At 61.8% G+C, this 115,343-nt stretch carries 95 protein-coding genes, 1 other RNA gene and 1 riboswitch (2 of these 97 cut by a window edge); of the genes, 35 read left to right on the top strand and 61 right to left on the bottom strand.

The features are described from left to right. The 4 genes from M5C71_RS07350 to M5C71_RS07335 all read right to left on the bottom strand — a co-directional run. On the bottom strand, positions 1–2,319 hold the 5' portion of the coding sequence (locus M5C71_RS07350) for a fimbria/pilus outer membrane usher protein (RefSeq protein WP_248767612.1). The gene continues 129 nt to the left of window position 1, outside the view; the window shows 2,319 of its 2,448 coding nt (coding positions 1–2,319); its start codon is at positions 2,317–2,319; the stop codon falls past the left edge of the window. 254 nt (positions 2,320–2,573) lie between these two features. Further along, on the bottom strand, positions 2,574–3,308 hold the full coding sequence (locus M5C71_RS07345; protein ID WP_248746364.1) for a molecular chaperone: 735 nt from the start codon (positions 3,306–3,308) through the stop codon (positions 2,574–2,576). Between the two features lie 64 nt (positions 3,309–3,372). Further along, a complete protein-coding gene (locus M5C71_RS07340) occupies positions 3,373–3,930 on the bottom strand; it encodes a fimbrial protein (protein ID WP_103494541.1) in 558 nt (185 codons plus the stop codon). 415 nt (positions 3,931–4,345) lie between these two features. Continuing rightward, a complete protein-coding gene (locus M5C71_RS07335) occupies positions 4,346–4,672 on the bottom strand; it encodes a hypothetical protein (RefSeq protein ID WP_103494540.1) in 327 nt (108 codons plus the stop codon). A gap of 300 nt (positions 4,673–4,972) precedes the next feature. On the opposite strand from M5C71_RS07335, the gene M5C71_RS07330 reads away from it, so the two are divergent. The 5 genes from M5C71_RS07330 (at position 4,973) to M5C71_RS07310 (ending at position 12,869) form a co-directional block, all read left to right on the top strand. Further along, complete coding sequence (locus tag M5C71_RS07330) at positions 4,973–6,136, top strand: efflux RND transporter periplasmic adaptor subunit (RefSeq protein ID WP_248767542.1); 1,164 nt, start codon at positions 4,973–4,975, stop codon at positions 6,134–6,136. Then, a complete protein-coding gene (locus M5C71_RS07325) occupies positions 6,133–9,228 on the top strand; it encodes a multidrug efflux RND transporter permease subunit (protein ID WP_248767541.1) in 3,096 nt (1,031 codons plus the stop codon). The genes M5C71_RS07330 and M5C71_RS07325 overlap by 4 nt, the downstream gene beginning before the upstream one ends. Before the next feature lie 9 nt (positions 9,229–9,237). Then, positions 9,238–9,918: a heavy metal response regulator transcription factor gene (locus M5C71_RS07320; RefSeq protein WP_248746367.1), complete on the top strand. Its 681-nt coding sequence runs from the start codon at positions 9,238–9,240 to the stop codon at positions 9,916–9,918. Further along, positions 9,908–11,272, top strand: a complete 1,365-nt coding sequence (locus M5C71_RS07315; protein ID WP_103494537.1) for a heavy metal sensor histidine kinase — start codon at positions 9,908–9,910, stop codon at positions 11,270–11,272. Before M5C71_RS07320 ends, M5C71_RS07315 begins: the two co-directional genes overlap by 11 nt. Before the next feature lie 151 nt (positions 11,273–11,423). After that, positions 11,424–12,869: a sensor domain-containing diguanylate cyclase gene (locus M5C71_RS07310; RefSeq protein WP_152741170.1), complete on the top strand. Its 1,446-nt coding sequence runs from the start codon at positions 11,424–11,426 to the stop codon at positions 12,867–12,869. A 186-nt stretch (positions 12,870–13,055) separates the two neighbouring features. On the opposite strand, the gene lpxC is transcribed toward M5C71_RS07310, so the two are convergent. The 18 genes from lpxC to rsmI form a co-directional block, all read right to left on the bottom strand. Further along, complete coding sequence (gene lpxC / locus M5C71_RS07305) at positions 13,056–13,967, bottom strand: UDP-3-O-acyl-N-acetylglucosamine deacetylase (RefSeq protein WP_100941309.1); 912 nt, start codon at positions 13,965–13,967, stop codon at positions 13,056–13,058. A gap of 112 nt (positions 13,968–14,079) precedes the next feature. Beyond that, on the bottom strand, positions 14,080–15,273 hold the full coding sequence (ftsZ, locus tag M5C71_RS07300; protein ID WP_103494534.1) for a cell division protein FtsZ: 1,194 nt from the start codon (positions 15,271–15,273) through the stop codon (positions 14,080–14,082). Between the two features lie 55 nt (positions 15,274–15,328). Then, a complete protein-coding gene (ftsA, locus tag M5C71_RS07295; protein ID WP_100941307.1) occupies positions 15,329–16,594 on the bottom strand; it encodes a cell division protein FtsA in 1,266 nt (421 codons plus the stop codon). Between the two features lie 14 nt (positions 16,595–16,608). After that, positions 16,609–17,478 (bottom strand): cell division protein FtsQ/DivIB, encoded by an 870-nt coding sequence (locus M5C71_RS07290; protein WP_152741171.1) that lies wholly within the window; start codon positions 17,476–17,478, stop codon positions 16,609–16,611. A 4-nt stretch (positions 17,479–17,482) separates the two neighbouring features. Further along, a complete protein-coding gene (locus M5C71_RS07285; RefSeq protein WP_248767540.1) occupies positions 17,483–18,439 on the bottom strand; it encodes a D-alanine--D-alanine ligase in 957 nt (318 codons plus the stop codon). Continuing rightward, on the bottom strand, positions 18,436–19,890 hold the full coding sequence (gene murC, locus M5C71_RS07280) for a UDP-N-acetylmuramate--L-alanine ligase (protein ID WP_248746369.1): 1,455 nt from the start codon (positions 19,888–19,890) through the stop codon (positions 18,436–18,438). Before murC ends, M5C71_RS07285 begins: the two co-directional genes overlap by 4 nt. Then, entirely contained in the window at positions 19,883–20,953 is a 1,071-nt protein-coding gene (gene murG, locus M5C71_RS07275; RefSeq protein ID WP_248767539.1) for an undecaprenyldiphospho-muramoylpentapeptide beta-N-acetylglucosaminyltransferase, read from the bottom strand. Before murG ends, murC begins: the two co-directional genes overlap by 8 nt. Then, positions 20,943–22,157 (bottom strand): putative lipid II flippase FtsW, encoded by a 1,215-nt coding sequence (gene ftsW, locus M5C71_RS07270; protein ID WP_152741172.1) that lies wholly within the window; start codon positions 22,155–22,157, stop codon positions 20,943–20,945. The genes murG and ftsW overlap by 11 nt, the downstream gene beginning before the upstream one ends. Continuing rightward, positions 22,154–23,500, bottom strand: a complete 1,347-nt coding sequence (gene murD / locus M5C71_RS07265) for a UDP-N-acetylmuramoyl-L-alanine--D-glutamate ligase (protein WP_177099476.1) — start codon at positions 23,498–23,500, stop codon at positions 22,154–22,156. Before murD ends, ftsW begins: the two co-directional genes overlap by 4 nt. Positions 23,501–23,505: 5 nt before the next feature. Further along, a complete protein-coding gene (gene mraY / locus M5C71_RS07260; protein WP_152741173.1) occupies positions 23,506–24,588 on the bottom strand; it encodes a phospho-N-acetylmuramoyl-pentapeptide-transferase in 1,083 nt (360 codons plus the stop codon). Then, positions 24,588–25,970 (bottom strand): UDP-N-acetylmuramoyl-tripeptide--D-alanyl-D-alanine ligase, encoded by a 1,383-nt coding sequence (gene murF / locus M5C71_RS07255; protein ID WP_248746370.1) that lies wholly within the window; start codon positions 25,968–25,970, stop codon positions 24,588–24,590. The genes mraY and murF overlap by 1 nt, the downstream gene beginning before the upstream one ends. Next, positions 25,963–27,426, bottom strand: a complete 1,464-nt coding sequence (locus M5C71_RS07250; protein WP_152741175.1) for a UDP-N-acetylmuramoyl-L-alanyl-D-glutamate--2,6-diaminopimelate ligase — start codon at positions 27,424–27,426, stop codon at positions 25,963–25,965. The genes murF and M5C71_RS07250 overlap by 8 nt, the downstream gene beginning before the upstream one ends. Then, a complete protein-coding gene (locus tag M5C71_RS07245; protein ID WP_177099622.1) occupies positions 27,426–29,162 on the bottom strand; it encodes a penicillin-binding protein 2 in 1,737 nt (578 codons plus the stop codon). Before M5C71_RS07245 ends, M5C71_RS07250 begins: the two co-directional genes overlap by 1 nt. Further along, entirely contained in the window at positions 29,162–29,455 is a 294-nt protein-coding gene (gene ftsL / locus M5C71_RS07240) for a cell division protein FtsL (RefSeq protein ID WP_100941296.1), read from the bottom strand. The genes M5C71_RS07245 and ftsL overlap by 1 nt, the downstream gene beginning before the upstream one ends. Next, positions 29,452–30,393, bottom strand: a complete 942-nt coding sequence (gene rsmH, locus M5C71_RS07235; RefSeq protein ID WP_103494606.1) for a 16S rRNA (cytosine(1402)-N(4))-methyltransferase RsmH — start codon at positions 30,391–30,393, stop codon at positions 29,452–29,454. The genes ftsL and rsmH overlap by 4 nt, the downstream gene beginning before the upstream one ends. Before the next feature lie 2 nt (positions 30,394–30,395). Next, the gene (gene mraZ, locus M5C71_RS07230; protein WP_100941295.1) at positions 30,396–30,851 is read right to left on the bottom strand and encodes a division/cell wall cluster transcriptional repressor MraZ; all 456 of its coding nucleotides are present in this window, start codon (positions 30,849–30,851) and stop codon (positions 30,396–30,398) included. A 310-nt stretch (positions 30,852–31,161) separates the two neighbouring features. Next, positions 31,162–31,515, bottom strand: an RNA gene (gene rnpB, locus M5C71_RS07225) — RNase P RNA component class A. A gap of 132 nt (positions 31,516–31,647) precedes the next feature. Next, positions 31,648–32,502 (bottom strand): 16S rRNA (cytidine(1402)-2'-O)-methyltransferase, encoded by an 855-nt coding sequence (rsmI, locus tag M5C71_RS07220; protein ID WP_177099470.1) that lies wholly within the window; start codon positions 32,500–32,502, stop codon positions 31,648–31,650. A gap of 236 nt (positions 32,503–32,738) precedes the next feature. Here rsmI and M5C71_RS07215 point away from each other — a divergent pair, with 236 nt between their 5' ends. The 4 genes from M5C71_RS07215 to M5C71_RS07200 all read left to right on the top strand — a co-directional run bounded on the left by M5C71_RS07215 (position 32,739) and on the right by M5C71_RS07200 (position 36,227). Further along, positions 32,739–34,550, top strand: coding sequence for a penicillin-binding protein activator (locus M5C71_RS07215; RefSeq protein ID WP_103494523.1), 1,812 nt, complete (start codon positions 32,739–32,741; stop codon positions 34,548–34,550). Then, positions 34,550–34,921: a YraN family protein gene (locus tag M5C71_RS07210; RefSeq protein WP_177099468.1), complete on the top strand. Its 372-nt coding sequence runs from the start codon at positions 34,550–34,552 to the stop codon at positions 34,919–34,921. The genes M5C71_RS07215 and M5C71_RS07210 overlap by 1 nt, the downstream gene beginning before the upstream one ends. 137 nt (positions 34,922–35,058) lie before the next feature. Then, positions 35,059–35,652: a phosphoheptose isomerase gene (locus M5C71_RS07205; protein WP_103494521.1), complete on the top strand. Its 594-nt coding sequence runs from the start codon at positions 35,059–35,061 to the stop codon at positions 35,650–35,652. Beyond that, positions 35,649–36,227: a BON domain-containing protein gene (locus tag M5C71_RS07200; protein ID WP_103494520.1), complete on the top strand. Its 579-nt coding sequence runs from the start codon at positions 35,649–35,651 to the stop codon at positions 36,225–36,227. Before M5C71_RS07205 ends, M5C71_RS07200 begins: the two co-directional genes overlap by 4 nt. Positions 36,228–36,282: 55 nt before the next feature. Here the strand turns inward: M5C71_RS07200 and M5C71_RS07195 are convergent, their stop codons facing one another. From M5C71_RS07195 to rplM, 7 genes are all read right to left on the bottom strand, one after another. After that, entirely contained in the window at positions 36,283–36,696 is a 414-nt protein-coding gene (locus M5C71_RS07195; protein WP_103494519.1) for a ClpXP protease specificity-enhancing factor, read from the bottom strand. A gap of 11 nt (positions 36,697–36,707) precedes the next feature. Then, positions 36,708–37,325 (bottom strand): glutathione S-transferase N-terminal domain-containing protein, encoded by a 618-nt coding sequence (locus M5C71_RS07190; protein WP_103494518.1) that lies wholly within the window; start codon positions 37,323–37,325, stop codon positions 36,708–36,710. Between the two features lie 185 nt (positions 37,326–37,510). Further along, positions 37,511–38,290: a cytochrome c1 gene (locus M5C71_RS07185; RefSeq protein ID WP_103494517.1), complete on the bottom strand. Its 780-nt coding sequence runs from the start codon at positions 38,288–38,290 to the stop codon at positions 37,511–37,513. Then, on the bottom strand, positions 38,290–39,501 hold the full coding sequence (locus M5C71_RS07180; protein WP_100941287.1) for a cytochrome bc complex cytochrome b subunit: 1,212 nt from the start codon (positions 39,499–39,501) through the stop codon (positions 38,290–38,292). Before M5C71_RS07180 ends, M5C71_RS07185 begins: the two co-directional genes overlap by 1 nt. Then, a complete protein-coding gene (petA, locus tag M5C71_RS07175; protein ID WP_103494516.1) occupies positions 39,501–40,097 on the bottom strand; it encodes a ubiquinol-cytochrome c reductase iron-sulfur subunit in 597 nt (198 codons plus the stop codon). Before petA ends, M5C71_RS07180 begins: the two co-directional genes overlap by 1 nt. A 275-nt stretch (positions 40,098–40,372) precedes the next feature. Next, entirely contained in the window at positions 40,373–40,765 is a 393-nt protein-coding gene (rpsI, locus tag M5C71_RS07170; protein WP_103494515.1) for a 30S ribosomal protein S9, read from the bottom strand. 14 nt (positions 40,766–40,779) lie between these two features. Then, positions 40,780–41,208, bottom strand: a complete 429-nt coding sequence (gene rplM, locus M5C71_RS07165) for a 50S ribosomal protein L13 (RefSeq protein WP_060783310.1) — start codon at positions 41,206–41,208, stop codon at positions 40,780–40,782. A 245-nt stretch (positions 41,209–41,453) separates the two neighbouring features. Between rplM and M5C71_RS07160 the strand changes: the two genes are divergently transcribed. Next, a complete protein-coding gene (locus M5C71_RS07160) occupies positions 41,454–42,494 on the top strand; it encodes an NADP(H)-dependent aldo-keto reductase (RefSeq protein WP_103494514.1) in 1,041 nt (346 codons plus the stop codon). Positions 42,495–42,623: 129 nt separating this feature from the next. On the opposite strand, the gene M5C71_RS07155 is transcribed toward M5C71_RS07160, so the two are convergent. Beyond that, the gene (locus M5C71_RS07155; RefSeq protein ID WP_247263179.1) at positions 42,624–43,769 is read right to left on the bottom strand and encodes an acyl-CoA dehydrogenase family protein; all 1,146 of its coding nucleotides are present in this window, start codon (positions 43,767–43,769) and stop codon (positions 42,624–42,626) included. Positions 43,770–44,030: 261 nt separating this feature from the next. On the opposite strand from M5C71_RS07155, the gene M5C71_RS07150 reads away from it, so the two are divergent. The 5 genes from M5C71_RS07150 (at position 44,031) to M5C71_RS07130 (ending at position 50,288) form a co-directional block, all read left to right on the top strand. Beyond that, the gene (locus tag M5C71_RS07150) at positions 44,031–44,927 is read left to right on the top strand and encodes a GlxA family transcriptional regulator (RefSeq protein ID WP_177099618.1); all 897 of its coding nucleotides are present in this window, start codon (positions 44,031–44,033) and stop codon (positions 44,925–44,927) included. 137 nt (positions 44,928–45,064) lie between these two features. Next, complete coding sequence (locus M5C71_RS07145; RefSeq protein ID WP_248767538.1) at positions 45,065–47,044, top strand: NAD(P)/FAD-dependent oxidoreductase; 1,980 nt, start codon at positions 45,065–45,067, stop codon at positions 47,042–47,044. A gap of 112 nt (positions 47,045–47,156) precedes the next feature. Then, positions 47,157–48,053: a nitrilase family protein gene (locus M5C71_RS07140; protein ID WP_248767537.1), complete on the top strand. Its 897-nt coding sequence runs from the start codon at positions 47,157–47,159 to the stop codon at positions 48,051–48,053. 11 nt (positions 48,054–48,064) lie between these two features. Continuing rightward, a complete protein-coding gene (locus M5C71_RS07135) occupies positions 48,065–49,210 on the top strand; it encodes a hypothetical protein (RefSeq protein WP_248767536.1) in 1,146 nt (381 codons plus the stop codon). 85 nt (positions 49,211–49,295) lie between these two features. Further along, positions 49,296–50,288: an asparaginase gene (locus tag M5C71_RS07130; RefSeq protein ID WP_248767535.1), complete on the top strand. Its 993-nt coding sequence runs from the start codon at positions 49,296–49,298 to the stop codon at positions 50,286–50,288. Positions 50,289–50,419: 131 nt separating this feature from the next. Here M5C71_RS07130 and M5C71_RS07125 read toward each other — a convergent pair whose 3' ends face one another. Further along, complete coding sequence (locus tag M5C71_RS07125; protein WP_248767534.1) at positions 50,420–51,406, bottom strand: helix-turn-helix domain-containing protein; 987 nt, start codon at positions 51,404–51,406, stop codon at positions 50,420–50,422. 71 nt (positions 51,407–51,477) lie between these two features. Here M5C71_RS07125 and M5C71_RS07120 point away from each other — a divergent pair, with 71 nt between their 5' ends. Continuing rightward, on the top strand, positions 51,478–52,263 hold the full coding sequence (locus M5C71_RS07120; RefSeq protein WP_248767533.1) for an MBL fold metallo-hydrolase: 786 nt from the start codon (positions 51,478–51,480) through the stop codon (positions 52,261–52,263). A gap of 43 nt (positions 52,264–52,306) precedes the next feature. Here the strand turns inward: M5C71_RS07120 and zapE are convergent, their stop codons facing one another. The 3 genes from zapE to M5C71_RS07105 all read right to left on the bottom strand — a co-directional run bounded on the left by zapE (position 52,307) and on the right by M5C71_RS07105 (position 55,491). Continuing rightward, complete coding sequence (zapE, locus tag M5C71_RS07115; RefSeq protein WP_103494505.1) at positions 52,307–53,401, bottom strand: cell division protein ZapE; 1,095 nt, start codon at positions 53,399–53,401, stop codon at positions 52,307–52,309. 90 nt (positions 53,402–53,491) lie between these two features. After that, complete coding sequence (locus M5C71_RS07110) at positions 53,492–54,847, bottom strand: tryptophan--tRNA ligase (RefSeq protein ID WP_103494504.1); 1,356 nt, start codon at positions 54,845–54,847, stop codon at positions 53,492–53,494. Positions 54,848–54,861: 14 nt separating this feature from the next. After that, a complete protein-coding gene (locus M5C71_RS07105; RefSeq protein ID WP_103494604.1) occupies positions 54,862–55,491 on the bottom strand; it encodes an alpha/beta hydrolase in 630 nt (209 codons plus the stop codon). Between the two features lie 149 nt (positions 55,492–55,640). Here M5C71_RS07105 and M5C71_RS07100 point away from each other — a divergent pair, with 149 nt between their 5' ends. Beyond that, positions 55,641–56,075 (top strand): DUF1043 family protein, encoded by a 435-nt coding sequence (locus M5C71_RS07100; RefSeq protein ID WP_103494503.1) that lies wholly within the window; start codon positions 55,641–55,643, stop codon positions 56,073–56,075. An 80-nt stretch (positions 56,076–56,155) separates the two neighbouring features. Here M5C71_RS07100 and M5C71_RS07095 read toward each other — a convergent pair whose 3' ends face one another. The 10 genes from M5C71_RS07095 to M5C71_RS07050 all read right to left on the bottom strand — a co-directional run bounded on the left by M5C71_RS07095 (position 56,156) and on the right by M5C71_RS07050 (position 74,983). Beyond that, complete coding sequence (locus tag M5C71_RS07095; protein WP_248746380.1) at positions 56,156–57,007, bottom strand: OmpA family protein; 852 nt, start codon at positions 57,005–57,007, stop codon at positions 56,156–56,158. 97 nt (positions 57,008–57,104) lie between these two features. Continuing rightward, on the bottom strand, positions 57,105–57,749 hold the full coding sequence (locus tag M5C71_RS07090; protein WP_248746381.1) for an MBL fold metallo-hydrolase: 645 nt from the start codon (positions 57,747–57,749) through the stop codon (positions 57,105–57,107). 44 nt (positions 57,750–57,793) lie between these two features. Then, a complete protein-coding gene (locus M5C71_RS07085) occupies positions 57,794–59,083 on the bottom strand; it encodes an MFS transporter (RefSeq protein ID WP_248746382.1) in 1,290 nt (429 codons plus the stop codon). Between the two features lie 42 nt (positions 59,084–59,125). Beyond that, a complete protein-coding gene (locus M5C71_RS07080; RefSeq protein WP_248746411.1) occupies positions 59,126–63,412 on the bottom strand; it encodes a hybrid sensor histidine kinase/response regulator in 4,287 nt (1,428 codons plus the stop codon). A gap of 117 nt (positions 63,413–63,529) precedes the next feature. After that, the gene (locus M5C71_RS07075) at positions 63,530–65,224 is read right to left on the bottom strand and encodes an EAL domain-containing protein (protein ID WP_103494499.1); all 1,695 of its coding nucleotides are present in this window, start codon (positions 65,222–65,224) and stop codon (positions 63,530–63,532) included. A gap of 202 nt (positions 65,225–65,426) precedes the next feature. After that, positions 65,427–68,174: a LuxR C-terminal-related transcriptional regulator gene (locus tag M5C71_RS07070; protein WP_248767532.1), complete on the bottom strand. Its 2,748-nt coding sequence runs from the start codon at positions 68,172–68,174 to the stop codon at positions 65,427–65,429. Positions 68,175–68,381: 207 nt separating this feature from the next. Then, positions 68,382–69,746 carry a DUF1329 domain-containing protein gene (locus M5C71_RS07065; RefSeq protein WP_103494497.1) on the bottom strand — a complete coding sequence of 455 codons (1,365 nt, stop codon included), beginning with the start codon at positions 69,744–69,746 and terminating at the stop codon, positions 68,382–68,384. 30 nt (positions 69,747–69,776) lie between these two features. Beyond that, positions 69,777–71,636 carry a DUF1302 domain-containing protein gene (locus tag M5C71_RS07060; protein WP_103494496.1) on the bottom strand — a complete coding sequence of 620 codons (1,860 nt, stop codon included), beginning with the start codon at positions 71,634–71,636 and terminating at the stop codon, positions 69,777–69,779. A 331-nt stretch (positions 71,637–71,967) separates the two neighbouring features. Next, the gene (locus M5C71_RS07055) at positions 71,968–73,650 is read right to left on the bottom strand and encodes a fatty acid--CoA ligase (protein ID WP_103494495.1); all 1,683 of its coding nucleotides are present in this window, start codon (positions 73,648–73,650) and stop codon (positions 71,968–71,970) included. Positions 73,651–73,798: 148 nt separating this feature from the next. Next, a complete protein-coding gene (locus M5C71_RS07050) occupies positions 73,799–74,983 on the bottom strand; it encodes an MFS transporter (RefSeq protein WP_248767531.1) in 1,185 nt (394 codons plus the stop codon). Between the two features lie 106 nt (positions 74,984–75,089). On the opposite strand from M5C71_RS07050, the gene M5C71_RS07045 reads away from it, so the two are divergent. Continuing rightward, complete coding sequence (locus M5C71_RS07045) at positions 75,090–75,863, top strand: helix-turn-helix transcriptional regulator (protein ID WP_103494493.1); 774 nt, start codon at positions 75,090–75,092, stop codon at positions 75,861–75,863. Here M5C71_RS07045 and M5C71_RS07040 read toward each other — a convergent pair. After that, a complete protein-coding gene (locus tag M5C71_RS07040; protein WP_248767611.1) occupies positions 75,847–76,476 on the bottom strand; it encodes a LysE family transporter in 630 nt (209 codons plus the stop codon). The two genes, M5C71_RS07045 and M5C71_RS07040, sit on opposite strands and share 17 nt — an antisense overlap. A gap of 89 nt (positions 76,477–76,565) precedes the next feature. On the opposite strand from M5C71_RS07040, the gene M5C71_RS07035 reads away from it, so the two are divergent. The 3 genes from M5C71_RS07035 (at position 76,566) to M5C71_RS07025 (ending at position 79,395) form a co-directional block, all read left to right on the top strand. After that, positions 76,566–77,531, top strand: coding sequence for a 2-hydroxyacid dehydrogenase (locus tag M5C71_RS07035; protein WP_248746385.1), 966 nt, complete (start codon positions 76,566–76,568; stop codon positions 77,529–77,531). Positions 77,532–77,563: 32 nt separating this feature from the next. Next, positions 77,564–78,562, top strand: coding sequence for a class I SAM-dependent methyltransferase (locus M5C71_RS07030; protein ID WP_103494491.1), 999 nt, complete (start codon positions 77,564–77,566; stop codon positions 78,560–78,562). Positions 78,563–78,602: 40 nt separating this feature from the next. Next, positions 78,603–78,722, top strand: a riboswitch (yybP-ykoY riboswitch). A gap of 88 nt (positions 78,723–78,810) precedes the next feature. Next, on the top strand, positions 78,811–79,395 hold the full coding sequence (locus tag M5C71_RS07025) for a TMEM165/GDT1 family protein (protein ID WP_103494490.1): 585 nt from the start codon (positions 78,811–78,813) through the stop codon (positions 79,393–79,395). A 46-nt stretch (positions 79,396–79,441) separates the two neighbouring features. Here M5C71_RS07025 and M5C71_RS07020 read toward each other — a convergent pair whose 3' ends face one another. Further along, positions 79,442–80,269 (bottom strand): M48 family metallopeptidase, encoded by an 828-nt coding sequence (locus M5C71_RS07020; protein ID WP_248767530.1) that lies wholly within the window; start codon positions 80,267–80,269, stop codon positions 79,442–79,444. Between the two features lie 275 nt (positions 80,270–80,544). Between M5C71_RS07020 and M5C71_RS07015 the strand changes: the two genes are divergently transcribed. Continuing rightward, a complete protein-coding gene (locus tag M5C71_RS07015; RefSeq protein ID WP_248767529.1) occupies positions 80,545–82,686 on the top strand; it encodes a methyl-accepting chemotaxis protein in 2,142 nt (713 codons plus the stop codon). A gap of 12 nt (positions 82,687–82,698) precedes the next feature. Here the strand turns inward: M5C71_RS07015 and M5C71_RS07010 are convergent, their stop codons facing one another. From M5C71_RS07010 to M5C71_RS07000, 3 genes are all read right to left on the bottom strand, one after another. After that, on the bottom strand, positions 82,699–83,319 hold the full coding sequence (locus M5C71_RS07010) for an SOS response-associated peptidase (protein WP_103494741.1): 621 nt from the start codon (positions 83,317–83,319) through the stop codon (positions 82,699–82,701). Positions 83,320–83,481: 162 nt separating this feature from the next. Beyond that, a complete protein-coding gene (locus M5C71_RS07005; RefSeq protein ID WP_100941256.1) occupies positions 83,482–83,742 on the bottom strand; it encodes a DUF2007 domain-containing protein in 261 nt (86 codons plus the stop codon). Positions 83,743–83,751: 9 nt separating this feature from the next. Continuing rightward, a complete protein-coding gene (locus tag M5C71_RS07000) occupies positions 83,752–83,937 on the bottom strand; it encodes a CPXCG motif-containing cysteine-rich protein (protein ID WP_103494740.1) in 186 nt (61 codons plus the stop codon). Between the two features lie 143 nt (positions 83,938–84,080). On the opposite strand from M5C71_RS07000, the gene M5C71_RS06995 reads away from it, so the two are divergent. Further along, positions 84,081–85,247 carry a 1-acyl-sn-glycerol-3-phosphate acyltransferase gene (locus tag M5C71_RS06995; protein WP_248767528.1) on the top strand — a complete coding sequence of 389 codons (1,167 nt, stop codon included), beginning with the start codon at positions 84,081–84,083 and terminating at the stop codon, positions 85,245–85,247. 133 nt (positions 85,248–85,380) lie between these two features. Beyond that, positions 85,381–85,587 (top strand): hypothetical protein, encoded by a 207-nt coding sequence (locus M5C71_RS06990; protein ID WP_100941253.1) that lies wholly within the window; start codon positions 85,381–85,383, stop codon positions 85,585–85,587. Between the two features lie 21 nt (positions 85,588–85,608). On the opposite strand, the gene M5C71_RS06985 is transcribed toward M5C71_RS06990, so the two are convergent. Beyond that, positions 85,609–86,193 carry a YajG family lipoprotein gene (locus M5C71_RS06985; RefSeq protein WP_103494744.1) on the bottom strand — a complete coding sequence of 195 codons (585 nt, stop codon included), beginning with the start codon at positions 86,191–86,193 and terminating at the stop codon, positions 85,609–85,611. Between the two features lie 929 nt (positions 86,194–87,122). Here M5C71_RS06985 and mqo point away from each other — a divergent pair. Beyond that, positions 87,123–88,631 (top strand): malate dehydrogenase (quinone), encoded by a 1,509-nt coding sequence (gene mqo / locus M5C71_RS06980; RefSeq protein WP_177099442.1) that lies wholly within the window; start codon positions 87,123–87,125, stop codon positions 88,629–88,631. A gap of 200 nt (positions 88,632–88,831) precedes the next feature. Here the strand turns inward: mqo and M5C71_RS06975 are convergent, their stop codons facing one another. Next, positions 88,832–89,119 (bottom strand): PA4642 family protein, encoded by a 288-nt coding sequence (locus M5C71_RS06975; RefSeq protein WP_103494737.1) that lies wholly within the window; start codon positions 89,117–89,119, stop codon positions 88,832–88,834. 203 nt (positions 89,120–89,322) lie between these two features. Between M5C71_RS06975 and glsB the strand changes: the two genes are divergently transcribed. Beyond that, on the top strand, positions 89,323–90,231 hold the full coding sequence (gene glsB / locus M5C71_RS06970) for a glutaminase B (RefSeq protein WP_103494736.1): 909 nt from the start codon (positions 89,323–89,325) through the stop codon (positions 90,229–90,231). 175 nt (positions 90,232–90,406) lie between these two features. Here the strand turns inward: glsB and garD are convergent, their stop codons facing one another. The 4 genes from garD to kdgD all read right to left on the bottom strand — a co-directional run bounded on the left by garD (position 90,407) and on the right by kdgD (position 95,846). Next, positions 90,407–91,960 carry a galactarate dehydratase gene (gene garD / locus M5C71_RS06965; protein WP_103494735.1) on the bottom strand — a complete coding sequence of 518 codons (1,554 nt, stop codon included), beginning with the start codon at positions 91,958–91,960 and terminating at the stop codon, positions 90,407–90,409. An 11-nt stretch (positions 91,961–91,971) separates the two neighbouring features. Then, positions 91,972–93,333 carry an MFS transporter gene (locus M5C71_RS06960; protein ID WP_177099436.1) on the bottom strand — a complete coding sequence of 454 codons (1,362 nt, stop codon included), beginning with the start codon at positions 93,331–93,333 and terminating at the stop codon, positions 91,972–91,974. 98 nt (positions 93,334–93,431) lie between these two features. Beyond that, positions 93,432–94,877: an aldehyde dehydrogenase family protein gene (locus M5C71_RS06955; protein WP_103494733.1), complete on the bottom strand. Its 1,446-nt coding sequence runs from the start codon at positions 94,875–94,877 to the stop codon at positions 93,432–93,434. Between the two features lie 57 nt (positions 94,878–94,934). Beyond that, complete coding sequence (gene kdgD, locus M5C71_RS06950) at positions 94,935–95,846, bottom strand: 5-dehydro-4-deoxyglucarate dehydratase (protein ID WP_100941245.1); 912 nt, start codon at positions 95,844–95,846, stop codon at positions 94,935–94,937. Positions 95,847–96,072: 226 nt separating this feature from the next. Between kdgD and M5C71_RS06945 the strand changes: the two genes are divergently transcribed. Beyond that, complete coding sequence (locus M5C71_RS06945) at positions 96,073–97,698, top strand: phospholipase (RefSeq protein ID WP_248767527.1); 1,626 nt, start codon at positions 96,073–96,075, stop codon at positions 97,696–97,698. Between the two features lie 14 nt (positions 97,699–97,712). Further along, complete coding sequence (locus M5C71_RS06940) at positions 97,713–97,901, top strand: hypothetical protein (RefSeq protein ID WP_103494730.1); 189 nt, start codon at positions 97,713–97,715, stop codon at positions 97,899–97,901. Between the two features lie 291 nt (positions 97,902–98,192). Here M5C71_RS06940 and M5C71_RS06935 read toward each other — a convergent pair whose 3' ends face one another. The 6 genes from M5C71_RS06935 to M5C71_RS06910 form a co-directional block, all read right to left on the bottom strand. Continuing rightward, complete coding sequence (locus M5C71_RS06935; RefSeq protein ID WP_103494729.1) at positions 98,193–98,699, bottom strand: hypothetical protein; 507 nt, start codon at positions 98,697–98,699, stop codon at positions 98,193–98,195. Between the two features lie 592 nt (positions 98,700–99,291). Next, positions 99,292–100,041, bottom strand: coding sequence for a FadR/GntR family transcriptional regulator (locus tag M5C71_RS06930; RefSeq protein WP_103494727.1), 750 nt, complete (start codon positions 100,039–100,041; stop codon positions 99,292–99,294). Between the two features lie 71 nt (positions 100,042–100,112). Next, complete coding sequence (locus M5C71_RS06925; RefSeq protein WP_177099428.1) at positions 100,113–101,843, bottom strand: ABC transporter ATP-binding protein/permease; 1,731 nt, start codon at positions 101,841–101,843, stop codon at positions 100,113–100,115. Positions 101,844–101,939: 96 nt separating this feature from the next. After that, a complete protein-coding gene (locus tag M5C71_RS06920) occupies positions 101,940–102,500 on the bottom strand; it encodes a response regulator transcription factor (RefSeq protein WP_100941240.1) in 561 nt (186 codons plus the stop codon). After that, a complete protein-coding gene (locus M5C71_RS06915; RefSeq protein WP_100941239.1) occupies positions 102,497–103,756 on the bottom strand; it encodes an ATP-binding protein in 1,260 nt (419 codons plus the stop codon). The genes M5C71_RS06920 and M5C71_RS06915 overlap by 4 nt, the downstream gene beginning before the upstream one ends. Before the next feature lie 160 nt (positions 103,757–103,916). Further along, positions 103,917–105,227, bottom strand: coding sequence for a hypothetical protein (locus tag M5C71_RS06910; protein WP_248767526.1), 1,311 nt, complete (start codon positions 105,225–105,227; stop codon positions 103,917–103,919). A 435-nt stretch (positions 105,228–105,662) separates the two neighbouring features. Between M5C71_RS06910 and M5C71_RS06905 the strand changes: the two genes are divergently transcribed. The 7 genes from M5C71_RS06905 to M5C71_RS06875 all read left to right on the top strand — a co-directional run. Further along, positions 105,663–106,373, top strand: coding sequence for an SIMPL domain-containing protein (locus M5C71_RS06905; RefSeq protein ID WP_248767525.1), 711 nt, complete (start codon positions 105,663–105,665; stop codon positions 106,371–106,373). A gap of 100 nt (positions 106,374–106,473) precedes the next feature. Then, positions 106,474–108,075 carry an ABC transporter substrate-binding protein gene (locus M5C71_RS06900; protein WP_248767524.1) on the top strand — a complete coding sequence of 534 codons (1,602 nt, stop codon included), beginning with the start codon at positions 106,474–106,476 and terminating at the stop codon, positions 108,073–108,075. A gap of 257 nt (positions 108,076–108,332) precedes the next feature. After that, the gene (locus tag M5C71_RS06895; protein WP_103494722.1) at positions 108,333–109,958 is read left to right on the top strand and encodes an ABC transporter substrate-binding protein; all 1,626 of its coding nucleotides are present in this window, start codon (positions 108,333–108,335) and stop codon (positions 109,956–109,958) included. A 297-nt stretch (positions 109,959–110,255) separates the two neighbouring features. Continuing rightward, positions 110,256–111,854, top strand: a complete 1,599-nt coding sequence (locus tag M5C71_RS06890) for an ABC transporter substrate-binding protein (RefSeq protein ID WP_248767523.1) — start codon at positions 110,256–110,258, stop codon at positions 111,852–111,854. Positions 111,855–112,024: 170 nt separating this feature from the next. Further along, the gene (locus M5C71_RS06885; protein ID WP_103494720.1) at positions 112,025–113,443 is read left to right on the top strand and encodes an OprD family porin; all 1,419 of its coding nucleotides are present in this window, start codon (positions 112,025–112,027) and stop codon (positions 113,441–113,443) included. 77 nt (positions 113,444–113,520) lie between these two features. Continuing rightward, positions 113,521–115,116 carry an ABC transporter substrate-binding protein gene (locus M5C71_RS06880; protein ID WP_248767522.1) on the top strand — a complete coding sequence of 532 codons (1,596 nt, stop codon included), beginning with the start codon at positions 113,521–113,523 and terminating at the stop codon, positions 115,114–115,116. A 76-nt stretch (positions 115,117–115,192) separates the two neighbouring features. Further along, positions 115,193–115,343, top strand: partial view of an ABC transporter permease subunit gene (locus M5C71_RS06875; protein WP_100941231.1) — the 5' end (the start) only. 860 nt of this gene lie beyond the right edge of the window; only the first 151 of its 1,011 coding nucleotides appear in the window; it begins with the start codon at positions 115,193–115,195; its stop codon lies off the right edge, out of view.

Below are 115,343 nucleotides of genomic sequence, written 5' to 3'. Positions count from 1 at the left end.
CAGCGCGCGACTGCTCGGATCGACCACGGCCAAGGTCCGGCCGGTGGCATCCTGAACACTCGCGCCGAGGGGAATCGGGCTGCCATCGGCCTGGCTCAGCTCGAACTGCACGCGCCGCCCGGCACTGGCCTTGAAGGTGGCCAGGACCACCGCGCCACGCCGCGGAACCACCTGGGCGATGGCGTTATCCACCTCGACATCGGCCCCCAGGTCGCGGGTATCGAGGCTGATCCAGTTGGCCCGGTAAGGTTGTGCATAAGGCACCACGGCATAACCGTTGGCGCCGGTTTCGACACCACTGAAATTGTTGAAACGGGCCCCGCTGACACCCGGCACCTGCGCCAGCACAAAGGTGTCGCCCAGGGACTGGCCGAGGTTGATGCCACCGCCATGGGCCACCAGCGAACCCCGAGCCCCGAGGTTCCAGCTGTTGAAATCGCGCCCATGGCTGTAGCCGGCCTCGAAACGCCCCACGGGAGTGGTGCTGTTCACGCTGGCCGACCCCGCACCGGCACCGCTGCCGTCGTTACCGGCGAGTACCGAATAGAAGGTGTCGCGACTCTCCGGTAGCCGGCCGGTCACGCCGGCCAGGGCACTGGAACCGCCCTCGCTGTCGCGCACCCCGGTAAACGAGGCGCTGGTCGCCCGGTCAGGACTGCCGAAGGGCATCGAGAGGGTCAGGGTCAATTGATGGTCGGTACCGGCCTGGCCGTTGATATCCGTGACTTCGGCGCGGTCCAGGGACAGGCTGTAATTGAGATCGCGCCAGTAGCCGCCGTAGGTCACGTTGTACTGCCGGGACGTGCCGGGCAAATCCCAGAAGCGCTGCTCCAGGGCCGAAACGCTCAAGGTCCCGGTGCCCAGCGGCTGACTGAGGTTGAGATCCACACGATCCCTGGCCCGCCCCGGCAGGATCAGACCGGGCTGGCTGCGCTCCTGCACATGCTGGTCGAACGTGCGGTATTGCTCGCTGGAATAGCGGTAACCGGCGATGGCAAAGGTGGTGCTGGTGGCATTCAGGGTATTGGCGTAACGCAGGCGTACGCTTTGCCCGCCAAAGTCCGCTGCCGGCTGGCGACTGATCGAATGGGTCAGGTCCGCCGAAATCGCCCCCAGCCCGGTATTGACCCCCGCCCCCAGGTTGCTGGCCTGGTAATCCCCGGCCAGTTGCAGGCCACCATAGCCGGTCAGGTGTTCGCTCAGGCCGTAGATCAGGGTGGTGCTGGTAAAACCGGGGGTCTGGTAGCCGCTGCTGTTGCTGTCGTATTGCCCGGCTTCGACGCTGTAGCTGAAGGTGCCCTCGGGCACCATGATCGGCAGGGAGGCGAACGCCTGGGTAAAGGTGCGGCGCCGGCCATCGGCCTCGATCACCGTTACCAGCAGATCGCCATTTGAACCGCTGGGGTAGAAGTCGCGGATTTCAAACGGCCCGGGCGCCACATTGGAGCTGTAGAGCAGGTAGCCGTTCTGGCGGATTTCCACCGTCGCGTTGCTCTCCGCCACACCGCGAATGGTCGGCGCATAGACCCGTTCGCTGTCCGGCAACATGCCATCGTCCGTGGCGACCTGGACACCGCGAAACCGCACGCTGTCGAAAACCCGCGAATCGGTATAGGTCTCGCCCAGGGTCAGTTGGCTCTTCCAGGCGGTCAGGTCGCGCTGGGCGAAGGTGCTGTTGCTGCTCCAACGCGCCGATTGATCGGTGCCCTGCAACAACGATGACTGATTACGCAGGCGCCAGTCGCCGAGGTTCACACCGTTGTTCAGGCCCAGGTAGTAACTGTCGGTGCGAATCCCGGTGACCTCGCGACGGTTACCGATAAAGCTGTAGTCGATGAAAGCGCTGTTCACCCCACGGTCCCACAACTGCGGCGAAATGTAGCCTCGGGCGCTGCGGCGCAAGGCGATCTGCGGCACGCTGATATTCAGTTGCAGGCTGTTGGGTTGGTAGTCGACGCTGGCCTGGTCCAGGCGACGCCAATCGAAGCACTGCTCGGGCGCCGTGCCGTCGGTCAACACCCCGAGGCTGCGCAGGCGCTCCAGGTCCAGTCCGAGGTCGTCGAGCACCGGCAAGGTCAGGCACGGCTCGACCTGGCCGGTCGCGGCGTTGCGGGCAAACACCAGGTCCCGGCGCGCGCTGAGGTTGCGATTGAGGTAGATATCCACCCGGTAGGTACCCGGCACGACGCTGTTGCCTTCGAGGAAGGCCTTCAGGTCCGCCGACTGCTCACCGCCGTGAATAAAGGCGGTATTGAAGCGAGGTCCCTGCCCGCTTTCATCCCCCGACGGCTCGGCAAAGGCAGCGCCCGGCGCAATCAGCGCCACCCCCAATGACCATTTGAAGCCCCACGGGCCTCGAGCCTTCTCAAACAGGGAACGTACGAAACCACCGTTGCTCCCATGACGTGATAACGCGAGAACTTCCTTTGTTCGCTGATAAAGCCAATCCATGTGCACCTTCACAATACAATAGCTTGAAGTGTGTTCCAGACGGGATCCTTCCGCCCGCACAATGCCCTGACCTGCGCGCGGGGTCCGGCATCGAAAAATCGGATAACGATCGAAGACGCTGACTAACTGCCCAACGGTTGCGCCTGGCCCTGGGTCCAGTCGCCCGAGGACAACCGATAAGGCACCAGCGCCCCGTGGTCGTTGATGACACTGAAATTCAGCTGGGCATTCTGGGCCTGGGCATGTTCCTGCAGGTCGTAGTCGGCGGACTGCCCCGGAGCCAGCATCGAGTTCTTCCGGCGCAGGACCCGATGCCCCCCGGACAGCAACTGAATGTCCACCAGCGTCACGTGATAGGGCCCGGTGTTGACCACATTCAGCACACCACCCCGAGGCAGGCTCCAACGCAGTTGCGCCGGTGCCTGCTCGATATCGTCGTTGAGCCGACCGGGGCGGTAGAACAGCTTGATGCGCTGACGGATGCCGATCTGCAGGACATTCTCCCGCTCGCTGGCCTGGGGAATTTCCTGCACGTTCAACCAGAACAGCGACTCACGGTCCGCCGGCATCGCGGCCCCGGAATGAATGATCCGCACCGTCTGCCGTCCCCCGGAAGGCAATTGCACCAAGGGCGGGACCACCACAAAGGGCAACTCCCGGGCGACCTCGTCCTCGGCTTCGAGCCAGGACTGCAGCAATATGCTCGAGGAGTTATTGTTCAGTACACTGAGTACCGCTTCCTTGTCTTGCGCCGGATACACCACCCGTGTCGTATTCAACACAATACCCGCCCGCGCATCGGCTCCTATCCACATTGCCAGGACAATGCCGATCATCGGAGCAAAAACGTTCCGCATGTGAACTACCCATTTCAATGAAAAAAAGAACGGAGCCGTGCAAAGCTCCGTTCAAGAAAGCCGCTTAGTTATAAGTCAGGACAAAAGGCACAGTGCCTGTCGCGGCACCGGGGACCGTGGGCACACCGTTCTTGACGAACACCGCCCGCAGGGCCAGTTCGCCACGGGAGCCGGTACCGCTGGCCTCAAGGACGCCATCAATGGTGTCGGTGGGATCCTGGATATTGAGGAAGGCGTCGCTGTCGCGGCGTACCAGGCCGATGCCGACGCCCTTGGCGGCCCCGGCGGTGGTCAACAGGTAAGGATCGTTGGTGTCGGTTTGTGACGGCCGGAACGACATATGCACGGTGTTCTCCGCCGCCGGTTGCAGGCAGGTCACCACCAGGTCGATGTTTTTCGCGGTGCCCAGTCGCGAGTCGGTGCGATTGCCGATATCGGCAAACGACACACGGCCCAGGTCCACCGGAATGTTATCGGCCGAACCGCCTCCGGAAGACACTTCGCAACTGGTGTTGGTCAAGGCACCGGTAAAGTTCAGCGTGCCACTGTTGGCTGCGTGTGCGGTAGTCACTGCCCCCAGAGTTGCCGCCAATAAAGCCAGGGTCATCGAGATATTTTTCATGCGAACACAATCCTTCGAGTTAATTCGTTTGCACCCATTACTTGGGTGGCGAGCACTATAGACCCGAAGAATTTATTACGCTGTAAGCCCTTATCGATTGGAAAACTAAGAGCCCGCTTACAAAGAGGAACGCCAATACTGTCAGAGCTCGGCGTCATTCAAAACCCCAAGAAAAAAGAACAATCACTGTTTAACACTCACACTCTTTCAACGAAATAACTTATCGCTGAAACACAACTTTCCAGCACACTGATATTATTCTGATACCCTGCTGAATAGCTGCAAACAGTACGATTTGCTCGATATGGCCAAGTACCGGACCCATGCGCTCGTGCAGGCCGCCGGATTTTTACCTGTCCGGCAGCCCGTCTATACACGCAACCCGCAACCACGAGGGCTTGAGCCCACGTACAACTTAGTTGTACGTGAGGGTGACCACGCCTTGCGTTGCCACCTGCCGGGTCGTGACACTCGACGCCAGGGGCTGATAGCTTGCGCTAAAAGGCACCCGCCCATCGCGACAGGCATTGGCCGCTGTATCGACATTCAAACTGACTGCGGAAGAGACTTTGAGCAATCGGCTGTCGGTCCCGGGATGACCAGCTGCCGATGTCCCGACTTCGCAACCGGACTCCACGACTTCCCCGAAAAACCTGATCTGTCCGGCGCCATTCACGGCTTGTATGTCGAAACCACCAGCGATCAGCAACAGCACACCGAGACTTACTATTTTTCCGTTCATTTCCAACACTCCCAAAGCAGGGTCGGTATTCACCAGTAAAGATCACTTCAGGCCCATGCACCAGAAAACAAAGAATCATCCGTAGGACATATCAATAGTGTTTGTCCGCCAACAACACTCTTTATCGTTATCGTCCAAAGCGATAGCGGCTTTAATACCCGGGCGTGTTATAAGACGGACGGTTTTCTGACAGCCCTGTCAGGTAGCCGTCACCTTGCTGACCCGGTTGGGGGGTTATAAAGGAGCTACTGTTCTGCCAGCATTCACCTTCCCATCCCTTTGTTCCGGCGTCCTGACAGCATGCGTATCCCGAAGAAAACCGCGTTGATCCTTGGCCTGGTGGTCCTCGTGGCCGCTGCCGCGACCTGGACCCTGACCCGAGCGCCCAAGGCCAAACCCAGCGCCAATACCGCTGTGCCGGTCACCGTGGTCAGCGTGATCCAGCAGGATGTGCCGCGTTATGTCAGCGGTATCGGTTCGGTACTGTCATTGCACAGCGTGGTGATCCGCCCGCAGATCGACGGCATCCTCACCAAGCTGCTGGTCAAGGAAGGGCAACTGGTCAAGGAAGGCGACCTGCTGGCGACCCTCGACGACCGTTCGATCCAGGCCAGCCTGGCGCAGGCCAAGGCCCAACTGGCACAGAGCCAGGCGCAGTTACAGGTGGCGGAAGTCGACCTCAAGCGCTACAAGTTGCTGACGGTCGATGACGGCATTTCCAAGCAGACCTATGACCAGCAACAAGCGCTGGTCAATCAATTGAAAGCCACCGCGCAAGGCAACCAGGCGGCGATTGCCTCGGCGCAGGTGCAACTGTCCTATACCCAGATCCACTCGCCGGTCACAGGCAGAGTCGGTATCCGTGCCGTGGACGAAGGCAACTTCCTGCGCATGAGCGATGCCCAGGGCCTGTTCTCGGTGACCCAGATCGACCCGATCGCCGTGGAGTTCTCCCTGCCCCAGCAAATGCTGCCGACCCTGCAAGGCTTGCTCGGCACCACTCCACCTGCGCCGGTCCGGGCGTTCCTCGGCGACGACGGGCATAGCGGCCTGCTGCTCGGCGAAGGCCACCTGACCCTGATCGACAACCAGGTCGCGGCGGGTACCGGGACCATCAAGGCCAAGGCCGAATTCAGCAACAAGGGCCAGAAGCTCTGGCCGGGCCAACTGGTGAACATCAAGATCCAGACCGCCCTCGAACACAACGCCCTGGTGGTGCCGCCCGTGGTGGTCCAGCGCGGCCTGGACAACTACTTCGTCTACCGGGTCAAAGGCAGCGGCGTGGAAGTGGTGCCGGTGCAGATGGCCTACCAGGACAGCGACCTGAACATCATCACCGGTGTGCAGGCCGGCGATGTGCTGGTCAGCGACGGCCAGTCGCGGCTCAAGCAGACTTCGCGGATCGAAGTGCAGGGCCAGCCGAAAATGGCTGACCGCCAGGCCGCCCTGGAGTCCAAGCCATGATCAAGGAAAGCCGCGGCGTTTCAGCCTGGTGCATCGACCATCCGGTGGCGACCATCCTGCTGACCTTCGCCCTGGTGCTGCTCGGGTCGATCGCCTTTCCGCGCCTGCCCCTGGCACCGCTGCCGGAAGCCGAGTTCCCGACCATCCAGGTCTCCGCCCAGCTCCCCGGCGCCAGCCCGCAAACCATGGCGTCCTCGGTCGCGACACCGCTGGAGGTGCAATTCAGCGCCATCCCCGGCATGACCCAGATGACCTCCAGCAGCGCCCTGGGCACCACCACCCTGACGTTGCAGTTCACCCTCAGCAAAAGCATCGACACCGCCGCCCAGGAAGTCCAGGCGGCGATCAACACCGCCTCGGGCAAGCTGCCCAAGGACATGCCGACCCTGCCGACCTGGCGCAAGGTCAACCCGGCCGACAGCCCGGTGCTGATCCTCAGCGTCAGCTCCAGCCAGATGCCCGGCACCGAACTCAGCGACTACGCCGAAACCCTGCTGGCCCGCCAGCTCAGCCAGATCGACGGCGTCGGCCAGATCAACATCACCGGCCAACAGCGCCCGGCCATCCGGGTCCAGGCCTCGGCGGACAAGCTGGCGGCCATCGGCCTGACCCTGGCCGATATCCGCCAGGCGATCCAGCAGACCAGCCTCAACCTGGCCAAGGGCGCGCTGTACGGCAAGTCGAGCATCTCCACCCTGTCGACCAACGACCAGTTGTTCCAGCCGGAGGAATACGACCAGTTGATCGTCTCCTACAAGAATGGCGCGCCGGTCCAGCTCAAGGATGTCGCCCGGGTCATCCGTGGTTCCGAGGACGCCTACGTGCAGGCCTGGTCCGGTGACGAGCCAGGAGTCAACCTGGTGATTTCCCGTCAGCCGGGGGCCAACATCGTCGAAACCGTGGACCGCATCCAGGCCGCCCTGCCGGGCCTCGAAGCCATGCTCCCGGCCTCGGTGCAGGTCAAGGTGCTGATCGACCGGACCCAGACCATCCGCGCCTCGCTGCATGAAGTGGAAATGACCCTGCTGATCGCCATCCTGCTGGTGGTGGCGGTGATGGCGTTGTTCTTGCGCCAGTTGTCGGCGACCCTGATCGTTTCCTCGGTGCTCGGCGTGTCCCTGGTGGCCAGCTTTGCCCTGATGTACGTGATGGGCTTCAGCCTGAACAACCTGACCCTGGTGGCGATCGTCATCGCCGTGGGCTTTGTGGTCGACGATGCGATTGTCGTGGTGGAAAACATCCACCGCCACCTCGAGGCCGGCGACGGCATGCGCGAAGCGGCGATCAAGGGCGCCGGGGAGATCGGCTTTACCGTGGTCTCCATCAGCTTCTCGCTGATCGCCGCGTTTATTCCGCTGCTGTTCATGGGCGGCGTGGTCGGCCGGCTGTTCAAGGAATTCGCCCTGACCGCGACCTCGACCATCCTGATCTCGGTGGTGGTCTCGCTGACCTTGGCACCGACCCTGGCAGCGCTGTTCATGCGCGCGCCGGTGCATCACGAACATTCCAAGCCGGGCTTCGGCGAGCGCCTGCTGGCCGTCTATGAGCGCAACCTGCGGCGCGCCCTGGCGCACCAGAGAACCATGTTCGGACTGTTCTGCGTGACCCTGTGCCTGGCCATCGCCGGCTACGTGTTCATTCCCAAGGGCTTCTTCCCGATCCAGGACACCGGCTTCGTCCTCGGCACCACCGAGGCCGCCGCCGATGTGTCCTTCACCGATATGGTGGCCAAGCACAAGGCCCTGGCCGAGATCGTTGCGGCCGACCCGGCGGTGCAGGCCTTCTCGCATTCGGTGGGTGTGTCCGGCAGCAACCAGACCATCGCCAACGGCCGCTTCTGGATCGCCCTCAAGCCCCAGGACCAGCGGGATGTCTCGGCCAGCGCATTTATCGACCGGATTCGCCCGCAACTGATGAAGATTCCCGGCATCGTCCTCTACCTGCGGGCGGGCCAGGACATCAACCTCAGTTCCGGCCCGAGCCGGGCCCAGTATCAGTACGTGGTCAAGAGCAATGACGGCGATACGCTGAACACCTGGACCCAGCGCCTGACGGAAAAACTGCGCACCAACCCGGCGTTTCGCGACCTGTCCAACGACCTGCAAACGGGCGGCAGCGTCACCCATATCAACATCGATCGCAGCGCCGCCGCGCGTTTCGGCCTGACCGCCAGCGATGTCGACGAAGCCCTCTACGACGCCTTCGGCCAGCGGCAGATCAACGAGTACCAGACCGAAACCAACCAGTACAACGTGATCCTCGAACTGGACGCCGCACAGCGCGGCAAGGCCGAAAGCCTGAACTACTTCTACCTGCGCTCGCCCCTGACCGGTGAGATGGTCCCGCTCTCGGCCCTGGCGCGCTTCGACGTGCCCACCAGCGGCCCGTTGTCCATCGCCCACGACGGCATGTTCCCGGCCGCCAACCTGTCGTTCAACCTGGCCCCCGGCGTGGCCCTGGGTGACGCGGTGCTGCAACTCAACCAGGCGAAGAACGAGATCGGCATGCCGGCCTCGGTGAACGGTTACTTCCAGGGCGCGGCCCAGGCCTTCCAGAGTTCCCTGGCGAGCCAACCGTGGCTGATCCTCGCGGCGCTGGTGGCGGTCTACATCATCCTCGGGGTGCTCTACGAAAGTTTCGTGCACCCGCTGACAATCATTTCCACCCTGCCGTCCGCCGGCCTCGGCGCCCTGATCATGTTGTGGCTGCTGGGCCAGGACTTCTCGATCATGGCGCTGATCGGCCTGGTATTGCTGATCGGTATCGTGAAGAAGAACGGCATCCTGATGATCGACTTCGCCCTGGAAGCCCAGCGTAGCGGGCTGTCGCCGGAGGAGGCGATCTACAAGGCCTGTATCACGAGGTTCCGGCCGATCATCATGACCACCCTGGCCGCCCTGCTCGGCGCCCTGCCGCTGATGCTCGGCCACGGTACCGGCGCCGAATTGCGCCAGCCCCTGGGGATCGCCGTGGTCGGCGGCCTGCTGGTGAGCCAGGCGCTGACGCTCTTTACCACCCCCGTCATATACTTGTGGCTTGAGCGGCTTTTCCATCGGCCGACACCGGCGCCCGCGCCGGCGATCACACTCTGAGGCGGGTTCATGCGCGTTCTGATTATCGAAGACGAAGAAAAAACCGCCGATTACCTGCACCGGGGCCTGACCGAGCAGGGCTACACCGTGGACCTCGCCCGCGATGGCGTCGGCGGCCTGCACCTGGCGCTGGAAAGCGACTACGCAGTGATCATCCTCGACGTGATGCTGCCGGAGCTGGATGGCTTCGGTGTGCTCAAGGCGCTGCGGGCGCGCAAGCAGACCCCGGTGATCATGCTCACCGCCCGCGAGCGCGTCGAAGACCGTGTTCGCGGCCTGCGCGAGGGCGCCGACGACTACCTGGGCAAACCCTTTTCCTTTCTCGAACTGGTGGCCCGCCTGCAGGCCCTGACCCGGCGCAGCGGCGGCGGCCACGAGCCGGTGCAGATCAGCGTCGCCGATCTCTGGGTCGATCTGATCAGTCGCAAGGCCAGCCGCGCCGGCATACGCCTGGACCTGACCGCCAAGGAGTTCTCGCTGCTCAGCGTGCTGGCCCGGCGCCAGGGCGAAATCCTCTCCAAGACCGCCATTGCCGAGATGGTCTGGGACATCAATTTCGACAGCGACGCAAACGTCGTCGAAGTCGCGATCAAGCGCCTGCGAGCCAAGCTCGACGGGCCGTTCGAACAGAAACTGCTGCACACCATTCGCGGCATGGGCTACGTGCTGGAGAGCCGCAGTGCCAACTAACAGCATTGCCCTGCGCCTGAGCGGCTTGTTCAGCGGCGTGGCGCTGCTGGTGTTCCTGTTGATCGGCTGGGCCCTGTACCAGCAGGTCGGCGAGGGCCTCGGCCTGCTGCCGGAAGCCGAGTTGGAGGCACGCTCCAGCGTGCTGCTGTCCTCACTCAATCGCGACAGCACCCTGGAGCACTGGGCCAAGGTCAGCGCCAAGCTCAAGCAATTGGGCGAAGAGGACAAGCGCATTCGTTTCTGGGTGGTCAGCGGCGATAGCAACTACGAGTACGGCACCCCCGACGGCCTGGTTCGTGCCTTCGCCGAAGGCCCCGCGGGCATGCGCGACCTGCGCTTGCCGGGACACGCCTACCCCTTCAAGGTGCTGGTCAACGCCCTGCCGGCCAAGGGGCCTCGCCCACCGTTGAAGTTCCTGATCGCCATCGACACCGAAACCTTCCGACAGACCCAACACCACCTGCTGATCGCCCTGATCGGCTTGGCCATCGCCGGCATCGCCCTGGCGTCCGTGCTGGGTTACTGGGTGACGCGGATCGGCCTGAAACCCTTGATCAAGCTGTCCGAGGAGGCGCAGAAGCTGGCCCCGCCACGGCTGTCCGGGCGCCTGCAGTTGTCACCGCTGCCGCCGGAGCTCAGCCAGTTCGTCAACTCCTTCAACTCGACCCTGGAACGCGTCGAGCATGCCTATTCGCGCCTGGAGTCGTTCAACGCCGACGTCGCCCATGAGTTGCGCTCGCCGCTGACCAACCTGATCGGCCAGACCCAGGTGGCCCTGACCCGCGGACGTTCGGCCGAGCATTATTTCGAGGTCCTGCAATCGAACCTCGAAGAGCTGGAACGCCTGCGCTCGATCATCAACGACATGCTGTTCCTGGCCAGCGCCGACCAGGGCAGCAAGGCCACCAAGCTGATCAGCACCTCGCTGGCCGGCGAGGTGGCGACCACCCTGGACTACCTGGACTTCATTCTCGAAGACGCCCAGGTCCAGGTACGGGTCAGCGGCGATGCCCAGGTACAGATCGAAATCGCCCACCTGCGCCGGGCGCTGATCAACCTGCTGAGCAATGCGGTGCAGCACACAGTGCCGGGCCAGGTGATCGTGGTACGCATCGAACGCGAGGGCGAGCGGGTCGCCATTGGCGTATCCAACCCCGGCGAAGCGATTGCCGCCGAGCATCTTTCGCGGCTCTTCGAACGTTTCTACCGGGTCGACGCCTCCCGCAGCAACAGCGGCGCCAACCACGGACTGGGCCTGGCAATCGTCAAGGCCATCGCCCTGATGCATGGCGGTGATGTGTTCGTGCGCAGCCGCGACGGGATCAATACCTTCGGCCTCTACCTGCCAGCCTGAAGCACTCCAGGGACAGAACGGCAAAGGCCAGTCTCAAGAGACTGGCCTTTTTCTTGCGTGGGCCGTATACATGCGCCAATAAACCGATGCAATCGAGAGTGCGACCATTCCTCACGCCCCGGCAAATTCCGTCAAGCCGCAAACCCTGCTGATGCTGGTCAGCGGAATGACGGTGATCGCCATGCTTGCCATCGTGACCTTCCTGCTGATCCGCGAGCGCGGCAGCGCCACCGAGGCCGCCGCGCGCTCGGCGAACAATATCGTGCAACTGATCGACGCCGATGTATCGCGCAACATCGAGCTCTATGACCTCGCATTACAGGGGCTGATCCAGGCCTCGCAGCGCCAGGATCTGCGCACGGTCGCTCCCGAAGTCCGTCATCTCGCCCTGTTCGACCGCGCCTCGAGCACCTCGCACAAAAGCGATATCCTGCTGCTGGACCGACTGGGCAATGTGGTCGCCGACTCCCAGTCGGTCATCCCCAGGGCCGAGAACTTTTCCGATCGTGAGTATTTCCAGTCCCACGAGGGCGACCCGGACCCGAGCCTGATGATCAGCCACCCGTTCAAGTCCCGCCGGGCCCCGTATCCCTGGCTGATCAGTTTCAGCCGCAGGATGACCTCCGCGGACGGTGAGTTCCTGGGAGTGGCCGCCGCCGGCATGCGCCTGAGTTACGTCGATGAGCTGTTCATGAACCTGAGCGTCGGCAAAGGCGGTTCCATCAGCCTGGTCAGCACCGACGGCACCCTGCTGTCTCGACAAACGCCGCTGCCCGACGAGCTGACCGGCCAGGACTTCAGCAACTACCCCAACTTCATCCGGATCCTGAAACAAGGCAACGGCAGCTTCAGCACCACCTCGGGGATCGATGGCAGCGAGCGGCTCTATACCTTTTCCCAGGTCGGCACGCTACCGCTGATCGTGGTGGTGTCCCAGTCCGCCGATGAAGTCTATGGCGCCTGGAAACGCACGACCCGCCTGGTCGGCCTGGCCACGGGCGTGCTCTGTATCGGCCTGCTCTGGCTCAGTTGGCTGCTGGCCCGGGAGCTGCGCCGACGCCAGCGCGCCGAGCAGGAGCTGGCGCAGCTGGCCGCCACCGACTCGCTGACCGGCCTGGCCAATCGCCGGGCGCTGGACCAGGGCCTGGCGACCGAATGGGCGCGGGCACAGCGTTCCGGCAAACCGCTGTCGGTACTGATGATCGATGCTGATCACTTCAAGGCCTTCAACGACCGCCACGGTCACCCGGTCGGCGACGAGGCCTTGCGGCGGCTGGCCCAGGTGATCAGTGACAACATTCGGCGTCCTGGCGACATGGCGGCGCGTTATGGCGGCGAAGAGTTTGCCGTGGTGCTGCCGGAAACCGATGAGCAGGGGGCAATGAACCTGGCGCAAAAGATCCGCACGGCCATGGCCGCACTGGCGCCCTTCAAGGGCGACCATCGGGCGATCACCGTCAGCATCGGCGCCAGCACCGCCTCGCCGCCCAGCGACGGCAGCGTGGAGCAGTTGCTGCGCAAAGCCGACCAGGCGCTGTACCAGGCCAAGCACGAAGGCCGCGATCGTGCGGTGCATGCCAGCCTCGACCGGTTGTAAGCGCCCCCTGTAGGAGCGAGCTTGCTCGCGATGGACGTCAACGATAACACGCGGCATCTGATACCCCGCGGTGTCTGGACTACCCTCGCCGGAACGCCGCCCGGAGCAAGCTCGCTTCGACAAGGGAAGGGATATAAAAAAAGCCGCCCGAGGGCGGCTTTCAAATACAACAAAAGGAGAGAGTCGTTACACGGCCGCAACGGGACGCATGTAAGAGATCGGCGCGGTGCTGGCGTCTTCGAAGGTCACCACTTCCCAGGCATCTTTCTGCTCGATGAGCTTACGCAGAAGCTGGTTGTTCAGGGCGTGACCGGACTTGAAGCCTTTGAACTCACCAATCAGGCTATTGCCCAGCAGGTAGAGGTCACCGATAGCGTCGAGGATCTTGTGTTTGACGAATTCGTCTTCGTAACGAAGGCCGTCTTCGTTCAGTACACCATCCGAATCGACCACGATGGCGTTTTCCACGCTACCGCCGAGTGCGAGGTTGTGCTTGCGCAGGTACTCGATATCACTCATGAAACCAAAGGTCCGGGCGCGGCTGACTTCTTTTACGAACGAAGTGCTGGAAAAATCCACGCTGGCACTCTGGATGCGGTCACGGAACACCGGGTGATCGAAATCGATCTCAAAGCTCACCTTGAAACCTTCGAAAGGCACGAAAGTGGCGCGCTTGTCGCCGTCTTCCACTGAAACTTCACGAAGGATGCGGATGAACTTCTTGGCTGCGTCCTGTTCTTCCAGGCCGGCAGATTGAATCAGGAATACGAAGGGTCCAGCGCTACCATCCATGATCGGGACTTCGGACGCGGAGAGCTCGACGTAGGCGTTATCGATGCCCAGGCCGGCCATGGCCGAGAGCAAGTGCTCAACCGTGTCCACCTTGACGTCACCGTTGACCAACGTGGTCGACATCGTGGTTTCACCAACGTTTTCCGCGCGAGCAGGAATCTGCACCACAGGGTCGAGGTCGGCACGACAAAACACGATACCGGTGTCCACAGGCGCGGGCTTGAGGGTCAGGTAGACCTTCTCGCCGGAGTGCAGGCCGACACCTGTAGCACGGATAATATTTTTCAGGGTGCGTTGTTTAATCATGGCATGGGCCGCTTCAGCGCAAATTGCGAACAGGTATCAACAAAGGCTGGCGATAATAGCAGACCAGGCCTTTGCTGAACACCAATCACCCTAATACTCCTGATACATTCCATCAATCGGCCTGGCGACGCAGGAAAGCCGGGATATCCAGATAGTCCAGGTCATCCTGCGGGTTCATCTTCGCGGCAGTCGCAGCACCGGCCTGGGCCTGGTTGCGCATGACGGTCGGACGATCCAGGTCACGGTAGTTCACCGACGGCAGTTCCTGACGCGAAGGTGCTTGCGTCTGGGCGGCAGCCGATTGGCTGGTCTGCAGCGTATTGTCGATGACCTTCACAGGCTTCTCGATACGCGCACCCAGGCCGGTGGCAACCACGGTCACGTGCAGCTCGTCGCGCATGTCCGGATCGATAACGGTACCGACCTTGACCATGGCGTGCTCGGAGGCGAAGGCTTCGATGATGCTACCCACGTCGGAGTACTCACCCAGGGACAGGTCAGGACCGGCGGTGATGTTCACCAGGATGCCGCGCGCGCCTTGCAGGTTGACGTCTTCGAGCAGCGGGTTGCGAATCGCCGCTTCGGTGGCTTCACGTGCACGGTTGGGACCGCTGGCGCAACCAGTGCCCATCATCGCCATGCCCATTTCGCTCATCACGGTACGCACGTCGGCGAAGTCGACGTTGATCATGCCCGGACGCTTGATGATGTCGGAGATACCGCGAACGGCACCGGCGAGTACATCGTCAGCCTTGGCGAAAGCCGACAGCAGGCTAGCGTCCTTACCCAGGATGGTCAGCAGCTTCTCGTTGGGAATGGTGATCAACGAGTCGACGCTTTCGCTCAGCGCGCGGATGCCTTCATCGGCGATCTGCATGCGCTTTCGGCCTTCGAACGGGAACGGACGGGTCACCACCGCAACGGTGAGGATACCCATTTCCTTCGCCACTTCGGCAATGATCGGGGCCGCACCGGTACCGGTACCGCCACCCATGCCGGTGGTGATGAACACCATGTTGGTGCCCTGCAGCACTTCGGCGATGCGCTCGCGATCTTCCAGAGCGGCCTGACGACCGACTTCCGGATTGGCGCCGGCACCCAGGCCCTTGGTCACGCCGGTACCCAGTTGCAGGATAGTCCGCGCGCCAATGTTTTTCAGGGCCTGGGCATCGGTGTTGGCGCAGATGAACTCGACGCCTTCAATGTTGCTCTTGACCATATGGTTAACGGCGTTGCCGCCGCCACCGCCTACGCCGATAACCTTGATTACCGGACTTTGTGGGACGTTGTCTACGAGTTCGAACATGTTCCCTCTCCTTTCATTCTCTAGTTTTTTCGCCTACTTCTACTGCTTTGAAACTTTAAAAGTTGCCCTGAACCCAGCGCTTCAAGCGCTCCAGCACAGGTGCTTTCTGTTCTTCATCGCGATAGTCGTTTCTGTTGCCGCCGTTGTAGCCGGACAGGGAAATGCCGTCCGACTGCTTTTGCAGCCCGTACAGCAACAGCCCTACCCCAGTTGAATAGATCGGGTTGCGGACCACGTCCGACAGCCCTTTGACGCTATGCGGCACGCCCAGGCGCACCGGCATGTGGAAAATCTCTTCGGCCAGTTCGACCGCGCCTTCCATTTTCGAGGTACCACCGGTCAGCACGATGCCGGCCGGAATCAGGTCCTCGTAGCCGCTGCGACGCAGTTCGGCCTGGATCAGGGTGAACAGTTCGTCGTAGCGCGGCTCGACCACTTCGGCCAGGGCCTGGCGCGACAGCTCGCGTGGCGGACGGTCGCCGACGCTCGGCACCTTGATGGTTTCACCGGCACCGGCCAGTTTCGCCAGGGCACAGGCGTAGCGGATCTTGATCTCTTCGGCGTACTGGGTCGGGGTGCGCAACGCCATGGCGATGTCGTTGGTCACCTGATCACCGGCAATCGGGATCACCGCGGTGTGGCGGATCGCGCCTTCGGTGAAGATCGCGATGTCGGTGGTGCCGCCGCCGATATCCACCAGGCACACGCCCAGTTCTTTCTCGTCGTCGGTCAGCACCGAGTAGGCCGAAGCCAGTTGCTCAAGAATGATGTCGTCGATTTCCAGACCGCAGCGACGCACGCACTTCTCGATGTTCTGTGCCGCGTTCACCGCGCAGGTGACCACGTGGACCTTGGCTTCCAGACGTACGCCGGACATGCCCAGGGGTTCGCGAACGCCTTCCTGGTTGTCGATCACGTAGTCCTGCGGCAGGGTGTGCAGGACCCGCTGGTCCGCCGGAATCGCCACGGCCTGGGCCGCATCGAGCACACGCTCGAGATCCGCCGCGCTGACTTCACGGTCGCGGATCGCGACAATCCCATGGGAGTTCAGGCTGCGGATGTGATTGCCCGCCACGCCGACGAACGCCGAGTGGATCCGGCAACCGGCCATCAGTTGCGCTTCTTCCACCGCACGCTGGATCGACTGCACGGTGGACTCGATATTCACCACCACGCCCTTCTTCAGGCCGCGAGAAGGATGGGTACCGATACCGACGATTTCCAGCGTGCCATCGGCCGCGACCTCGCCCACCAGTGCCACCACCTTGGAGGTACCGATATCCAGTCCGACGATCATTTTGCCGCTTTGCACGTTTGCCATGGTCCTGCCTCTTCTTAATTCTTCGCAACGGCGGGTTTGGCCGTCACGGGTGCCACAGGTTCCCGCCATCCGACGGCCAGGCCGTTGGAATAACGCAGATCGATGCTGGCAATGTTCGTAATCTGTTCTTTCAGCGTTTTTTCATAAATGGCAATAAAACGGCGCATCTTCTCGACCAGATGATCGCGACCCAACAACAACTCGATCCCCGGCCCCGCGCTGCCCGCGCCGGTGGTCAGGAACCAGCTGCCGCGTTCACGCAGTTCCAGCCGGACAATCGAGAAACCCAACGGGCGCAGCATCTGACTCAACACCTGATACTGCTGCATCACCTGTTGCTGGGCCCGTTGGGGACCGAACAACTGCGGCAGATGCTCGTAGTTCGCCAGTTCCCGTGGCGCGAACGCCTGGCCCTGGTTGTTCAACAACGCCCCGTCGCCCCAGCGGGCCACCGGCAATTGCTCTTCCAGGCGGATCACCACCTGGTCCGGCCACACACGCCGGACCTCGGCATGGGCGATCCACGGCATGGTTTCCAACTCGGTGCGCATGCTCGCCAGGTCGATGGTGAAGAAGCTCGACGCGACGTACGGCGCGATCCGCTGCTGCACCGCCTGCTGGCTGATGTAGCTCAGGTCGCCCTGCACGTTGATCTTGCTGATCGGCCGATCGGCATAGGGCAACAGGCGCTGGGCACCTTCGTAGGTACCGAAACCCAGGGCCACCAGCAGCACCGGCCACATCAGGCGCTTGAAAATGCTGAAGTTGGCTTTCGGCAGGCGCACCGACATCGGCTCTTTAGCCACCATCCGGCTGGCACCCCGCGGCACCGGCTTGTTACGGCCGGGGGCGGGTGACTGATGACGAATCGATGCGCCGTGCATGGTCTTAACCTCGTACCTCGATGCTTGCCGCCAGGATCGCCAGCACCAACTGCTGGAAATCCAGGCCGGCGGCCCGCGCGGCCATGGGGACCAGACTGTGGTCGGTCATGCCCGGCGCGGTGTTGACTTCCAGGAACCAGAACTGCCCGTCGGCGTCCTGCATCACGTCGGCCCGGCCCCAACCGGCGATACCGAGCGCCTCGCAGGCCTTGGCCGTGAGGTCCATCAGTTCCTTTTCCTTGGTGCTATCGAGGCCGCAGGGAATCCGATACTGGGTATCGGAAGCCAGGTACTTGGCGTCGTAGTCGTAGAACGAATGCGGGGTGCCGAGGGCAATCGGCGGCAGGATCTGGTCGCGCAGGGTGGCGATGGTGAACTCCGGACCTTGAATCCACTGTTCAACCAATACTTGCGAATCGTAGGCGGCGGCGGCTTTCCAGGCGGCGATCAGATCGTCGGCGCAGGTCACTTTGGCCATCCCAATACTGGAGCCTTCATGAGCAGGTTTGACGATCAAAGGGAAACCCAGTTCCGCGCCGGCTGAAATACAGTCGGCCGCGGAGCTCAACATGGCGTGACGCGGTGTCGGGATGCCCAGGCTGTGCCAGACCTGCTTGGTCCGCAGCTTGTCCATGGCCAGCGCCGAGGCGAGGATGCCGCTGCCGGTGTAGGGAATCCCCAGGCATTCGAGCAGGCCTTGCATGCTGCCGTCTTCACCGCCGCGACCGTGCAGAATGATAAAGGCGCGGTCGATCTTTTCATTGAGCAGGCGTTGCAGGAAATCGTCGCCCACATCGATACCGAAGGCGTCGACACCGGCGCTTTGCAGCGCCTCAAGCACCGCGTTGCCGGACTTCAGCGAGACCTCGCGCTCGGCGCTCTTGCCGCCGAACAAGACGGCGACGCGGCCGAAGGCTTTCGGCTCGACGGTCGAGAACAGGTTGGCGTAGGCAGCGGTCATTTCGACTTCTCCTGGCTGGCTACGGCAACGGCGAACAGCGGGCTCTTGAGCAATTGCGGGGCAAGGCCACCGATATCGCCGGCACCCTGGCAAAGCAGGATGTCACCGGGCAGCAGCAACGGCTTGACCAGCGGTGCCAGTTCGACACCACGCTCGATATAGATCGGGTCGAGCTGGCCGCGCTGGCGAATGCTGCGGCACAGCTGGCGGCTGTCCGCGCCCGGAATCGCTTCCTCCCCGGCCGGATAGACTTCCATCAAAAGCAGAACATTGGCGTCGGCCAGCACCTGGACGAAATCGTCGTACAGGTCGCGGGTGCGGGTGTAGCGGTGCGGCTGATAGACCATCACCAGGCGGCGCTCCGGCCAGCCACCGCGGACAGCCTTGATCACCGCCGCGACTTCGGTCGGGTGGTGACCGTAGTCGTCCACCAGCATCACGCTGCCGCCGTCCACCGGCAGTTCGCCGTAGACCTGGAAGCGTCGACCGACGCCCTGGAAGCCCGACAGCCCCTGGACGATGGCTTCATCGCTGATGCCCTCGTCGCTGGCGATGGCGATGGTGGCCAGGGAGTTGAGCACGTTGTGGTTGCCCGGCATGTTCACCGACACGTTCAGCGGCTCGCGGTCGCGACGCAGCACGGTGAAGTGGGTCTGCATGCCGGCCTGGCGAATATTGATCGCACGCACGTCGGCGTCTTCGTGGACACCGTAGGTCACGGTCGGACGGGCGATCTGCGGAAGGATCTCGCGCACCACCGGATCGTCCAGGCAGACCACGGCCAGACCGTAGAACGGCAGGTTGTGGAGGAACTCGACGAAGGTCTTCTTCAGCTTGTTGAAGTCGCCTTCATAGGTGTCCATATGGTCGGCGTCGATGTTGGTGACCACGGCGACCAGCGGCTGCAGGTGCAGGAAGCTGGCGTCGCTTTCATCGGCTTCGGCGATCAGGTAGCGGCTGGTGCCGAGCTGGGCATTGGTGCCCGCGGCATTCAGTCGGCCACCGATGACAAAGGTCGGATCGAGGCCACCGGCGGCGAACACCGAGGCGATCAGGCTGGTGGTAGTGGTCTTGCCGTGGGTACCGGCGACGGCGATGCCGTGGCGATAGCGCATCAGCTCGGCCAGCATCTCGGCGCGCGGCACCACCGGAATGCGTCGCTCCAGGGCGGTGGCCACTTCCGGGTTGGACTTGTTCACGGCACTCGAGACCACCAGCACATCGGCGTCGGCGGCGTTCTCGGCGCGGTGGCCGATAAAGATGTGGGCGCCGAAGGACTCCAGGCGCTCGGTCACCGGCGAGGTCTTCAGGTCGGAACCGGACACTTCATAGCCCAGGTTCAACAACACTTCGGCAATCCCGCACATGCCCACGCCGCCGATCCCGACGAAGTGGATACGACGGATACGGCGCATTTCCGGTTGCGGCATGGCTTTCTGATTCTCAACCATGGGCCACCTCCAGGCAGATCTCGACCACGGTGCGGGTGGCATCTGGCTTGGCCAGGCGGCGGGCAGTGCGCGCCATGCTGTTCAGTCGTTCCGGTTGCATCAAAACCTCTGTCAGGCGAGCCGCCAGGTCGGCGGCGCCAGTCGTTCTTTGCGGCAGCAGGAAGGCAGCGCCCTCCCCGGCCAGATATTCGGCATTGCGGGTCTGGTGATCGTCGATCGCATGGGGCAAGGGCACCAGCAACGAGGGCAGACCGGCGGCGGCCAGTTCACTGACGGTCAAGGCGCCGGCACGGCAGACCACCAGGTCGGCCCAGCCATAGGCTTGGGCCATGTCTTTGATAAACGGCGCCACTTGCGCCTCGACGCCGACCGCCTGGTAGCGTTCGGCGGTGATTTCGTCGTGATTGCGCCCGGCCTGGTGAAACACTTCCGGACGGTATTCGGCCGGCACTTGCGCCAGGGCTTCGGGCAACAGCTTGTTCAACGGCTCGGCACCCAGGCTGCCGCCCAGGATCAGCAGGCGCGCGCGGCGTCCGGCGAGGTCCTGGCGCGGGGTTTCCAGGAACAGTTCGGTGCGCACCGGGTTACCGGTGGTCCGACGTTTGTCCGAAGCGCCGAAGGTATTCGGGAAAGCTTCGCAGACCCGGGTCGCCAAGGGCACCAGCAGCCGATTGGCGGTACCCGCCACGGCGTTCTGTTCATGAACGATCACCGGAATACCGGCCATCCGCGCGGCAACACCGCCGGGGCCGGTCACATAACCGCCAAAGCCCAGCACACAGACCGGCTTCAGTTCCCGCATGACCTTGCGTGCCTGCCACACCGCCTTGAGCAGGACGAACGGCGCCTTGAGCAGCGACAGCTTGCCCTTGCCCCGCAGGCCCGTGACCTGGATCAGGTGCAGCGGCAACCCGGCGCCCGGCACCAGTTCGTTCTCGATACCCCGCGGCGTGCCCAACCAGTGCACCTCGTAGCCGCGCGCCTGGAACTCCCGCGCGCAGGCCAGCGCCGGGAACACGTGTCCGCCGGTGCCACCGGCCATGATCAGCACTTTATCGGCCATGGGGTGACTCCTCGGCGAAGTCACTTTCATCGAACTCCATCTCTTCACTGCCCAGATGGGTTCGACTCTCCCACTCGATACGCAGCAACAAGCCGAGCTGGGCACAGCAAATCACCAACGAACTACCGCCGTAACTGAGGAACGGCAGGGTCAGGCCCTTGGTCGGCAGCAGGCCGACGTTCACGCCGATATTGATCAGGAATTGACCGATCCACAGAAAGGCCAGGCCGTAGGCCATATAGGCAGCAAAGAACTGCTTGGCCTTTTCCGCCCACAGGCCGATGTACATGGCCCGCACACTGACGAAAACAAACAGCGCGACCGTGAGCAGCGAACCCACCGCACCCAGCTCTTCAGCCAGTACGGAGAACACGAAGTCGGTGTGCGCTTCAGGCAGGTAGAACTGTTTCTGCACGCTGTTGCCCAGGCCCACGCCCAGCCATTCACCACGACCGAAGGCGATCAGTGCCTGGGTCAGCTGGTAGCCGGAACCGAACTGGTCGGCCCAGGGGTCGGTAAAGGTGGTCAAACGCGCCATCCGGTAGGGTTGCGCCTTGATCAGTACCACCACCGCCACCACCGCGAGCATGACCATCAAGCCGAAGCGCAACAGCCCGACCCCGCCGAGGAACAGCATCGCCGCCGCCGCGCCCATCATCACCACGGTGGCACCGAAGTCCGGTTCCATCAGCAGCAGGCCGGCCATCGGCAGCAAGACGATGAAGGGCTTGAAGAAGCCCATCCAGCTTTCGCGGACTTCCTTCTGTCGCCGCACCAGGTAACCGGCGAGGTAGATCACCACGAAGACCTTGGCGATTTCCGAGGGCTGCACGTTAAAGAAGCTGAAGCCGATCCAGCGCATCGAACCGTTCACCTCGCGGCCGATGCCCGGTAGCAGCACCATGACCAGCAAGCCGAAAGCACCCACCAGCATCATGAAGCCCATGCGCTGCCAGGTGGCGATCGGCACCATCATGGTGGCAATGCAGGCACCCAGGCCGATGACCATGTAGATCAGATGGCGAATCATGTGGTACAGCGCGTTGCCCGACTGCACGGCGGCGACTTCCGAGGACGCCGAGGTGATCATGACCAGGCCCAGTCCCAGCAGCCCCAGGGCGCCGGCCAGCATCGGAAAGTCAATATCGACGCCACGCCCGCTGATGATCGGCGACGGATAGGGTTTGATAATGTTGAAATTCATACCAACCCCTCCACGGCCTGGGCGAACAGGCGCCCGCGTTCTTCGTAGTTCTTGAACATGTCGAAACTGGCGCAGGCCGGCGACAGCAACACCGCATCACCCGGCTCGGCCAGCTCGGCACAGCGCTGTACGGCCTCGTTCAAGCTCTGCACGCGAATCAGCGGTACGGCGTCGCCCAGGGCCTGGGCCAGGAGTTCAGCATCGCGGCCGAGCAGGACCACCGCACGGCAGTGGCTCGCAACCGGGCCGCGCAGGCCGCTGAAGTCCGCGCCCTTGCCGTCGCCACCGGCAATCAGTACCAGCTTGCCGGCAATATCGGCCCCCAGGCCTTCGATGGCGGCCAGGGCCGCACCGACGTTGGTGGCCTTGGAGTCGTTGTAGTAGTTCACGCCGTTCAACTCACGGACCCACTGGCAGCGATGCTCGAGGCCGGCGAAGGTCCGCAGGCTCGAGAGCATGGCGTCGAACGGCAGCCCGACCGCATGGCCCAGGGCCAGGGCCGCCAGGGCATTGGCCTGGTTGTGGGCGCCGCGAATCCGCAGTTCGCTTACTGGCATCAGGTTCTGGAATTCGAAGGCCAGGTACTTCTCGCCATTCTCTTCGCGCAGGCCGAAAGCCTTGAAGTCCGGTTTGCCGAGGCCAAAGGTCCAGCACGGCAGGCCTTCGCTCATCAGCGGCCGGGACAAGGCGTCCTGACGGTTGACCACCACCTGCCTGGCGCCACGGAAGATCCGGTGCTTGGCCAGGTGATAGGCCGGCAGGCCACTGTAGCGGTCCATATGGTCTTCGCTGACATTCAGCACGGTGGCCACTTCGGCACCGAGGTGGTCGGTGGTTTCCAGCTGGAAGCTCGACAGTTCCATCACGTACAGCTCGACGTCGTCGCTGAGCAAGTCCAGCGCCGGGGTGCCGAGGTTGCCGCCGACGGCGACGCGCTTGCCGGCCGCGGCCGCCATTTCGCCGACCAGGGTGGTGACGGTGCTTTTCGCATTGGAACCGCTGATGGCGACGATCGGCGCCTTCGCGTGACGCGCGAACAGCTCAATATCGCCGGACAATTTCACGCCACGGGCGGCCGCCGCTTGCAGGGCCGGAGTCGCCAGGGCCAGGCCGGGGCTCACGTAGAGCTCGTCGGCACGGCAGAGGAATTCGACGTCCAGCTCGCCACAACGCACTTCCACCTGCGGATAGTCACGGCGCAGCGTGGCCAGCTCCGGTGGATTTTCCCGCGTATCGGCCACGGCAAAGGCAATGCCCCGGTTCGCCAGGAAGCGAACCAGGGACATGCCGCTCTTGCCGAGGCCGACAACGATGCGGAAGTGGTCAGAAGCGATCAGTGACACGTGTTCTACCTCAGCTTCAGGGTGGCAAGGCCGACCAGCACCAGGATCACGGTGATAATCCAGAAACGGACGATCACCCGTGGTTCGGGCCAACCCTTGAGTTCAAAGTGGTGGTGAATCGGCGCCATGCGGAACACACGGCGGCCAGTCAATTTGAAGGAAGCGACCTGGATCACCACCGACAGGGTTTCCATCACGAACACACCGCCCATGATGAACAGGACGATTTCCTGGCGGACGATCACCGCAATGGTGCCCAGGGCCGCGCCCAGCGCCAGTGCGCCAACGTCGCCCATGAAAACCTGGGCCGGGTAGGTGTTGAACCAGAGGAAACCCAGGCCGGCACCGATCAGCGCGCCGCAGAACACAATCAGCTCGCCCGCGCCCGGGACATAGGGAATCAGCAGGTATTCGGCGAACTTCACGTTACCCGACAGGTAGCAGAAGATCCCCAGCGCGCCACCGACCATCACCGTCGGCATGATCGCCAGGCCGTCGAGGCCGTCGGTCAGGTTGACCGCGTTGCTCGAACCGACGATGACCAGGTAGGTCAGCACCATGAAGCCTGCACCCAGGGGAATGCTGACATCCTTGAGCATCGGTATCAGCAAGGTGGTCTCGACCGGGCTTTGCGCGGTCATGAACAGGAAGATCGCTGCACCCAGGCCGAACACCGATTGCCAGAAATATTTCCAGCGACTCGGAAGACCACGGGAGTTCTTCTCGATCACCTTGCGGTAATCGTCGACCCAGCCGATAGCACCGAACAGCAGGGTCACCAGAAGGACTACCCAGACATAGCGGTTATGCAGGTCAGCCCACAGCAGGGTGCTGATACCAATGGAGGACAAGATCAACACCCCGCCCATGGTCGGCGTACCCGACTTGGAGAGTTGAGTTTTTGGACCGTCATCGCGAATCGGCTGACCGATCTGCCGATTTTGAAGGGTCCGAATCATCCATGGGCCGAGAAACAGCGACAGAGACAGCGCAGTCAGTACCCCGAGAATCCCGCGCAGGGTCAGGTACTGAAAGACCGCAAAGCCTTTGTAGAACTGTTGCAGGTACTCCGCTAGCAGCAGCAGCATTAATGCTTCTCTCCCTTGTGTTCGTCAGAAGCGGGCCCACACAAAGCCGCCACGATGTTTTCCATCGCAGCGCTGCGCGAACCCTTGATCAAAATGGTGGTGTCCGTGTCTTGCTCGGCGCCCAGCGCCGCGATCAGATCGGCCTGGGTGGCGAAATGACGGGCGTGCGGGCCAAAGGCGTTGACGGCATGAACCATCATCGGTCCCACCGCATACAGCGCTGAAACCTTGTCGGCGGCATAAGCGCCTACTTCACGATGTCCTTGCTCCGCCCACTCGCCCAACTCGCCGATATCTCCGAGCACCAGAACGGTGCGGCCGGAAAAGCCGGCGAGTATATCAACGGCGGCCGCGATTGAGGCAGGGTTGGCGTTGTAGGTGTCGTCAATGACGCGAATGCCATTGATTGCTAATTGCGCCACCGCGCGCCCCTTGACCGGTTGTACCGCTTCCAGCCCGGCAACGATGCCCGGCAGGGAAACGCCGAGGGCATGGGCGGCGGCGGCGGCGGCCAGGGCATTGGCCACGTTGTGGGTGCCCAGCAGGTTCAGTTGCACCCGGGCACTGCCCAGGGGACTGTGCAAATCGAAACCCGGGCAGCCCCGTGGATCACGGGAAATCTGTGCGCCATGGAAATCGGCGGCGGTGTTTTCCAGGGCAAAGCTCAGGACTTTTCGACCGGCGGCACGGGCTTGCCAGATAGCGAAAGCCTTGTCGTCCAGGTTGAGGACGGCCACGCCATCGGCTTGCAGCCCTTCAATGATCTCGCCCTTGGCCTCGACGATTTTCTCGGGACCACCGAACTCGCCGACATGGGCGGTTCCGGCATTGTTCAAGATGGCCACATGGGGCTTGGTCATGGCGACGGTATAGGCAATTTCACCGAGGCGCGAAGCCCCCAGCTCGATGACCGCCGCACTGTGTTCCGGGGCCAGCTCGAGCAGGGTCAGTGGCACGCCCAGTTCGTTGTTCAGGTTGCCGCGAGTGGCCAGGACCAGGCCACGGGTGCGCAGGATGCTCGCGAGCAGCTCCTTGACCGTGGTCTTGCCGCTGGAGCCGGTAATGGCCGCCACCGGCTGGGTAAAGGCGGCGCGGTTCAGCGCGCCCAGCTGACCCAGGGCCAGACGGCAGTCGGCGACCAGCAACTGCGGCAGCTTGCTGCCGACCACTTCACGCTCGACCAGCGCCGCGACGGCGCCTTTGGCGGCGACATCGTCGAGATAATCATGACCGTCGAAACGCGGTCCGGTCAGCGCGACAAACAACTGGCCAGGCTGAATCGCCCGGCTGTCGATGCTCACGCCATTGAAACTGGCATCGGCCGTCAACAGGCGTGCCGACAAGGCCTTCGCCACTTCGCTGAGTTTCATCGCCTCAAGCATGGGCGACCTCCCAGGCATCCAGGGCCTTGGTGGCTTCGACCAGGTCGGAGAAGGCATGGCGCTGGCCGTTGATTTCCTGATAGTCCTCATGACCTTTACCGGCCAGGACAATCACATCGTCGGCCGAGGCGCCGGCAATCAGTTCGGCGATGGCCAGACCGCGACCGGCGACAAAACGGACCTTGTCCGTGGCCACGAAGCCGGCACGGATATCGTCGAAGATCCGCGAAGGGTCTTCAGTACGTGGGTTGTCATCGGTGACCAGCGCCACATCGGCCAGACGCTCGACCACTTCCGCCATCAGCGGGCGCTTGCCGCGATCACGGTCGCCACCGCAGCCGAACAGGCAGAGCAATTGACCCTTGGCGTGAGGACGCAGGGCCAGCAGGACTTTTTCCAGGGCATCCGGGGTGTGGGCGTAGTCGACCACCACCAGTGGCCGGGCACCACCGCCCAGGCGTTGCATGCGACCGGCCGGACCTTCGAGCTGCGGCAGTACGCGCAGGATCTCGTCCAGCGGGTAATCCAGGCCCAGCAAGGCGCCGACCGCCGCCAGCAGATTGCTCAGGTTGAAGCGTCCGAGCAGCGCACCGCGCAAGTGATGCTCGCCTTGCGGCGTCACCAACGTGGCGCGCACACCTTCGTCGCTGAATTGCGCATCGCGACAATAGAGGTAGGCGCTCGGATCTTCCTGGCTATAGGTCAGCAAACGCGACTCATGCTTTTCCGCCGCCAACTGGCGACCGAACTCATCGTCGATATTGATGACCCGGCAGCTCAGGTCGGCCCAGCCGAACAACTTGGCCTTGGCCGCACCGTAGGCTTGCATGGTGCCGTGATAATCCAGGTGATCGCGGGACAGGTTGGTCAGCACGGCCACATCGAATGCCAGCGCGGTCACCCGGCCCTGATGCAAGCCGTGGGAAGACACTTCCATGGCAACGGCCTTGGCCCCGGCTTTCTTCAAGTCGGCCAGGCTCGCCTGCACGGCAATCGGGTCCGGCGTCGTCAGCATGCCGCTCTGCAGCGCGCCGTAAAAGCCCGTACCCAGGGTGCCAAGAATGCCGCAATGCTGGCCCAGCAAATCGAGGGCCTGGGCAATCAACTGGCTGACACTGGTCTTGCCGTTGGTTCCGGTCACGCCCACCAGGTTCAGGTGGCGACTCGGATCACCGTAGAAACGCCCGGCGATATCGGACAGTTGCGCCGCCAGGCCCTTGACCGGGATCAGCGGCACATCGGTGATCGGCAGCACGGTGGCGCCTTCGACTTCATAGGCCACCGCCGCCGCGCCACGCTGCAAGGCGTCGGCAATATGGTTGCGACCGTCGACCTTGCCGCCCGGTATCGCCAAGAACAGGTCGCCGGCGCGGACTTTACGGCTGTCGAGGGCCAATTCGCGAATCAGCAGATCGCGACCGGCGTGGGCAAAAATCTTGTTCAAGCTCAGGGACATTAACCACGCCCTCCTTTTACCGGGGCAGGCGCGACAACGGCCTGCTGTTGGGGCGTTGTCGGCAAGTCGTCGGGGATGACGTTCATCAGGCGCAGGGTGCCGGACATGACTTTGCTGAAGACCGGTGCCGAGACCAGGCCACCGAAGTAACCAGCCTTGCTCGGTTCGTCGATCACCACCACGATGGCGTAGCGCGGATCGCTCATCGGGCCGAAACCGGCGAACAGCGAGCGGTAGGCGTTTTCTTCATAACCCTTGGTGCCGACCGAGGTCTTGCGCGCCGTACCGGACTTGCCGGCCACGTGATAGGCCGGCACTTTCGCGCGCCAGACACCCCGCGGCGCCTCGATCACTTGTTGCAACATACCTTGCATGGTCTTGGCGACATTTTCCGGGATAACCTGGGTACCCTCGGGAGCCTTGTCGGTCTTGATCAAGGTCAGCGGCACGATCTTGCCGTTGTTGGCCAGGGCCGAGAAGGCGTGCACCAGCTGGATCGCGGTCACCGACAGGCCGTAGCCGTAGGACAGGGTCGCGGTCTCGGCCTTGCGCCACTCGCGGTAGTTCGGCAGGTTGCCGACCCGCTCGCCGGGGAAGCCAAGGCCGGTGTCCTGGCCCAGGCCGACTTTCTGCATCACGCGGAAAATCGCTTCGCCGCCGATATCGAAGGCGACCTTGCTCATGCCGACGTTACTGGAGTTGATCAGGATGCCGGTCAGGTCGAGTACCGGGCCTTCGGTCTTGGACACGTCACGAATGGTGTACTTGCCCAACTGCAGGGTACCGGGGTAGACCTCGACCGTATCGCTGGGCTTCCAGCGGCCGGTTTCCAGGGCCGCGCTCATGGAGATCGGCTTCATGGTCGAACCCGGCTCGAACACGTCGATCATCGCGCGGTTGCGCATCATCGCCGGTTGCAGGTTGCGCCGGTTGTTGGGGTTGTAGGTCGGCTGGTTGACCATGGCGAGGATCTCGCCGGTCTTCACGTCCATGATCACCAGGCTGCCGGCCTTGGCGCCGTTTTCCACCAGGGCGTTGCGCAGCTCGCGGTTGGCCAGGTATTGCAGGCGCAGGTCAATGGACAACGCCAAGGGCTTGCCGGCCTTGGCGTTTTTGGTCACCTGGACATCCTTGATCAGCCGGCCGCGCCGGTCCTTGATCACCTGTCGCTTGCCGGGCACCCCGGCCAGCCACTCGTCGTAGGCCAGCTCCACCCCTTCGCGACCGTGGTCGTCGATGTCGGTAAAGCCGACCATATGGGCCGCCACTTCACCGGCCGGGTAGAACCGCCGGAACTCCTCGATGCCGTAGACGCCGGGAACCTTGAGGTCGAGCACGGACTGGCCCTGCTCCGGGGTCAGGCCACGGACCAGGTAGATGAATTCTTTATTGGCCTGCTGTTCCAGGCGCTCGGTCAGCAGCTTCGGGTCCTGCCCGAGCGCCATCGCCAACGCCGGCCAGCGATCCTTGGCCAGTTGCATTTCCTTGGCGTTGGCCCACAGCGTGGTCACCGGGGTACTGACGGCCAGGGGCTCGCCATTGCGATCGGTGATCAGGCCACGGTGCGCCGGAATCGGGATATGCCGCATGCTGCGCGCATCGCCCTGGCCGATCAGGAACGCCCGGTCGATCACCTGCAGGTCGACGATCTTCCAACTGATATAGCCGACCATGATCGCCAACGCGCCGAGGACCACGCGGAAGCGCCAGGGATAGAGCGCGCCTTCGAGTTTCATCATGGCGCCACCATCCTGACTTCGGATGGGCTGGGGATGCGCATCTTCAGTTGTTCGGTGGCCAGGGTTTCGATCCGGCTGTGGGCGGTCCAGGTGCTCTGCTCGAGAATCAGGCGACCCCATTCGGCCTGGGCCTTGTCACGCACGCTCAGCTCGTTGTACAGCGAGTTGAGCAGTTGACGGTTCCAGTGCGCGCTGTAGGCCACGCCGATGGCGGAAACCAGCACGGCGACAAACAGCAGAAACATGAAAAAGCTTCCGCCGGGAAGTGGCTTGGCGTAGAGCTTGCTCACCGCAACTTCTCCGCGACACGCATGACGGCGCTGCGCGCACGCGGGTTGGCCTTGAGCTCGGCTTCGGAGGCAAACCGGGCCTTGCCATGCACTTTGATCCGCGGCTCGAAAGCCTGGTGGCGGACCGGCAGGTTACGCGGCAGGTTGTCGCTTTCGCCCTTGACCAGGCGGCGCATGAACAGTTTGACGATACGGTCTTCCAGCGAGTGGAAGCTGATGACCACCAGGCGACCACCGACTTCCAGGGCGTCGAGCGCCGCTTCGAGGCCGGTTTCCAGGTCGCCCAGTTCGTTGTTGACGTGGATGCGCAGGCCCTGGAACGCGCGGGTCGCCGGATTCTTGCCCTTTTCCCAGGCCGGGTTGGCCACCTTCAGCACTTCGGCCAGGTCGGCGGTGCGCTCGAAGGGTTTGATCACACGACGCTCGACCACGGCCCGGGCCATACGGCCGGAGAAACGTTCTTCGCCGTATTCCTTGAACACCCGGGCAATTTCTTCAGCCGGTGCGGTGGCGATGAACTCAGCCGCACTGATGCCACGGGACGGGTCCATGCGCATATCCAGCGGACCGTCGTTCATGAAACTGAAGCCACGCTCCGGGTCGTCGAGCTGCGGCGAAGACACGCCAAGGTCCAGCAGGATGCCGTTGACCTTGCCAGCCATGTCACGCTCGACGATTTCCGAACCGAGCTCGGCAAAGCTGCGCTGCACAACGACAAAGCGGCCGTCTTCGGCCGCTAGCGCTTGCCCGGTGGCAATCGCCTGAGGATCCTTGTCGAATCCGAGGAGTCGGCCACCCGGCCCGAGCTTGCTGAGGATCAGCCGGCTATGCCCGCCACGGCCGAAGGTGCCATCCAGATAGCAGCCATCAGGGCGTACGGCGAGAGCCTCGACGGCTTCGTCAAGCAGTACGGTGATGTGGTTAAAGCCGCTATCAATAGTCACAGGATCAGATCACGCAGTTCATCAGGCATCGCGCCCGGTTGTTGAATGGCCGCCAGGTCCGCTGCCGATACAGCGTTCCAGGCGTCCTCGTCCCACAGTTGAAACTTGTTCAGTTGGCCTACCAGCATCGCGTGCTTGTCCAGCTTCGCGTACTCACGCAGGCGCGGCGGCACCAGGAAACGGCCGCTGCCGTCGAGCTCGAGGTCGACGGCATTACCAATCAGCAAACGCTGCAGCCGGCGGTTCTCTTCCCGCAACGACGGCAACGCCCGCAGCTTGGTTTCAATCAGTTCCCACTCGTCGAGCGGGTACACACACAAACAGGGGTCCACGGCATCAATGGTCACGATCAGTTGGCCGGAACTACGCGAAACGAGCTCGTCACGGTACCGGCTCGGCATAGCGAGACGGCCCTTTGCATCGAGACTGATAGCGTTGGCTCCGCGAAACACAGCTGCGTTTCTCCAAATATTAGCGTTTTACGTCAAAAAAACCCACTTCATGCCACTTTCCTCCACTTGCGCACACTATAGGAATGCGCCCACCACACCGTCAAGGCGCGGTCTTAAGGAAAAGCCTTACAGATCGGAGATTTAGGAGCATAAAAGGAGGTAATTCGACAATCGGGAGAGTGTTTCCGGAGACGAACTTCAACGCGCTGAGAAATTTGAGCGCGGAAGTTAAAGTGATTTGTGAAGAGTAAGATTTTTTCGGTATTACAAATGCGCTTCTGCCAGCGATTGCGTGCAGGGAGGGAAAGAGGTGGAGAGTCGATCTGTAAGCCGGGTTCTGTCGAGGACAGTCATTCCTCTACGATGGCCATCACTGGACATCTTTAGCAACCTACCCGGTTCCAGCGCGGGCCACGCCTTGGAACCCTATTTGGTCTTGCTCCGAGTGGGGTTTACCTAGCCACGAACTGTTGCCAGCCGTGCGGTGCGCTCTTACCGCACCTTTTCACCCTTACCGGCGCCGAAGCGCTTAGGCGGTTATTTTCTGTGGCACTTTCCGTAGGCTCACGCCTCCCAGGCATTACCTGGCACTCCGCCCTATGGAGCCCGGACTTTCCTCCCCCCCCTAATTTTCATAGGGGGCAGCGACTGTCCAATCGACTCTCCGCCGCGAAGGTTACCGGCACATGCCCTGAAGGACAAGCATTAAAGGCGTTTCGCCACAGGGTGCTGTCCCGGCAAACACCGCCAGGCCGGATCCCACACCTGGATCGGATCCAACCCACAGCAAAATCAGTCAGGCATTTTTCTGCCGATCCAGCGCCACCTGATACAGCAGGTTCTTGCGCACCCCAGTGATTTCCGCCGCCAGGGCCGCGGCGCGCTTGAGCGGCATTTCCTCGAGCAACAGGTCGAGGACGCGCATCGCCTCGCTGCCGACCGCGTCGTCGTTTTCCGGTGCCGTCCAGCCGGCGACCAGCACCACGCACTCGCCACGCTGCTGATTGGCGTCGGCCTCGACAAAGCCGCGCAGCTCGCTCAGCGGCAAGCCCTTGAGGGTTTCGAAGGTCTTGGTCAGTTCACGGGCCAGCAGTGCCGGGCGCTCGGCGCCGAAGACCGTCTCCATGTCCTGCAGGCATTCAAGGATCCGATGCGGCGCTTCATAGAAGATCAACGTGCGCGGTTCTTCCTTGAGCAACTCGAGGCGAGCACGACGCCCCACCGCCTTGGCCGGCAGGAAACCTTCGAAAATGAACCGATCGGACGGCAGCCCGGCCGCCGAGAGCGCGGCGATCAAGGCGCAAGCGCCGGGAACCGGCACTACACTGATACCTGCCGCCCGCGCCTGACGCACCAGGTGATAACCGGGATCGGAGATCAACGGCGTGCCCGCATCGGAGATCAGGGCCACGTCCTCGCCCGCCAGCAACTTGGCGATGAAACGGCTGCCTTCGTCACGTTCGTTGTGCTCGTGACAGGCCGCAAGCGGTGTCGTAATTCCGAAGTGCTGCAACAATCTGAGGGAGTGGCGGGTGTCTTCCGCGGCAATCAGCGACACGTCGCGCAACACCTTCATGGCCCGCGCACTGATGTCATCCAGGTTGCCAATGGGCGTCGCCACCACATAAAGCGAGCCGACAGCGGAATTCAAAGCACCTGGAGCAGTCAAAGCGCATACCTCGAGAAGAACGAAAACGCCATTGTAGCGCGTAGCCGCCCTGCCGATATGCTTCACAACGGCGAGCGCGGGCCCAAAAGGCGAGCGATTCGAGCGCCGTGACACGCTTTGTACGACCTAATTTGACCGTTTCACGCCAGTAACATCGCGCCCCGGCCAGTGCTTGGGTACAATTCCACGCTCATATGATCGAGTATCAGGAACACTACATGATCGCTTGCCTGCGGCTGTTCTCTGCCCTCTGCCTCGCTGCCTTGCTGGCGGCTTGCGCCAGCTCGCCCTCTTCCAGCCTTGGCGAACTCCCACGGACCCCGAATGCCAGCATCGAGCAACTGCTCGAGCAGGCGGCTTCCAGCAAGACGCCGGAACAAGCCGCCCTGCTGCGCCTGACCGCTGCCGACCTGGCCTATCGCCAGAAAGACAGCGGCCGCGCCTCGCAGATTCTTGCGCAGGTACCGCTGGATACCCTCAAGCCGGCACAGCAGGTGTACGCCAGTACCCTGGCGGCCGAACTGGCGATGACCCGCAACCAGCCCAAGGCGGCGCTGACCGCCTTGAGCCACCCGAGCCTGGAGCGCCTCAGCGAGCTGCCGGTGGACCAGCAGATTCGCACCCAGACCGTGCGCGCCCGCGCCCTTGAAGCCGACGGCCAGACCCTGGCCGCCGCTCGCGAGCGCATCTTCATCGCCCCGCTGCTCAGCGGCGATGCGGCGAAAAGCAATCACGAAGCCATCTGGGCACTGATCGCGGCCCTGCCGACCGACCAGCTGCAACCCACGGGCAACGACGATCTCAGCGGCTGGTTGAGCCTGGCGCTGGCGGTGAAATCGTCCGGTACCCTGGAACAGCAACAGGCGGCCATCGATACCTGGCGCGCGCAGAACCCCAAGCACCCGGCCGCCGTGCAATTGCCGCTGCCCCTGGTGAAACTCAAGGAACTGGCCAGCCAGCCGCTGAGCAAGATCGCCCTGCTGCTGCCGCAGGACGGCCCGCTGGCCTCGGTCGGCAAGGCCCTGCGTGAAGGCTTCATGGCCGCTCACTACCAGGCCCAGCAGGCCGGCCAGAAGCCGCCGGTCATCGAGTTCTACGACAGCTCGCGCCTCACCTCCCTCGACGACTTCTATCGCAAGGCCCAGGCCTCCGGCGTGCAGTTGGTGATCGGTCCGCTGGAGAAGCCGCTGGTCAAGCAGCTCAGCGCCCGTGCGCAATTGCCGATCACCACCCTGGCGCTGAACTACAGCGAAAGCGCGCAGAACCCGGCGCAGTTGTTCCAGTTCGGCCTCGCCGCCGAAGACGAAGCCCGCGAAGTGTCCCGTCGCGCCCGCGCCGACGGCCTGCACCGTGCTGCCGCCATGGTGCCGAAAGGCGAATGGGGTGATCGCGTGCTCAAGGCCTTCCGCCAGGATTGGGAAGCCAACGGCGGCACCGTGGTCGGTATCGAACGTGTCGATCAACCAGTCGCCCTGGCCCAGCAGATCGCCGATCTGTTCCAGCTGCGCCAGAGCGAAGGCCGCGCCAAGAGCCTGCAAAGCACGGTAGGCGGCCAGGTCGCCGCCCAACCGTCGCGTCGCCAGGACATCGAGTTCATCTTCCTCGCCGCGACACCGCAACAGGCGCAGCAGATCAAACCGACCCTGAACTTCCAGTACGCCGGTGATGTACCGGTGTATGCGACCTCCCACGTGTTCAGCGCCACCGGCGACCAGAACCAGTACAACGACATGAACGGCGTTCGTTTCTGCGAAACCCCTTGGCTGCTGGACGCCAACGACCCGCTGCGCAAACAGGTCACCGCGCAATGGCCACAAGCCAACGGCGCCCTCGGTCGCTTGTATGCCATGGGTGTCGACGCCTATCGCCTGGCACCACGCCTGGGTCAACTCAAGGCCCTGCCCGACAGCCGTATCGAAGGTCTCTCCGGCAGCCTGAGCATGGATCCGGGACAACGGGTCGAACGCCAGCTGCCCTGGGCCCAGTTCGTCAGCGGTCAGGTCCAGCGCCTGCCGGATACGCCGCACTGATGGCACCCGCCGCCCACCTGGAACACGGCAAGGATGCCGAGCTCCTGGCGCTGCGGCACCTTGAACAACAGGGGCTGCGCCTGCTGGCGCAGAACTGGACATGCAAACGGGGCGAGCTTGATCTGGTCATGCTCGACGGCGATACAGTAGTATTCGTCGAAGTTCGTTACAGGAAAAACACCCAATGGGGTGGCGCACTGGGCAGCATCGATGCCCGCAAGCGCAAGAAGGTAATATTCGCCGCGCAGTATTTCCTGCAACGCGAGTCACGCTGGGCCCATTGCCCTTGCCGCTTTGACGTGGTGGCCATAGACGGCCCGGTCGAGGCGACACCCCAGTTGAACTGGCTACGGAATGCCTTCGACAGCTGATCCAGGCTGTCGACCCGGTTACTCTTTTCACCCACCGATTTTGCTCTTTGCTTTGCGGGCTGCACATTCTTGTGCCGGGCAGCTACCGGGAAAACCCGGTCCGCGCTCGACCAGCCGCCCTACTTAAGGTTACGTAGATGGACATGCAATCCCGAATTCGCCAGCTTTTCCAGGCCAGTATCGACACCAAGCAACAGGCGATGGACGTTCTTGCACCTCACATCGAGCAAGCCAGCCAGGTCATGGTCAATGCCCTGCTCAACGAAGGCAAAATGCTCTCCTGCGGCAACGGCGGCTCCGCCGGCGATGCCCAGCACTTTTCCTCGGAACTGCTCAACCGCTTCGAGCGCGAGCGACCGAGCCTGCCGGCCATTGCCCTGACCACCGACAGCTCGACCCTCACCTCGATCGCCAATGACTACAGCTACAACGAAATCTTCTCCAAGCAGATCCGCGCACTGGGCCAACCGGGCGACGTGCTGCTGGCGATTTCCACCAGCGGCAACTCCGCCAACATTATTCAGGCCATCCAGGCCGCACATGATCGCGAAATGGTTGTCGTAGCCTTGACGGGACGCGACGGCGGCGGCATGGCCTCCCTGCTGCTGCCCGAGGATGTCGAGATTCGCGTCCCGGCCAACGTCACCGCACGTATTCAGGAAGTCCACCTGCTGGCGATCCATTGCCTCTGCGATCTGATCGACAGCCAATTGTTCGGGAGTGAAGAATGACCATCAATCGCCTTAGCCTGCTGGCCTTGACCCTGTGCCTGGGCATCAGCGGCTGCAGTTCGGTACTGACCGCCACCCGCGACGAGCCGATCAACGACGATCGCGGAACCCGCACCCTGGGCAGCAAGATCGATGATTCGCTGATCGAGACCAAGGTCGCGGTCAACGTCGCCAAGGCCGATCCCGCCCTGGATAACGGCTCGCATATTGTCGTCACCAGCTATAACGGCATTGTCCTGCTGGCCGGCCAGACCCCACGCGAAGACCTCAAGGCCAAGGCCGAACAGGCCGCCGCCGCGGTTCAACGAGTGAAGAAGGTCAACAACGAGCTGCAGATCATCGAACCGTCCTCGCTGCTGGCCCGCAGCAGCGACAACTGGCTGACCACCAAGATCAAGACCCAGATGCTGACCGATAACAGCATTCCCGGTTCGCGCATCAAGGTCGTCACCGAGAACGGCATCGTCTACCTGCTGGGCCTGGTGACCCAGGACGAAGGCGCCCGCGCCACCAACCTGGTGCAGAGCGTCGGCGGCGTGCAGAAGATCGTCAAGCTGTTCGAGTACATCGACTGATCCGCTGCCAGAATGCAGATGTAAAAAAGGCGCCTCATTCGAGGCGCCTTTTTTATTACTTCACCACCTTCAAGCTTGGCCGACCGCTAGGACGCGGCGGCTCGGAACCTGGCGGCGGACCGTCATCATCCGGCTCGACCCCATCGTCGCCCTCCAGGGGCGCTTCCAGCTCGAACACCATGCCCTGGCCGTTCTCCCGGGCGTAGATCCCGAGAATGGCGCTGATCGGCACGAAAAGCGTGTGCGGTACACCACCGAAACGCCCTTCGAAGCTGACCGCCTCGTTGTCCATGTGCAAGTGACGCACCGCGCTGGGCGAAACGTTCAAGACGATTTGCCCGTCGCTGGCAAAACCTTGCGGCACCTGGACCGAGGGATACTCGGAATTGACCAGTATGTGCGGCGTACAATCGTTATCCACTATCCATTCGTACAGAGCACGAACCAAATAAGGGCGACTGGAGTTCATAAAACGGCTCCTTAGCGCATATCGCGTTCGACACCAGACAAGCTTGCCTGGAAAGCCTCACGCGCAAACTGGCGCTCCATATAATCGAGCAACGGCTTTGCGGGCCGCGGCAATTCAATACCCATAATCGGCAGACGCCAGAGTATCGGTAATAGACAGCAGTCCACCAGACTTTGCTCATTACTCAGGAAAAATGGCTTGTCGGCAAACAACGGCGATGCCCCTGTCAGGCTCTCGCGCAATTCCTTACGCGCCTGCACCCGCGCCGGCTCCTTGCTGCGCGAATCCAGAATCACATCCACCAACGCACACCAGTCGCGCTGAATGCGATGGATCAGCAAACGGCTGTTGGCCCGTGCCACGGGATAAACCGGCAGCAGCGGTGGATGCGGATAACGCTCATCCAGGTATTCCATCACCACGGTCGACTCCCACAACGCCAGGTCACGATCGACCAGGGTGGGCAGGCTGCCGTAAGGGTTCACCTCGATCAGCTTCGGCGGTTGACGCCCCGCTTCCACGGTAATGATCTCGGCGCTGACACCCTTCTCCGCGAGCACGATGCGCACCCGGTGGGAATAGTGGTCGGCGGGGTCGGAGTAACAGGCCAACCGGTTGGTCACGCCCATGGCGGTCCTCCTCGCTTGTTGAAATTATTGAAAACGGAAAAACGAGCGCGCCCAAGACAAGCCTCCCGCAGCCCCAAAACAGAGCGAGGGTGAAACCGTTGCCGGCTCACCCCGCCCGTCCTTGCTGGCTACATCTTCAGAGGCACCCTTGGGCGCGCACGATTGACAGCTATGTTACAACGTTATCAATGCACATCCTTCCAGTATTCGCGCTTGAGCAGATAAGCGAACACGAAGAAGAAGGCCAGGTACAGCAAAACGTAGGTACCGATGCGCTGATGTTCCAGCTTCACCGGGTTGGCCGAGTAGGCCAGGAAGGTCACCAGATTCTTGACCTTCTCATCGAATTGCTCTTCGTTCAAGGCACCGGTTTTCGGCACGATGGTCAACTGGTCGCACGCTTCATGGGTCAAAGGCGTACCGGTCAGCGGATCATACTGCTTCTTGCCCTCCTCGACGATTTGAACCTGCTTGCAACCGACGACCTGACGCCCCTGCAGGCCCACCAGCACGTTGGGCATGCCGACGTTCGGGAAGACCTTGTTGTTCACGCCCCAGGGACGCGCAGGGTCTTCGTAGAAGGATCGCAGGTAGCCATAGAGCCAGTCGGTGCCGCGTACGCGGGCCACCAGGGTCAGGTCGGGCGGTGCCGCGCCGAACCAGGCCTTGGCGTCGGCCGGCTGCATGCCGATGGTCATGTGGTCGCCGATCTTGGCACCAGTGAACACCAGGTTCTTGAGCATCAGGTCATGGGGAATCCCCAGGTCATCGGCGACACGTTCATAGCGCTGGAACTTGGCGCTGTGGCAACCCATGCAATAGTTGGCAAAGGTCCGTGCACCATCCTGCATGGCCGCCTTGTCGGAAACATCGATGGCGACTTTTTCAAGATCAGGACCATGCTCGTCAGCGAAAGACAGGAGTGGCAGGGCCACAAGCATCAAGACTGCAAATAATTTTTTCATCAGCCAGTCACCCTTTCCGGTACCGGTTTGGTCTTCTCGAGCCGGGTATAGAACGGCATCAGAATGAAGTAGGCGAAGTACAGGACCGTGCAGATCCGCGACAGCAGCGTGCGCTCCGGCGTCGGCGGCATCACACCCAGCCAGCCGAGGGTGACGAAGGCGATGCAGAACACCCACAACCAGATCTTGCTCAGCCACCCCTTGTAGCGCATCGACTTCACGGGACTGCGGTCCAGCCACGGCAGGACGAACAGCACGGCGATCGACGCGCCCATGGCCATGACGCCCATGAGTTTGTCCGGAACCGCCCGCAGGATCGCGTAGAACGGCGTGAAGTACCAGACCGGGGCAATGTGCTCGGGGGTCTTGAAGGCGTTGGCCACTTCGAAGTTGGGTTTTTCGAGGAAATAGCCGCCCATTTCCGGGAAGAAGAACACGATGGAGCAGAAGATGAACAGGAACACCACCACGCCGACGATATCCTTCACGGTGTAGTACGGGTGGAAGGCAATGCCGTCCAGCGGTACGCCGTTCTCGTCCTTGTGCTTCTTGATGTCGACGCCATCCGGGTTGTTCGAACCGACCTCGTGCAGCGCCAGTACGTGCAGCACCACCAGGCCGAGGATGACGATCGGCAGGGCCACCACGTGCAGGGCGAAGAAGCGGTTCAGGGTGATCCCGGAAATCAGGTAGTCACCACGAATCCACTGGGTCAGGTCGTTGCCGATGACCGGGATCGCACCAAACAGCGAGATGATCACCTGAGCCCCCCAGTAGGACATCTGCCCCCACGGCAGCAGGTAGCCCATGAACGCCTCGGCCATCAGCGCCAGGTAGATCAGCATGCCGAATAGCCACACCAGCTCACGGGGCTTCTGGTACGAACCGTAGAGCAGGCCACGGAACATGTGCAGGTAGACCACGATAAAGAACGCCGAAGCGCCGGTGGAGTGCAGCAGGCGCAGGATCGAGCCGTACTCGACGTCGCGCATGATGTATTCGACGGAGGCGAAGGCTTCTTCCGCCGAAGGGGTGTAGCTCATGGTCAGCCAGACACCGGTGACGATCTGATTGACCAGCACCAGCAGGGCCAGGGAGCCAAAAAAGTAGAAAAAGTTGAAGTTCTTCGGAGCGTAATACTTGCTGAGATGGTCTTCCCACATCTTGGTGGCGGGAAAGCGCGCATCGACCCAATCCATGAACTTGCTCATCACGCTTTCTCCATATCGACGCCAATCACAACAATCGTGTCGGACTCATAGGAATGCGGCGGAACTGGCAGGTTCAAAGGCGCGGGTTGCGACTTGTAGACTCGGCCAGCCAGATCGTAGTGAGAACCATGGCAAGGGCAGAAATAGCCACCGACCCAGTCGGCGCCCAGATCGGCGGGCGCCACTTCCGGACGGAAGGTGGGTGAGCACCCCAGATGGGTGCAGATACCGATCAACAGCAGTAGCTCTGGCTTGATCGCGCGGTTCTTGGGGTCGACATAGGTGGGTTGTGTAGAAGCCTTGGACTCGGGGTCGGACAAGCGATCCTCGATCTTGGCCAGATTACCCAGAATCTCGGGGGTACGATGGACGATAAAGACCGGTTGACCTCGCCACTCAGCAATCATCTGCTGCCCACGCTCGATCTTGCTGATATTCACCTTCACGGGCGCCCCCGCAGCTTTCGCCTTGGCACTGGGAAACCATGACCCCACGAACGGGACCGCAGCCCCCACCGCTCCTGCAGCTCCTACCACGGATGTGGCTGCTACGAGGAAGCGACGCCGGCCTGCATTCACGCCGTCATTGCTACTCATTCAGTCCTCTCCCATCAGCTTTGTGGCCTGTTAAATCAGGCGTCTACTAAGTGAATTTTTGTACTTATAAATTTTGCCGAATGGTAATGAAAAGCCACACGTATGACAAGGTAATTACCAGCCCCACCCTGCCCCAAGCCTTGTAGTATAGGGGCTCTACGGATGTGGCAAGTTGTCACAGGAAAATATTTCGCCCATAAAAAAACCCGGTTTCGCGAGGAAACCGGGCTTTTTGTAGAACGTATGCTGAAACGTAGAGCCGGTACGGGACCGAATTAACGCTTCGAGTACTGCGGACGCTTACGCGCTTTACGCAGACCCACTTTCTTACGTTCAACTTCACGAGCATCGCGGGTTACGAAGCCGGCTTTGCGCAGAGCACCGCGCAGAGTCTCGTCGTAATCCATCAGAGCGCGAGTGATACCGTGGCGGATTGCGCCAGCTTGACCACTTACACCACCACCGATGACAGTGACGTAGATATCGAATTTCTCGGTAGTCTCAGTCAGTTCCAACGGCTGGCGAACTACCATGCGGGCAGTTTCGCGACCGAAGAACGTGTCCAGGGTGCGGTTGTTGATGGAGATGTTACCAGTACCCGGACGCAGGAAAACGCGTGCGGTTGCGGTCTTGCGACGGCCAGTGCCGTAATTTTGAGTCGCCGACATAATGAACTATTCCGTTAAATCTTCAGTTCTTGGGGCTGCTGAGCAGTATGAGGGTGAACAGCGCCCGCATAGACTTTCAGCTTACGGTACATGTCGCGACCCAGCGGGTTCTTAGGCAGCATGCCTTTGACCGCGGTCTCGATCACGCGCTCAGGGGCTTTAGCGATCAGCTTTTCGAAGTTGATCGACTTGATGCCGCCCGGGAAACCGGAGTGGGAGTAGTACATTTTGTCGGTGGTTTTAGCACCGGTTACACGAATCTGCTCGGCATTGATCACAACGATGTAGTCACCGGTGTCGACGTGCGGAGTGTATTCGGCTTTGTGCTTGCCACGCAGGCGGCTCGCGATTTCGGTGGCCAGACGACCCAGGGTCTGACCAGCAGCGTCGACGATAAACCAGTCGCGCTTAACTGTTTCCGGTTTAGCAGTAAAAGTTTTCATTCTTTATAGCCTCAGGGGCCGCCTGTAAATAAGACGGCGGATCTTACTGAATAGTGCGTACTTTGACAAGGTCAAAGGCAGCCGGATACAGACGCTTTCGGGGGCTCGGGTCGGCGCGTCCGTTCAACGGCAAGATTCTTTGGCGGCGGCGCATCACTTCCACTGCATAAAGAGGTGCGTAATTATGCAGATTGCGAAAAAAATTTCAACCTGCTTTTATGATCGTTTCCCCACAGGAGCAGCCAATGGAATACCGTCAGCTAGGCCGGACCGATCTGAACGTGAGCGCAATTTGCCTGGGGACCATGACCTGGGGCGAGCAGAACACCCAGGATCAAGCCTTTGCCCAGATCGAACGGGCGAAAGGTGCCGGGATCAATTTCATCGACACCGCCGAGATGTACCCGGTGCCGCCCAAGGCCGAAACCTACGCCAGCACCGAGCGCATGATCGGCAACTGGTTCAAGCAGCGCGGCGACCGTGCCGACTGGATCCTGGCGAGCAAGATCGCCGGACCCGGCAACGGCATCGGCTATATCCGCGACGGCCAGCTCAAGCACAACCGCCAGCATATCGTCGAAGCCCTGGACGCCAGCCTCAAGCGCCTGCAGACCGACTGGATCGATCTCTACCAGTTGCACTGGCCGGAACGCAGCACCAATTTCTTCGGCCAACTGGGCTACAAGCACAAGGCCGACGAAGACTTCACGCCGATCGAGGAGATCCTCGAAGCGCTGGACGAACAGGTCAAGGCCGGCAAGATCCGCCATATCGGCCTGTCCAACGAAACCCCGTGGGGCACCATGAAATTCCTGCTCGAGGCCGAGCGCCGCGGCTGGCCGCGGGCGGTGTCGATCCAGAACCCCTACAACCTGCTCAACCGCAGCTTCGAAGTAGGCCTGGCGGAAGTCGCCCTGCGCGAACAGTGCGGCCTGCTGGCGTACTCGCCGATGGCCTTCGGTTTCCTCTCGGGCAAGTATGAAGGCGGCGCCCGGCCGGACAAGGCACGCCTGAGCCTGTACAGCCGCTTCAGCCGTTATTTCAACCCGCAATCGGAAGCGGCGTGCAGCCGTTATGTCGCCCTGGCCCGTGAACACGGCCTGGACCCGGCGCAGATGGCCCTGGCATTTGTCACCCAGCAACCGTTCGTCACCAGCAACATCATTGGCGCGACGACGCTGGAGCAGTTGGACAGCAACATTGCCAGCGCCGACCTGAAGCTGTCGGAGGAAGTGCTGGCGGGGATCGAGGCGATCCACAAGGATCATCCGAACCCGGCGCCGTAAGCCTACCGGTGTAGGAGCGAGCTTGCTCGCGATGGTAGTCGGAACACCGCGGGGTATCAGGTTTCCCGCGTCATCGTTGACGGCCATCGCGAGCAAGCTCGCTCCTACAGTGAGATTGAGGCGTGCCTGTCAAAGCGACCGGGCAATGATCTCCTTCATGATCTCGTTGGTCCCGGCATAGATGCGCTGCACCCGTGCATCCGCCCAGGCCCGGGCCACCGGGTATTCCCACATGAACCCGTAGCCGCCATGCAACTGCACGCACTCGTCGAGCACCTTGCATTGCAGGTCGGTGCCCCAGTACTTGGCCATCGCCGCCGTCGGCACATCGAGCTGGCCTTGCAGATGCAACTCCAGGCAGCGGTCGACAAACACCCGGCCGATCTGGATCTCGGTGGCCATTTCCGCCAGCTTGAAGCGCGTGTTCTGGAAGTCGGCAATGGATTTGCCGAAGGCCTTGCGCTCGCGGGTGTACTCCAGCGTCCATTGCAACGCCGCCTCGGCCGAGGCCAAACCGCCGATCGCCACCGTCAGGCGCTCCTGAGGCAGCTCCTGCATCAAATAGGCAAAACCCGCTCCGACCTGCCCCAGCAGATTTTCCCGGGGCACCCGCACATCCTGGAAAAACAGCTCGGAAGTGTCCTGGGCCTTCATGCCGACCTTTTCCAGGCGCTTGCCCTTGGCGAACCCCGGCGTATCGGCCTCGACCAGGAACAGGCTGATCCCCTTGGCTCCGGCCTGGGGATCGGTCTTGGCGACGACGATCACCAGGTCGGCGAGAAAGCCGTTGGTAATAAAGGTCTTCGAGCCATTGAGCACATACTCGTCACCGTCCAGCACTGCCGTGGTCTTCACCCCTTGCAGGTCGGAGCCGGCCCCCGGCTCGGTCATCGCAATGGCCGTGACCATTTCGCCGGACACCAGCTTGGGCAGGTACTTGAGCTTCAGCGCCTCGCTGCCGTAATGCAGGATATAAGGCGCGACAATATCCGAATGCAATGAGAAACCGATGCCGCTCAAGCCCTGCCGGCTGATTTCCTCGATCACCACGGCACTGTAGAGAAAGTCCGCCGCCATGCCGCCGTAGGCCTCCGGCAGATGAGAACAGAGCATCCCCTGCGCCCCCGCCTTGTTCCACAACTCGCGGTCGATATAGCCGCGTTTTTCCCACTGCCCATGGAAGGGCGCCGCCTCCTGCTCGAGAAACTTGCGCACACTGCTGCGAAACAGCTCGTGCTCGGAACTGAACAGGGTTCTGGGAATCATCGGGGGCACCTGCAAGGACGCTGAGGCCAGGATTGGCCCGTAAAGCCTATGCCAGTGTTTTGCCGGGTAACACTGGACACATGCGACAAAAAATAAGACGATCCAGCCGTCTGTTGACCACTTTCCCCTATAAGAACTTCCCGCTAATCCGCTAATAAGAACAATGGAATTATGGCTAACCCACTCTCCACGCCCTTGCGGCGCGTCAGCATCCTGGCTATCGACCGGGTATTCGCTTCCACCCTTATGCAAGCCAAGGACTTCTTCCACCTGGCCAGCCTGCGCTACGGCAAACAGCTCGGCCATGGACTCACCAAGGCCTTCGAGACCCGCCTGGTCAGCCCCGACGGCAAGCCGGTGTGCAGCTTCAGCGATGTGATCCTGCCGGTGGACGGCGGCCTGGAAAATGCCGATGTGATCATCCTGCCGGCGTTCTGGGACGACTTCGAAACCCTCTGCCGGCGCTACCCCCAGGTCATGCCCTGGCTGCGCGAGCAGCATGCCCGCGGCGCCGTGCTCTGCGGCGAGGCCACCGGGGTGTTCTGGCTGGCAGAAGCCGGCCTGCTCGATGGCAAGGAAGCGACCACCTACTGGCGCTTCTTCAACGCCTTCAGCGAACGCTACCCCAATGTCCAGCTGAACCAGGACAAGCACCTGACCGACGCCGACAACCTCTACTGCGCCGGCGGCACCACCTCGGCCTGCGACCTCTATATCTACCTGATCGAACGCTTCTGCGGGGCCAACGTCGCCCAGGCCGTGGCCCGCGATATCCTCTATGAAGTCCAGCGCAGCTACGCCCCGGGGCGTATCGGCTTCGGCGGCCAGAAGCTGCACCAGGACGTGATCATCCTGCAGATCCAGCAATGGCTCGAAGAGCATTTCGCCGACAAGTTCCGCTTCGAGGATGTCGCCCGGGAACACGGCATGAGCATTCGCAACTTCATGCGCCGCTTCCAGACCGCCACCGGCGACAAGCCGTTGCACTACCTGCAACGCTTGCGCATCGAGACCGCCAAGGGCCTGCTCTCGGGCACCCGTAAAAGCATCAAGACCATCAGCTATGAAGTCGGCTATGACGATGCCAGCTTCTTTGCCCGACTGTTCCGCCAACACACCGAACTGTCGCCCAACCAGTATCGCCAGCAGTTCCAGCAAGCGGCGTGAAGCCCGTGCGCCGTTTTCGACACTAAACGAAAGCGGCGCGCAACCTTGCATAATTAATTACCACAGCGCCCTGCCCTCGCCTTCGTAGACTCGCTCCGGCAATCACTACCGATTGCCACTGACAAGGAGCGTCGTACATGCCTATTGGATTGGCTCAACAGCAGCCCTCATTCCCTACACCGACGGTGGAACCCCAGCGCGCCTGGCGCGCCCGTTTCCCCAACCCGCCGGACCTGTGCTTCGACTACCGCCGGTTGGTCGAGCAACCCGGCGGCGTCGCCCGCGCCACGGACCGCGCCCACCGGATCTGCATCATCGGCGCCGGCGTCACCGGCCTCAGCGCGGCTCACGAGCTGCTGCGCTGCGGCTTCACGGACATCACCCTGCTCGAACAGTCCCGGCGCATCGGCGGCCGGCACCTGACCGTGATCGACAAAAGCCAGCCCGCCACCACCGGTTCCACCCCCTTCGAAATGGGCGCGATGCGCCTGCCGTACTTCAACCGCGAGGGCGAGGCACCGCTGCAAGGGCGCTCCGTGCTCGCGCACTACACCGAGCAGTTCAACCTGCGCCTTTCGGATTTCGCCAACCCCGGCAGCGCCCAGGTCAGGAGCACCGGAATTTTCCTCCGCGAGGGCCTGCTGGAGGGGCAGGAAACCCCGCGGATGCTGATCTGGGACAACCGCGACGGGCAGACCCCGCCACCGGGAAAACTGCTGAAACAGGTCCACGAAAAATGGCGCCTGTTCGCCGAGCGCATGACCCGCCAGGTCGAGGCCCACTACGCCAGCGACGGCTGGGAAGACCTCTGGGCGGCGATTGTCCGGCGTTATGAGAGCCTGTCGTTTCGCAACCTGGTCACGCTGCCGGCCATCAGCCACTGGCATGCGGACGACCCGGGCAATTTCGGCGGCGTCGGCATGAGCGCCGAAGAGTCGGCGATCTTCTATGCCATCGGCATCGGCGACGGCAGTTGGGGCGCGTTCTATGACGCCTGCAGCTTGTACCCGATCCGCACCGCGATCTTTGGTTTCAGCCATCGCCTGCAATTGATGCACGGCCGCGTCGATGAGCACGGCAATCCGCTGCCGTCGCCGCATCTGCAGGCCGGCACGCTGCTCGACTGCAACGGCCTGGCCTTCGATGCCCCGCGCTACCTGGGTGTCGCCGCCCTGGACGAATGCCTGTTGTTCATGCCGGTCGAAGGGCGTGGCCTGTCCTTCTACGAACATTGCCGACAGCGCGGTGCCGGGTTCGCCACCCAGGCCCAGGTCAACGGCCTGAGCAAACTGCCCAACCAGCAGATTCGCGTCGACTACGCCTGGCAATGGGACGATCCGCAACGCCGCGAGCTGCGCAGCGAGGTCTTCGACTCGGTGATTCTCACCCTGCCGTCCTGGTTGATCGAAACCACCGTCGAGCTCAAGGGTTTCGACGAGCGGATGCTGCCGTTCCACATCCGCAGCGCCTACAAGACCGCCCACTGGGAAACCAGCTGCAAGGTGTTTGCGCCGCTGAAAAAAAGCTTTTTCACCGAGCCCCACGGCATCCCCCAGGCGCTGGTCACCGACAGCCTGATCCACGACATGTACACCTATAGCTACAACGACACCTATCCATATGACTGCATCCTGCTGAGTTACACCTGGGAGGACGATGCAACCAAACTTGCGCTGTTTTCGGACCAGGAGCTGGTGGAAAAATGCGTCGGCGAACTGGATCGGATCCTGCTGCACGCGAGCAATATCAATCAGCGGATCTCACCCTATATCGATACGCAAAGGGCCGCGGTGCATCGCTGGATGAGTGATCGTAATGCCCTGGGAGCCGCCAAGCTCTATCGCCCCGGCACCTATTACGAAGCCATCGACCTGATGAACTACAACCGCCACTACTCCGCCCGCTCCGGGCTCTACCTGTGCGGCGAATCCTTTTCGGTCGACGCCGGCTGGACCGAGCCCTGCCTGCGGGGCGCCCTCGATGCCACGATCCATCTGTGCCAACGCACCGGTGCAATATTCAATGGAGGTTTCAGCTTGAAGCACTACCCCGAATACAGCGGGCGACCACCCGCCAACAACCCACCAACTGCGTTCAGTATTCCCAGGGCGGTCTAGGAAATACCCGACTGACTTACCGGAGGGCCACCGACATACACCACTCATTGAATGGCTTCTCATAGGTTCATCAACCCATTCGGGTTGAATAACAAGAATGAGAGCACCTCAAATGAATGAATCTCGCCCCGCTGTCAGTCCCGTACGCGTTGCCGTCGTGCAGTTCGATCCCCAGGCTGGTGTTGCCCACACCCCGTATAACCTGGACCGCAGCCTTGCGCTGGCGGGCCAGGCGGTGCGCGGCGGCGCCAACCTGATCGTGCTGCCGGAACTGGCCAACACTGGCTACAGCTTCCAGAACCGCCAGGAAGCCTTCCTCCACGCCGAAGCTGTACCGCAAGGTCCCAGCGTGCAGGCCTGGGTAAATTTCGCACAAGAGCATCGGATTTACCTGGCGGCCGGCGTCGCCGAATGTGACGGAGTGCAGCTGTTCGACACCGCGGTGCTGGTGGGCCCGGACGGGTTTATCGGCAAGTACCGCAAGGCGCATTTATGGAACGAGGAGAAGCTCTGGTTCACCCCGGGGGACCTGGGCTTTCCGGTTTTCGACACACCCATCGGGCGGATCGGCCTGCTGATCTGCTGGGATATCTGGTTTCCCGAAGTACCACGCCTGTTGAGCCAGCAGGGCGCGGATATCATCTGCAGCCTGAACAACTGGGTCTGGACCCCGCCGCCGCTGTTCGACGAGACCGGCAAATGCATGGCCTCGTACCTGACCATCACCGCGGCCCACGTCAATAACGTGTTTATCGCCGCGGCCAATCGCGTCGGCAGCGATCGCGGCGAGCGCTTCCTCGGCTGCTCGCTGATCGCCGGGACCAACGGCTGGCCCCTCAGCGAGGTAGCCTCGCCCATCGATGAGACCGTGCTGTTTGCCGATATCGATCTGGTCAGCGCCCGCAGCGCGCCGATCTGGAACAGCCTGAACGACCTGCCCAGGGACCGCCGGACCGACCTCTACGACGGTATGCTCGGCTACCTCCGCCATCCTTCCCTGCCGCGCTGAAGGAGGTCGGGATGAACACTGTCTCCAACCCGAGCCGGCTCGCCGGCCTGCTCGGCCTGGGCCTGATCCTGCTGGTCTGGCTGAGCCTGCCCTTCGGCGGGTCCGGCTACCTGCATATGATGGACAACCTGCCCGCCCCCGGTGCCTGGCTGCGCTGGGTGCTCGGCGATATCAGCGAAATGGCTTTCTACAAACATGAGCTGGCTTCGTTGGGCCTGCTGGCCGGTGCCGGCCTGGCCCATTGGGCCCATCGCCGGGGCAAGGCCTGGCAGGGCTTTGCCATCTGCTATGGCAGCGGCCTGTGGCCCTGGCTGATCGGCAGTTCGCTGCTGGGCCTGCTGCTGAGCAACCTGCTGTGGGGCTGGAGCGTGCCGCGTTATGGCTGGCAACCGACCTTCGCCGCCTTTGTCTCCGTTCCCGCAGCCACCGTGCTGCTGTTTGGCCCGGGGACGCGGATCGCCGCCAGCGGTGCAGTCATGGGGGCGCTACTGGTCACGCCGTTATGTTTGCTGCTGGTCAACTTTGTCTGCAATCCGTTGAACCTGCCGGCAGTGATCGGCAATGTGCTGGGGATGGCTCTCGGCAGCGTGATGGCCTTTACCCTGTGTCGGCGTTGGCCGGCGCTGGTGAAACCGGAACCGGCGATGGTCACCGCACCAGCGCCTGTGCCGAAAGCCAGTAATCACGGGCTGGTCTGGGGCATGCGCCGGGTACTCGCCGACTTTTCCGAAGCGCCGTTCTTCGGTAACGAATGGGCGAGCCTGGGATTGCTGTTGGGGGTATTGCTGGCCTACGGGCTCAACCCCGCCGGGCCAGCCTACGGCTCGGACCTGCTGCTGCCGATACTCGCGGCCCAGGCCCTGGCGTCGGCCATCGGTGTGATGGTCTGGCGACAGCAATGGATTACGCGGGGCTGGTACCCGACCTATATCCCGATTGTCTCCGTCGCCCCGGCCGCCGTACTGATCCATGGCGGCGGAACACTGGTGGTGATCGCCAGCGCCCTGCTCGGCGCCTTGATCGCACCGCCGCTGGCCGTCGTCCTGTCGCGGCGGGTCCCGGGGCATATGCACCCGTATATCGGCAATGTGCTGTCGATGGCGCTCAGCACGGCACTGATCGTGCCGCTGCTCGGCGGGTTGCTCAGGCTGGTCTGAATCGAACAGCGCTTTTCCCTCCACCCGGCGGTACTCTGGTGCCGCCGGCATCGCCTCTTCCCGACCTTTTATCAGCGAGAGCTCCATGTCCTTGCCTCAACTTTCCATCGCCGCCCTGGGCGGCACTGCCAGCATGCAAGCCGCCCGCCCGGACCAGGGCGTGGTGCCCAGCGTCAACGGCCAGGCCCTGCTGGAGCGGGTGCCGCTGCTGGCGACTCTGGCCCGGATCCACGTCGAGACCCTGTGCCTGCAACCCAGCGCCTCGCTGGACTTCGACTTTCTGCTCGATGTCCTCGACTGGGCCAGGCATCAAGTCGAACAAGGCGCCAGCGGCGTGGTGGTCACCCAGGGCACCGACACCCTGGAGGAGACCGCGTTCTTTTTCGAACTGCTCTGGGATCGCGAGGAGCCGCTGGTGCTGACCGGGGCGATGCGCTCAGCCGCCGAGATCAGCGCCGATGGTCCGGCGAACCTGCTGCATGCGGGCTTGGTTGCCCTGTCGAGCACCAGTCGCGGGCGTGGCGTGCAGGTGGTGATCAATGGCCAGGTCCACGCCGCGAGCCGTGTGCGCAAGAGCGATGCCCTGGCATTGGAAGCCTTCAGCTCACCGGTGTTCGGCCCCAATGGTCTGATCATCGAAAATGCCGTGCGTTATCTGCACGCTCCTGCGCCGAGAAAAATTTTGCCGTTGCCGGTTCGCAGTGGGCAGCGGATCGCTCTGCTCGAAGCGACACTGTCAGCCGATACGCTGATGTTGGAGAAGCTGCCGGAGTTGGGCTACGACGGTCTGGTGATCGCCGGTTTCGGTGCCGGTCATGTCAGTGAAGCTTGGGCCAAGGCGATCACGTCATTGGCGTTGAAGATCCCGGTGGTGATCGGTACACGTACCGGGGCCGGTTCAACGGCGAGTCACTCCTATGGCTTTGTCGGCAGTGAAATTGACCTGATCCAGCGTGGAGCGCAGATGGCGGGGTTTCTGTGTCCACGCAAGGCGCGGATTCTGTTGTGGCTGCTGATCGGCTGCCAGCGAAGCAGCGAGCTGCCGGAGTACCTGCGTCATTTCGGATATGCCCTGTAGAAGTCAAGACCGCCAAAAGCTTCGCGGGCAAGCCCTGCTCCTACAGGTCCATGCCGTACAAAAGATCTGTGTCCGACGCTGTACTGTAGGAGCTTGGCTTGTCGGGATGCCGCATCGCAGCGAAGAGGCCCTCAACGCCGCCCAAACTGCTGCCGGTACTCAAGCGGGGTCAAGTCGGTCAGTTCCTTGAACATCCGCCGCAAATTCGAATCACTGCTGAACCCCAAATCAGCACTGATGGTATTGACCGCCGTGGACGTCAGCATCAGCCGCTCACTGACCTGGTTGAGCTTGATACAACGCGCATAGGCCGCCACCGCAACACCGGTTTCCGCACTCACCCTGCGCGCCAACGTGCGCGGGGACAAACCCAACTGCTCCGCCAACCGCTGCACGGTGATCTGCTCCGCCGGCGATTGTTCAACGCACCGGTGCAACTGCCGCAACAACGAACTCGACTGCTCGATCAGGCTCATCGCCGCAAAGGCCGGATGCGCCTGGACCGGACGCGCCAACACCATCAATTTGGCCAGGTCGTGAAACAGCTCCTGACCGATCGCCCGCTCGATCAACGCCTGCGCAATCGGCAAATAGCCCGTCACCCCGCAAGCCGTCGCAGTCGACGGATTGATCACCCAGTGACGCTGGCTCTGCCAGTCCACCTTGGGATAACGCTGAGCCATGGCACCCGCCAGCCACCAGGTCACCGTCGCGGCCTGCCCCTCCAGCCGCCCGCTCGCGGCGATCAGGCAGACACCCGTGCAATAACTCCACAACTGCACACGCTTCGAACAAGCCGCCAAGGCCAACACCAAAGCGTTGTTATCGCTCACGACCTTCTCGACCTGCCGGGAAGACTCGGCCCAGAAGCCGGCAATCAGCAGCGCATCAACGTCCGTCTCCGACAAGGCCTGGGACACCTGCAACGACACACCACCGGCACACGCCACCGGGCCTGCCTGCAAGGCGACAAACAAGGTTTCGAAGAGCGTCTGCGAAGCGCGACGGTTGGCGGCATACAAAAGATCGGCAAAGGCCAGCAGCCCCGACGGTATGCAACCCGGGTACAGCAGCAATCCAATTCGAAGAGGCCGGCTCATGGCAGAAACTGAATCCATTATGTCCAATCCCGCCATTCTGCGTGACCGCCCGGTCGAACACAATGCAACCTCTTCCCAGAGGTATGAGCATGCACATCCATCAGCTACGCAATGCGACGATTATCCTGGAGTTCGGCCGCCATCGTATTCTGGTCGACCCGATGCTCGCGCGTAAAAACGCCCTGCCATCGTTACGCGTATTTCGCGCCAGGAATCGCAACCCGCTGGTCGAATTGCCGGTATCGGCCACGGAGGCACTCCAGTCGGTCACCCATTGCCTGATCACCCATTGTCAGAAAGGCCACTTCGATCACCTCGATCGCGCCGCGAAAAAATGGCTGCGCGACACCGGCACACCGGTGATCTGCACGCCCCACGACGCGGCCTATCTGGCCACCCACGACCTGAACGTACAGCCGTTGCCCAGCGACCATGAACGACCCAGCCCTTTCCTCGACGGTCAGATCCGCACGGTGCGCTGCACCCACGGCCTGGGACTGGTGGGCAAGCTGATGGAGCACGGGGTGGGTTATCTGCTTGAAATACCGGGCGAGCCCAGTCTCTTCCTGAGTGGCGATACCCTGCTCACCCCGACCGTCAAGGCATTCATCGCCGAGCATCGGCCACAACTGTCCGTCGTACCGGCGGGCGGCGCGCGATTCGATCTGGGTGGGGACATCATCATGGGGGTTGAAGAGGTCGTCGAGTTCACAAAGCTGTCAGCGGGCCTGGTGATCGCCAATCACCTGGAAGCCCTCAGCCATTGCCCGGTGAAACGCCGCTCACTGGCCGACGCGGCGCAACTGGCCGGCATCGAAGCGCGCCTGCTGATTCCCGAGGATGGAGAAGTCTTGACCTTCCCCACCGTCGGCTAACCCCGAATACTGCGCGGCTCGTGGGCCGCGCCGGGGATGGCGGTTAAGGCTTGTGCGCCCGCGACAGGAACTCGTGGGACTGCATTTCCAGCAAACGGCTCAAGGTGCGCTGGAACTCGAAGTTCAAACGCCCGCCGGTGTAGAGATCCTTGAGTTCCACTTCCGCCGAGATGATCAGCTTGACGTTGCGGTCGTAGAATTCGTCGACCATGTTGATGAATCGACGGGCGATATCATCGGTGGTGACGCTCATCTGCTCGACACCGCTGAGCAACACGGCATGGAAGATCTTGCCCAGTTCGATGTAGTCGTTCTGGCTGCGCGGGCCGTCGCACAGTTCGCGGAAGTCGAACCAGGCCACGTCGTCGCAGGTACGGATCGCGCGGATCTCGCGATTCTCGATCATCAGTACGTCGTTCTCGACGGCCTGGGTGCATTCCGGCGTCAGCGCGCGGAAGCTCTTGCGCAGGCTTTCCTGGGCCGCTTCGTTCAGCGGAAAGTGGAACAGCTCGGCCTGCTCCAGGTGCCGCAGGCGATAGTCGACGCCGCTGTCGACGTTGACGATCTCGGTGTTCTGCTTGATCAGGGCGATCGCCGGCAGGAAGCGCGCGCGTTGCAGGCCGTCCTTGTACAAACCGTCCGGCACGATGTTCGAGGTGGCCACCAGGGTCACGCCGTTCCTGAACAGCTCTTCCATCAAGGTGCCGAGAATCATCGCGTCGGTGATATCGGAAACGAAGAACTCGTCGAAACAGATCACCCGGGTCTCGGCGGCAAAGCGCTTGGCGATCAGGGTCAGCGGGTTTTTCTCGCCGGTCAGGGTCTTCATTTCTTCGTGCACCCGCTTCATGAAGCGGTGGAAGTGCGTGCGGGTCTTTTCCTTGAACGGCAGCGCTTCGAAGAAGGTGTCCACCAGGTAGGTCTTGCCGCGACCGACGCCGCCCCAGAAATACAGGCCCTTGACCGGCGCCTGGTCTTTCTTGCCGAACAGTTTGCCGAGCAGGCCCGGCTTGTTCTGCGAGGCCGCGATCAGGTCGTCGTACAGGCGCTGCAAATGGCGCACTGCCGTTTCCTGGGCCGCGTCGTGAAAGAACTCGGGGCGTTTCAGATCAGCTTGATATCGTTCTAGGGGCGTCATAATTTCGTTAGCAAGGTAACAAAAACGGGCCGTCACTTTAGCGACGGCCCGTGGGAATGGCAATCAACCCTTGGTCGGGAAGGCCTCGAATCAATCCTGTGCCGGGGTCAACGCGACCCGCAACGCCTCGATGGCCGCGTCACGCGACACTTCGTCGGCGAACTCGGCGCTGTCGGCCACGCACTCGCCTTCCAGCCAGACGCTGAAACGCCCGGCCTCGCTGCGAATATCCAGGGCCTGGCCGGCTTGCAATTGCTTGGTCACCGCACCGGCGGCCTTGCCATCGGCAAAGTGCCGCGACAGCAGCAGTTGTTCGCCATCGGCGGCCAGCAGGCGGAAACGGAAACTGCCGTCGTCTTCCCGGAAGCTGACAAAACGCGCAGCCTTGGCGGCTTTCTTTTTGCTGCTCGCGGCCACCTGGGTCTGGTTGACGAAGGAGCGCAGGCCCACCGCCTCGCGCAGCTCGCCGAGGAACGGGGTGGCGACGCTACGGGCTTTCTTCGCCCCGGCCTGGAGAATGTCTTCCAGGTCCGACGGACGGGTGATCAGCTCGTGATAACGCTCGCGGGCCTCGCCCAGATCGTTGTCCAGCAGGGTGAACAGGCGGCTCTTGGCTTCGCCCCAACCGAGGCCCGCCAGCAGCTCGCCACGGAATTCGGCAGCCTGCGCCGGGGTCGAAAACGCCTGGAACAGGGTGAACAGGTGCGAATTGTCCGGGTCCTTGGCTTCGCCCGGCGCACGGGAGTCGGTGACGATCCGCGAGATCGCCTCCTTCATGTCCTTGGCGCTGCTGAACAACGGGATGGTGTTGTCGTAGCTCTTGGACATTTTCCGGCCATCGAGGCCCGGCAGCGTGGCGACGCTTTCCTCGATCAGTGCTTCGGGCATGACGAAGAATTCCTTGCCCTGGCCGAACAGGTGGTTGAAGCGCTGGCCGATGTCGCGGGCCATTTCCACGTGCTGGATCTGGTCGCGACCGACCGGCACCTGGTGGGCGTTGAACATCAGGATGTCGGCGGCCATCAGCACCGGGTAGCTATACAGGCCCATGGTGATCCCGGCATCCGGGTCTTCGCCGCCTTCGACGTTCTTGTCCACCGAGGCCTTGTAGGCATGGGCGCGGTTGAGCAGGCCCTTGGCGGCGACACAGGTCAGCAGCCAGGTCAGCTCGGGGATTTCCGGGATATCCGACTGACGATAGAAGGTCACGCGGTCCACATCCAGGCCACCGGCCAGCCAGGTCGCGGCGATTTCCAGGCGCGAGCGCTGGATGCGCAGCGGGTCATCGCACTTGATCAGGGCGTGGTAGTCGGCCAGGAAGTAGAACGAATCGGCGTTGCTGTCGCGGCTGGCGAGGATCGCCGGGCGGATCGCGCCGGCGTAGTTGCCCAGGTGCGGCGTGCCCGTGGTGGTGATACCGGTAAGGATGCGCGTACGTGTGGTCATGGAGGGTCGCTTGTTCAATTCGAGAGGCGCGGCAGGATCAGATCCTTGAGATCGGTCAGCTTGCCGTGGAAAAAGTGTCCGCATTCTGCCACTTTCAGCAGCTCATGGGGACGTTCCAGCGCGGCGGACCAATCATAGACAAGCTGCGGATCGATGACTTCGTCGGTTTCCGGCTGGATCAGGGTCAGCGGACAGTTTTCCGGCAGACGGTCGACCGCCTGCAAACGCATGACCGCCGCGGCCACCAGGAACAGGTGCTGCAAGGTCTGGCCCTGGGCTTCCAGGCGACCGCCGAGGCTCGCCGCGACAAAACCGCCGAAGGAAAAACCGAACAGGGTCAGGGGCAAACCCGGGTGCCGTTCGAGCAGCCATTGCGCGGCGGCCTGGGCGTCATCGACTTCGCCGTGGCCCATATCGTGGCTGCCGGCACTGGCGCCGACGCCGCGATAGTTGAAGCGCAAAGTGATCAGGCCGGCATCGCGCGCAGTGCGCTGCAGGGTCGAGACGACCTTGTTGAGCATCGTGCCGCCCTGCACCGGATTGGGGTGGCAGATCAGCGCCAGGCCCCGTGGTTCGGGGATATCCAGGTACAAGGCTTCCAGTTGGCCGACAGGGCCATCGATCAATACAGGGGTTTCACGCATCAGCAAGGAAGGAACTCCGTGACCTCTCAAGGGGTCGACTCGTCTAGCTAAAAGTCTGTGCCTGACATGACTGCGACCTTAAGATCGCGGTATACAGCGCAGGTCCGAGCCGTTAACGTAAAGCAAAGCCGTTTATAGAGGAAGGACTCGTGGAACACTCGCTCTTAGTTTGGTTGTTGCCGACTCTTGCCCTGGTTGCCGGTGTCGCCATTGGTTTCCTGGTCGCCCGTCTGGTCCCGAGTGCCGCTCCGAGCAGCACGCAGCGCCAGTTGGACGATATCCAGGAACGTTTCGACAGTTATCAGAACGAAGTGGTCACCCACTTCAACAGCACCGCGAACCTGGTAAAAAAACTCACCCAGAGCTACCAGGAAGTGCAAGACCATCTCGCCGAGGGTGCCAACCGCCTGGCCCTCGACGAACAGACCCGCCAACGCCTGCTCGCCGCCCTGCACGCCGATGCGGTACAGAGCCCTCGGGAACGCCTGACACCACCGCGCAGCCAGGAGCCGCCACGCGACTACGCCCCCAAGGCGCCCAATGCGCCCGGCATGCTGGATGAGCACTACGGCCTGAAAAAATAAGCCGGTTTCCAGCGCTATTAAAAAGCCCGCCCGATCAGTGATCGGGCGGGCTTTTTTACACCTGGGGTTCAGTCAGGCAATCAAGGGTATTGCTGCACCGGCTGACCGTACTGCTGGCCCTGCTGGTATTGCGGCTGACCTTGTTGCTGGTACTGTTGGCCCTGCTGCTGGTACTGCGGCTGGCCTTGTGGCGGATACGGCTGAACTTGAGGTTGGCCCTGAGGCTGGCCGTAGTTCTGGCCGGGAATCGCCTTCAGGTTGACCTCCACCCGACGGTTCTGCGCCCGACCGTTGACATCGGCGTTGCTGGCCACCGGATTATCCGGGCCGGCACCGCGAGCCGAAAGATTGGCCCCGCTGACCCCCTGGGAGGTCAGGTAGTTGGCAACGCTCTGGGCGCGGCGCTGGGACAGGTCCATGTTCAACTGGCGACTGCCGGTGCTGTCGGTGTAGCCGACGATTTCGATCTGATTCTGGCTGAACTCCTTGAGGGAGTTGGCCAGGTTGTTCAGTGGCTGATAGAAGCTGCTGGCGATCGCATCGGAGTTGGTTGCGAAGGTAATGCTGCCGGGCATGATCAACTTGATCTGATCACCCTGGCGCTGCACCTGGACGCCAGTGTTGGCCATACTCTCGCGCAGTTTCTTTTCCTGCTGGTCGGCGTAGTAGCCGTAACCGGCACCCGCCAGGCCAGCCAGGGCACCACCGATCAGCGCTCCCTTGCCATGGTTCTTGTGGTCGATCAGCGCACCGGCCGCGGCCCCGGCGAGCACGCCAATGCTGCCGTACTTGGCGGTGTTGCTCATGCCCCCTGAGCTTTGTTGCTGCTGTGCCTGTCCCTGGCTGTCATACGGGTTTGGGTTTTGCGATGCACAGCCGGACACGAGGGCGACGGCGGTAGCGACGATAATCAAGCGACGCGAGGTGAACATGAATCAGGCTCCTACTCATTTAAGGTGCAACAGTCGATGACAATAGACTCCTGCTGGCCTTGGAACATGACGAATGGTAAAAATTCCATGAAACTTCTCAGCCACGAACAAAAGGATTTTCGCGCATTTCCTCGCCCAGGCAGGTGTCGGGGCCGTGCCCGGTGACCACCGTCGCCTCTTCGTCCAGGGTATACAGGCGCTGCTTGATCGAACGCACGATCGTGGCCTGGTCGCCGCCCCACAGATCCGTGCGCCCAATCCCGCGACGAAACAGCGTGTCACCGGCAATCAACAGTTTGGCGTCGGCAAACCAGAAGCTCATGGAGCCCGGGGTATGCCCCGGCGTATGCAGGGCCACCCCGCAGCCGCAGGCCAATTCCTCATCATCGGCCAGCCACTGGTCCGGTGACGGCACCGGTACGTAAGGCACGCCGAACAGGTTGCATTGCATTTCCAGGTTGTCCCAGAGGAACTGGTCTTCCTTGTGCAGGTGCAGGGTCGCGCCGGTTTTTTCCTTGAGTTGGCCGGAGGCCAGGAAGTGATCCAGATGCGCGTGGGTATGGATGATGCTGACCAGTTTCAGCCCATGGGCTTCGAGCCGGGCGAGGATCAGCTCCGGGTTGCCGCCCGGGTCGACGACAATGGCCTTTTTCGTGATCGGATCGCCGATCAGGGTGCAGTTGCACTGCAAGGGGCCGACGGGGAAGGTTTCGCGAATCAGGCTAGGTTTTGCAGCGTCCATAGGTGTTCACTGTGAAGTTAGTAGGGTTTGATTCAGCCCGGGGTTCATTCCTGCTGCTGGGGACAATACTGTGTCTGGCTTAATTCATCGCTGTTCACGCCGGCACGGCCACTGCCCTTGGGCACGAGCAACACCAACACACCAGCGATAACTTCTAGAATCCCACTCCCGACGATGACACTGCCCGGTTCGAAGCGCGCATAAAGCGCCGCGCCACACGCGCCGGCAATCAGGATCGAGGCCCCCATCGCGGCAAAACGCAGCCTGGCCAGACCGGCGATCTCGCTCTGCCTGAAGGTGGTTTGAATCAGCAGGATAAACGAGATATCGATCACCGGACCGCCAAGGGCCGCCAGGCCGGCGCCGAACATCATGCCGGCCAGGACGTGCTCCGCCGGCAGGTACAGCACCGCCGCGCCAATGATCGCAATGCCCAGGCCATTGAGCACCGAACCGAAGCTGAAACCACCATACAGGCGACGGATCTGCAGGTTGCCGACGACAAAAATGCCGATCAGGTTGCCCGCGCCATAAGCCCCCATGATCAGGCCGTAGACCGCAAAGCCGTGGAAGCCAAAGCCCTGGATATCATACTTGACCACCGCCAGCGCCATGCCGATGGACATCCCCAGGCTCCAGGCAACGTTGCCCAACCCGGCACACACATACACCACCTGCATCCGCCGCCGGCCGACCAGGCTGCGCCAACCGGCGGCAAACGCGGCGCGCCGGCTGATCATTTTGGCCGGTTGACGCGGCAGGGCCTTGCCCAGTTTCATCAGCGCCCAGGCCGAGATCAGGAACGTCAGGCTGTTGAGGGTAAACAGCTGCTCCAGCGGAATCAGCAGGGTGATGGCCGCCGCCAGCATCGGCCCGATCACCCGCGCCACCCGGAGGATCACGTCGAACAGCGCGTTAACCGCCTGCAACTGCCCCGGCGCCGCGACAATCCGAGGGAGGCTGGCGCGCAACGCCGGTTCGAACAGGGAGTTGACGATCATCATCAGCATGACCGGTATCGCCAGGGTCCACAGGCTCATAAAGCCCAACGCCCAGGACAGCATCGGTATCAGGGCAAACCCGGCGCGCACCAGATCGGCGCCGATCATCGTGCGTCGATGGTCCCAGCGCTCGGCCCAGATCCCGCCCAGCAACGCTCCCGCCAATGCGGCCGTGCCGCGCAAGGCACCGAGCCAACTGGCATCGCTGCCCGCGACCTGCACCGCCATCCAGGCAACAGCAATCGCGAACAACTCATCACCGATGGCCGAGAGCGCCAGCCCTCCCCACAGCAAGGCCACCGGTCGCTGCAGTAAAGGTCTAAACAGTTTCATCAAGCATGCGAGTCCAATCCCTCTCCAAACCAGGACCAAGGCTCAAGAGAACGGCCCCGAAGCCACCTCCCTGGGCGAATCCCCTCGATACCCGGTGCCAAACGCCGTCTGCAACTGCTCGACACTGCGCACCAGCAGTTCCTTGAGTTCCGGCAACCATTGCGGGTCCTCCAGCACCCGCAGCACCGCCGCCGCATCACCATACATCAGCTCGCGTTCAAGGGCACTGGCACGCTGCGACAAGGCCCGCGCACCGACAGTGCCGGAACTGCCCTTGATCGCATGCAGCACCGCCGCCACCGCCGGCCCGTCACGGTCCTGCAGGTGTGTCGGAAGCAACGCCAGGTGTTTTTCCAGCTCCGCGCCAAAGGTGTAAAGGACGGTGCAGATCAGTTCGAGATTGCCACCGAAGCGGCTCATGATCGAATCCCGTGGTTCGATCACCGACTCCGTCGAATACTGGCGCACCTCACTCATCATCAACGGCTGAGGCGCCTCGCGCCCGGTCTGGACGCGCAACTTCAGCACCAGTTGTTCAAGGTCGATGGGTTTGCTCACATGATCGTTCATGCCCGCCGCCATACAGGCCTCACGGTCGCTGCTGGAGGCGTTGGCGGTCATCGCCAGGATCGGCAACAGGGCAAAATGCGGGTGGCGACGAATCCGCCGCGTCGCTTCCAGGCCATCGATGTCCGGCATCTGGATATCCATCAGCACCGCATCGAACGGCGTCGACGCCGACATCACCTGGCTGACGCCCTCCAACCCACCTTCCGCCAGGATGACCTGGGCACCTTCGCCCCTCAGCAACTCGTCGGCGACCTGACGGTTGAGGGCGTTGTCTTCCACCACCAGCAAGCGCAAGCCGGCCAGGCGCCGGGGCCTGACCGGCCCGGGCAAGGCCTCGGGTAGCGGCTCGCTGGTGCTGAAGGCACGTTGGACCGCATCGGCCAACTGCCGCGGCGTCACCGGTTTGGTGAGAAACCCCACAAAGGGCGCATCGCCTTCGTGGTGTACATCCGCCAGGACCTCACGCCCGTAGGCGGTAATCATGATCACCATCGGTGGCGGCGCGGCCCGTTCCTGCAAGCTGATCAAGCGGGCGGCGCTGAGGCCGTCCATATCCGGCATGCGCCAGTCCATCAGCACCACATCGTAGGGTTCGCCGCGTAATTGCGCTGCGCGCACGGCCTCGACCGCCGCCGTGCCACCGCTCACCGTGTCGGCGGTCCAACCCAGGGAGCGCACGGTACGCAGCAGCAGCTCACAGGCCATGGAGTTGTCGTCGGCCACCAGCAGGCGCATCGTCGAATCGACACCGGGACAGGACAGCCGCAGGGCCTCCTCGCGGGCCACATCCAGGCTGATATCGAACCAGAACCGGCTACCGACCCCCACCTCGCTCTCGACCAATAACTCACCGCCCATCAGGCCGACCAGGCGCTTGCAGATCACCAGGCCCAGCCCGGTGCCGCCGAAACGGCGGCTGGTCGAAGCTTCCGCCTGGGCGAAACCGTCAAACACCCGCTGCAGTTGTTCGGCACTGATACCGATGCCGGTATCGCACACCTCGACCCGAACCTTCACCGAGCCCGGCAGGCGCTTCAACTGTCGGATACTGACCACCACCTGGCCCTGCTGGGTGAACTTCAGGGCGTTGCCGGCCAGGTTGATCAGCACCTGCTGCAAGCGCAGGCTGTCGCCCACCAGGCTGCCGGGCAGGTCGGAGTCCAGGTCGAACATCACCTCGACTTCCTTGCTGCCCTGGTTACCCGCGAGCACCACCGCCAGGTCGCGCATCAGCGGCTCGAGCTCGAAGGGGTGGGGGTCCAGGCGCAGTTTGCCGGCCTCGATCTTGGAGTAGTCGAGGATGTCGTTGAGCAGCCCGAGCAGCGATCTGGCCGCCGTCTGGGCCTTGACCACGTAGTCGCGCTGGCGGGCCTTGAGGTCGGTGTGCTGGACCAACTGCAACATCCCCAGCACCGCGTTCATCGGCGTGCGGATTTCATGGCTCATATTGGCCAGGAAGAACGACTTGGCCGCACTGGCGCTGTCGGCCTGGTTCTTGGCCCGCAGCAGATAGGACTCCAACTCGCGCTGGGCGGTGATATCGCGGTTGATACCGGTGACCCGCAGGGCTTGCCCCTGGGCATCACGCTCGACCTGGGCGCCGGCCTGAATGAAACGTATCCGGCCGTCCGGCGCCTGCACGCGGAAGATCGGGTCATACACGCCCTCCCCGGCGACGGCGGCCGCCAACTGCGCGGCGGCCGCCTCGACGTCCTCGGGGTGAACCCGCTCGTACCAGTGCGCATAGTTCAAGCCGTTATCACGCAGGGTCAGCGGCTGGCTGTAGAACTCGAACATCCGGTCGTTCCATTGCAAGCCATTGTCCGCCAGGGTCCAGGTCCAGATACCCAACTCGGCCACATCGGCGGCCATCAACAATTGATCCCGGATCACCCGGCTCGCTTGCAGACTCAACTCAAGCTGATGCTCGGCGGCCTTGCGCTGGGTGATATCGACGGCGATGCCCAGGTAACCGATCAATTGCCCTTCGTCGTCGCGCAGGGACGTCACCACCAGGCTGACCGGCACATGGGAGCCATCCTTGCGCACATAGGTCCACTCGCGGGTCTCCGAGTGTTCGAACTCCGGCTTGTGGGTAAAGACCCTGAAACCTTCGATGACCTGCCCATACTCAATGCTGAGCTCAGCCCCACGGCGGGTGACTTCCTGTTCGACATGAAGGAGTGCCGGCGTGGTCTTGCCCAGCAACTCTTCGGCGCGATAACCGAGCATATGCTCGGCGCCTTCGTTGAACACACTGATCACATCGTCCAGATCGGTGGCGATGATCGACACCTCGGAGGCCGAACGCAGCACACTGCTGAACAGCAGATTGATCCGCCGCAGCTCCGAGGTGCGTGCCGCCACCTGCTCTTCGAGGCTGGAGTTGAGTTCGAGAATCCGCGCCTCGGCGGCCTTCTGCGCGCTGATGTCGCGAAGAATCTTGGAAACACCGACCACCCGACCGTGTTCGTCGCAGATGGGGGAAACATTGACCGACACATGGATATTGCAACCGTCCTTGCGCCGCCGCAGGGTATCGAAGTTGGTAATCGTCTCGCCGAGTGCGATACGCGCCAGGATATCGACCTCTTCCGGAGCCAGCTCGGGCGGTACGATCAGCTTCACCAGCGGCAGGCCCACCGCCTCCTGCGCGGTATAACCCAACAGCTTCTGCGCCCCCTTGTTCCAACTGGTCACCACACCTTGCAGAGTCTTTCCGATGATCGCGTCCGCCGAGCCCTCGACGATCGAGGCCAGCCGCGCCTGCTCGGCGATCACCTGCAGACGACGCTGGGAGCTGATCCCGGCAATGGCCGCGAGCGCGGCCAGCAGCAAGGTCGCCAGGACACCGAGGAAAAACACCACCGTTGGCGACACCAGGTGCAGGCGCTGGGCGAACAGCGGCAACGCCTCCAACTGGACCTGCCAGCGCCGACCGAAGATGTCGCGCTCCAGGGTTTGGGTCATCAACCCCACCGGCTGCGCTCCCGCCGCATAGCTCGTCTGGTAGAACTGCTCCTCCTTCCCCGGCACGGTAATGTCCGTGAGCCGCAGGTTCACGGCCTCGCTTTCCGGTAACAAACCGCCCAGCACACTCTCGATCAGCAAAGGTGCGTAGCCCCAGCCCACCACAGCCGCCTCGCGCTCCGCCTCGGTGGGCGGGACGATACCGTCCTTGTAGATCGGCAACAGGATCAGGAACGACTGTTCCGGGCTGCCCAACGCCTGTACCAGCGTGATCGGCGATGTGATGCGCGCGCTTGCGCTACGTGCAGCCCCCCGGGCTGCCTCGGCCCGGTCGGCCTCCGAGGCGATGTCCAGGCCGAAGGCCGCCGACTGGTCGGCGTTCGGCTCCAGGTACTGGATCACATAGAGGTCGCCGTCATGAGGCGCAAACTGGCGAATAGTGAAGTCCGGTGCACCATCGGCCCGGGCCCGGCGCACAAACGCATCCAGTTCCTGAACCGGTACCCGGCGGATAAAGCCGAACCCGCGGGCCCCGGGAAACTCCTTGGGCACGTCACGCATCTGGCTATAGCGGTGGAAAATCTCCCGCGTCATGCCATCCACGCCGGCGGTGATCATCGCGCCACGGGTACCGCGCAAGCCGTACTGGTAAAGCTGCAGCCGGGTCAACACCGACTGCACCGCGCTTTCGGCCTCGGCGTCGAGGGCTTCGCGGGTACGTTGCTCATTGCTATTGTGCAGGATCAGGCATCCCACGACCGTCGCCACCAGCCCAAGGGCCAGGATCATCGCGACACGCCCATTCAGGGCAGACAGGCTAGCTCGTTTCAACACTGGGGCTCCCTTGAGCAGTGCGGCGATCCCGAGGGTCGGGATATCGATCGGCGGCAACTGGCCCCACGGCCCTCATGCCGTTCGTGGCCATGAAGACAGGAAGGCGCATATCTGGGTAAACGGAATTGGTCGGCAATACAGATAGCCCTGCATGATCCGGCAACCCCGTTCCAGCAGGAGGGCGGCCTGTTGCGGGGTCTCCACGCCTTCGGCCACCAGTTCAAGGCCCAGTGCCTGCCCCAACTTGATGATCGCCTCGACAATGGCCAGGTCGCTCTTGTCGGTGAGCATGTCGCGTACAAAGCTCTGGTCGATCTTCAACACATCGATGGGAAACCGCTTGAGATAGGCCAGGCTCGAATACCCCGTGCCGAAATCGTCGATGGCCACATGCACGCCCAATTCCTTGAGCGCCACCAGGGTTTCGCGGGCGTTGTCGATGTCCCGGGCCAGGACCCCTTCGGTGATTTCCAGCTCCAGCCAGCGCGGCTCCAGGCCCGAGTCGAGGAGGATGCCCTTGACCATGCCGAGGAACGACTCTTCGCGAAACTGCACGGCGCTGATGTTCACACTGACGCAGATCGGATAGCCCAGCTCGTGGAGTTTGCAGGTGTCCTTGCAGGCCTGGAGCAGCACGTATTTGCCGATGGGGATGATCAGCCCGGTTTCTTCGGCCAGCGGAATGAAGTCCGCCGGCGAGACCAGGTTGCCGTCGCCGTTGCGCCAGCGGATCAGTGCCTCCATGCCGACCACGCACTGGTCCTGGGCATCGACCTTGGCCTGGTAGAACACCTCGAACACCCCCTCCTCGATGGCCGCGCGCATATGCCGTTCAAGCAAGTGGCGGGCACGCATGCCGCTTTCGATACCGGGAGAAAAAAACAGGTAGCGGTTACGCCCCGCCAGCTTGGCCTGATACATCGCGGCGTCGGCATGTCGGTAGAGCGATTCGAGATCATCGCTGTCTTCCGGGAACACCCCGATGCCGATACTGGCGCTCAGGTCGTAGCGCGTGCCCTGCAATGAAAACGGGCTGGAAATGGCCGCCAGAACCTGCTCGGCGAAATCGCCCACCGCCTCGAAACCGTCCACCTCCGAGAGCAGGATGATGAACTCGTCGCCGCCTTGGCGACTGAGGGTATCCATGCCGCGCAGGAGCATCGACAGGCGCGTCGCCACATATTTGAGCATCTGGTCGCCAACCGAATGGCCCATGGAGTCATTGATAGCCTTGAAATTGTCCAGGTCCAGCAACAACATCGCCAGCCGCCCGTGATCGCGCCGGGCCATTTTCAGCGCCTGCTCGGCACGATCCTGCAACAGCATGCGATTGGGCAAGCCGGTAAGGGCGTCATGGTTGGCCAGGCGCTTGGCTTCGTTGCGCAGGGTGATATGAGCGTTGATATGCGCCCTGGCCACCGGGATATTCAGGGGCTTCTGGATAAAATCGATACCGCCGTAGCCCAGGGCCTGGAGCTCGTAATCGGCCTGGGCATGGGAGGTAACGAAAATCACCGCGGCGTCGGACAGCTTGGGATCGGCCTTCAGCGCCTTGCAGACCTCAAAGCCGTTCATGCCGGGCATCTCGATATCCAGCAGGACCACATCGGGACGGCATTGGCGTGCCACTCGCAGCGCTTCCTCACCACTGGTGGCGACATGCACCTGGGCCAGGTCCCGCACCGACTCGCGGAGAATCATCGCTTCGGTCGCCTGGTCGTCAACGATCAGGACAACCGGAGAGGGACTAAATGTGGACTCGCGCATTCCTTGCTCCCAGGCAATTCCTTTGTAATTCATGACCAAAGAGCGCTGACGTGGCGCCGTTCCTCCCCCCTCGTCAGCCTTCAGTCGTTCAAGGCGTTGAAAGTGAGTGCTGACGTCTATTGGTTATAGCTGACGCAAGGCACATAGCCACCCCGTCGAAGCTTCTTCGACGGCTCGTGGGGCGAACGGTAGGCCGAAGCGCTCAGCGCGATTCGCCCAGCAACCCCAGCTCCTGCGCCCGCGCCACGGCCTGGGTCCGCCGCTCGACCCCCAACTTGCTGTTGATATGGCTGGCATGGGTTTTCACTGTGTGCAGGGAAATGAACAACTGGTCGCTGATCTCCTGGTTCGAACAACCCTGGGCGATCAAGTGCAGGACCGCCAGCTCACGGGTACTCAGACTCTCGACCGGCTGCGCCAGTTCCCCCGCTTCACGCACCGTCGGGGCCGGCAGCAGCGCCAGCAGGCTTTGTCGCAGCGGCGTGTCGGGGCCGTGCAACAGTTGCTCGCGCATCCACTCCGGATGCGCCTTCACCAGGGCCTGGAACGGCAACAGCGCGCCGCCCGTGGTGGCCTCCACCGCGCGGGCGAACAGCGGCCGGGCTTCGGCCTCCCGCGTCGTCGCCAGCAACACCAGCACCCACTGGTTCCAGGCCATCACGCTGAGCAATTGGCCGCCGCTGGCCTGGCCCTGCTCCACCAGCTTAGCCAACCGCTGCCGCGCGGCCGCCGGTTTGTCGCGCAAGGCTTCAAGCAACGCCTGCTGCAACTGGATATGCAGGGGCAGTTGCAGATGGAACTCCGGTGCCGCCGCCGGTTGATCGCCGTTATAGGTCTGTTCCAGACGCCCCAGCCAGACTTCGGCCAGGTCGATACGGCCCTGGGCCAGCCACAGTTGGCATTTCATCAGGGTGATCATTGCCAGGTAGTAGATCGGCGGCACGTCCCAGATATGCATCAAGCGCTCGGCCTCGGCCAGTTCGGCAAAGGCCTTGGCGAACTCGCCATTGCGCCCGTCCTGGCTGGCAATCACGCAATGCCCGACCAATACGCTGATATCCCGGCAGGCCCGCGCCTCGTGAAGGCCGGCAAGCAGGCGAATGCGCCCGGCTTCGGGTTGCAGGCGCAGGGTCAGCAGATACCCCTCGTACAGCGTCAACCGGGCACGGGCGGCGTACAACCGCTGGGCGGATAACCCCTCCAGGCGCTGCAAGCCCTGGCGGACCTCATCCAGTGCGCGCAGCACCTCGCCACGGGCCTGGAGCACCCGCGCCCGGTCGTAATGGGCCAAGGCCTCGAACAAGGGGTTACCGACCCGCTGGGCCAGCTCCAGGGACTCACGATTCAGGCCACGGGCGCGCCACAGGTCGCCATCGGCAATCGCCAGGTTGGACAGGGTCGACAGGCACACCAGGCGCTGGCCGTAACGTTTATGCGGCAGGCTGAGCAAGGCTTCGCCGCAATAGGCCTGGGTCTTTTGGCGATCGCCCCGACCACGGGCGATGATCCCGCTCAGGGCCAGCCATTGCGCAAGCATGGACTTCTGCGCCGTGGCCGAAGGTGCGGGCAGGAAGCGGCTCAGATGGCTGGCCAGTTCTTCGGCCGCGTCCAGCTGGCAGGCCAGGCCCAAGGCCCAGGCATAGAGCACGATCAGCCGCGGCGTGCTGACCAGCAGGCGGTCGGGCAAGTCGGTTTTCCAGCGCAGCAGCATGCCGACGTTCTGCTCGGCCAGCAGTTGTTCTTCCGAGAGGTTCTGCACCAGGTTGGCCGCCACATCCAGATGCCCGGCGCGCAGTGCCTGTTCCACCGCTTCATCGAAAAGGCCCTGGGTGCTGAACCAGCGGCAGGCCCGCAGATGCAGGCTGGCGGCGGGGACCAGGGCATTGCTCGGCGGGCGGCTGCGCAGCAGGTCGGAAAACAGGTGGTGATAACGGAACCAATGGCCGTGTTCGTCCAGCGGTACCAGGAACACCTGGTGTGATTGCAGATAGCTGAGGATCTGCGCACTGTCGTGGGATTCGCGAATCCCGTCGCACAGTTCGCTGCAAAAGCGCTCCTGGGGCGCGGTGTCGTAGAGAAAGGCCTGGACCTCGGGCGGCAGGCAATCGATCACCTCCTCCAGCAGGTAGTCGCGAATCAGCCCGGTCCCCCCTTGCAGGACCTGGGGCAACGCCATGTCGCTGCTGGCCTGGGCGGCAGCCAGCAGCCAGAAGCGCAGGCCGGCCACCCAGCCCTCGCTGCGTTCGATCAGGTTGTTCAGCGCTTCGCCACGCAAGGAACTGCTGTGGCGCTCGAACAGGTCCAGGGATTCGTCGTGGGTCAGGCGCAGGTCCTGCTCGTTCAATTCCAGCAGTTGCCGCGACAACCGCAGGCGCGCCAGGTGCCACTCCGGCCGCTGTCGACTGGTGACCAGCACCAGCAGACCGGCGGGCAGGTGATTGAGAAAGAACTGCAGGCAACGATCCAGCACCGGGCCCTGGGCCAGATGGTAGTCGTCGAGCACCAGCAACAGCGGCGCGGTGCTGGAGAGATGCAATGCCAGTTCGTCGAGCAGGCCGTCCAGCCATTCCTCGAAAGCGAAGGGTTGATGGCGCTGGCGCATTTTCAACAGGCCCAGCGCCTGGCTGCCGACGCCTGGGAAGTAATGTTGCAGGCCATCGAGCAGGCGCTCGAGGAAACGCCCCGGATCGTTGTCCCGCGGGCTGAGCCCCAGCCACAGGCTTTGCCAATGCCCGGGCAGGCCCTGGCAGAACTCCACCGCCAGCGAACTCTTGCCGAAGCCGGCCGGGGCACTGATCAGCAGCAGGCGGCCGTGTAACCCGGCGCCGAGGCGTTCGCACAGGCGCGGCCGCAATACATAGCCGTCCGGCAGTGGCGGACGGTAGAAGCGTCCTTCCAGGGCAGGTATGGCCGGGCCCACGGGACCTTGCACACGGGACAGATCAGTCATGGCCGGCTCTTGTTGAAGGGCTGTTATCGGCAGGCAGATGTCCGCAGACTAGCGGTAAAAAGCGCCGTAATGAAGGCTTATTGTCGTAATTTTGTCGAAAAGCATCGAATCTGAAATATTTAGCCACACATATCCCGCGAGCAAAAAAACGCCCCGAATCAGCCGGGGCGTTTCAACGCAGGATGCGCCTGCGCTTGCAACGGGGTTTCAGCGAACGCCGTCCTGGCGCAGGGCGGCCGGAGTGAAGTCGCTGGTGGTGGCGGTGAAGCCGAAGTCATACGCCTGCTTCTCTTCGTTCTTCATGCCCAGCGCCAGGTAGCGGCCGGACTGCAGGTCGTAGAGGGTTTCCAGGGCGTACCAAGGCACCTGCTTGTCGTAGTAGTTCTCGGCATGGGCTTCGGCGACACGCCAGAGCTGACCGCGACCGTCGTAGTGGTCGATCACCGCCGCCTGCCAGGTGTCTTCGTCGATATAGAAGTCACGCTTGGCATAGATGTGCCGCTGGCCTTCCTTCAAGGTCGCGACCACGTGCCAGACGCGGCGCAGCTCGTAGCGCGCCAGGTCCTGGTTGATATGCCCGGCCTTGATGATGTCGGCGTACTTCAGTTGCGGCGAATCGAGCTTGTAGCTGTCGGAGGCGATGTACATCTCCTTCTTGCCTTCTAGCTTCCAGTCGTAGCGGTCCGGCGCGCCGTTGTACATGTCCAGGTTGTCGGAGGTGCGCAGGCCGTCGGCGGCAGTACCCGGGCCGTCATAGGAGACTTGCGGGGCCCGGCGCACACGGCGCTGGCCGGCGTTGTAGACCCAGGCCGAACGCGGTTCCTTGACCTGGTCGAGGGTTTCGTGGACCAGCAGCACGCCACCGGCCAGACGCGCCGGCGCGGTCACTTTCTGCTTGAAGTAGAAGAGGATATTGCCCGGGTTGGCCGGATCGTAGTCCTTCATCTTGTCGCGGAAGACGAACTGGTCCTGGAAATACACCAGGCTGTACGAACCGTTGGCCTGGGGCGTGGCCTGGGTCACCAGGCGAGTCACGCTGCCGCCGCGATAGCGGGTGATATGGTTCCAGATCACTTCCACACCGCTTTTCGGGATAGGGAACGGCACCGCGGTCTTGAAGTTTTCCAGGCCGTTGCCGCCGCTGACCAGGTTGGTCCTGGTGGCGTTTTCCTTGATCGCGGCAAACACGTCATCCGGTACGGTGGCGCCGCGATGGGACGGGTAGACCGGCATCTTGAAGGTCTCCGGGTAACGCTTGAACATCGCGTATTGCCCCGGGGCCAGCTTGTCCTTGTACTGCTCGACGTTCTGCGCGGTGATGATGAACAGCGGTTTTTCACTGGCGTACGGGTCGGAGAGGAAACCCTTGCTGTCGACCGTGCCGATGGTCTTGGCCATCGGCGTCCAGGCCGGGATGGTGCCGGCGGCGTTGCCGGCCTTTTCCGCGCCCATCGGGGTCAGGCTCGCGCCCAGTTTCGCCGCCTCGTCGGCGGACACCGCCGCCATTACGCCGGTGGCCAGCAACGACAATCCCAACACACCGACCTGAAGCAGATTCTTGGTGATTTTCATCTTGTTGTTATTCCTTCAAGTGCAACGGTCTTAGAAGTTCATGCCAACGCTCAGGGCCACGAAGTCACGGTCATCCACCGTGCTGTAGTCGCCGCCGAAGAAGTTGGTGTAGTTCAGGCTCGCGGTGTAGGTGTTCTGGTACTCGGCATCGAGGCCCAGGCTGACCGCCTTGCGCCCTTGTTCGAAGTTGCCGCCAGGGCCCGGCGAGTAGCCTTTCACGTCATGGGACCAGGCCACGTTGGGCTTGAGGTTCACCCCGGCGAAGACATCCGGGTATTCCCAGATGGCCCGGGCGCGATAACCCCAGGAGGTGGCGGTGGTGAAGCCGTCGTTGTTGCAGTTGGTGCTGCGGTTGCTGGCATCCGCGCCGGGACCCGCGCCAGCGATGGTGCTGCCATTGAGGGTTGGGCAAAAACCATTGGGCAAGGTGCCCGGCCCATAGACCGGATCCCGACCGTAGCGAACCTTGTCACGGCTTTCCAGACCGCCCACATAGGTGATCCCCGCTTCACCGACGAGGGTCAGGCGACTGGCCCCCATGACCTGATCGAAGAAATGCGTGAAGGTGGTCTGGAACTGGGTGATTTCCTTGCGGTTATAGCCGTTGATCGTCTGACCCGGCGAGCCCTTGAGGATCGAGGCATTCCCCAGGCCCGGCAATGGCGTGACACCGGCATACAGGATATCGGTGGAGCTGATCTGCACCGGCGCATTCGGCCGGTAGCTCAACTCACCGCTCCAGGCCGTGCCGGTGGGCAAGGTGGTGGAGAAGCTCAAGCCATACAGGCGGATATTGTCCGGGTACTCCATGAAGTAGCTGGAGTTGCCGGCCACCACCAAGGGGGCCGCCGCACCGAAACCTGGAGCAGCATTGAAAACCGCCTGGGAGGCGCCCTTGGCACTGAAGATCGGCGCGCGACTGTGGTAGTTCATGAAATAGGCGCCGAACTCGGTGTCCAGCGGCTCGAAGTTGTAATGCATGGCCAAGCCGAACTGACCGCCGCTGCTGGGATCCTGGTCGGGCGTGCGCCGAACCAACACACCCTCGCCGTTGATATCGACACCAAACGGCCGTAGGCCTGCTTGCTGGGCCGGACTGATCGTGGCGGTCGAATTCAAGACCCGCAGGTTGTTGTTACAGCCATGGGAGGAAATATCCGACTGCGAGAAGAAGGTGCCGCAGTTGTCGGTGACCGTCGCATCCCAGCCAATCTGGTAGAAGCCTTCCGCCGAGAGGTTATCGGTGAGGCTCTGGTTCATGTAGAACATGTTGACCGGAATCAGGCCTTCCTTGATTTCGGCCCCCGGACGACGGAACGCGGACACATCGATCGGGTTGATCGCATTGATGCCGCCACCGATAAAGGTACTTTCACCCCAGCTCACCACCTGCTTGCCCAGGCGCACCGTGCCCGGCAGGTCGGCAATGCTGTAGTTGTGATAGGCGAAGGCATCGAGGATTTCCGCGCCGGAAGAGCGGGCACCTTCCTGGCGACCGTCGTTGCTGACGTTCTTGAAGTCGAGGTCCTGGTTCTGCAAGGCAAAGTCGTACCAGTACTTGCCACGCACGAACACGCCGGTATCGCCGTATTTCAATTCAAGGTCATGCACGCCCTTGAAGATCTTCGAAAAAGTGTCCCCGGCCTTGAAGTTCTGGTGCCCGTCATCGGAGGTCTGCGACAACCCCGCGCCGCCATTGTTGACGCCGATCAGGTTTCTGTTGGGATTCTGCGTCGACCAACTGGCCCCCAGGGACAGGGACGAGTCGAAGCTGCCTTCGATTTCACCGACATTGAAGCTGACGCCAAAGGCGGGACCGGCGAGTGTAGAGGCGAGGCTGACGGCCAAGGGCAGTTTCGCCCGGCGCCAGAACGGGTTTAGCGCGATCATCGACATACTCCATGTGCTTTATTGTTTTGGCAGTGAGTACCTTCAGGAACGCCTCGGACGAAAGGGAAGCAGACACTCCCAACCCTAGCCCGAAGTGGCGGCTTATCGCTGGCCCGCCCCACTCCTGAAAATCCGTCAGCGGACTATATCCAGCAGGTAGTACCGCTTGATCCCTCTAAAGTGTGATTTGCACCCTGAGGTCACTGCACAAACAATGCGTTCGCCAAGCCGCTGAAAAGCGGCGGGCAAGAATGACTGAAAATTCGGATTCGACAAGCCAAGCACTTGCCTGGTGGGGCTGCCACGCCCTTTCGGGCGTGGTGGGGACACCTCAAAGGGTCGAGAGGAAGCTGCTGTTGCTGGCCTGCCATTGGACGATATCAATGCGGATGCGCTTCTTGTCCAGTTTACCGACGCTGGTCTTGGGAATTTCCGTAACAAGGGCGATCTGACTCGGAATCGCCCACTTGCTCAAATGCCCCTGCTCGACGAACGGCTTGAGGTGTTCCTTGAGCTCCCGGGCACCGATTTCATGGCCTTCACGCAAGACCAGCAGGGCAAACGGACGCTCGCCCCATTGCGGATCGGCAATGCCCACCACCGCGACTTCACGTACCGACGGATGACGACTGACCAGGTCTTCCAGGGCCAGGGAGGAGATCCATTCGCCGCCGGTCTTGATCACGTCCTTGATCCGGTCGCGGATATCGATCACCCCCAGGCTGTCGAGGGTCGCCACGTCGCCGGTGTGCAGCCAGCCGCCGGCCCAGAGCTCGGCGCCCTTCTGCGGTTCGTTGTAATACCCCTCGGTCAGCCAGGGCGCGCGCAGCACCAGTTCGCCCTGGGTCTCGCCGTCCGCCGGGAGGAAGTTGCCGTCCTCGTCGACAATCGCCGCCTCCACCAACGGCCCGGGTACACCGGCCTTGATCCGGTAGGTGGTGCGTTCGTCCTCGCTGCCGGCCATCAACTCTTCGCTGAGGTGGGCACAGGACACCAGCGGGCCGGTCTCCGACATGCCATAGGCGGCGGTCAGTTGAATGCCCCTGCTCTTGGCGGTCTCATACAGCGTGCGGTTCAACGCACTGCCGCCGATCACCATCTTCCAGCCCTTGAAGTCGGTGCCCTGGGCCGCCTTGGCGTTGAGCACCATCTGCAGGATGGTCGGCACGCAGTGGGAGAACGTGACCTTTTCCTTGCGCCACAGCTCCACCAGCAGCTCCGGGTCGTAGCGGCCGGGATAGACCTGCTTGAGCCCGAGCATGGTCGCCACATAGGGCAGGCCCCAGGCGTGCACATGGAACATCGGGGTGATCGGCATATAGACGTCGTTGGTACCCAGCAGGCGCACGCTGTCGATACTGCCCATGATGGTCGCCACGCCCATGGTGTGCAGCACCAGTTGGCGATGGGTGAAGTACACGCCTTTCGGATTGCCAGTGGTCCCGGTGGTGTAGAAGGTGGTGGCGACCGAGTTCTCGTCGAAATCCTCGAAGTCGTAGACCGGGCTCGCCGCCGCCAGCAGTTGCTCGTATTCACCCACCAGGTTCGGCAACTCGGCGCTCTTGTCCTCCGTGTCGGTGAGCAGCAGGGTCTTGTCCACCGTGGTCAGTTGCCCGGCGATCGCCTGGTACAGGCCGACGAACTCGCTGTTGACCAGCACGAAGCGGTCCTCGGCGTGGTTCATGGTGTAGAGGATCTGCTCGGGCGAGAGACGCACGTTGATGGTGTGGATCACCGCGCCGATCATCGGGATGGCGAACATGCATTCCAGGTAGCGATGGCTGTCCCAGTCCATCACCGCGACGGTGTCGCCGGCCTTGACCCCCGCCGCCGTCAGTACATTGGCCAGGCGGGCGACGCGCTCGCTCAAGGTCGGATAGCTGTAGCGCAGCTTGTCGCGATAGACGATCTCGCGGGTTTTCTCGTAGCGGCTGCCGGACATCAGCAAGCGCTTGATCAACAGGGGGTATTGATAAGCCCCTTCGGCGGGCGGAATGATACGAGTCTGCAACATGGAGCTTCCTTGGTCTGTCTGCACGGTCGAAGCTAAAGATAGGCACTCTAGAGCCACCGCGCATCCACTAAATCACCCAAAGGAATGATTTGCAGACGAACGTGAGTGCTAGCTCACAGCCAGCACCCACTTGAACCTCCGCCAAGACTCAGGCTGGCTGTCCGGCGGGCTGCTGGGCCGGGGTGCGCGGAAACACCAGCGCGGCGACAAAGGTCAGTGCGGCAAAGCCCGCGAGGATCAGGTACAGGCCGGCAAAACCCTGGCGCGGTTCGACAAAGGCGATCAATGGAATGGCCGTCGCGCTGGCCCCGAACGACAGGCAGTAGCGCAAGGCAAAGACCCGCGATTGCCACTGCGGCGCGACAAAATTGGCGACCATCGCATCATTCACCGTTACCTGGCCGAACACCACGAACATCAGCGCCGCGCCCAGGACCATCACCGACAGGCCGTCGACGTAGGCCAGGCCGAACAGCAAGGGTGCCTGGCACAGGGTCAGCACCACGAACGGCCACTTCAGGCTCATGCGGTCGAGCATCCGCCCGATGCTCAACTGCGCCACCGCGCCAAAGGCGTAGGCCAGGCTGACGATCACCCCGAGCAACTGCGGCGAAGCGAGCCACTCATGCAGGCGCTCCTGGAACAGTTTCGGGTAGGTCATGGTGGTGGCATTGAACACCACCCCGCCGGTGGCCGTGACCAGTGCCAGGACGCTGAACACCATGATCATGGAAATCTGCTGGCCGCTGGCGTTGCGCAGTTTCACATGGGGCTGCAGCGGGATCGGTTCTTCGCGCACCTGCCAGGCAAACAGCACGCCGAGGATGATCGACACCGCCCCCGGCAGGATAAATGCCGAACGCCAGCCGAACTGCGCCACCAGAAAGCCGGTGACCAGCGCCGAAAACGCCACGCCGAGGTTGCCCCACATGCCGTTGACGCCGATTTCACGGCCACGGTTCTGCGCGTAGCTGACCAGCATCGCCGTGCCCACCGGGTGGTAGATCGCGGCGAAGACGCCCACCAGGGTCAGCCCCAGGGTCAGCATCGGCACCGTGCTGCTCAGGCCGGTAAAGATCGACGCGGCGCCAATGCCGAAGAAGAACAGCAGCATCATGCTCCGCCGGCTCCAGTGGTCCCCCAGCCAGCCGGCCGGCAGCGAACAGGCGCCGAAGGCAATGAAGCCGCCCAGGGACAGGCCGATCATCTGGGCGAAGTCGAGACCGAAGGCCTGGCCCATGCCAAGCACGGCCGCGGGGTAAATCAGCATGAACATGTGGTCGATCACATGGGCGGCATTGATGTAGCGGATTACGTTTCGGGGTTGGTTCATCGCGGCACACACGTCAGGATTGTTATCGGTCCGTTATGCTAAGTTGGCGACAAAACGTATTTCTGCCAACAAACTCATCAAACCAGACAGACTTGTAGAATCAGACATGCTAATCAGCCACTTCCTACACGGCCCAGTCAGCGCCTATCCCCGCGACTACGTCGACGGCGCACACCAGGAACTGCACGTCCATCAGGAAGCGCAGTTGCTCTATGCCGTGTGCGGGGTCATGCGCCTGGTCACCGCCGAAGGCGCGTGGATCATCCCGCCAACCCGCGCCGTGTGGATTCCGCCCTGGGTCGAGCATGAGATTTTCATGAGCGGCGAAGTGCGCATGCGGTCGTTATTTATCGCCGCCGAGTATTCGCCGGCCAACCTCCACGGTTGCTGTGTGCTGGCGGTGACGCCGTTGCTGCGGGAGTTGATCGTGCGTGCGGTGCAAGGCCCGGAACAGGCGAAAAACCCGCTGATCCAGCAGCTTATGCTGGAGGAACTGGCGGCCCTGGAGAACCTGCCGCTGCATATCCCGATGCCGACGGACCGGCGCCTGCAACGGATCTGCCTGGCCCTGCTGGAAACCCCGGACCACCCCAACAGCCTGGAAGACTGGGCACAGCAGGTCGGCGCCAGTACCCGGACCCTGGCGCGGCTGTTCCAGCAGCAAGTACGGATGAATTTCAATGCCTGGCGCCAGCAACTGCGCCTGATGGAGGCCTTGCCACGCCTGATCGCCGGGGAAAGCGTGCAGCACGTGGCCAAGGTGTTGGGCTATGGCAGCGCCCGGGCCTTCAGTTCGATGTTTCGTCGCCTGCTTGGCGACAACCCGCGGGACTACCTGAATGCCCTGAACCAGTTCAGTTCGATCAATGCATCTCGGTGAAGGCCAGCTTCACGCCGATGGCGATCAGCACCGCGCCCATGGTCCGGTCGAACCAGTGGCCCATGCGGGCGAAACCGGCGCGTACACGCTGCTGGCTGAACAGCATCGCCACCAGGCAGAACCACGACGCGGTGGCCACGGCCAGGTAAACGCCGTAGCCGGCCTGGACCAGTAGCGGCGTGTGCGGGTTGATCACCACGGTGAACAGCGAGAGGAAAAACAGCGTGGCCTTGGGGTTCAGGCCGTTGGTCACGAAGCCCGAGGTGAAGGCGCCGCGCGCGGTGCGCTCACCGACCTGCAAGGCCAGCTCGTCGCTCACCGGTTGGGCCGGCTTGGCACGGATGGCCTTGAAGCCGATGTACAGCAGGTAGGCCGCCGCCAGCCATTTCAAGGCGTTGAACAGCACGATCGATTGCGACACGATCAGGCCGATCCCCAGCAGCGAGTAGCCCACATGCAGGAAAATCGCCGTGCCGACGCCCAGTGCGGTCCAGGTGCCGGCACGTCGACCATGGGTCACGCTCTCGCGCACCACCACGGCAAAGTCCGGGCCGGGACTGGCCACCGCCAGCAGGTGAATCAGGGCAACGGTCAGGAATTCCGTCAGGTAGATGGACACGGCGATGGGCTCCTCGGTAACTGAATATGTCTGTTAGGCTCGTCACCTTACGCGTTCATCCAATAGCACAAAAGGTACAGTTGATGAGCAACTCCCGCCGCGCGGTATTTCTCGATCACCCTTCCCTGGATCTCGGCGATCTTGACCTCGATCCGCTGCGGGCCTGCTTCGACGAGCTGTGCCTGTATGCCACGACCACGCCGGAGACGGTCATCGAACACCTGAAAGGCGCCAGCGTCGCCATCAGCAACAAGGTCCCGCTGACCGCCGCCACCCTGGCCGCCTGCCCCGAGTTGAAGCTGATCCTGATCAGTGCCACCGGCACCAACAATGTCGACCTGGCCGCCGCCCGCTCCCTGGGCATTACCGTGAGCAACTGCCAGGGTTATGGCACGCCGTCGGTGGCCCAGCACACCCTGATGTTGCTGCTGGCCCTGGCCACGCGCCTGACCGATTACCAGAAAGCCGTCGGTGAAGGCCGCTGGCAGCAGGCCAAGCAGTTCTGCCTGCTGGACTTCCCGATTGTCGAACTGGAGGGCAAGACCCTCGGCCTGCTTGGCCATGGCGAACTCGGCGGCGCGGTGGCGCGGCTGGCGGAAGCCTTCGGCATGCGTGTATTGCTCGGGCAGATTCCCGGTCGCCCGGCCCGGGCCGATCGCGTACCGCTGGAACAATTGCTGCCGCAGGTCGATGCGCTGACCCTGCACTGCCCGCTCAACGAATACACCCGCCACTTTATCGGTGCCTCGGAACTCGCGCAGCTCAGGCCCGGGGCCTTTGTGGTCAACACCGCCCGCGGCGGCCTGATCGACGAACTGGCCCTGGCCGACGCCCTGCGCAGCGGCCACCTGGGCGGCGCCGCCACCGATGTGCTGAGCGTCGAACCGCCAACCAACGGCAACCCGCTGCTGGCCGGCGACATTCCGCGCCTGATCGTCACCCCCCACAACGCCTGGGGCAGCCGCGAGGCCCGGCAACGAATTGTCGGCCAGTTGGCGGAAAACGCCCTGGGTTTCTTCAACGGGGCAGCGTTACGGGTTGTCAGTTGATAGACTGCGGCACTTTTTTCAGGGAGCAGACCATGGATCCGCGCAGTGAAGTACTGCTTCGTCAGGCCGATTATTTCCAGGGCAAGCTGTTGCTCGCCGGGCTGCCCGCCGACGACCTGCTCGGACGCCTGCCCAACGCCCACGGCTGGTGCTGGCACGCCGGCGATCAGGCGGCATTGGAGACGCGCTTCGAAGGCCGCAGCCATTTTGGCGTGCATATCCCCGAGGTCCCGTTCGACAGTGCCGTGGTGTTCCTGCCCAAGTCCAAGGACCTGACCGACTACCTGCTCAACGCCATCGCCTCGCGCCTGCCGGCTGGCGAGGTGTTCCTGGTCGGGGAAAAACGCAGCGGTATCGAAGGCGCGGCCAAGCAGCTCAACCCCTTCGGCAAGCCGCGCAAGCTCGACAGCGCCCGACATTGCCAGCTGTGGCAGGTCACCGTGGCCGAAGCACCGGTCGCCAAAACGCTGGAAAGCCTGGCGCAACATTACCAGCTGGACCTGGCCGAAGGGCCGCTCAAGGTGGTCAGCCTGCCCGGGGTGTTCAGCCACGGCCGGCTGGATCGCGGCAGTGCCCTGTTGCTGGAACACCTGGACAAACTGCCGAGCGGCAACCTGCTGGACTTCGGTTGTGGGGCTGGCGTCCTCGGCGCGGCCGTGAAGCGGCGTTACCCGCACAACCACGTCATCCTGCTCGACGTCGACGCGTTTGCCACCGCCAGCAGTCGCCTGACCCTGGCCGCCAACGGCCTCGACGCCGAGGTGTTGACCGGTGACGGTATCGACGCCGCGCCCATGGGCTTGAGTGCGATCCTGAGCAATCCGCCGTTCCATGTCGGGGTCCACACCGATTACCTGGCGACGGAGAACTTGCTGCGAAAAGCAGCGAAACATCTGAAAAACGGCGGCGAACTTCGGCTGGTGGCAAACAGTTTCCTGCGTTATCAGCCGCTGATCGAAGAGCATCTCGGACGCTGCGTGACCAAGGCCGAGGGACAGGGCTTCCGGGTCTACAGCGCCAAGCGCGGTTGAAAAAGAAGGCTTGCGCAATGGATTCTGCCTAGGCAAAATCCGCTCCGTCCTAGGGGAGTAGTCTCCCACGAGCGCCACGCTCGTCCGGCATGCGTCAACATACTTGGTCAACAGACCATGGCGCATGCGACCCACGGTCCGCACAGACGGACCCGGGGTTTGACAAGACCTATGACACGAACACCTTACCCGGGGCGGGAAGGCTGTACGTGTCATAGCCGTGTCGACCCGCCCCTTAGGAAAACCTGATGCTGGATTCCCTGCTCGTCCCCACTGCAATCGTTGCCTTGGCCGAAATCGGCGACAAGACGCAGTTGCTCGCGCTCATTCTCGCTGCACGCTTTCGCAAGCCCTGGCCGATCATTGCCGGTATTGTCGCGGCAACCCTGGCCAACCATGCGGCAGCCGGCGCGGTAGGCGCCTGGTTCGGCAGTTTCTTCTCCGATGCGGTGTTGCACTGGATCCTCGCGGCGAGCTTTACCGCCACCGCCCTGTGGACCCTGGTACCGGACAAGATCGACGATGACGAGACCACCACGGCGCGCAAGTTCGGCCCGTTCCTGACGACCCTGATTGCGTTCTTCCTCGCGGAAATCGGTGACAAGACCCAGATCGCCACGGTGATGCTGGCGGCGCAGTATCCGGAGCTGTGGCTGGTGATCATCGGCACCACCCTGGGCATGCTGATTGCCAACGTCCCGGTGGTACTGGCGGGCAACTTCGCCGCCGACAAGCTGCCGCTGACCCTGATCCGTCGCCTGGCGGCGACAGCGTTCTTCATCCTCGCGGTGGTCGCGGTGTACAAGGCGATGCAGAGCAGCGGCTGGATCTAAAGCAGGTTCCTTGTGGCGAGAGGGTTTGCCCTCTCGCTACACAGGGTCAGGACTTCCTGGCCTGCTGATACAACGGCATCACCTTCGGAATCGCTGCCTCCAACGAAGCAATACGACTATCGGACGCCGGGTGGGTGCTCATGAACTCCGGCGGCGCACCTTCAGCCGCCTTGCCCATCTTGTTCCACAGGCTGATGGCCGCGTTCGGGTTGTAGCCGGCGCGAGCCGCCAGCTCCAGGCCGATCAGGTCCGCCTCGTTCTCATTGGCCCGGCTGTTGGGCAAGGTCATGCCGTAGTTGGCCACGGTATCGGCCAGCGCCAGGCTGTCCTGCCCCAGGCCGAACAAGGCGCCCGCGCCCTGCTTCGCCATCTCGACCCCATAAGCCTTGGACATCGCCTCGCGACCGTGCTCGCGCAAGGCGTGGGCAATTTCATGGCCCATCACCGCGGCAATCTCGTCGTCACTCAGCTTGAGCTTATCGATCAGGCCACTGTAAAAGATGATCTTGCCGCCAGGACCGCAGTTGGCATTGAGCTCGTCACTCTTGATCAGATTGACCTCCCACTGCCATTGCGCCGAATCCGGACGGAAGGTCGGCGCCTGGGCGATCAGGCGCCTGGCGATCGCCTGGACCCGCTTGGCATTGGCGCTGGTCTTGTCCAGAACACCCTTGCCACCCGCCTCCCCCAGGGTCTTCTGATACGACTGCGCGTACATCTGGTCGACTTGCTGGCTCGACAGCAGGCTGAACATGTACTGCTTGCGCTCAACCCCGACCGCCCCCGCGTTGGTGGTGTTAACAGCCTGGCATCCGCCCAACAGCAAACTCGCGCTCAACGCGCTCAACGCGCCCAACACCCAAGCTCTAGCCATGAACACTCTCCCTGAAAACTGCGGCTATCCTAGGCGGTGATTTGTATCAATGCCAGATACAAACGACGTGTAGCACATCAATTTCGGATACATCACGCACCTCCCGTAGGAAAAGATTCATAAATCCGACAAAGCCGCGCGGAGCGGGCCTGCGTACCTATCCATTTGCGACCTGCACACATCCAAAGCAGTCATTTCGTCACTGGCCACTCATGCTCGTGAAAAATGCAGCCGATACAAACTGGCAGATGTCACTCCTTGCGTCCGGGGTTCCCATGAAATTCAAGTCGATCCAGTTTTCCGTCGCGGCCCTGGCCGGGGCCATTATTCTCAGCGTGGTCGGGGCCCTGGTGGTCTACGCCCTGTTTTCCGGGGCCAGGACCCAGGACATGGTGCAACAGCGCACCCAGGAGCAATTCGAACAGGTGATCCAGCAGCGCCTGGATGCGCTGGCCCGCACCCAGGTCAGCCAGATCCAGCGCGAACTCGAAGCGCCGCTGCTGATTGCCGGCGGCCTGGTCCGGGTCAACAGCCTGATCGGCACCACCGGCGCCGACGGCAAGCCCGCCTTGAGCCTCAGCCGCGAACAACTGATCAGCCTGGTCAAGGAAAACGTCCAGCAGAACCCGAAGATTCTCGGCACCTATATCGGCTGGGAAAAGAACGCCCTGGACCACAACGACGCCGCCTATGTCGACACCAAGGTCGCCGGTATCGACCCCAAGGACGGCCGCTTCCTGCCCTGGTGGTTCCGTAACGACGACGGCACCCTCGGCGAGTCGAGCCTGGTGGATGTGGACGACCAGAAACTGCTCTCCACCGGCATCCGCGCCAGCGAGTACTACCTGTGCTCCAAGGAAACCAGGAAGTCCTGCGTGATCGACCCGGCGCCCTACAAGGTCGGCGACAAGATGGTCATGCTTGCCTCCTTTATCCAGCCGATCCTGCTCAACGGCGCGTTCCAGGGCATCGTCGGCGCCGACCTGTCGGTGAACTTCATCCAGGACATGCTGCTGGCCGCCAACCAGAAACTCTATGGCGGTGCCGGCAACATGGCGCTGGTGGGCAGCAACGGTCGCCTGGTGGCCTACACCAAGGACTCAAGCAAATTCGGCGAGAAGGCCGGGGACGTGCTCGGGGCCGACAAGGTCGCGACCATGGGCAAGCTCAATCGCGGCGAAGTGACCTATAACGTCGACAAGGACAAAGGCACCATCGAGCTCTACCTGCCCTTCGGCATCGGCCAGACCGACGCGCGCTGGACCCTGATGATGCAGCTGCCGCTGGACGCCGTCATGGCTGACCTGCACAAGCTGCAAGGCGACCTCGACACCCAGCGCAAGGCCGATGTCTTCGGCATGGCCATGGTCGGCCTGGTGATCGCTGGCCTGGGCCTGTTGGTGATCTGGCTGGTGGGTCACGGCATCGCCCGTCCCCTCAAGCAGATGGTCGCCATGCTCGACGACATCGCCCAGGGCGAAGGCGACCTGACCCGGCGCCTGAGCAGCGACCGTGCCGACGAACTGGGCTCGATCGCCAAGGGTTTCAACACCTTCCTGATCAAATTGCAGGCGATGATCACCCAGGTGGTGACCTCGGTGCAGAGTGTCAGCGACTCCTCCGAACACACTGCGGATATCGCGATCCGCACCAACCAGGGCGTGCACAAGCAGATGGCCGAGATCGACCAGGTGGCCACCGCCGTGCAGGAAATGACCGCCACCGCCCAGGATGTGGCGCGCAATGCGACCCAGGCGGCCCAGGCCGCCAGCCATGCGGATATGGCCGCCAGCGACGGGATGCGCATCGTCAAGGACACCTCGACTTCCATCGGTGCCCTGGCCCTGGAGATCGGCCGCGCGGTCAGCGTGGTGCAGACCCTGGCCAAGGACAGCGAGAACATCAATGCGATCCTGACGGCCATCCGTGGCATTGCCGAACAGACCAACCTGCTGGCGCTCAACGCCGCCATCGAAGCGGCCCGGGCCGGCGAGCAGGGCCGGGGCTTTGCGGTGGTGGCCGACGAGGTGCGCAACCTGGCGCAGAAGACCCAGAAGGCCACGGAAGAAATCCAGTCGATGATCCAGCAGTTGCAGCAAGGTACCCGCGACGTGGTCAAGGTCATGGAAGACAGCCAGGCCAAGACCGACGAAAGCGTGCAGCACGCGGCCAAGGCGGCCCAGGCGCTGGAAAGCATCACCCAGGCGGTGTCGGTGATCAACGACATGAACACCCAGATCGCCAGCGCGGCCGAGGAACAGAGCGCGGTGGCCGACGACATCAACCGCAACGTGATCAATATCGGCCAGGTGGCCAATGAAGTAGCGGGCGGCGCCGACGAGTCGAGCGCGGCCAGTGCGCAATTGACCAAGCTGGCGGAGCAGCAGCGGCGATTGATCAATCAGTTCAGGGTGTAGGACTTCACCAAATCAACCCGGCGTCAGGCACTCCGGCGCATTGAGCTTCGGATCGTTCACCAGATTGGCCAGCACCCGCTCGCGCAAGGGCGCCTGGGGGCTGGCCAGCAGCGCCTGCAAATCCGTCATGGAGGCCTGCGCCGACAACCAGGTTTCCTGCCCCGCCGCATCCAGGATCAGCGGCCGCCGTTGATTCGACGCCGCCTGGGTCACCACCGCGGTGCTCAACCAGACATGTCCATCCACCGGATAAGCCTCCCAGATCGCCGCGAAAAACAGGCTGGAACCTTCCGCCGGGGTCAGCCAGTAGGGCCGCTTGCGCTGGGTTCCGCGCCACTCGTAGAAACCGTTGGCCGGCAGCAGGCAACGCCGCTCGCGGAACGCCTGGCGAAACATCGGCTGCTCGGCCAGGGTTTCGGCCCGGGCATGGGCCGGTGTCTTCGACAGATCGGTCAGCCACGCCGGGGTCAGCCCCCAGCGGGCACGGGCCAGCTCACGCTGCCCCTCGGCGGCACGCAGGATCAGCACCGAGTCATTGGGCGAAATATTCCACTGCGCCTGCTGGTCGGCGGGAAAGCCGGGCAAGGCCGCGAAGGTGGGGTTCCAGCGAAACAGGGCATAACGTCCACACATGGGGCAATACGGCTCTTTTCAAAAACGCGGGGCAATCAAGGTACAACACAGCCCCTGTAGGAGCTGGCTTGCCGGCGATGAGGCCCTTGAGCCTTGCAGCGCCCTGACGGACGCCATCGCCAGCAAGCCGGCTCCCACAAGGTGCGCGGTGCTTTCAAGAAACTAACAGACCAGCACATCCGGAAAACTCTCCGGCTCGTCGCCGGCCAGCGGCAACGCCGCATTGTACGCGGCGATCAACTCCCGCGCGCATTGCGCCTGGTCATTGTCCACCGCCAGGGCCAGCAAGCCGAAGACCGGCAACTCCCCCACCCCACCCAGCAAGTCACGCCCCACCAGGTGCGCCTGAATCCCTTCACTGGCGAGCATGCCTTGCAGCAGCTCGCCTTCCATCAGGTTTTCCGGCTCGTAGATACGCTGCATGGGGCGCCCTCATCGCTCGTTCTCGCTGTAAACGTCGAGCATCCATTCCTCGCCATCGGTCTGCAGGACAAAGGTGATCGGTCGACAACACACCGCACAGTCCTCGATATAACTCTGGTCGCCGCCAGTCAGATCCAGGACCGCCTCACCGATTTCACCACAATAGGGACATTCGTAACGCTCAGTTTCCAGCATCGCGGCCTCCGAAGTGACTTGTGCGTATAATCGCCGGTCTATTTGCAAGGCTATTTTATGTCTGGGCTTTATTTTCCAGACCGGGCTTTGTTATTTATCACTCAAACCTCTACTTACCCTAGCCGTTTCCAACAAGAGAGAATATGGGCGAATTCGATACCATCCGACCTTACGACGACAGTGAAGTACCGGCCGTCATGGCCCGGCTGTTCGGCGACCAGGCGTTTCTAGATATCCTCACCCACTTCCGCTTCCCGCGCCTGGCCGGTGCCTTCGGCTGGCTGCTCAGACCCTTGATCGCCCACCGCCTGCGCCGTGAGTTCGCCGGCGTGACCTCGGTCGCCACCTTGCAGGACAAGGTCGAGGTCTACGTCGACCAGACCATCGAGCGCGCCACCGACGGCGTCACCTACACCGGCGTCGAACAGTTCAAGTCAGGCCAGGCCTACCTGTTCCTGGCCAACCACCGGGACATCGTGATGGACCCGGCGTTCGTCAACTATGCCGTGTATCACGCCGGTTTGCCCACACCGCGTATCGCCATCGGTGACAACCTGCTGCAGAAGCCGTTTGTCAGCGACCTGATGCGCCTGAACAAGAGCTTTATCGTGCACCGCTCGATCGCCGGACGGCGGGAAAAGATGGCCGCCTATCAATTGCTCTCGGCCTATATCAACCATTCGATCCGTCATGATTGCCAGTCGATCTGGATCGCCCAGGCCGAAGGCCGGGCCAAGGACGGTGATGACCGTACCGAATCGGCGATCCTGAAAATGTTCCACATGAGCCGCAAGGACGAGCCGTTCGCCGAGGTCATCCGTTCGCTGAACCTGACTCCCGTGTCCATCAGCTACGAATATGATCCCTGCGACCAGGCCAAGGCCCGCGAGTTGTATATCCGCGCCACCACCGGCAGCTACACCAAGGCGCCAGGCGAGGATGACGTCAGCATCGCCAAGGGCATCACCGGCTACAAGGGCCGGGTCCATGTGAATTTCGCCGCGCCACTGACCGGCGAGTTCGAGGACACCAAGGTCCTGGCCACGGAAATGGACCGGCAGATCCTCGAAGGTTATCGCCTGTTCCCGGTGCATTACCTGGCGTATGCCCAGTGGAGCGAAGCCGATCCGCAATTGCAGGTACCGGGCGCCGCCCAGGTGTTTGCCGCCGACGAACTGGCCAAGGCCCAGGCGCAATGGCAGGAACGCCTGGACGCCTGCCCGGTCGAGTACCGTCCGTACCTGGTGCAGCAATACGCCACGCCGGTGCGTAATCAGTATCGGGTCAAAGCCGGTCTGGGGCTTCCATAGCCACGATCTGCAAACAACAACGGCGCCCACGGGCGCCGTTGTTGTTTCTGTTGGTCGGGTTAATTTCCGTTGTCACCGGAACGTCACCTTAACAAGCCAGTCTGTCGCCCCTCGATAGCCCACGGAGCTTGTCATGCTGCACGCAGAAAACCAGGATCGGCTTTATCTGATCGCCCCCAGTGACGAACAGCAAGCCCTGGTGGACGCCATGTCGTTCAATGTCCAGGACCGCCATTGGCTGGTCTATTGCGCCCTGGGCGGGCACCAGCACGCCGACCTGCCGGAAGCCGATCTGCTGACCGGAGTGAGCATGCTGGATCTTTATGTGGAGGCGGCGTGAGCCGGCTCCACACCACTCAGCTTACTCGCTCAGCACCTGGCCGATTTTCGGGTCCTTGAACACCCGGGTCAGCGCATCGCTCAACACGTCGCTGATCAACTTGGTGTTCGACTCTTCGTTCGGCGCCATGCCGAAACGCTGGTTCAACGACGCCCCGTAGCTACCGCTGTAACGACGGTTGGCGTTGGTCACATCGGAGCGGAAGTTGGCTCCGATGGTCGCTTCGGTCACGTAGACGCCTTCTTTCGGCGACTGATAGGTCAGGTCGGACAAGGTCACGGTCAGGGTCGGCGCATTCATCGCATTCGGCGAAGGGGTAAAACCCAACAGGCGCACGGCCGCTTCAGCCTGGGCCTGCAGTTTCGGGATCAGGTCGGCGCCTTGCACGGTAATCGCGCTGGTTTCAGGGTACAGACCGCCCCGCGTGCCCAATACCGGCGAACGACGACCGTCCACCACCCGCACCACCACCGGCTGGCCATGACCGACCGGCGCCAGTTGAGTAGTGAGCGTGGGCTGCGGGCTGAGTTGTTGCGGGCTGTTGGCACAGCCGACAAGTGTCAAACTGGTTACAGTGATCAAACCGAACAACAGGCGTTGCAACATGCTCATCTCTCCAAGGACCAGGCATCATTCAGACGCTGAGTATAGCGGGGCCCGGGCGTCGCTCACCAGCGCCACCACGGCTTGCTGAAAAGTCTGACAAACCCGGGCGGCCAGCGTTCCCGTCACACCCCTGTCACAGGGTTCTGCAACCCTGCGCACGGCCTCTGAACGATGCCGCTGCCCGGCATCTGACCAGATGTCGAATAAAAGTCATTAAACACGACCATTTCCCCCCGTTTCTTAGTTACAATCTCCCCCCGATTATAAGGACGTCTCCTGATCGGGCCTCGCAGCACCGCCAATGCGCTTGCATCGGCACCTTCGTATTGCCCACAGAGAGCCGCCCACACAGATCGAGTGAAGCCGGCGAGCTTGCTGTTACCTGCGCAAACCACCGTTTTCAGCGAATCTGCCAGAGCTGCCCTTGTGCTCGCTCACTGAGTTGTTGGCCCGTGCCGCCTGCCCTTCCCGGCGGGTATTCGCACCGCGGGCCCGGTGACAGACCGCGGCAGCCCTTTTTTGAGGTTCACGTCTTCAAAAGAGCGTGAAAAAACGGGTTTTCACAACTTCACGAGAGTGTGGCGAACAAATGAATAGTTTCGCGTCTGAACAGGCACCATCAGCGTCCCCAACGACCTCATCACACAGGACCCGATACACCCCGACAGGTGCTTGACGCCTGTTCGCTTACGGATTTGGTTGCACGAATCGGACGCTCTTGACCATAAGTCGAATTGCCCGTGTTGCCCACACATGCGTTCATACGCACCTTGGGCCCACCGGCAGCGTCCGCTGAAGTTGCAAGAAATTGCGAAGAATCGGACATGGCCATCCTGGTCGGGTCATTGCTGGGCTAACGTCAAACGTGCCCCGCCCATGCCCGGCAGCCATGCCGTCAATGTGGTGCTGCAGATTTTGGAGACGCGTTAATGGCGCATAACGAAGCAGTTGATGTGGTCCTGGTTGGGGCCGGCATCATGAGTGCCACCCTTGCGGTGCTGCTCAAGGAGCTCGACCCCGCGATCAAGCTGGAAGTCGTCGAGCTGATGGATTCCGGTGCCGCGGAGAGTTCCAACCCGTGGAACAACGCCGGCACCGGCCATGCCGGGCTGTGCGAGCTGAACTACACGCCGCAGGCGGCTGACGGCTCCATCGACATCAAGAAAGCCGTGCACATCAACACCCAGTTCGAGGTGTCGAAGCAGTTCTGGGCCTATCTGACCCAGAAAGGCACCTTCGGCTCGTGCAAATCCTTCATCAGCCCGGTGCCGCACCTGAGTTTCGTCCAGGGCGAAAAAGGCGTGGACTTCCTCAAGAAGCGCTTTGAAGCCATGCATCCGCACCATGCCTTCGCCGAGATGGAATACACCGAAGACCGCGCGAAGATGGCAGAGTGGATGCCGCTGATGATGCCGGGCCGCGCGGCCGACGAGGCGATTGCCGCGACCCGCGTGATGAAAGGCACCGACGTCAACTTCGGCGCCCTGACCAATCAGTTGCTCAAGCACCTGACCAGCACACCCGATGCCCAGGTCAAGTACTGCAAGCGCGTCACCGGCCTCAAGCGCAATGGTGCCGGCTGGACCGTAAGCATCAAGGATGTGAACAGCGGCAACAGCCGTGACGTCGATGCCAAGTTCGTCTTCCTCGGTGCCGGTGGCGCGGCGCTGCCGCTGCTGCAGGCTTCGGGCATCGAGGAAAGCAAGGGTTTCGGCGGCTTCCCGGTAAGCGGCCAATGGCTGCGCTGCGACAACCCGGATGTGGTCAAGCACCACCAGGCCAAGGTCTACAGCCAGGCCGCCGTGGGTTCGCCACCGATGTCCGTGCCGCACCTGGACACCCGCGTGGTCGATGGCAAGAAATCCCTGCTGTTCGGGCCCTATGCCGGTTTCACCACCAAGTTCCTCAAGCACGGTTCGCTGATGGACCTGCCACTGTCGGTACGCGCCGGCAATATCGGCCCGATGCTGGCCGTGGCCCGTGACAACATGGACCTGACCAAGTACCTGATCAGCGAAGTGATGCAGTCCATGGAGCAGCGCCTGGAATCCCTGCGCCGCTTCTACCCGGAGGTGAAAGCCGAGGACTGGCGCCTGGAAACGGCCGGCCAGCGGGTACAGATCATCAAGAAAGACGCGAAGAAAGGCGGCGTCCTGCAGTTCGGTACCGAACTGGTGGCGGCGAAGGACGGTTCGCTGGCCGCCCTGCTCGGCGCATCGCCGGGCGCTTCGGTGACCGTGTCGATCATGCTGGAACTGATCGAGCGCTGCTTCGCGGACAAGGCCAAGGGTGAGTGGGCAGCCAAGCTCCACGAAATTTTCCCGGCACGGGAAAAAGTCCTGGAGACGGATGCAGCGTTGTATCGCCAGATCAATGCGCAGAACAACGTTCGCCTGGAACTGGTTGAGCCGAGCAGCGAGACCGAAAGCTACGCTTGAGGTGATCGCTGACAAAAAACGCCCCGCTCTTCGGTTGAAGAGCGGGGCGTTTTTTTGGTCAGGATTCAACGAAAGCCCGCGTTATCGTTCATCGCAAGCAAGCTTGCTCCTACAGGAATGGCGCCGTACGCGAAATGTCGGTTCGCCGCAGCATTGTAGGAGCAAGCTTGCTCGCGATGCAGGCGACGCGGTCTTGAATCTTACCCGCGAGCCTTGTCGATCAACTCGATATAGTCGCCGGCATTACGCTGGTCGCGGATCAGACTCACGAAGTCCTGGCCGTGCTCGTCTTTGCCGTCGAGGTCGTAACCGGCTTCCTTGAAGAACCCCAGGAAGCGCTCGAAATCGTCGATACGCAGTCCACGGTAGGCCTTGATCAGTTTGTGCAGGGACGGCGAAGTGGCGTCGACCGGCTCGAAATCGAGAAACAACTTGATCTGCGCATCGCCGATCTCGTCACCAATCACCTGTTTCTTATCTTTGCGCATTACCGGCTCCAGCCAACAGACATTACACGGGGCAGGCAGTTTACCCCCGCCTCTGCTCCGGTCTCAACGAGTACGAACTGATCCGGTCCACACAGGCGCCAACGGCTCAACCCCGAGCGTAAAAACTGTGCTCCGAAGCCCGCACGCGGCGTCTAGCAGCATGTAGCCCCGCAACCCGGCGGGAAGTGACTGCGAGCCCGAGCATGCAAGCGCTGTTGAACGAGATCCTCGATGAAGTCCGGCCCTTGATCGGCCAGGGCAAGGTGGCCAATTACATTCCGGCGCTGGCGGATGTGCCGGCCAATCAGTTGGGTATTGCCGTGTATGGCAACGACGGCGAAATGTTCTGCGCCGGCGACGCACAGACGCCGTTCTCGATCCAGAGTATTTCCAAGGTCTTCAGCCTGGTGCAGGCGATCAACCACTCCGGCGAGGCCATCTGGGAGCGGCTGGGCCATGAACCCTCCGGACAGCCGTTCAACTCGCTGGTGCAGTTGGAGTTCGAACGCGGTCGCCCACGTAACCCGTTTATCAACGCCGGCGCCCTGGTGATCTGCGATATCAATCAATCGCGCTTCGCCGCGCCGGCACTGTCGATGCGCGATTTCGCCCGGCGCCTGTCGGGCAATATGCAGGTCATGGTGGACGGCAAGGTGGCCGAGTCGGAGTACCAGCACCGGGCGCGCAACGCGGCCATGGCCTATCTGATGCAGTCATTCGGCAATTTTCACAACGATGTCGAAGCCGTGCTGCGCAGCTATTTCAGCCACTGTGCCCTGCGCATGAACTGCATCGACCTGGCGCGGGCGTTCGGTTTCCTGGCCAATGACGGCTTCTGCAAGCACAGCGGCGAGCAGATCCTGACCCGGCGCCAGACCCAGCAGGTCAACTCGATCATGGCCACCAGCGGGCTGTATGACGAGGCCGGGAACTTTGCCTATCGCGTCGGCTTGCCGGGCAAGAGCGGCGTGGGTGGCGGGATTGTCGCGGTGGTGCCGGGACGCTTTACCGTGTGCGTCTGGGCACCGGAGCTGAATGTGGCGGGCAACTCGTTGGTGGGGATGGCGGCGTTGGAGCTGCTGAGCGAGCGGATTGGTTGGTCGGTGTTTTAAAAACACCACAATGTGGCGAGCGGGGTTGCTCAAATACCAGTCAGTTAAGGAAGTGAGATATTGAAAACGCCAAATAACCTGTAGGAGCAGGGCTTGCCCGCGAAGCTTTTGGCGATTTTACGGGCCCCTTCGCTGGCAAGCCATGCTCCTACAGGATTGATGGCGTCCTTGAGACTCAGGTAATCGGTGCCGGATTGAACAAGGTAATGTCGTTGTGCAGCTTGTGCTGCTCGGCCCAGGTCTTTTTCCGGCCGCTGGCGACATCCAGGTAGTAGTTGAACAACTCCCAACCCAGGTCCTCGATCGTTGCCCGCCCGGTGGCAATCCGCCCGGCATCGATATCGATCAGGTCCGGCCAACGCTGTGCCAGCTCGGTACGGGTCGAAACCTTCACCACCGGCGCCATCGCCAGCCCATAAGGCGTACCCCGCCCGGTGGTGAACACATGCAGGTTCATCCCGGCCGCCAGCTGCAAGGTGCCGCAGACAAAATCACTGGCAGGCGTCGCACAGAAAATCAGGCCCTTGCGCGTAAAACGTTCGCCAGGGCCAAGCACGCCGTTGATCGCACTGCTGCCGGACTTGACGATGGAGCCCAGGGACTTCTCGACAATATTCGACAACCCGCCCTTCTTGTTCCCCGGCGTGGTATTCGCGCTGCGGTCCGCCTCGCCCTTGGCCAGGTAGCGGTCGTACCAGTCCATCTCACGCACCAGCGCCTCGGCCACCGGCAGGTTTTCTGCCCGCGAGGTCAGCAGGTAGATCGCATCGCGCACTTCCGTCACTTCGGAAAACATCACCGTCGCCCCGGCCCGCAGCAGCAGGTCGGAGGCATAACCCAAGGCCGGGTTGGCGGTGATCCCGGAAAACGCATCACTGCCGCCACACTGCATGCCGAGGATCAGCTCCGACGCCGGCACGGTTTCCCGACGCCGCAGATCGAGCTTCTTCAGACGGGTTTCCGCCAGCGCCATGATCTGCTCGATCATCTCGGTAAACCCGTGACTGGAATCCTGCAGCCGATACAACCAGGGCTCACTCAGATCCACCGAGCTGTCGCCCTCGTGCATCACCTGGCCGGCCTGCAACTTCTCGCAGCCCAGGCTGATCACCAGCGCTTCACCGCCCAGGTTCGGGTTGCGCGCCAGGTTGCGCACGGTGCGGATCGGGATATAGGCATCGGTCGCGGTAATCGCCACGCCGCAGCCATAGCTGTGGGTCAATGCCACCACGTCATCGACATGGGGGTACTTGGGCAGCAATTCATCCTTGATACGCTTGACCGCATGGTCCAGCACACCGGTGACGCACTGCACCGTGGTGGTGATGCCGAGGATATTGCGCGTACCGACGGTACCGTCGGCATTGCGATAACCTTCGAAGGTGAAACCCTCAAGCGGCGCCTGGGCCGCCGGCACATCGGTGGACAGCGGCAGGCTGTCCAGCGGCGGCGCGGTAGGCATGCGCAGTTGATCTTCCTTGACCCAACTGCCCTGGGGAATCGGCAGCAACGCATAACCGATAACCTGGCCGTAGCGGATCACTTCGCCGCCCTCGGCGATATCCACCAGCGTCACCTTGTGGCTCTGGGGAATGTGCTCGCGGGTCACCAGGCCGTCCGGGAACTCGGTACCGGCCGGTACACCCTGGTCATTGACCACGATCACCACATTGTCCCGCTCGTGCAGGCGGATATAGCGCGGCGAGTCGGAATGTTCAATCAACTGCATGACGCCGCTCCTCAGGAATGGGCTTGGGACAGACGGGGCTCGCTATTGAGCTTGGGACCGGCGGGCGGATCGCGCAGTTCGACGCGCTTGATCTCACCGACGATCACCACATAGCTGATCACCGCCAACAACGCATTGGCGCCGACAAACACCAGGGCCCACTTGAACGAACCGGTGGCGCTGATGATGTAGCCGATCACGATCGGCGTGGTGATGGAGGCGATATTGCCGAACATGTTGAACAGGCCGCCACTCAAACCGGCAATCTGCTTCGGCGAGGTATCGGAAACCACTGCCCAGCCCAGCGCACCCACGCCCTTGCCGAAGAAGGCCAGGGCCATGAAGCCCACCACCATCCATTCGATGTCTACGTAGTTGCAGGCGACGATGGTGGTCGAAAGCAACAGGCCGCCAATGATCGGCGCCTTGCGGGCGAAGGTCAGGGAATGGCCGCGGCGCAGCAGGTAGTCGGAAATGATCCCGCCCAGCACGCCACCGATAAAACCGCAGATGGCCGGCAAGGAGGCGATAAAGCCGGCCTTGAGGATGGTCATGCCGCGCTCCTGCACCAGGTACACCGGGAACCAGGTCAGGAAGAAATAGGTGATGCCGTTGATGCAGTACTGGCCCAGGTAGACACCGAGCATCATCCGGTTGGTCAGCAGTTGGCGCACGTAGTCCCACTTCGGACCGCCACCGGCGGCCTTGCCCTGGTCCATGTCGACCATGCCGCCGTTCTCGGCAATATGGTTGAACTCGGCGTCGTTGATCATCGGGTGCTGGCGCGGGCTGTGGATAACTTTCAGCCAGATCAGCGAGAACACCACGCCCAGGCAACCCATCACCAGGAACACATGCTGCCAGCCGAAGGTGTACACGATCCAGCCCATCAGCGGCGCGAACAGCACGGTGGCGAAGTATTGCGCGGAGTTGAAGATCGCCGAGGCGGTGCCGCGTTCGGCGGTGGGGAACCAGGCCGCGACGATACGGGCGTTACCGGGAAAGGATGGCGCTTCGGCCAGGCCCACCAGGAAGCGCAGCATGAACAGCGCGACCACCGCGGTGGAGACACCGAACTCGCCGACATAACCTTGCATGGCGGTGAACAGCGACCAGGTGAAGATGCTCAGGGCGTAGACTTTTTTCGAGCCGAAACGGTCGAGCAGCCAGCCGCCGGGAATCTGCCCGAGCACATAGGCCCAGCCGAAGGCGGAGAAGATATAACCGAGGGTGACGGCGTCGATGCCGAGGCTTTTTTGCAGGCTGGAACCGGCAATGGCGATGGTGGCACGGTCGGCGTAGTTGATCGTGGTCACCAGGAACAGCATGAGCAGAATCAAATAGCGGACATGTGTCTGCTTGGTCGCTTGCATGTAGATGTACTCCCACTCTTTATTTTTTTACGCGGGTAAAACATTCAGTGATGTACCGCACGAGGCTTCAGGCAAGAGCCCCGTGCGGGTAAAGCGGATTACGAACCGATGTAGCTGGTTTTGACCACGGTGTAGAACTCCTGGGCGTAGCGACCTTGCTCGCGGGAACCGTAGGACGAACCTTTGCGCCCGCCGAACGGCACGTGGTAATCCACGCCGGCGGTCGGCAGGTTGACCATCACCATCCCCGCCTGGGAGTGGCGCTTGAAGTGGTTGGCGTACTTCAGCGAGGTGGTGGCGATACCGGCGGAGAGGCCGAACTCGGTGTCGTTGGACATGGCCAGCGCGGCTTCGTAATCGGCGACGCGGACGATATTGGCCACCGGGCCGAAGATTTCTTCACGGCTGATGCGCATCGAGGCTTCGCTGTCGGCAAACAAGGTCGGCGCGAGGAAATAGCCTTCGGTATCGCAGGTCACCAGCTCACCGCCGGAGACCAGGCGCGCGCCTTCGGACTGGCCGATGTTGATGTAGCTCAGATCCTGCTCCAGTTGCGCCTGGGACACCACAGGACCAATGTCGGTACCGCTCTTGAGGGCGTGGCCGACCTTGATCGAACGCATGCGCTCGGCCATGGCTTCGACGAACTTGTCATGAATTCCGGCGGTGACGATCAAACGGCTGGACGCCGTGCAACGTTGGCCGGTGGAGTAGAACGCGCTCTGCACCGCCAGCTCGACGGCCTGCTTGAGGTCGGCGTCATCGAGGATGACCTGCGGGTTCTTGCCGCCCATCTCCAGCTGCACCTTGGCCTGGCGCGATACACAGTTGACCGCGATCTGCCGGCCGACGCCGACCGAACCGGTGAAGCTGATGCCGTCGACTTTCCGGCTGTTGACCATGGCGTCGCCGACCAGACGGCCGCTGCCCATCACCAGGTTGAACACACCGGCCGGGAAACCGGCGCGGGAAATGATTTCCGCCAGGGCCCAGGCACAACCCGGAACCAGTTCGGCCGGCTTGAGCACCACGCAGTTGCCGTAGGCCAGGGCCGGAGCGATCTTCCAGGCCGGAATCGCGATCGGGAAGTTCCATGGGGTGATCAGGCCGACCACGCCCAGCGCTTCACGGGTCACTTCGACGTTGACGCCGGGACGTACCGACGGCAGGTAGTCGCCGGAGAGACGCAGGCATTCGCCGGCGAAGAACTTGAAGATATTACCGGCACGGCTCACTTCGCCAATGGCTTCGGGCAGGGTCTTGCCCTCTTCCCGGGCCAGCAGGTTACCCAGCTCTTCACGACGGGCGAGAATTTCCGAACCGACTTTATCCAGCGCATCGCTGCGGGCCTGGATGCCGGAAGTGGACCAGGCCGGGAACGCCTCACGAGCGGCGTCGATGGCCGACTGCACCTGGACCAGGTCAGCCTTGGCGTACTCACCAATGACATCGGACAAGTCCGACGGGTTGATATTGGCCGAGTACTCGGCACCGGCGACCCATTGGCCACCGATGTAGTTGTCGAAACGTTTTGCATCTGCCACGGAAAACCTCCTGAACCGAAAAAGCCGCTGATTGCTCAGCGGCCTGTTTATTCGTTCTTACTGTGCGCCTTGCTTGTCGATCAGCGCGGCCAGGGCGTCGTATTCGTCCGGCAGCAGATCGGTCAGCGGCGTACGCACGGGACCGGCGTCATAACCGGCGATCTTCGCGCCAGCCTTGACGATACTCACAGCGTAGCCGGAGCGGCGGTTGCGGATGTCCAGGTATGGCAGGAAGAAGTCGTCGATGATCTTGCCGACGGTGGCGTGATCGTCCCGGGCAATGGCGTGGTAGAAATCCATCGCGGTTTTCGGGATGAAGTTGAACACCGCCGAGGAGTAGACTGGCACGCCGAGGGCCTTGTAGGCCGCGGCATAGACTTCCGCGGTCGGCAGGCCGCCCAGGTAGCTGAAACGATCGCCGAGACGATGACGGATCGACACCATCAGCTCGATATCGCCCAGGCCATCCTTGTAGCCGATCAGGTTCGGGCAGCGCTCGGCCAGACGTTCCAGCAGCGGCGCGGTCAGGCGGCAGACGTTGCGGTTGTACACCACCACGCCGATCTTCACCGACTTGCACACGGCTTCAACGTGGGCGGCAACGCCTTCCTGGCTGGCTTCGGTCAGGTAGTGCGGCAGCAGCAGCAGGCCTTTGGCGCCAAGACGTTCGGCTTCCTGGGCGTATTCGATGGCCTGGCGGGTCGCACCACCGACACCGGCGAGGATCGGCACGCTACCGGCGCAGGTATCGACGGCGGTTTTCACCACTTCGGAATATTCACTGGCTGCCAGGGAGAAGAATTCACCGGTACCGCCGGCGGCGAACAGCGCGGTGGCGCCGTAAGGGGCCAGCCACTCCAGGCGCTTGACGTAGCCGGCGCGATGGAAATCGCCCTGGGCATTGAAATCGGTCACCGGAAAGGACAGCAGGCCGGAGGAGAGGATGGACTTCAGTTCTTGTGGATTCATTATTCGAACACCCTGGGAAGCACGTTGTGATGAAAGAGACAGCGCAGACTGGCTGATGTCGTACGTCATCGTACAACTTAAATAATAAAGGTCAACAGGAATCGCTCAGCCGATCCCACAAGAATCTCCCTCCTTGACGTAGGAAGTTTTTCATCTAAGCTCAATTTTAACTGTATATACATACAGTTAATTTGAACGATAAAAACGACATATCAAGGAGCCAGACATGTCAGCCACTCCACAGCACGCGCAGGATTTCCTGCTGCACGACGGCAAGGTCATTGCCGAGCTGGACACCCTTTTCACCGAGCAAGGCATCGCCATTCCGGGTGACGGCGCAGCGGTGATTCTTCTCGCTGAAGGTCATCACACCCTCAAGTATCATCAGCCAACGGCGTTCGACAGCGCGCTCAAGGGCAAGCCCCAGGCGCGCTTCGAAGGCGGTGAACACACCGCCATCGGCGACAGCGCCCAGCTGCGTTTTGCCAAGGACGCACCCGCCATTCCGGCCTGGCAGGTCGAACTGCACCTGACCAACGGCCTGGCCCTGACCTACGGCCAGATCGTCGCCCTGGGTGGCGATTTCTACGGGATTGCGGACCGACCGATCGCCGACGGCAGCACCCCGGCCGACCGTCAGGCGCGCTTTACCGCTGCCTTCAACTCTCTGGCAGTGCTGCCCGCCTCCCGCGACGAAGCGCAGAAAATCCTGCAGGTGATGAAAACCGAGATCAACGCCGCCAACCAGGCGATCAAGGACGGCAAGCAGCCTCACGAAGCCTACGACGAACTGGGCGATACCCTCTCCGGCGAGTGGAACAAGATCACCGGTGGCGGCAGCTTTGCCTCGCCGCTGTTTCCCCTTGGCCGCTACCTGAAACTGGCCGCGAGCAACTGGGACCACTTCGGCGAATGGGCTCTGCTGGCTTACCAGGCCGGGCACGCCGCCGCCCTGCAACAGGCCGCCCTGGCGCACAAGAGCGGCGTCGACCAGGATCTGGAATTGGCCTACGCGATGAACGCCTTTGCCGACCACTTCCTCACCGACCTGTTCTCCGGCGGCCATCTGCGGGTACCGCGCAAGCAACTGGCCGACAGCGTCACCCCCAGCGATGTGGGTTCGCTGATCTCGCGTTTCATGCACGACGAAGACAGCAAGTTCGGCCTGAAAGTCAGCAACGCCCAGGGGGATCGCTGGAACTGCTACGGCGACAAGCGCTATTTCGACACGGTCGACAGCGGCAACCGGCTGCGGGTCAAACAGGCGGTGCAGCAATCGGTGGATGAAGTCTTCGCAGTGTTTCTCAGTGGCGTCGTCGTACCTCCCGAAGCCTATGCCGCGCTACGTTCGGTGCCGGACCTGACGAAGGTGGAAAACAGCCAGGACAGCCTGAATTTCGCCCCATTGTTCGCCCTCAAGGGCAAGACCGTGCTGCGCCGCAACGACGTCAACAACCTCAACGATCGTAGCCAGAGCGACAGCTGGTGGGGCTGGAGCACCTACCTGCTGCTCAAGGACTACAAGCCGAACCTGCCTGCCGGCTACCTCAACCCGCCCGGCGTGGCCCCGACCCTCAAGGCCGATGGCTGGCAGAGCCGCATGCCCAGCGAACCCAACTGGCTGCCGGGCAATGCCGTGCGTTATGCCTTCAGTTACACCAAGGGGCTGGATGAGTCCTATATCGGCCCGTGGACGGCCTATGCCGAACTGACCGATCGCTTTCAGCCGACGTTGAATGTGCCGGTGGGCGGGACGGGACGTAATGTGTTCCGTCAGTTCCGTGGTGGCTCGCCGGAGCTGATCGGCACGCTGGACGGCCAGGCCACCACCTTTATCGACAACCATCAGTGACAGGGAGATCAGTCATGACCTTTACCGTAAAACTCGAACTGGCTTCCGGTCAGTCACTCAAGGATATGCCGCTGGAACTGCTGGCCGATGGCGTGGCGATTGCCCGGGCGACGGCGGATGAGACGGGGAAAGTGGTATTCGCCACCCAGGCGAAAGCCGCGAAATGGGCGGTGCGTGTGGACCGGACTATTCTGAAGCGGTAATCCGCCAAGGGCACCACGTTATCGTTCTTCGCGGGCAAGCCCTGCTCCTATAGTTTGGTGTCGTTCACTGGTTTTGTGCACGACACCAAACTATAGGAGCAGGGCTTGCCCGCGAAGACGTACGACCAGACAACATCATAAACGGCAAAAACGCCTGGTTCTTCTGCAACTCAGCCTCGTCAGGAGCATGCCGACTGATTAAAACATTCACTGCATCAAAGAGGGTCAAGGTCAAAAATTTTCCGAGGGAGAAAAAACGAATACATCAGCCGCCACGTCAAACTTTCAGGCCTAGTTCAATAGCTCCGTAACTTGTCGTATAAGAAACCCATCTTCCGCGAAGTCATAATACTCAACACCGATTATTTCATTGCGTTGATCAGGGTACGCCGCGTAGGTGATGATGTCGCCTTTTGACAAATAGGCGGAAGCAAAATTCTCCCACGACCCCCAACTTGCCATGATACTTCCATCTTTAATCTTTGTTACGGTGACAGGCTCTTCCTGGTGACTTTCTTTCTTGGCTTTCGACCTAGGCAAGCCGGATTCAGGCGAGGTTGCTTCCGTGCTGACATTTGCCACAAAAGCAACGTTCACTCGATAGCTTCTATTGGCAATACTCAAGGCCGACACAACGTCTTTGTTAACGACTCTAACTTTTTGGCCTTTTATATATAAAATCTCTCCAACCTTTATCCTGATGAGGGCAGCTTCATATTGCTCTCGGGGTTCAGGCATTTCAACGAGAACATCACCAAGAAAAATTTTTATGTTCCAGGCTTCTGGCTGAGTTTTCATACTGGCACCCTTTCATCATTTATTGAATATCGATTAATTCAATGGAGGCCTGAAAAACAAAAATACGCTTTCAGGTGTGAGAAGCCTAAACCTAGGATGCGTCTTGGTGTAACTGTCAGAAATAACAGTTACGACGAACGGTCAGATCCCCGTGCGACAGCGGATGCGACGGGGGAAGTGGCATTTGATGTGCAGGCAAAAGCCACGAAATGGGCCGTGCGCGTGGATCGGACGATCCTCAACGGCGGTTGATCCAGGAGCAGACCGTTTGTCGCTACTGTCATTTCTGACAGTAGCGACAAATCTCACGGGGGAATTGAATGATTTCAGAAGGCCTGAAATCACTTCAGGTCCGGTGGAAGGAAACCCGTCATGGCGCATTCATATAGGATCAAGTTACCCGAAAACAAAGTTTCCAAGGGGGCCTCCGTCAAGGAGATAACCCTGGACGACTCCATAAACCGAGGCGACCTTCTCAGATTTGAAGTCTTTCCCGAGTTCACCTACATCGTCACCCAAAAGACCTATGAGGTGAGGCTGGACGATACCTTCCGAGTAGAGCTTTAGACGGATCTCTACACCCCCTGAGAAACTAGCCTTTCTGCGCCTCGGCCTCTTCATGGGCCTGGCGCAACCGCTCGCGGCTGTTGGTCAGATGCAGGCGCATCGCTGCCCGCGCCGCATCGGAATCCTGGCGGGCAATCGCCTCATAGATCTCTTCGTGCTCGCGCCCCAGCCGATTCATGTAGTGCTGCTGGTCATCATGGGCCAGCCGCGCCGAATTCAAACGGGTCCGGGGAATGATGCTGGTGCCCAGGTGGGTCATGATATCGGTGAAGTAGCGGTTGCCGGTGGACAGGGCAATCTGCAGGTGGAACTGGAAATCCGACGCCACCGCATCGCTGGCATGGGCCGCACTTTCATTCAACGCGTCCAGCGCCGCCCGCATCGCCGCCAACTGCTCGGCGCTGCGCCGCTGCGCCGCCAACCCCGCCGACTCGACTTCCAGGCTGATCCGCAACTCCAGGATCGCCAGCACATCGCGCAGGGTCACCACCGTCGCCGGATCGATCCGAAAACCGCTGGGGCTCGGCGTGTCCAGCACAAAGGTGCCGATGCCGTGGCGGGTTTCCACCTGCCCGGCCGCCTGCAGGCGCGAGATCGCCTCGCGCACCACCGTGCGGCTGACACCATGGGCCTCCATGATCGCCGACTCGGTGGGTAACTTGTCCCCGCGCTTGAGCTGACCATCACGGATCTGCTCGGAGAGCACGGTGACCAGCTCCTGGGCAAGACTACGGCGCTTTCGGGTCGGGCGAAGCCCGGCGCTCTGGTTTTCCATATCGAACATCTATCTCGGCTGAACGGCTGAGCGCGCATCATAGCTCAACCGGGTTGTACGATCACTGTTGGCTATGCGCTGACCGCTTCCTGAGTGACCAGGTGTCCACGCTCGATCCGCAGATGCCGTGGGTGGAATTTCTTCAAGCTGCTGCGATGGCCGACGCTGACAATGCCCAGCCCCGGAATCTGATCGATCAGGGCCTGATAGAGGTCCGTTTCGTCTTCTTCATCCATGGCCGAGGTGGCCTCGTCCATAAACAGCCATTGCGGCGCATACAACAGCGCACGGGCGAAGGCCAGGCGCTGTTGCTCGCCCGGGGACAACATGCGTTGCCAGTGATTGCTTTCCTCCAGGCGCCCGGCCAGGTGCGGCAGACGGCAAGTCTGCAAGACCTCCTGATAACGCTCATCCGAGTAGGCATCGCTGGGCTGTGGATAACTCATTGCCTCACGCAGGCTGCCAATCGGCAGGTAAGGTTTCTGCGGCAGGAACAGCGAGCGCGCGGCCGGCAACCGGATACTGCCACCGCCCCGTGGCCAGAGATTGCCCATGGCCCGCAACAGGGTACTTTTGCCCGTGCCGGAACGCCCGCTGAGCATCACCCGTTCGCCCGGAGCCACATTCATGTTCGCACCGGCCAGCAGATGCCGACCGTCCGCCAGATCCAGCTCCAGGTTGTTCACCTGCAAGGCTTCACCCTGGCTCTGCACGTCGATGGCTGGAACACGCTCTTCATTGTCGACCATGGCCTGACGGAAACTCAGCAGACGGTCACAGGTGGCTTTCCACACCGCGAGGTTGGAGTACGCATCGATAAACCAGCTGAAGTTTTCCTGCACATTGCCGAACGCCGAGTTGATCTGCATCAGCTCGCCGAGCTGGATCTTGCCGGCGAAATAGCGCGGTGCCGCCACCATGAACGGGAAGATGATCGCAATCTGGCTGTAACCGGCGGTGAAGAACGTCAAGCGCTTGGTCACTCGCATCAGCGCCCAGTAGTTGGACCAGACCTTGCCGAAACGCGAGCTCAGGCGCTGCGTTTCATTCGGCTCGCCATCATAAAGGGCAATGCTTTCGGCGTTTTCGCGAACCCGCACCAACGAGAAGCGCATATCGGCCTCAAAACGTTGTTGTTGGTTGTTCAACGGAATCAAGTGGCGACCGATCAGCCGGGTCAACCAGCTGCCGACGGCCGCGTAGAGGAAGGCGCACCAGAACATGTAGCCGGGAATGCTGATGCCGAAGACTTCGATACTCCCCGATACCCCCCAGAGGATGATCGAGAACGACACCAGGCTGACCACCGTGCGAAACAGGCCAAGGCCCAGGGTCAGGGTATCGGCGGTAAAACTGTTGAGGTCTTCACTCAGCCGTTGGTCCGGGTTGTCGGTGTTCCCGCCCGCCTCCATCTGGTAGTAGTTCTTGTGCTCGAGCCAGCGCTTGAAATGCTGCTCGGTCAGCCAGCGGCGCCAACTGATGGTGAGCATCTGGGTCAGGTACAGTCGATAGACCGCGCCGAGGATGGCCACGGCGGCAATCCCGCCGAAATACAGGATCAGGTGCCAGAAGGCCGCACCGTTTTTCTCCTGCAAGGCGTTGTAGAAATCCTTGTACCAATTGTTCAGCCAGACCGAAATGCCGACGCTGAAGAGTGACAGGGCCACCACACAGATCAGCAACAGCCAGGCCTTGCCCTTCTCCTCACTGCGCCAGTAAGGCGAGGCCAGTTGCCAGACCCTACGAAAAAAATGCCCTTCTACTGCATCGTTGACCGCGGAATATTCAGCGTTCTTAGTCATTCTAAGGCTCGGTTGGCGTAAGAAATTTCACCAACCGATCATAGATGATTCGCACCCGGCGTAGCGCGATTTGAAAAGGATTCGTTCAGCGCCGGTTCAGCGCCGCACCGGCCGTTTCTGCAATTTGCGCTGCAAGGTCCGCCGATGCATGCCCAGGGCGCGGGCGGTGGCGGAGATATTGCCTTCGTGCTCGGTCAGCACGCGCTGGATGTGCTCCCATTGCAGGCGATCCACCGACATCGGGTTTTCCGGCACCAGGGTATCGAGGTCGGCATGCTCGGAGAGCAGGGCCGCCAGCACGTCGTCGGCATCCGCCGGCTTGCACAGGTAGTTACAGGCCCCGCGCTTGATCGCCTCTACCGCCGTGGCGATGCTCGAATAGCCGGTGAGGATCAGCACGCGCATCTCCGGATCGAGCTCCAGCAGCTTGGGCAGCAGCACCAGGCCGGAATCGCCGTCCATCTTCAGGTCCAGCGCGGCGTAGTCCGGCAGGTCCTGCTGGGCCAGGATCAGGCCCTCTTCGGCGGAACCGGCGGTGCTGACGCGAAAGCCGCGACGGCTCATGGCCCGCGCCATCACGCGGGTAAAGGTGGCGTCGTCGTCCACCAGCAACAGGTGCGGCAGTTCCTCGCCTTCGACCTGGATCTCGTCACTCATGCTTCTTCTCCTCGGGCAACACGGGGCAGGCGCAGCTCGGTGAGCGTGCCACCTTCCTCATGACTGTAGAGTTTCACCGAGCCGCCAGCGCGGGTCACGCTGGCCTTGCTCAAGAACAGGCCCAGGCCGAAGCCTTTGCCCTTGGTGGTGAAAAACGGTTTGCCGATCTGCTCGGCGATGGCCAGCGGCACACCGGCGCCGTGGTCACGAATATTGATGGTGAGGTTTTCCTCATCCCAGTCCAACTGCACTTCGAGGCCTTCGGGACAGGCATCGGCGGCGTTGTTCAACAGGTTGAGCAAGGCCTGGGTCAGGTCCGGCGGCGGCGCCAGGCGCGGCACATCGCCCTGGCCAAGGCGCTGGAAGCGGTAACTGGCTTCCGGGCGCATCAGGTGCCAGCGGTTCAGCGCTTCGTCGAGCCAGACCGTGACATCCTGCATCTCCACCGCCAGCCGGCGATTGGCCTCGGCGGCGCGGACCAGTTGCTGCAAGGTCTGCTTGCATAGCTTGACCTGGTCCTGGAGCACGCTCAGGTCGTCCTGGAGCAGCGGGTCCGAATGGTCCTGGCGCATTTCCTTGAGCAGCACACTCATGGTTGCCAGGGGCGTACCCAATTCATGGGCGGCGCCGGCGGCCTGGGTCGCTACCGCCAGCAGTTGCTGGTCCCGCAGGCCCTCTTCACGGCGCAGGGCGCGCAACTCTTCCTGGCGGCGCAATTCCTCGGCCATCTTCGCGGCGAAGAACGTGATCACCGCGGCGGCCAGGGCAAAGCTCAGCCACATGCCATAGATCTGCAGCTTCTCCCGGGAGATCGGGAAGGTTTCCAGCGGGTAGAACTGCACCAGCAACAAGGTGTAGAGCACCAGCGCCGCACCGGAGAGCACCACCGAATAGCGCCAGGGCAAAGTCACGGCGGCGATGGTCAGGGGTACCAGGTAATAGGAGACGAAGGGGTTGGTCGAGCCGCCGGAGAAATACAGCAAGGCGCTGTGGATAAACAGGTCGCAGGCCAGTTGCACGGCGTATTCGAGTTCAGTGACCGGCCAGGTGGTCCGCAGGCGCACCACGGTGAAGGCGCAGAGCACCATGGAACAGGCCAGGGTCATTGCCAGTTGCAGCCAGGGCAACGGCAGCAGGTCGAACCAGTAGGCGATACCCACGGAACCGGCCTGGGCCGCCAGCACCAGAATACGGATAAAGGTCAGGCGCCAGAGGTTCTGACGGGTCGCGGACAACAACTGAACGGGGGCGAGCATGAGCTCTCCTGATGAGCGCTCCAGGCGGATCGCCACGAGTATAACCAGCCGGGGCGCGGACAGGCGAATGTGCGGCAAACCGCCACAGTCGGCAGACATCAGCGAGCGTTGTGAAACCGGCCATTGGAAAACGATTCAACGGCCGGCTGAACGCCACTGTTTATCCATGCAATCGCACCAGAGCAAAGGCGGCGGACTCGTCCACTTTGTAAATGAAGATAATTTTCCCGTCCGGCTGTACAGAAAGCCCATTGATAATGGCCTCACCGTCAAACATGACAACCCCCTCATTACCAAAAGCACCGTCCCACCCCATATCCTGCTCGATGCTGGCAATAAAAACTTTACTAAAGCCAGAAGAGGCAAGCGCAACAGAGCCTGCAACGACCACGGTTGATCGCGGATTATAGAGCGCCGCTTTCCAGACCACAGTGTCAGCCGTGTTTGGACCACCGACAGAGCCACCCCATCCTTGCTCTCCAAAAAGCGGATCCACCTGGCCATCCATTCCACGACGTTGGAGCACAATGAACAAATGCTGGGAGGCTGTATTTGCAGAGGTCCCGACAAAATACAATTTCGCGTCGCTCACCCTAGGCAAAATGACGTTTTTGACACTCGGCGGGCCATCATAGTAGCCATCGGTCGCAAAATGAGTATCCAAATTACCATCAGCATCATATCTGGCAATAAACCACTCCCCCTCCCCAGTAAAGCGAGAGGTGACTGCCACCAGAAAATGGTCACCTTGGCGCAAAAGGTCTTCGGCCCAGACATGCCGATTATTTCGAGAAATAGACTTGTACCCCACTTCACAAAATGTTTTGTCCAGGAAACCATCATTACCCACTTTCGTGAGAAAAGTCACATCAAAAACACCAACATGGAGAGTCGACAGGATCATGACGCCGCCGTCATCCAGTAACGCCATCGCCCCATGATAACTCCGGGAGCCGGCGTTTCGTATAGCCTCCTCATCAGGTGAAACCGCTGCCCACGGAACATTGCTTGTATCTTCATAGCTCCAGATCATTACCCCGTCAATCCCGAAATCCTCATCTAAATTCCCATTCAACTCAAACCTTGCCAACCCCGTGACTCCGGTATTAGATCCATCACCGACAAAGAAACCCATCACAACCTTATTACGATCAACATCAAATTTCACATTATAAGGTTGCGCCAGCCCCATCCCTGGAAAAAAATCAGACAGCTTAAATCGAGAAATCCCCGCACTACCAAAACTTGCATCTACAACACCCCGATCATCAAGCCTGATCAGATAGGTCATCTGAAGCTGAACCGAGTAGGCTGCGCACAGTATTTTTCCGTCTGGGAGTATATGAGTAGCGCAGGGCTGCAGATAAATTCCGGTGCCATCAAACAAATAAACTTTACCGGCCACACCAAACGTATAGTCCAGGCTACCCCGAACCTCTGCTTTTTCGCTTGAATCATTTGAACCAGTCATATATTAACCCTCCATAAGGATTGACGAAAAAAAGACATTAACGCGCCTGATAGTAAATCGTCACCTGTCAGAAATGACAGTTCACTAGATGGATTAGATATAAAAACCCTTATTAACGATCAGCGATTGATCTAAGTATAAAGACATAAATTTTCTCGTATAATTTGTGCATTCTCTGTCTTTGCTCAAAGTCGTCCATGAGACGCGCAACCACTCCCTGCGCTACCGACGTACAAGCGTTGAATGCCACCAGCACGGTGAAAAGCCGCCTTGTGTCGATCTGCGCCCACGGGTAAAAACAGCGCAACCTCGTGGGCAGTGGCCGCTATATGTATTGAAGTTGTAACGACGCGAACCGGACAATCCCGGCGTAGTCTGATGCCTGCACGCGGGACTGCCCGACACCACCCGCGCATCGAATCCCAAGGAGCCTTTATGCACTTCACGCGCCGCGCCGCCCTTCTCGCCCTCAGCCTCAGTACCCTGGCCAGCCTGCCGGCCCTGGCCGCCGACGAGCCGCACTACAACCAGATTTCCCTGCGTGCCGAAGCCAGCCAGGAAGTGGACCGCGACCTGATGATCGTGACCCTCTATACCGAGGCGCAGAACAGCGATCCGGCCAAGCTCGCCGCCGATATCACCACCACCCTGAACAAGGCACTGGGCCAGGCCAAGGCGGTCAAGGAAATCACCCTGCGCCAGGGCAGCCGCAACAGCTACCCGATCTACGACAACAAGACCCAGAAGATCACCGGCTGGCGTGAACGCGCCGAGCTGCGCCTGGAAAGCGCCGACTTCGCCGCGCTGTCCAGGCTGACCGGTGAGTTGATGCAGGACCTGAAAATGGAAAGCATGAACTTCGCCATTTCCACCGCCACCCGCGAGACCAGCGAGGATGCCCTGTTCAAGGAAGCCATCGCCGCGTTCAAGGCACGTGCCCAACTGGCCACCGAGGCCCTGGGCGGCAAGAGCTACAAGATCGTCAACCTGAACCTCAGCAGCAACGGTTATCCACAGCCGTTCGCCCGTGGCGCGATGATGATGATGAAAGCCCCAGCCATGGATGCCGCGCCGACACCGGACGTGGAAGCCGGCAAGGCACAAGTCAACATGAATGCCGAGGGGGTGATCGAGGTCCAGCAGTAAACACCCTTCGCTGACCCCGTATTGTCGGCACCAAGGCCTCGATAGGCCGTGCTAGAGTCGGAACCCTCCCCGCTCTATTACGCACCTTCGAGGCTTTTCAATGGAAAAGATTGCCTTCAAACCGCTGCTGCTGGCGGCCACCCTGCTGGCCTGTACACCCTTGGCCCAGGCGGCCTCGACCCTGGTCTACTGCTCCGAAGCCAGCCCGGCCGGCTTCGACCCGAGCCAGTACACCAGCGGCACCGACTTCGACGCCTCGGCCGAAACCGTGTTCAACCGCCTGGCCCAGTTCAAGCGCGGCGACACCGAGGTCGAGCCCGGCCTGGCCACCCGTTGGGACGTTGCTCCGGACGGCCTGAGCTACACCTTTCATCTGCGCTCCGGCGTGAAGTTCCACACCACCGACGACTTCAAGCCGAGCCGCGACTTCAATGCCGAAGACGTGCTCTTCACCTTCCAGCGCCTGCTCGATGCCAATCATCCGTTCCGCAAGGCCTACCCTTCGGAATCGCCGTATTTCAGCGACATGGACCTCAACACCACGATCAAGAACGTCGAAAAACTCGACGAGCAGACCGTGCGCTTCACCCTGAACCATATCGACGCCGCCTTCGTGCAGAACCTGGCCATGAGCTTCGCCTCGATCCAGTCCGCCGAATACGCCGCGCAACTGCTCAAGGAAGGCCGCGCCGCCGACATCAACCAGAAGCCGGTGGGAACCGGGCCGTTCGTGTTCAAGCGCTACCAGAAGGACTCGCAGATCCGCTATGTGGCCAACAAGGACTACTGGAAACCCGAGGACGTCAAACTCGATAACCTGATCTTCGCCATCACCCCGGATGCCGCCGCCCGCCTGCAAAAACTCAAGGCCGGGGAATGCCAGGTCAGCGGCTACCCGCGCCCGGCCGATATCGAGATCATGAAACAGGACAAGAACCTGGTGGTGCTCCAGCAGCCAGGTTTCAACCTCGGCTTCCTCGCCTACAACGTGACCCACAAGCCCCTGGACCAGCTGAAGGTCCGCCAGGCCCTGGACATGGCCATCGACAAGCCGGCGATCATCAAGGCCGTCTACCAGAGCGCCGGCCAACTGGCGCAGAACGCCTTGCCACCAGGCCAGTGGTCTTATGACCCGACCATCAAGGACGCGCCCTACGACCCGACCAAGGCCCGCGCGCTGCTCAAGGAAGCCGGCGTGGCCGAAGGCACCAGCATCGACCTGTGGGCGATGACCGTGCAAAGGGCCTCCAACCCCAACGCGCGGATGTCGGCGCAGATGATCCAGGCCGACTGGGCCAAGGTCGGAATCAAGGCCAATATCGTCAGCTATGAGTGGGGCGAGTACATCAAGCGCGCCAAGAACGGCGAGCATGACGTCATGATCTATGGCTGGACCGGCGACAACGGTGACCCGGACAACTGGCTCGGCGTGCTCTACAGCTGCGCCGCGGTCAAGGGCAGCAACTACGCGAAATGGTGCGACCCGGCCTATGATCAACTGATCCAGAAAGCCAAGCTCAGCAGCAACCATGACGAACGGGTCAAGCTCTACCAGCAGGCGCAGAAAGTCCTCAAGGAACAGGTGCCGATCACCCCGATCGCCAACTCGACGGTGTTCCAGCCGATGCGCAAGGAAGTGCACGACTTCAAGATCAGCCCTTTCGGCCTGACGCCCTTCTACGGCGTGAGCCTGGGCCAGTAACTTAACGCCCCAACCGGGTGCGCCAGACGCCCCGGTTGCCCGCTTGAAGTGCGTCCCGCGCACCTGAAAAAACCCTCGAAACCTGTCAAATGCGTCAGAATTTACACATATGCGACATTCGTGTACGTTCGTGCCACTCTTTGAGGCTTCGCACGTATCTGCATCTTGCAATGGGTATGGGGCCTGCATAAGTATCCGCAGGTCGACTCACGAGGTCGTCCTCAAAACCAAAAATGACAACAAATCATGAGGCCACCATGCTTAAAAAAGCAGTCATTCCGTTTTTAGTCGGCGCAGGCCTCTTGGCCAGCGCACCGTTCGCCGTCGCCGCGACTAACCTGGTGTTCTGCTCCGAAGGGAGCCCGGCCGGTTTCGATCCAGGCCTGTACACCGCCGGAACCGACTTCGACGCCTCCGCGGAAACCGTCTTCAACCGTCTGAGCCAGTTCGAACGTGGCGGCACCGCCGTGATTCCTGGCCTGGCGACCAGCTGGGACGTGACCCCGGACGGCCTGAGCTACACCTTCCACCTGCGTGAAGGCGTCAAGTTCCACACCACCGACTACTTCAAGCCGACGCGTAATTTCAACGCCGACGACGTGCTGTTCACCTTCAACCGCATGCTCGACAAGGACATGCCGTTCCGCAAGGCGTACCCGACCGAATTCCCGTACTTCACCGACATGGGCATGGACGGCAACATCACCAAGGTGGAAAAACTCGACGACAAGACCGTCAAGTTCACCCTGAAAACCGTGGACGCCGCGTTCATCCAGGACTTGGCGATGAGCTTCGCCTCGATCCAGTCCGCCGAGTACGCCGACAAGCTGCTCAAGGAAGGCAAGGCCAGCGACATCAACCAGAAGCCGATCGGCACCGGTCCGTTCGTGTTCAAGAGCTACCAGAAAGACTCCAACATCCGCTACACCGGGAACAAGGACTACTGGAAGCCTGAAGACGTCAAGGTCGACAACCTGATCTTCGCCATCACCACCGACCCGTCGGTACGCGCGCAGAAGCTCAAGAAAGGCGAATGCCAGATCACCGCCTACCCACGTCCGGCCGACATCGCCCCGCTCAAGGCCGACAGCAGCCTGAAGATGCCTGAACAGGCCGGCTTCAACCTGGGTTACATCGCCTACAACGTGATGCCGGTCCTCAAGGACCAGACCGCCGCCAACCCCTTGGCTGACCTGCGCGTACGCCAAGCGCTGGACATGTCGGTGAACAAGAAGCAGATCATCGAATCGGTCTACCAGGGCGCCGGCCAACTGGCCGTCAATGCCATGCCGCCGACCCAATGGTCCTACGACACCACCGTCAAGGACGCCAAGTACGATCCGGAAAAAGCCAAGGCACTGCTCAAGGAAGCCGGCGTCAAGCCTGGCACCGAGATCACCCTGTGGGCCATGCCGGTCCAGCGTCCGTACAACCCCAACGCCAAGCTGATGGCTGAAATGCTCCAGTCCGACTGGAAGAACATCGGCCTCAACGTCAAGATCGTCAGCTACGAGTGGGGCGAATACCTCAAGCGGGCCAAGGGTGGCGAGCAGCAAGCCATGCTGATCGGTTGGAGCGGTGACAATGGGGACCCCGACAACTGGCTGGGCGTGCTGTTCGGCTGTGATGCGGTCAACGGCAACAACTTCTCGAAGTTCTGCTACAAACCTTTCGAGGACCTGATCAAGGAAGCCAAGTCGACTGCCGACCAGGCCAAACGCACCGAGCTGTACAAGCAGGCGCAACACATCCTCAAAGACCAAGTCCCCTATACACCTATCGCACACTCGACGGTGTACCAACCCATGAGCGCCAAGGTGCAGGACTTCAAGATCAGCCCGTTCGGCTTGAACTCCTTCTACGGCGTCAGCGTCAGCAAGTGAGGTTGCGCGAAGACAGCGTCCTAGGACGTTGTCTTCGCCTCCCCGCCAGAATTGCAGGAATTGTCCGGAATCCGTCGGCGGAAACACGCAAACGGATGACCGCTGCACAGAGTTTTCCTACAGCTCTCTAAGGCTCTACGCATTTACCGCATCGACTTGGCCTCGTAACGTCAAGACTTCGCTGATATGCGTTCACGAGCGGCATTGCTGCATTCACTGACTTGATCGGCGAGAGTTCCCGTGTCCCCAACACGGCCATCGTTCGCCGATGACAATAACAAAAGGATTGGGACCGTCATGCGCCAGACCTTCACTTTATCCGCTTTGGTGGGAGCCGCCCTGTGGGCGGGTGCCCCTTTTGCCCAGGCTGCCGGCAGCCTGGTGTTCTGCTCCGAGGGCAGCCCGGCCGGGTTTGACACCGCGCAGTACACCACCGCCACCGACAACGATGCCGCCGAGCCGCTGTACAACCGGCTGGTGGAGTTCGTCAAAGGTGAGACCTCCGTCGCACCGGCGCTGGCCGAAAGTTGGGATATTTCAGCGGATGGCCTGGTGTATACCTTCCACCTGCGCCGTGGCGTGAAGTTCCACACCACCGCCTATTTCACACCGTCCCGCGACTTCAACGCCGACGACGTGGTGTTCACCTTCAACCGCATGCTCGATCCCGTGCAGCCGTTTCGCAAGGCCTACCCCACCGAGTTTCCGTACTTCAACGGGATGAGCCTGAACAAGAACATCGCCAAGGTCGAAAAGACCGGGCCGCTGACCGTGGTCATGACCCTCAATTCGGTCGACGCCGCGTTCATCCAGAACATCGCCATGAGCTTCGCCGCGATTCTCTCCGCCGAATACGCCGACCAGTTGCTCGCCGCCGGCAGACCCAGCGAGATCAACCAGAAGCCCATCGGTACCGGACCGTACGTGTTCCAGCGTTATCAGAAAGACGCGCAGATCCGCTACGTGGCCAACAAACAGTATTGGGACCCGGACAAGGTCCAGCTCGACCAGCTGATTTTCGCCATCAACACCGATGCCTCGGTGCGGGTGCAGAAACTCAAGCGCGGTGAATGCCAGATCACCCTGCACCCGCGCCCCGCCGATGTTGACGGGCTGAAGAAAGATCCCAAGCTGCAGGTCATCCAGAAGCCCGGTTTCAACCTCGGCTATATCGCCTACAACGTGCAGCACAAACCCTTCGACCAGCTCCAGGTCCGCCAGGCGCTGGACATGGCGGTGAACAAGCCGAGCATTCTCAATGCCGTCTACCAGGGCGCCGGGCAACTGGCGGTCAACGCCATGCCGCCGAGCCAGTGGTCCTACGACGAGAGCATCAAGGACGCGCCGTACAATCCGGAAAAAGCCCGACAGTTGCTCAAGGCCGCCGGCGTCAAGGAAGGCACCGAGATCACCCTCTGGGCCATGCCGGTGCAACGCCCGTACAACCCCAACGCCAAGCTGATGGCTGAAATGCTCCAGGCCGACTGGGCGAAGATCGGCCTGAAGGTGAAGATCGTCAGCTATGAATGGGGCGAGTACATCAAACGGACCAAGAATGGCGAACACGACATCAGCCTGATCGGCTGGACCGGTGACAATGGCGACCCGGACAACTGGCTCGGCACCCTCTACGGTTGCGACGCGATTGGCGGCAACAACTATTCAATGTGGTGCAACCCGCAATACGACAAGCTGATCAAACAGGCCAAGCTCATCACCGACCACGATCAACGCGTGGCGCTCTACCAACAGGCCCAGCAGTTGCTCAAGCAACAGGTGCCGATTACACCCATCGCCCATTCGACGGTCAGCCAGCCGCTGAGCACCAGAGTCGAAGGTTTCAAGGTCAGTCCCTTTGGCCGGAACACATTCTCGGGCGTCAGTATCGAACAATAAAACCGTGACCCGCGCTGTAGGGGCGAATTTCGCCCCTACACAAACTTGCAGCCGAAATTCGGCAAAACTCTGCCAAGCAAACGATTGCGCAAGCAAATAATGTGTCCACCAAAAAAGCCGGACCAGCCTAGAAGGCCGGTATTAAAAAAAGAAAATAAGGAGCTTTAACCTTGAAACTCTCTCAAAAAGCGTTGTTGGCTTTAGCGATCAGCAGCGCCACCGTGATGGCCCACGCTGAAACCCAGAGTCAGGATTTCGTACCGACGAGCCTGAGTTCGACCAATGCCCAGGAACAGACCAAGGGCTTTTTCGAAGATCAGAGCCTGAGTGGCCTGACCCGCAACTGGTATGCCAACGAGCAACTCAAGCGTGGTGGCAAGTTCCACTACAACGACCATGGTGTATTGACCCCTACCGACCGTCGTATCAACTGGCTGCAAGGCACCATCGTCAAGTACAACTCCGGCTTCACCGAGGGTACTGTTGGGGTCAGCACTGAAGTGGCGGTGTATAACGTCGTCGCCCTGGAACGCGATACCGAACGCCTGGCTTCGGCCAATGGCGGCGCACCGATTCCAGGTGTCGGCGGCCTGGGCAACAACCGTACCTTGACCAAAGATGGCGGCGACGCGCAGGGCCAGTGGAGCAAGCTCGGCCTGGCCAACGTCAAGTTCCGCGTGTCGAACACCACCGTGACCGCCGGCCGGCAGAGCTACAGCACGCCGATCGTCGATGTGATGCCCAACCGCGTACTGCCCTCGAGCTTCGAAGGCGTGAGCATCCATAGCGAAGAGTTCAACAACCTGTCGTTCGACGCCGCCACCTTTGACCGGGTGTCGCCAAGAACCGAAGAGAGCCTGTCGAAATTCCGCTCCGAGTACACCAACATCGATGTCGAGACCGATCACGTCAACATGGCGGGGCTCAACTATCAGCCGTTCAAGAGCCTGAAAACCAGCCTCTACGTGTCCAACGTCGAAGACTTCTGGAACCAGTACTACTTCGGTGCCACCCATGAACTGGGCGACAGCTCGATCCTGGGCCTGACCACGGGCCTGAACTACTACAAGACCCTCGACACCGGCAAAAAGAAGATGGGTGAAATCAACAACGACGCCTACTCGCTGTCGTTCGGACTGACCCACCAGGCCCACAGCCTGACCTTCTCCTACCAGGAAATCGACGGTAACGAGTACTTCGACTACCTGCACGAAACCAACGGTATCTACCTGGCCAACTCCCTGCTGTCGGACTTCAACGGCCCGAACGAGAAGTCCTTCCAGATCGCCTACGGCCTGAACATGGCCGAGTACGGTGTTCCCGGGCTGAAGTTCAATATCTACCAGGCTCGTGGCTGGGGCATCGACGGGACTCACTACACCGGCACCGCTTACGCCGATGTGAAGAGCATGCATGACGAGAAGCACTACGAATATGGCATCGGCGCGTCCTATGCCATCCAGAGCGGCCCGCTCAAGGCCGCTTCGATCCGCGCCAACTACACCGCGCACCGTGCCACGGCCAACCAGGCCGACGGCAGCATCAACGAGTTCCGCCTGGTCACCACCATTCCATTCAACATTCTCTGACACCTGACTGCGCTGGGACCGATTCGACGAATCGGTCCCAGCGACTAATCTGGCTCAATCGATCAAGGAGGGTTTACATGAAGAAGCTTCCCCTGCGCGCCGCCATCGCGGCCGCCGTATTCAGCGTGGCTATCGGTGTTTCAGCCAAGCCCTTGGTGGTCTGTACCGAAGCCAGCCCGGAAGGTTTCGACCCGGTGCTCTACACCACCGCCGTCACCGCCGACGCCGCCGCTGAAACAATCTTCAACCGTCTGGTGGACTTCAAGCCCGGCACCACCGAGATCCAGCCGGCCCTGGCCGAAAGCTGGGAGATCAGCCCCGATGGCCTGCAATACACCTTTCACCTGAGAAAGGGTGTCAAGTTCCACACCACCGACTACTTCAAGCCGACCCGCGAGCTGAACGCCGACGACGTGGTCTGGAGCTTCCAGCGTCAACTGGACCCCAATAACCCATGGCACAAGGCGTCCACCGTCGGTTTTCCGTATTTCGAGAGCATGGACTTCCAGAACCTGCTCAAAAGCGTCGAGAAAGTCGACGACCTGACCGTGCGCTTCACCCTCAATCGTCCAGAGGCACCGTTCCTGTCCGACCTGGGCATGGCCTTCACCTCGATCCACTCCGCCGAATACGCCGACCAGTTGCTCAAGGCCGGCAAGCTCGACGAACTCAACAGCAAGCCGATCGGCACCGGCCCGTTCATCTTCCAGCGCTATGCCAAGGACGCCCAGGTCCGCTTCAAGGCCAACCCGGAGTATTTCCGTGGCAAGCCGCCGGCGGACAGCCTGATCCTGGCCATCACCGTCGACAACAACACCCGCCTGCAGAAGCTCAAGGCCAACGAGTGCCAGGTCGCCCTGTACCCCAAACCCGATGACGTGCCGAACATCAAGGCTGACCCGAACCTGAAGATCGATGAGATGGCGGCCATGGCCACCGGCTACGTATCGATCAACACCGAACACAAGTACCTGAGCGATGTGCGGGTGCGCCAGGCCATCGAGCTGGCCCTGGACAAGCAGAACTACGTCGACACCCTGTACGGCAAGGGCAATGCCATCCCCGCAGTGAATCCCTACCCCTCGACCCTGCTGGGCTACAACCACAAGCTGAAGAACCCGGCCCAGGACCTGGACAAGGCTCGCGCCCTGCTCAAGGAAGCCGGCGTCCCCGAAGGCACGGTCTTTACCCTCTATACTCGCAACGGCGGCGGCCCGACCAACCCGAACCCGCAACTCGGCGCGCAACTGATGCAGGCCGACCTGGCCAAGGTCGGCATCAAGCTCGATATCCGCGTCATGGAGTGGGCCGAGATGCTCAAACGGGCGAAAAAAGGCGAGCACGACATGGTCTCCGCCGGCTGGAGCGGGGACAACGGCGACCCGGATAATTTCCTCAGCCCGCTATTGAGTTGCGAAGCGGCGAAAAACGGCGAAAACTACAGCCGCTGGTGCAATCCTCAGTTCCAGGCGCTGATCGACCAGGCTCGCGCCAAGACTGAACCCGCCCAACGTGCCGCACTCTATGAACAGGCCCTGGAGATCCTGCACAACCAGGTCCTGTGGGTGAACGATGCCCATCCGAAGATGTTTACCGCTATGCGCAAGAACGTAGAGGGCTACCACATGAGCCCGCTATCCACGAATAACTTCGCCACCACCCAGGTGAAGTAGAACAACAAACGCTCTTCGGTGCCCGACCCCGGGCACTGATGAGCACGCCTAACCGGCTGATGAGGTACACCACACGATGTTTAGTTTTATTGCCCGCCGACTGGGGTTGCTGATCCCCACGTTCTTCGGCATCACGTTGCTGACTTTCGCGTTGATTCGCATGATCCCGGGCGATCCCGTGGAAGTCATGATGGGCGAGCGCCGGGTCGACCCGGAAATGCACGCCC

The organism is Pseudomonas sp. MWU12-2345 (assembly GCF_023242385.1).
Taxonomy (GTDB): domain Bacteria; phylum Pseudomonadota; class Gammaproteobacteria; order Pseudomonadales; family Pseudomonadaceae; genus Aquipseudomonas; species Aquipseudomonas gingeri_D.
This window is presented reverse-complemented; position numbering and strand designations above follow the sequence as displayed.

Coding starts and splice junctions, on each gene's coding strand:
- M5C71_RS07345 (WP_248746364.1), bottom strand. CDS start 3,308: ATGCGGAACGTTTTTGCTCCGATGATCGGCATTGTCCTGGCAATGTGG.
- M5C71_RS07340 (WP_103494541.1), bottom strand. CDS start 3,930: ATGAAAAATATCTCGATGACCCTGGCTTTATTGGCGGCAACTCTGGGG.
- M5C71_RS07335 (WP_103494540.1), bottom strand. CDS start 4,672: ATGAACGGAAAAATAGTAAGTCTCGGTGTGCTGTTGCTGATCGCTGGT.
- M5C71_RS07330 (WP_248767542.1), top strand. CDS start 4,973: ATGCGTATCCCGAAGAAAACCGCGTTGATCCTTGGCCTGGTGGTCCTC.
- M5C71_RS07325 (WP_248767541.1), top strand. CDS start 6,133: ATGATCAAGGAAAGCCGCGGCGTTTCAGCCTGGTGCATCGACCATCCG.
- M5C71_RS07320 (WP_248746367.1), top strand. CDS start 9,238: ATGCGCGTTCTGATTATCGAAGACGAAGAAAAAACCGCCGATTACCTG.
- M5C71_RS07310 (WP_152741170.1), top strand. CDS start 11,424: ATGCTGGTCAGCGGAATGACGGTGATCGCCATGCTTGCCATCGTGACC.
- lpxC (WP_100941309.1), bottom strand. CDS start 13,967: ATGATTAAACAACGCACCCTGAAAAATATTATCCGTGCTACAGGTGTC.
- ftsZ (WP_103494534.1), bottom strand. CDS start 15,273: ATGTTCGAACTCGTAGACAACGTCCCACAAAGTCCGGTAATCAAGGTT.
- ftsA (WP_100941307.1), bottom strand. CDS start 16,594: ATGGCAAACGTGCAAAGCGGCAAAATGATCGTCGGACTGGATATCGGT.
- M5C71_RS07290 (WP_152741171.1), bottom strand. CDS start 17,478: ATGCACGGCGCATCGATTCGTCATCAGTCACCCGCCCCCGGCCGTAAC.
- M5C71_RS07285 (WP_248767540.1), bottom strand. CDS start 18,439: ATGACCGCTGCCTACGCCAACCTGTTCTCGACCGTCGAGCCGAAAGCC.
- murC (WP_248746369.1), bottom strand. CDS start 19,890: ATGGTTGAGAATCAGAAAGCCATGCCGCAACCGGAAATGCGCCGTATC.
- murG (WP_248767539.1), bottom strand. CDS start 20,953: ATGGCCGATAAAGTGCTGATCATGGCCGGTGGCACCGGCGGACACGTG.
- ftsW (WP_152741172.1), bottom strand. CDS start 22,157: ATGAATTTCAACATTATCAAACCCTATCCGTCGCCGATCATCAGCGGG.
- mraY (WP_152741173.1), bottom strand. CDS start 24,588: ATGCTGCTGCTGCTAGCGGAGTACCTGCAACAGTTCTACAAAGGCTTT.
- murF (WP_248746370.1), bottom strand. CDS start 25,970: ATGCTTGAGGCGATGAAACTCAGCGAAGTGGCGAAGGCCTTGTCGGCA.
- M5C71_RS07250 (WP_152741175.1), bottom strand. CDS start 27,426: ATGTCCCTGAGCTTGAACAAGATTTTTGCCCACGCCGGTCGCGATCTG.
- M5C71_RS07245 (WP_177099622.1), bottom strand. CDS start 29,162: ATGAAACTCGAAGGCGCGCTCTATCCCTGGCGCTTCCGCGTGGTCCTC.
- M5C71_RS07215 (WP_103494523.1), top strand. CDS start 32,739: ATGATCGCTTGCCTGCGGCTGTTCTCTGCCCTCTGCCTCGCTGCCTTG.
- M5C71_RS07210 (WP_177099468.1), top strand. CDS start 34,550: ATGGCACCCGCCGCCCACCTGGAACACGGCAAGGATGCCGAGCTCCTG.
- M5C71_RS07205 (WP_103494521.1), top strand. CDS start 35,059: ATGGACATGCAATCCCGAATTCGCCAGCTTTTCCAGGCCAGTATCGAC.
- M5C71_RS07200 (WP_103494520.1), top strand. CDS start 35,649: ATGACCATCAATCGCCTTAGCCTGCTGGCCTTGACCCTGTGCCTGGGC.
- M5C71_RS07195 (WP_103494519.1), bottom strand. CDS start 36,696: ATGAACTCCAGTCGCCCTTATTTGGTTCGTGCTCTGTACGAATGGATA.
- M5C71_RS07190 (WP_103494518.1), bottom strand. CDS start 37,325: ATGGGCGTGACCAACCGGTTGGCCTGTTACTCCGACCCCGCCGACCAC.
- M5C71_RS07185 (WP_103494517.1), bottom strand. CDS start 38,290: ATGAAAAAATTATTTGCAGTCTTGATGCTTGTGGCCCTGCCACTCCTG.
- M5C71_RS07180 (WP_100941287.1), bottom strand. CDS start 39,501: ATGAGCAAGTTCATGGATTGGGTCGATGCGCGCTTTCCCGCCACCAAG.
- petA (WP_103494516.1), bottom strand. CDS start 40,097: ATGAGTAGCAATGACGGCGTGAATGCAGGCCGGCGTCGCTTCCTCGTA.
- rpsI (WP_103494515.1), bottom strand. CDS start 40,765: ATGTCGGCGACTCAAAATTACGGCACTGGCCGTCGCAAGACCGCAACC.
- rplM (WP_060783310.1), bottom strand. CDS start 41,208: ATGAAAACTTTTACTGCTAAACCGGAAACAGTTAAGCGCGACTGGTTT.
- M5C71_RS07160 (WP_103494514.1), top strand. CDS start 41,454: ATGGAATACCGTCAGCTAGGCCGGACCGATCTGAACGTGAGCGCAATT.
- M5C71_RS07145 (WP_248767538.1), top strand. CDS start 45,065: ATGCCTATTGGATTGGCTCAACAGCAGCCCTCATTCCCTACACCGACG.
- M5C71_RS07140 (WP_248767537.1), top strand. CDS start 47,157: ATGAATGAATCTCGCCCCGCTGTCAGTCCCGTACGCGTTGCCGTCGTG.
- M5C71_RS07135 (WP_248767536.1), top strand. CDS start 48,065: ATGAACACTGTCTCCAACCCGAGCCGGCTCGCCGGCCTGCTCGGCCTG.
- M5C71_RS07130 (WP_248767535.1), top strand. CDS start 49,296: ATGTCCTTGCCTCAACTTTCCATCGCCGCCCTGGGCGGCACTGCCAGC.
- M5C71_RS07125 (WP_248767534.1), bottom strand. CDS start 51,406: ATGGATTCAGTTTCTGCCATGAGCCGGCCTCTTCGAATTGGATTGCTG.
- M5C71_RS07120 (WP_248767533.1), top strand. CDS start 51,478: ATGCACATCCATCAGCTACGCAATGCGACGATTATCCTGGAGTTCGGC.
- zapE (WP_103494505.1), bottom strand. CDS start 53,401: ATGACGCCCCTAGAACGATATCAAGCTGATCTGAAACGCCCCGAGTTC.
- M5C71_RS07110 (WP_103494504.1), bottom strand. CDS start 54,847: ATGACCACACGTACGCGCATCCTTACCGGTATCACCACCACGGGCACG.
- M5C71_RS07105 (WP_103494604.1), bottom strand. CDS start 55,491: ATGCGTGAAACCCCTGTATTGATCGATGGCCCTGTCGGCCAACTGGAA.
- M5C71_RS07095 (WP_248746380.1), bottom strand. CDS start 57,007: ATGTTCACCTCGCGTCGCTTGATTATCGTCGCTACCGCCGTCGCCCTC.
- M5C71_RS07090 (WP_248746381.1), bottom strand. CDS start 57,749: ATGGACGCTGCAAAACCTAGCCTGATTCGCGAAACCTTCCCCGTCGGC.
- M5C71_RS07085 (WP_248746382.1), bottom strand. CDS start 59,083: ATGAAACTGTTTAGACCTTTACTGCAGCGACCGGTGGCCTTGCTGTGG.
- M5C71_RS07080 (WP_248746411.1), bottom strand. CDS start 63,412: ATGATCCTGGCCCTTGGGCTGGTGGCGACGGTCGTGGGATGCCTGATC.
- M5C71_RS07075 (WP_103494499.1), bottom strand. CDS start 65,224: ATGCGCGAGTCCACATTTAGTCCCTCTCCGGTTGTCCTGATCGTTGAC.
- M5C71_RS07070 (WP_248767532.1), bottom strand. CDS start 68,174: ATGACTGATCTGTCCCGTGTGCAAGGTCCCGTGGGCCCGGCCATACCT.
- M5C71_RS07065 (WP_103494497.1), bottom strand. CDS start 69,746: ATGAAAATCACCAAGAATCTGCTTCAGGTCGGTGTGTTGGGATTGTCG.
- M5C71_RS07060 (WP_103494496.1), bottom strand. CDS start 71,636: ATGATCGCGCTAAACCCGTTCTGGCGCCGGGCGAAACTGCCCTTGGCC.
- M5C71_RS07055 (WP_103494495.1), bottom strand. CDS start 73,650: ATGTTGCAGACTCGTATCATTCCGCCCGCCGAAGGGGCTTATCAATAC.
- M5C71_RS07050 (WP_248767531.1), bottom strand. CDS start 74,983: ATGAACCAACCCCGAAACGTAATCCGCTACATCAATGCCGCCCATGTG.
- M5C71_RS07045 (WP_103494493.1), top strand. CDS start 75,090: ATGCTAATCAGCCACTTCCTACACGGCCCAGTCAGCGCCTATCCCCGC.
- M5C71_RS07035 (WP_248746385.1), top strand. CDS start 76,566: ATGAGCAACTCCCGCCGCGCGGTATTTCTCGATCACCCTTCCCTGGAT.
- M5C71_RS07030 (WP_103494491.1), top strand. CDS start 77,564: ATGGATCCGCGCAGTGAAGTACTGCTTCGTCAGGCCGATTATTTCCAG.
- M5C71_RS07025 (WP_103494490.1), top strand. CDS start 78,811: ATGCTGGATTCCCTGCTCGTCCCCACTGCAATCGTTGCCTTGGCCGAA.
- M5C71_RS07020 (WP_248767530.1), bottom strand. CDS start 80,269: ATGGCTAGAGCTTGGGTGTTGGGCGCGTTGAGCGCGTTGAGCGCGAGT.
- M5C71_RS07015 (WP_248767529.1), top strand. CDS start 80,545: ATGAAATTCAAGTCGATCCAGTTTTCCGTCGCGGCCCTGGCCGGGGCC.
- M5C71_RS07010 (WP_103494741.1), bottom strand. CDS start 83,319: ATGTGTGGACGTTATGCCCTGTTTCGCTGGAACCCCACCTTCGCGGCC.
- M5C71_RS07005 (WP_100941256.1), bottom strand. CDS start 83,742: ATGCAGCGTATCTACGAGCCGGAAAACCTGATGGAAGGCGAGCTGCTG.
- M5C71_RS07000 (WP_103494740.1), bottom strand. CDS start 83,937: ATGCTGGAAACTGAGCGTTACGAATGTCCCTATTGTGGTGAAATCGGT.
- M5C71_RS06995 (WP_248767528.1), top strand. CDS start 84,081: ATGGGCGAATTCGATACCATCCGACCTTACGACGACAGTGAAGTACCG.
- M5C71_RS06990 (WP_100941253.1), top strand. CDS start 85,381: ATGCTGCACGCAGAAAACCAGGATCGGCTTTATCTGATCGCCCCCAGT.
- M5C71_RS06985 (WP_103494744.1), bottom strand. CDS start 86,193: ATGTTGCAACGCCTGTTGTTCGGTTTGATCACTGTAACCAGTTTGACA.
- mqo (WP_177099442.1), top strand. CDS start 87,123: ATGGCGCATAACGAAGCAGTTGATGTGGTCCTGGTTGGGGCCGGCATC.
- M5C71_RS06975 (WP_103494737.1), bottom strand. CDS start 89,119: ATGCGCAAAGATAAGAAACAGGTGATTGGTGACGAGATCGGCGATGCG.
- glsB (WP_103494736.1), top strand. CDS start 89,323: ATGCAAGCGCTGTTGAACGAGATCCTCGATGAAGTCCGGCCCTTGATC.
- garD (WP_103494735.1), bottom strand. CDS start 91,960: ATGCAGTTGATTGAACATTCCGACTCGCCGCGCTATATCCGCCTGCAC.
- M5C71_RS06960 (WP_177099436.1), bottom strand. CDS start 93,333: ATGCAAGCGACCAAGCAGACACATGTCCGCTATTTGATTCTGCTCATG.
- kdgD (WP_100941245.1), bottom strand. CDS start 95,846: ATGAATCCACAAGAACTGAAGTCCATCCTCTCCTCCGGCCTGCTGTCC.
- M5C71_RS06945 (WP_248767527.1), top strand. CDS start 96,073: ATGTCAGCCACTCCACAGCACGCGCAGGATTTCCTGCTGCACGACGGC.
- M5C71_RS06940 (WP_103494730.1), top strand. CDS start 97,713: ATGACCTTTACCGTAAAACTCGAACTGGCTTCCGGTCAGTCACTCAAG.
- M5C71_RS06935 (WP_103494729.1), bottom strand. CDS start 98,699: ATGAAAACTCAGCCAGAAGCCTGGAACATAAAAATTTTTCTTGGTGAT.
- M5C71_RS06930 (WP_103494727.1), bottom strand. CDS start 100,041: ATGGAAAACCAGAGCGCCGGGCTTCGCCCGACCCGAAAGCGCCGTAGT.
- M5C71_RS06925 (WP_177099428.1), bottom strand. CDS start 101,843: ATGACTAAGAACGCTGAATATTCCGCGGTCAACGATGCAGTAGAAGGG.
- M5C71_RS06920 (WP_100941240.1), bottom strand. CDS start 102,500: ATGAGTGACGAGATCCAGGTCGAAGGCGAGGAACTGCCGCACCTGTTG.
- M5C71_RS06915 (WP_100941239.1), bottom strand. CDS start 103,756: ATGCTCGCCCCCGTTCAGTTGTTGTCCGCGACCCGTCAGAACCTCTGG.
- M5C71_RS06910 (WP_248767526.1), bottom strand. CDS start 105,227: ATGACTGGTTCAAATGATTCAAGCGAAAAAGCAGAGGTTCGGGGTAGC.
- M5C71_RS06905 (WP_248767525.1), top strand. CDS start 105,663: ATGCACTTCACGCGCCGCGCCGCCCTTCTCGCCCTCAGCCTCAGTACC.
- M5C71_RS06900 (WP_248767524.1), top strand. CDS start 106,474: ATGGAAAAGATTGCCTTCAAACCGCTGCTGCTGGCGGCCACCCTGCTG.
- M5C71_RS06895 (WP_103494722.1), top strand. CDS start 108,333: ATGCTTAAAAAAGCAGTCATTCCGTTTTTAGTCGGCGCAGGCCTCTTG.
- M5C71_RS06890 (WP_248767523.1), top strand. CDS start 110,256: ATGCGCCAGACCTTCACTTTATCCGCTTTGGTGGGAGCCGCCCTGTGG.
- M5C71_RS06880 (WP_248767522.1), top strand. CDS start 113,521: ATGAAGAAGCTTCCCCTGCGCGCCGCCATCGCGGCCGCCGTATTCAGC.